Origin of the sequence: Gordonia sp. N1V (assembly GCF_029269935.1) — a bacterium.
GTDB classification, from domain to species: Bacteria; Actinomycetota; Actinomycetes; order Mycobacteriales; family Mycobacteriaceae; genus Gordonia; species Gordonia polyisoprenivorans.
This window is the reverse complement of the sequence record NZ_JARJDD010000012.1, coordinates 1-115,343: the sequence shown is the minus strand read 5'-3', so window position 1 is coordinate 115,343 and position 115,343 is coordinate 1. Positions and strand designations below refer to the sequence as shown.

Genomic DNA, 115,343 nt, shown 5'->3' with positions numbered 1-115,343 from the left:
GCGTCGAGGATGCCCTCGGGGACCTCGTTGCCGTCGGCGTCGAGGATCGCGGGGTTGGTCATCAGGTGACCGACGTTGCGGACGAACAGCAGCGAGCGGCCGTGCAGGTCGAAGCCGGTCCCGTCGGGTCCGGTGTACTCGCGGTTGGGATTGAGGCGGCGGGTGAAGCTCTTGCCGCCCTTGGTCACCTCTTCGGCCAGGTCGCCCTTGTTCAGGCCGAGCCAGTTGCGGTAGCCGAGCACCTTGTCGTCGGCGTCGACCGCGGCGACGGAGTCCTCGAAGTCCATGATCGTGGTGATCGCCGACTCCATGACCACGTCCTTGATGCCCGCCGGGTCGGTGGAGCCGATGGGGGAGTTCGGGTCGATCTCGATGTCGAGGTAGAGGCCGTTGTGGCGCAACAGGATCGACGACGGCGAGGAGGCCTGTCCGCGATAACCGGCGAACGCCGACGGGTCGGCGAGGGTGGCCGTCGATCCGTCGGCCAGGGTCACCGACAGCGCGCCGTTGTCGACGGTGAACGCGGTCACGTCGGTGTAGCTGCATTGTTCGAGCGGAACTGCCTTGTCCAGGAAGTCCTTTGCGTACGCGATGACCTTGTCGCCGCGAACCTTGTTGTAGGACTTGCCCTTCTCCGCGCCGTCGGTCTCCGGGATGACGTCGGTGCCGTAGAGGGCGTCGTACAGCGAACCCCAGCGGGCGTTGGAGGCATTGAGCGCGAAGCGGGCGTTGAGGACCGGCACCACCAGCTGTGGGCCTGCGGTCTCGCTGATCTCGCGATCGACGCCGGTGGTGCTGATCTGGAAGTCGTCGGGCACCGGCACGAGGTAGCCGATCTCGGTGAGAAAATCCTTGTACTCACCGAAGGTGGTGGCGTCGGAGAAGTCGGCGCCCTGATGGTCGCGGTGCCAGGTGTCGATCTTGGCCTGCAGATCGTCGCGGACGGCGAGCAGCGCCTTGTTCTTCGGTGCGAGGTCGGCGACGATCTCGGCGGCTCCGGACCAGAAGGTGTCGGCGTCCACACCGGTGCCCGGCAACGCCTCATCGTTGACGAAGTCGTAGAGGACTCGAGAGACCTGCAAGCCGTTGACGGTGATCCGGTCAGACATGTGCGCCTTCCTTCGTGTGGTCCCCACAGCACTCACCCCCACGGCACCGAGGTGCTCGGACGGGGTGTGAAAGTCGTGGTTCTGCGGTGTGCGGCCACCTATGTTACTCGCCGGGAATCATCGCCGGCGGGCCCGGTCGGCTCTGCGCAGGGCGGTTCGTCGACGCCGGGCAGCGCGTCGATCGCCGCGACGATCCGCGTCCGGACCGCGGCGGCGCGGCGGGTGAGTGCGGTCTGCTCGCGGACGTAGTGCGCGCGTCCGGCCGCGGTCTCCACCGCGATCGGCTCGTACCCGAGCGACCGCAGATCGTAGGGACTCGCGCGCATGTCGATCTCCCGGGCGTCGCGGGCGAGCTCGAAGGCGTCCAGCGTCAGCGCCGAATCGAGCAGCGGGGCCAGGGTGAAGCAGGTGCGATAGAGGTCCATCGACACGTGCAGACAGCCCGGTTGGTCGGTGGCGAGCCGGTCATCGGGGCCCAGGGGCCGTTCGTTGCGGGGGCGGGCGGGGTCGGTGAAGAACCGGAACGCGTCGAAGTGGGTGCAGCGCAACGGCATGGCCTCGACCACCGCATCGGTGCCCGCGGCGCCGAGCCGCAGGGGCGCAGCGTGCCGGGTGTCGGTGGTGCGGTACACCATTGCCCACTCGTGCAGCCCGAAGCACCCGAGGCGCGCAGGCCTGGCAGCGGTCCGGGTGAGCAGGTCCCGTGCGGACCGCACGGCATCGAGGCGACGGCGCAGGTAGGCCGGATCGACGGTGATGCCCGCGGTCGTGTGGTGATAGCCGCGCAGCGTGCCGACCTCCCGAGCCCAGGCCTGATCGTGGGCGGTGTCGTCGATGCGCAGGACGACCCCGTACCCGGGATGCCACCGCCGCACATGGGAGGGACGCGACGAGTAATAGGTGAACAGGAAGTCGAGCACCGGATGACGGCCACCGCGCCGACGCTCACGCAGGTACGGACCGATCAGCTCCTCGACACGTCGCGCGTGGGCATCGCGCTGCGCGTGCCGCTGTGCGGGAGCGAGGGTCTCGCCGATCACGTCAGATCCGATGGGTCTCGTCGCGGACCGTCCCGACGAACTCCTCGACGAGGTCGGCCAGGGCGACGATCCCGACCGTCCGGCCGGTGTCGTCGACGACCGCACCCAGATGCGAGCTGGTCCGCCGCAGGACGCCGGTGGCCTCGTCGAGCGGGGTGTCGGCGGCGATCACCGGCAGCGGACGGACCTTGTCGACACCGATGACGGTGTCGGGGCCGATTCGTTCGTCGAGAATGTCGTCGAGGATGTCCTTCAGGTGCAGATAGCCGGTGTAGGTGCCGTCCGGGCCACGGACCGGGAATCGGGAGAACCCGGTGGCGCTGACCGCACGCTCCACCGCGCCGAGGGTGGGGCCGCTGCCGCCGGTCTGCGGGTCGCGCTCGACGTCTACGCTGCGCATCCGGTCCAGCGGGATCATCACCTCGGCCACGGTCCGGCTCACCGACCGCAGCGCGCGATCGAGTCGGTCGTGCTCCTCGGCGTCGATGAGTCCCTCCTCGCGGGACTCGCCGAGCATCTGGGCGAGCTCGACCGGTGACACCGACGAATCCAGCTCGTCCTTGGGTTCCACCCGCATCGCACGCAACGTGATGTTCGCCAGCCAGTTGTAGACGCTGATGAACGGGCGCGCGATCTTGATGAACGCCAGATGCACGGGTACCAGCAGCATCGCCGAGGTCTCCGGTCCGGCCAGCGCGATGTTCTTGGGCACCATCTCGCCGAGCAGGATGTGCAACACCACCACCAGTGCGAGGGCGATCGCGAAGGCGATCGGATGCACCACCTGCTCGGGAATGTGCACCAGGTCCAGGGGTCCCTCGATGAGATGCGCCACCGCGGGTTCGGCGACACGTCCGAGCAGGATCGAGCAGACCGTGATGCCCAGCTGCGCTCCGGCCAGCATCAAGGACAGGTGCTCGCCCGCCCGGATCACGGTGCGGGCCCGGGCCTTGCCGTCCTCGGCGAGCGCCTCGAGTCGGTCGCGTCGCGCGGAGATGAGCGAGAATTCCGCGCCGACGAAGAAGGCGTTGCCGGCCAGCAACACCACCGCCAGCACCACGGCGCCGATGTCGTTCATCGCTCACCCGCCGCGTCGGAGTTCCAGTGGAAACGAGCCGCCAACGAGTCCGGGGCCGGATCGTCGGAGATCGGCTGCAGCGACACGACGTCGACCCGCCTGCCGTCCATCTCGGTCACCGTCGCACGCCATCGTTGGTCGCTGAGCTCACCGTCGGCGTCGTCGGACTCGTCGTCGTCATCTGGGTCGGGATCGATCACCGGAGTCCGCAGCGGCAGCTCGACCGAGTCGCCGGCCTGCGGGATGCGTCCGAGGACGAACATGACCAGACCGCCGAGGGTGTCGTAGGAGCCGTCCGGCGCCCGATATCCGGTGGCCTCGTACAGCTCGTCGACCCGCAGCAGGCCCGCGCAGAGATAACCCTCCCCGTCGGCCTGGACGTCGGGGTGTTCGTCGTCGTGCTCGTCGGTGACGTCGCCGAGGATCTCCTCGATGAGGTCCTCGGTCGTCACGATGCCCGCGGTCCCGCCGTACTCGTCGATGACCACGCACATCTCCATGCCGTCGGCGCGGATGCGCTCCATGAGCGCGTCGCCGTCCAGCGTCACCGGTACCCGGCCGACGGGACGGGAGAGGGCGGCGACCGTGGTCGTCGACTGCTCGTCGGGGGCGACGGTGAAGGCCTGTTTGATGTGCACGACGCCGATGAGATCGTCGAGGTCGCCGTCGTCGACGACGGGAAACCGGGAATGTCCGGTGGCCGAGCAGGCGATGACGAGGTCGCGCACGCTGGCATCACGGTCGAGGCATTCCACCGTGACGCGCGGGGTCATCAGATCCTCGGCGGTGAGTTCGCCGAATCGCAGTGAACGGTTCACCAGGGTCGCGGTGTCCTCGTCGATGGAGCCCTGCCGCGCCGAGTTGCGCACCAGCGACGCCAACTCCTGCGGCGAACGCCCGGAGCGGAGCTCTTCGGCCGGCTCGATACCGAGGCGGCGGACCACCCAGTTGGCCGAGCCGTTGAGGCCGTTGATGACGTAGCGGAACATCGCCGAGAAGATGGTCATCGGTCCGGCCGTTGCGCGCGCCACCGACAACGGGTGGGCGATGGCGAGATTCTTCGGCACCAGCTCGCCGAGCACCATCGACAACGACGTCGCGATGAGCAACGACAGTGCCAGGGAGATGCCTCCGGCCGCGCCGGAGCCGAGTCCCAGCGCCTTGAGTCCGGGTGTGATCAGTTGCGCCAGAACGGGTTCGGCGATGTAACCGGTGACCAGTGTGGTGATGGTGATGCCGAGTTGGGCTCCGGAGAGCTGGAACGACAGTGTGCGGTGGGCGCGCTGCACCATCCGTGCGCGGCGATCACCACGGTTGGTGACGTCGGAGTCGATGGCCGAGCGCTCGAGTGCGGTGAGCGAGAATTCCGCGGCGACGAACAGGGCCGTGCCCAGGGTGAGCGCGACGAAGCCGACCAGGCCGGCGACGTAGAGGACGATCTGCACCAGGCGCTCACCACCCGCCCGGCAACGGGCGTCCCTCGGCGAATCCGGCCGCCGACTGGACGCCGAGGATCACCCGGTCGTGCAGCTCGGTGAGGGTCCTTGCGCCGGTGTAGGTGGCGGTACTGCGCACCCCGGAACAGATGTGGTCGAGGAGGTCCTCGACGCTGGGCCGGTCGGGGTCGACGGGAATGCGCGACGAGGAGATGCCCTCCTCGAAGAGGCTCTTGCGGGCTCGGTCGTAGGCGTTGTCGTCGGCGGAGCGGGCCGCCACCGCACGCTTGGAGGCCATGCCGAAACTGACCTTGTACGCGCCGCGTGCATCCTGATGCAGATCGCCCGGCGATTCGTAGGTTCCGGCGAACCACGAGCCGATCATCACATTGGACGCCCCGGCGGCCACCGCGAGTGCGACGTCGCGCGGATGCCGCACCCCGCCGTCGGCCCAGACGTGCCCGCCGTGCTCTCGGGCGGCGGCCGCGCAGTCGGCGACCGCGGAGAACTGCGGACGCCCCACGCCGGTCATCATCCGCGTCGTGCACATCGCACCCGGCCCCACACCCACCTTGACGATGTCGGCGCCCGCGGTGATCAGATCGATGGTGCCCTGCGCGGACACCACGTTGCCGGCGACGATCGGTACCCCGAGGCCGACCGCCGCGACCGCCGACACCGCGGCGATCATGCGTTCCTGATGGCCGTGGGCGGTGTCGATGACCAAGAGGTCGGCGCCTGCCTCGACCAGATCGGACGCCTTCGCTGCGACATCGCCGTTGATCCCGACCGCGGCCGCGATCCGCAACCGGCCGTCGGAATCGACATTGGGGTGATACACACCGTGACGCAGCGCCCCGACGCGGGTGAGCACACCGGCGAGCGTGCCGTCGGAATGAGTCAGCACCGCGAGTTCCTGCCGGAGATCGGTGAGCGCGTCGAACACCTCTCGGGGCGGCGTGTGTACCGGCAGGGTGACGATCACCGGCGCCGCGACGTCGGAGACCCGGGTGAAGCGATCGACGTCGGTACACGCGGACTCGGTCACCAGTCCCACCGGCACGTCGTTCTCGACGACCACCGCGGCCCCGTGCGCTCGCTTGTGCAGCAGGGCCAGCGCGTCGGACACCGAATCCCCGCGGGTCAGCGTCACCGGGGTGTCGGCCACCAGGTCGCGTGATTTCACGAAGGCAATCGACCGTGCGGCCGCCGCCAGCGGTAGATCCTGGGGCAACACCGCGAGCCCACCGCGACGCGCCAACGTCTCGGCCATCCGCTTGCCCGAGACAGCGGTCATGTTGGCCGCCACCACCGGGATGGTCGTTCCCGACCCGTCGTGGGTGCCCAGGTCCACGTCGAACCGCGAGGTCACATCCGAGCGGTTCGGTACGACGAACACGTCGTCGTAGGTCAGGTCATGGGTGAGGTGGTGTCCGGACAGGAATTGCATCGCTGCGCTCGACGTCCCTTTCTGTGCTCGGGGTGTGGTGGGTCGGTCGGGCTACTGCTCGACTTCGCTGCGGTCGCCGCCCCACAGGGTGTGGAAGGTGCCGGGCTTGTCGGTGCGCTGGTAGGTGTGCGCGCCGAAGTAGTCGCGCAGGCCCTGGGTCAGCGCGGCGGGTAGGCGTTCGCTGCGCAGCGCGTCGTAGTAGGACAGTGACGAGGCGAAGGCCGGGACCGGGACCCCGACGGTCGCCGCGGTGGCCACCACGCGGCGCCAGGCGTCGACACCGGATTCGACGGCCTCGCGGAAGTACGGGGCGAGCAGCAGGCTCGGCAGGTCCGGGTTCTCGGCGTAGGCCTCGCGGATGCGGTTGAGGAACTGGGCGCGGATGATGCATCCGCCGCGCCAGATGGTGGCCAGTGCACCCGGATCGACGTTCCAGCCGTATTCCTTGCTGCCCGCCGCGATCTGGTCGAAGCCCTGGGCGTAGGCGACCACCTTGGAGGCGTAGAGCGCGGCGCGGATGTCGTCGATGAACGCCGCGGTGTCGGTGGGGGCGGCGCCGGGGGTGCCGCCGGCGAGTCCTTGTGCGGCGGCACGCTGATCGGTGGCGCTGGAGAGGGCGCGGGCGAACACGGCTTCGGCGATGCCGGTGGTCGGGATTCCGAGATCGAGTGCCGATTTGACCGTCCAGCGACCGGTGCCCTTCTGCCCGGCGGCGTCGACGATGACGTCGACGAGTGGCGTGCCGGTGGCGGCGTCGACCTGGGCGAGTACCTGCGCGGTGATCTCGACCAGATAGCTCTCGAGGTCGCCGGAGTTCCAGCCGTCGAAGACCTCGGCGATGTCGGCGACGGGCATGCCCAGGACGCGGCGCATCAGGTCGTAGGCCTCGCCGATGAGTTGCATGTCGGCGTACTCGATGCCGTTGTGCACCATCTTGACGAAGTGTCCGCTGCCGTCGGGGCCGATGTGTGTACAGCACGGTTCGCCGTCGACGTGGGCGGAGATCGACTCCAGCAGCGGGCCCAGTGACTTGTAGGACTCGGCCGGGCCTCCGGGCATGATCGACGGTCCGTTGAGCGCGCCCTCCTCGCCGCCGGAGATCCCGGCGCCGACGAAGTGCAGTCCGCGTTCGGCCATCGCCTTCTCGCGGCGGATGGTGTCGGTATAGAGCGAGTTGCCGCCGTCGATGATGATGTCGCCGGTCTCCATGGCGTCGGCGAGTTCGTTGATGACCGCGTCGGTGGCGTCGCCGGCCTTGACCATGATCAGCACGCGTCGAGGCTTCTCGAGTGCATCGATGAACTCGGCGATGCTCTCGGTGCGGATGAATGCACCCTCGCTGCCGTGGTCGCGGATCAGCGCGTCGGTCTTGGCGATGCTGCGGTTGTGCAGGGCGACGGTGTACCCGTGGCGGGCGAAGTTGCGGGCGATGTTCGAGCCCATCACGGCCAGGCCGGTGACACCGATCTGGGCCTTGGTGGCAGGAGAAGACGAGGCGGAGTTGGTCATGTCCCCAGCCTATGGGTTATCGGGTCCGGTGCGCGTTGTCGGGTGACCCGTGCCGGCCGATGCCGATGTCGTCGGTCAGTGATGGGCCGTGAGGAGCCGACTGATCTCGGTCAGCCAGGGGATGGCCACCGCGAGGGTGGGTACCACGAGGATCGCCACGGCGGTGGCATAGGCGGCCAGCGCGAGCAGGGGGGTGGGCCGGTCGTGACAGAGACGGTTGACCCGGGCGAGGGTGGTGGGGCCGCCGACGGCCATCGCTCCGCGCGGGGCGACCGCGTCGGCGCAGGCGACGAGCGCACGACCAAGGGTGGTCGGCGCGGTGGCGCGGACGGCCTGGTCGTCGGCGAGGGCCTCGACGAGCAGCTTCACCGCGTCGAGGGCCGAACTGCTGCGGACGAACCGTGGGAATGCCTCGTGGAGTGCGATGAACGCCTCGAGCACCAGATCGTGCCGTGCGCGCAGGTGGGCGCGTTCGTGCGCGATGACCGCGATCAGTTCGTCGCGGGTCAGTCGGGACACCACACCTTCGGAGAGCACGACACGTTGACGCAGGCCGGGCAGGCAATACGCGAGCGGTTCGCTCACGTCGAGCATGCGGATGTCACGTGCGAACAGCGGATGGGTGTGATCCGAGCGATCGCAGGCGTCGAGGATGTCGATCAGTTGGCGGTGGTTGGCCCGGCGGGCGCGGGTGCGCACCCCGACGCGGATCACGGTGAACAACAACCGCGCGCCGATCAGCAGGGTGAGGGCGAAGACCGAGATGTAGATCGACCACAGCGGGATGCCGAGACGTTCGATCTCGTGCAGCGGGTGGGTGGTCGGGGTGCCGTCGGCACCGGGGGCGAGGAGATTCGCCGCGATCGCGAGTCCGCAACTGAACGCCGAGAGCACCGCGGCCAGGGCTATCGCCTGCCACAGCGTCATCGCCGCGCGTGGCGCGCGAATCGGCCACGCGGCGCGGGACAGGGCCTCCGGAACGGGACCGACCAACAGCAACGTCAGGATGCCGAAGAGAAGGGCGGTCATCGTTGGCTGTCCTCGCGGTTGGGCTGTGCGGGCTGTGTCAGGTGAATCTAGCCGGTTTCGTGCGGCGCACGGGCGGCTTCGAGCTCATCGAGCGCGTGGCGCAGGGCGGCGGCCTCGTCGGCTCCGACCCGACCGACGAACGAGACCAGCGCCGCGTGGCGGGAACCAGGGGCGTCGGCTTCGCTCAGGGCGTCCACCATCAGCGAGGCGACCAGGTCTTCGCGCGGATGTGTCGGCACGTACTTGTGGGCGCGGTCCTCACGGATCTGGGTGACCAGATTCTTCTTGGCCAGGCGCTGCAGGACCGTCATCACCGTCGTGTAGGCCAGTGACCTGTTCTCCGAGAGTGATTCGTGGACCTGTCGGACCGTCTGTGGGGTGGGAGTGGCCCACAGCGTGTCCATGACTGCCCGCTCGAGGTCTCCCAATCCGTTCATCTTTCGCATTTTACTGCCGATTCTCCTCGATGCCGCATCCGACTCGTAGAGCGCGACCGTGTCGGTGGCGCTGTGTGTGGTTATGGCGTGTGACCTGGATCTTCACCCGGTGTCGCCCACCGTGCTTGACAGCGTGGTAAGGCTAGCCTACATTAAGTAACCGTTGGACCGCGCGAGAGTCCTGAGGGCTGCAGAGACCCCCGGTCCACGCCACGGTAGGCCCCACATCTCCAACGAGATGTGGGGCCTACCGGTTCCTCGGGGGTGTTTTCGACTCACCCCGATTCCATCCGACATGACACTCTTGTCGTCATGACGAGCAACGAGGAGTACGTGAAGTCGACCGGGTGGCGCGGGCTCGACAGCGAGTTGGGCACGGTCATCGAGTCGGTGACGATCGACGGGCTGATCGCCACTCTCGAACTCGGCCCCAAGCACCATCAGCCCTTCGGGATCGTGCACGGCGGCGTCTACTGCGCCGTGGCCGAGAGTGCGGCCAGCATGAGCGGCTTCTACTGGTTGCAGGAGACCGGTATCGGTGGCACCGCGGTCGGCGTGAACAACAACACCGACTTCCTCCGCTCGATCAGTACGGGCACGATCACCGCACGTACCAGTCCCATTCACCGCGGGCGGCGACAGCAGCTGTGGGCGGTGGAGATCTTCGACGACCAGGACCGGATGGTCAGTCGCAGCCAGGTGCGGCTGCAGAACATCGAGGTTCCCGAAGGCACGTTGCCACGATGACCGACGGCACGGCCGGAGAGCGCGGCATCACCGACGAGGCCCGTGCGCGGATCGAGGAGTTGCTGGCACCGGTGGACGCCGATCTCGGTCGGTGGTTTCCCGGGGATCGTGCGGAACCCCAACCGGTGCACACCGTGTACGTCAGTGCCGCCGACGTCGACGTCGACACCCCGCGCCGGTGGGGAACGGCCGCGCTCGAGCTGGAGTCGAGCGCGTCGGCGGTGGCCGAGCTCGCCGGTGATGAGGTGCGCGAGATCGTGCGGACCCGATTGGCGACCAATCCGATCGAGGATCTGCGCATCGACCTCGAGGACGGCTACGGCTGGCGCGGTGACGAGCGCGAAGACGCCGACGCCCGTCGCGCCGGGCAGACCCTGGCCCGCTGGGTCGCCGATCGTCCGCACGCCCCGCGGTCGGCGGGTGTGCGGGCCAAGGGCCTCGGTGCGCACGAACGGGCCCGCGGCATCCGCACTCTCGAACTCGTTCTCGATGGGGCGGGGGGAGTGCCCCCGGGCTTCGTCGTCACCGTGCCCAAACTGCGCGACGTCCGGCAGGTCGACGCGATCACGGTCCTCTGCGAGGAGTTCGAGCGCGCGCACGGACTCACCGAGGCCAACGTGCGGGTGGAGCTGCAGATCGAGATCCCGCAGGCCGTGCTCGGCCCCGACGGGCGCGCCACCCTGGCGCAGGCCATCCATCGCGGTGGCCGGCGCATCTGGGGACTGCACTACGGCACCTACGACTACAGCGCGGCGTGCGGGATCGTCTCGGCGCAGCAGTCACTCGAGCATCCCGCCGCCGACCATGCCAAGGCCGTCATGCAGGTGGCCGCCGCGCAGACCGGGGTGTGGATCAGCGATGGGTCCACCCAGGTGATGCCCACCGGGGAGCCCGAACAGATCGACGCGGCAGTGCGTCGCCATCACCGGCTGGTCACGCGGTCGTTGGAACGCGGTTTCTATCAGGGCTGGGACATGCACCCGGGGCATCTCGTGACCCGCTGGCTGGCGGTTGTCGGCTTCTATCGGTCGGCGATGCCGGCCGCCGCGAGCCGATTGCAGGCCTATTTCGAGCGGCGCTCCGGCGATGTGGTCGACGAGCCGGCGACCGCGATGTCGCTGGCACTGGTGATCCGCCGCGGCCTGGCCGCTGCGGCCTTCACCGTCGACGAGGTGACCCGGACGGCACCGTTGTGCACACCCGCGCGGCTCGACGAATTGTCGGCCGGCGGCGGTGCCCTGACGTCCGGCTGACGCCTCGGTGCGCTCGCCGCGCCGAGCGCACCGAGAAGTGGCAGGATGACGGAGCCGGAGTGCACCGCAGGTGCCCCGGAGGTGAATTCGGACCCGAGGGTGTCGAATTCAGCAGGTACCGACACGGGGAAGGACGGAATCGGTGCGACTGTCGCCGCATGAGCAGGAACGTCTGCTCATCTCCTACGCCGCCGAGCTGGCCCGCCGCAGGCAGGGTCGCGGACTCAAGCTCAACCATCCGGAGGCGGTCGCCGTCATCACCGATCACGTCCTCGAAGGCGCGCGAGATGGCCGTACCGTCGCCGAACTCATGGCCAGTGGCCGCGAGGTTCTCACCCGCGACGACGTGATGGACGGGATACCGGAGATGCTGCACGACGTGCAGGTCGAGGCGACTTTCCCGGACGGCACCAAGTTGGTCACCGTGCATCACCCGATCGGCTGAGGTAGGGGAGTTATCCAGTGGCGCAGCAGAAATCGACGATCGTGCCCGGTGAGGTGATCACCGCCGACGGCGACATCGAACTCAACGCGGGAGCCTCGGCGATCACCCTGACCGTCACCAACACCGGTGATCGCCCGGTCCAGGTCGGCAGTCACGTCCACTTCCCGCAGGCCAATCCGGCGCTCGACGTCGATCGCGATCAGGCGCGGGGGCGACGCCTCGACATCCCCGCCGGTACCGCGGTGCGCTTCGAACCGGGGATCGAGATGACGGTGACACTGGTCCCGCTCGGCGGAACCCGTGAGGTGCACGGGATCTCGCTGGATGCGCCCGGGAAGGTGGACTGAGATGGCGATCCTCGGACGTGACCGCTACGCGCAACTGTTCGGCCCCACCACCGGTGATCGGATTCGTCTCGCCGACACCGATCTGCTCATCGAGGTCACCGAGGACCGTTGCGGCGGACCGGGTCTGGCCGGCGACGAAGCGGTGTTCGGTGGCGGCAAGGTCATCCGGGAATCGATGGGGCAGAGTCGCGCCACCCGCGCCGATGGCGCGCCCGACACCGTCATCACCGGCGTGGTCGTGCTCGACCACTGGGGAATCATCAAGGCCGACATCGGAATCCGCGACGGCCGCATCGTAGCCCTGGGTAAGGCCGGAAATCCCGACACGATGGACGGGGTGCATCCCGACCTGGTGATCGGGGCGTCGACGGAGATCATCGCGGGCAACGGCAAGATCCTGACGGCCGGCGGTATCGACTGCCATGTCCACTTCATCTGCCCGCAGATCATGGACGAGGCGCTCGGCAACGGCATCACCACGCTGATCGGCGGCGGCACCGGACCCGCGGAGGGTTCCAAGGCCACCACCGTCACGCCCGGCGCGTGGCATCTGGCGTCGATGCTCGCCGCCACCGATCACTGGCCCATGAACATCGCTCTGCTGGGCAAGGGCAACACCGTCAGCGCCGAGGCCATGCGCGAGCAGATCCGTTCCGGCGCATCGGGATTCAAGCTCCACGAGGACTGGGGGAGTACACCGGCCGCGATCGACGCCTGCCTGCGCGTGGCCGACGAGACCGGGGTGCAGGTGGCGCTGCACTCCGACACGCTCAACGAGGCCGGCTTCGTCGAATCGACCCTGGGTGCCATCGCCGGACGCAGCATCCACGCCTATCACACCGAGGGTGCAGGCGGCGGGCACGCACCCGACATCATCACCGTTGCCGCGGCGGCCAACGTGCTGCCGAGTTCGACGAATCCGACCCGCCCGCACACCGTCAACACCCTCGACGAACACCTCGACATGCTGATGGTCTGCCATCACCTCAATCCCACCGTGCCCGAGGATCTCGCGTTCGCCGAGAGCCGCATCCGGCCGTCGACCATCGCTGCCGAGGATCTGCTGCACGACCTGGGTGCGATCTCGATGATCGGGTCGGACGCGCAGGCGATGGGTCGTATCGGCGAGGTGGTGTTGCGGACGTGGCAGACCGCGCACGTGATGAAGCGCAAACGTGGGGCGCTCGAGGGTGACAGCCGCGCCGACAACAACCGCGCACAGCGCTACATCGCCAAGTACACGATCTGTCCGGCGGTCGCCCACGGTTTCGACGACGAAATCGGATCGGTCGAGATCGGCAAGCTCGCCGACCTCGTGCTGTGGGATCCGGCGTTCTTCGGTGTGAAGCCGGACCTGGTGATCAAGGGCGGCGCGATCGCCTGGGCGCAGATGGGAGATGCCAACGCCTCCATCCCGACCCCGCAGCCGGTCCTGCCCCGACCCATGTTCGGTGCCGCGGCACCGACCGCCGCCGACACCTCGCTGAGCTTCGTCGCGCCGGGCTGCGACGAGGATCTGGCCGATCGCATCGGCATCCGTCGCCGGCTGGTACCGGTGAAGAACACCCGCGCCCTCGGCAAGGCCGACATGCCGCGCAATGCCGCGACGCCGACCATCGAGGTCGACCCCGACACCTTCACCGTGCGCATCGACGGGGCGGTGTGGGATGCCGAGCCGGTGCCCGAACTGCCGATGGCACAACGGTATTTCCTGTTCTGAGCCGCCGTGACCGATCCCGCTGCGCCCGCCACGTCGTCGTTGGCGATGATGCTGACCCTGGCCGATTCGCGCCTGCCGGTGGGCGGCCACGTCCACTCCGGTGGTGTCGAGCAGGCGATCACCGACGGCTTCGTGCGCGGCGTCGCCGACCTCGCCGCCTTCCTGCACCGACGACTCACCACCAGCGGCCTGGTCGCGGCGTCGATCGCCGCCGCGGTGGCCGAGGGCACCCTCGACGTTCGGGCCGCCCAGATCGAAACCGATGCCCGCACCCCGTCGGCCGCCGCGCGCAAAGCGTCTCTCGCTCAGGGCCGCGGCATGGTCCGACTGGCCCGCCGCATGTTCCCGGCGACTGATTTCTCGGCGCACCTGCCGAGCACTCATCTGCCGGTCATCAGCGGCTCGGTCGGCGCGGCGTCGGGCCTGTCGGGCATGCAGACCGCGCTCGTGTGCGTCTACACGACGGTGAGCGGCACGGCGACGGCCGGGCAGCGGCTCCTGGCCCTCGACCCGGCCGATGTCGCGGTGATGATCGCCGACCTCGGTGCCGAGTGCGAAGCGGTGGCCGCGCAGGCCGCGACCGGACTCGCGGATCTGTCCGATCCGATTCTCGACGTCCTCGCCGAGCGTCACGAGACCCGGCCCATGCCCCTGTTCATGAGTTGACCCGCTCGGCCCACGAGCCGAGCCGACCGCAGACCAAGCCCGATCACGATCCGACCCCCGAGAGGAATCCATGCCCCCGCACCTGATCGACGGCGAACCCCACGATCACGGCCACGACCGGCCACGCCGCCATCGCGAGCCCGGAGAAGCGCTGCGCGTCGGCATCGGCGGGCCCGTCGGCTCCGGCAAGACCGCACTCGTCGCGGCCCTGTGCCGCCAACTGCGCGACGAACTGTCGGTCGCCGTGCTGACCAACGACATCTACACCACCGAGGACGCCGACTTCCTGCGCCGCAACGCCGTCCTGCCCGACGAACGGATCACCGCCGTGCAGACCGGTGGCTGCCCGCACACCGCGATCCGCGACGACATCACCGCCAACCTCGACGCGATCGACGACCTGATCGCGGCCAATCCGCCGCTGGATCTGATCCTCGTCGAGTCCGGCGGTGACAACCTCACCGCCACCTTCTCCACCGGACTGATCGACGTGCAGATCTTCGTCATCGACGTCGCCGGCGGCGACAAGGTTCCCCGCAAGGGGGGCCCCGGGGTGACCTGGTCGGACCTGCTCGTCATCAACAAGACCGACCTCGCGCCGCAGGTCGGTGCCGATCTGGAGGTGATGCGTCGCGACGCCGCCAAGGTCCGGGAGGGCCGCCCGACCGCGATGATCTCACTCACCGACGATCCGGCCGCCACCGATGTGCTGGCCTGGGTGCGTGGTCATCTCGCAGCCGACGCGCCGGTGGGTGGCGGGGCGGCCGGACGGTAGATGCGCACCGAGGTCGAGATCGTCGTCGAGGCCGGTCGCTCGCCGCGTGTGCGTGCCACCGGCGGGCTGGCCGTTCGCCGGACCGGGACGTCGCGTGCACACCTGATCGGGACTGCGGCGACCCCGCTGGGCGGCGACCACATCGAGGTTCTCGTGCATCTCGCGGAGGCGACGTCGCTCGACCTCGGTTCGGTGGCCGCGATGATCGCCCTGCCCGCCGCGGATCGGGTGGAGTCGACCTCGCGATGGCGTATCGAGGTCGGCGCGGGCGCCCGTCTGCGGCTCGACCCGCAGCCCACCGTGGTGGCCGGGGGAGCCCACCACGATTCGGTGATCGAGGTGCACGCCGACGCCGACGCGACGATCGATCTGCACGAGCACATCCAGATAGGCCGGTCGGCCGTCGATCACCCCGGCGACGACGCCGGACGATGGCGCGGACGACTCCACGTCGACGTCGACCGGCGTCCCATCCTGCGTCACGGACTCGAGTTGGGGGCCGGATCGGCTTGTGCTGCAGCGGGTTTCAACGCACTGACCAGCGTGTTCCGGTACCCCGACGCGAGCCCCGCCCACGTCGACGCAGACCATTTCGCGGCGCGGCTCGCCCTCGTCGGCGATGCATCGCTCACCACCGCACTGGGGCGGGGGGTCGCTCAGGCACGAGCCCACTGCGACGCCCTCGATGTGGCAGCTCTCGCGCAGATCTAGGGCTCAGCCCAGCCCCTAGCTGGCCTCGGCCGCGGAGGCCTTGTCGGCCTCGGTCGTGGTGGCGTCGGCGTCGCTGGTGGGCTTGTTCGCGGATTCGGTCGCCGCCGCGGTGTCGTCGGCACCGGCCGCCTCGGCCTCCACCTCGGGCACCGACTTGTTCTCCAGTGCCGACAGCGCGCCGATGGCCGTGCGCGCGTACACCTGCTGTTCGGTCACCGCGAGCTGCGAGCGACCGCGCGTGCTGAACGCGAAGAACCAGTTGATCAGCGTGTTCAGCCGGTTGCGGAAACCGACGAGGTACACCAGGTGCAGCGCGAGCCAGCCGAGCCAGGCGAAGTATCCCTCGGTCTCGAACTTCTTCTTGGTACCCGGGATCGGCACCTGCATCACCGCGCTGAAACGCGAGATGGTGGCCATCGACCCCTTGTCGTAGTAGCTGAACGGCTTGCGCTGATCCGGCGTCTGACCCTTCTGCTCGGCCTTGATCGCATCGGCGGCGTAGCGGCCGCCCTGGATCGCGCCCTGCGCCACGCCCGGCACGCCGTCGACGGCCATCATGTCGCCGACGACGAAGACCTCTGGGTGATCGGGGATGGTCAGATCGGGCAGCACCTTCACGCGCCCCGCCCGGTCGAGTTCGACACCCGACTGTTCGGCGAGTTGCTTGCCGAGCGGGCTGGCCTGCACGCCCGCCGACCACACCTTGCACTGCGATTCGATCCGTCGGGTGCTGCCGTCCTTCTCCTTGACCACGAGGCCGTCGTAGTCGAGGTCGACGACCATCGCACCGAGTTGGATCTCCACACCCATCTTCTCCAGGCGCGCGGCGGCCTTGCGACCGAGCTTTTCGCCGAACGGTGGCAACACCGCGGGAGCCGCGTCGAGCAGGATCACCCGGGCTTCGGTGGGGTCGATGTTGCGGAAGGCTCCCTTGAGGGTCTTGTCGCTCATCTCCGCGATCTGACCGGCCAGCTCGACCCCGGTGGGGCCGGCGCCGACGACCACGAAGGTCAACAGCTTGGCGCGCTCGGCAGGGTCGTCGGACAGCTCGGCCTGCTCGAACGCGCCGAGGATGCGTCCGCGCAACTCGAGGGCGTGGTCGATGGTCTTCATACCCGGCGCGTACTCGGCGAAATGGTCATTGCCGAAGTACGACTGGTCGGCGCCCGCGGCGATGATGAGCTTGTCGTAGGGCGTCACCGTGATGCGCTCGAGCAACCGGGAGGTCACCGTCTTGGCGGTCAGGTCGATCTGGAACACATCGCCCATCAGCACGGTGACGTTGCGTTGCTTGCGCAGTACCACGCGGGTGGCCGGGGCGATCTCGCCCTCGGCGACGATGCCGGTGGCCACCTGGTAGAGCATCGGCTGGAACAGGTGGTGGGTGGTCTTGCCGATGAGCGTGACGTCCACATCGGCCTTCGCGAGCCGTTGGGCGGCGAAGAGACCACCGAAGCCGGAGCCGATGATGACGACGTGAGGGCGTGCCGAAGTCGGGGTGGGGCTGCTCATCGGAAGAACGTCTCCTCATCGATCGTGGTCGACATACCCGCTGGTGGGCATGCATGCTCGATTGTGTCGGGCCGTGGATACGGTCTGGGTGCGGACGCGGTCACGCCGCACGCCTCTTCACGGTAGTCCTCGCCGCCCGATCGGTCGCGGTGAGGCATCCATGTCAGGACATTATGGTCCTCGTCGCGGTGAACGCCGAATCAGGCGGTCAGATCGGTCGAGGCGCCCCAACCCTCGTGACGTCGTTGCCAGTCCTCACGGAGCAGGTCGTATTCGACCTCGCCGAATCCGCCCGGCGCGTTCTCGTCGCCGACGTGAATGCCGCAGATCCGCATGCCCAGCTTCTCCATGACACGACGCGAGGCCGCGTGCGTGGAGGTGGCGCTGGCGAACACCCGCTGCGCGTCGAGGTCGGTGAACGCGAGGTCGGTGACGATCCGCGCGGCCTCGGTGGCCAAGCCCCGGCCCCAGTACTCGCGCCGCAACCGATAGGTCAGTTCCAGCTCTGGGCGGCTGGAGTGCCGCGGCGCCCGTAACGACACCCAGCCGAGGAACACCCCGTAACGCCGATCGATCACCGTCCACAGGCCGCCGCGGCCGGTGCGTAATTCGGTCTGCGCGCGGGGCACGACCCACTCCTCGACGAGACTGCGGGGTGTGGCGATGCCGCCGCTGACGAAGTGCATCACGTGCGGATCGCTGTCGAGGCGCACGAGATCGTCGACGTCGCAGCGTTCGACCGGCCGCAACAACATCCGCGACGTCTGCACGATCACCCGGCCCCCAATGCCCTCATGTCCGCATGCGCCGGGATACTCCTGCAACGTCCGGCTCGGCCCACTCGGGAGATGAGTGTACGGACTACGCCGGACACATGCCGCCATTTGTGGGCGTGTCCCGGCGCGGGTCGCCGCGCGTGACCGTCGGTGCGTGGCGCTAGGCTCCCCCTCGTGGACCCCGACACCCAGCCGACGACACCGACACCCGACGCCGAGGTGCCGCCGCCGCACGCGCCCGCGGAGGTCGAGCTCCAATTGCGTTGGGGCGACATGGATATCAACGCCCACATCAACAACGTTCAATTTGCGCGGCTGTTCGAGGAAGGCCGGGTGCGCGCGTTTTCCCGATGGTTCCCGGGTGGGGCCGAACGACTTCCGATCCTGGTGGTGCGTCAGGACGTGGAGTTCCGGGCAACGCTGGACTACACCCTCGATCCCGTCGTCATGCGGTTGGCGATCACGCGCCTGGGCACGAGTTCCTACACGATCGGCGCCACGCTGTCGGCCGCCGACGGCACCCTGTGTGCCCTCGCCCGTACCACCATGGTCGTCATCGACCCGGCGACCGGTCGGCCGACCCCGATCCCGCCGTCGGCCCGGCAGATCCTCGAGTCCCACCGGGCGCAACTTCCGGAGCTGCGGCCGAGGGACTGACCGGAGCGAGGCGACATGCTGCGACTACACCGCGCCGAGCGCACCGACGTCCTGGCCGACGCGCTCGCCGACGTCCTGGCCACCGGTCTGCCCGACCCGATGGCGAGCGAGATCGTGGCCGTGCCCGCGCGAGGAATCGAGCGGTGGTTGTCGCAGCGGCTGGCGGTCCGGTTGGGATCGTCGCCCGAGCTCGGTGACGGAATCGCCGCCAACATCGGCTTCTGCTCACCGGGCGAGCTGACCGACGCCGTGATCGACGCCCTCGACACCGACACGCAGACCGCGACGGCCTGGCGCGCCGATGCGCTGGTTTGGCCGGTACTCGCCGTTCTCGACGACCTCGTCGACGACCCGCAGATGGCGATGCTGGCCCGGCACATCGGGTCCGCATCCACTGCAACGGCCGCCGGCGCCGGCACGAACACCACCGAAGGGGACGGCCCGGACGGGGCCCGACTCGGTCGCCGGTACGCCACTGCGCGCCACATCGCCGACCTCTTCGAGCGCTACGCCCGCCAGCGGCCCGGCATGCTCGCCGACTGGGCGGCCGGTGGGCAGAGTAACGGCGCCGGCGCGGCTCTGCCCGACGACATGGCGTGGCAACCCAGGTTCTGGCGCGCCGTCCGCGAACGCGTCGGGGCCGCACATCCGGTGGAGCGGCTCGATGCACTGTGCGAGGCCGTGCGCGCCGACCCCGGCGCCGTGGACCTCCCGCCGCGGGTGTCGGTGTTCGGGCCGACCCGCATCACCGAGACGTTCCGGCAGGTGGCCTCGGCGCTCGGTGCCCACCGCGATGTGCACCTGTTCGTGCCGCACCCCGGTCCCGCGCTGTGGCGTGCGGTGGCCACGACGGCGGCACCCGCTGATGCCCGGCGCGCGTCGTGGCGTCCACCGTCCTTGCGAAATCCGTTGCTGGCCGGGCTGTCCCACGATGTGCAGGAATTACAGCTGTCCATCGCCGGGCACCTCGACACCGAGGTGCATCATCGGGCGGGCGACCACCCCCCGGCGACGGTGCTGCAGACCGTGCAGGCCGGCATCCGCGACGATTCCGATCCCCGCGCGGACCGTGGCACATGTGCCGCGGACGACTCGATCGAGATCCACGCCTGCCATGGTCCCGAACGGCAGGTCGAGGCCCTGCGGGACCGGCTGCTGCATCTGTTCGACGCCGACCCGACCCTGCAACCGCGCGACGTGATCGTGATGTGCCCGGACGTCGAGACGTTCGCGCCGTTGATCCGCGGCGCCTTCGGCCAGAGTGGACTCGACCACCCGGCCGCCGCGTTGCGCGTCCGCCTCGCCGATCGCGGTCTGCGCCACCTCAATCCGGTCCTCGACGTGGTGGCCACCGTCGTCGAACTGGCCGTCGGCCGGATCACCGCGGGCCAGGTCACCGACCTGTTGACGCGCGAACCGGTGAGCCGTCGCTTCGCGATGTCCGACGACGATCTGGATTGGGTGCGGGAATGGCTCTCGCGCAGCGGAATCCGGTGGGGAATCGATGAGACGCAACGAAAGCGGTTCGGCCTCTCGGGTTTCGGTCAGGGGACCTTCTCCGCCGGGCTCGACCGGGTGGCGCTCGGCGTCGTCGCCGAGGAGGACGACGGTGAATGGCTGGGTGCCGCACTGCCGCTGGAGGGTGTGGAGAGCACCCAGATCGACCTGGCGGGACGGCTGATGGAATTCGTCGACCGCCTGGGCGCGCTCGTGGTGCGCCTGTCGGGGTCCGCGTCGGCGGCAGACTGGGCCGAGAGTCTGATCGCGGTCGTCGACGAGTTGACCGAGACCGCGCCCGGCGACGAATGGCAGACGGCGCAGGCGCACCGATCCATCACCGAGGCACTCGCATGTGATACCGAGGACCCGCCGAAAGGTGAGCGTCTGCTGCGGCTCTCCGATGTGCGCGATCTCGTCGCGATGATGATCGCCGGGCGCCCGACACGGGCCAACTTCCGCACGGGTGAATTGACGGTGTGCACGCTGGTGCCGATGCGCTCGGTACCGCACCGGGTCATCGTGCTGCTCGGCGTCGACGCCGAGGCCTTCCCGAGGGCGTTGCGCGTCGACGGCGACGACATCCTGGGTCGGGTTCCGCTGGTCGGTGAACGCAACCCCCGCGCCGAGGATCGCCAGTTGTTCCTCGACGCGCTGACCGCCGCGCAGGAACACTTCCTGGTCTTCTACACCGGCGCCGACCCGGTCTCGGGCAGTCGGGTGCCGCCTGCGGTGGTTGTCAGCGAACTCGCCGACACGGTTGCCACCCTCTGCGGTATCCGGGCTGCCGAGGTGATCCGCCGGCACACCCTGCACGGCTTCGATGCCCGCAACTTCGAGCCCGGTGGCGTCGGTGGTGTGCAGGGTCCGTTCAGTTTCGATCGGGGACTGCTCGCCGGTGCCCGTGCCCTGCGGGGCTCGAAACAGCCGGTGCGGCCGATCGCCGGTGCCCACCTCGGGATCCCTGCCCCCGACGCCGATTCCGACGTCGAATTGACCTCGCTCGTCTCATTTTTCGCCAATCCCATCGAGGGTTTCGTGCGACAGCGTCTCGGTGCCCGGATGCCTGATGAGGAGCACGACGATTCCGACCGCCTCGAGGTCAGGGTCGCCGGTCTCGAGGAGTGGGCGATCGGTGATCGGCTGTTGGCCCGTATGCTCGCCGGCGCCGATCTCCGGGACTGCCAGATGGCCGAGGTGCGCCGTGGCACCCTGCCGCCGGCCGAATTCGGGCGACGCGAACTGGTCCGCATCTCACGGCAGGTCGGTGCGGTGTACGACGCGGCGGTCGGTCTGCGGCACGGAGATGCGGCGACCTGTGATTTCGTGCTCGACCTCCCGGACGGTACCCGGGTGCACGGGAGCGTCGGCGACGTCTTCGGCACCGGTATCGTCGCCGCGACCTACTCGAAAGTGCGCGCCAAACACCGACTTTCGGCCTGGATTCGGCTTGTCGCGCTCGCCGCGGCGCAACGCTGCGGCGCGGTCGGCGGTCCGGTGATCGACTCGACGACGATGATCGGCCGCGCCGATCGAAAGGCGCCGGGGATCTCCGTGGTCCGCCTGGCCGGCCCCGACGATCCGCTCGCTTTGCTCGCCGAGCTCGTCGCCATCCGTCGGCTCGGTCTGCAGACCGTGTTGCCACTACCGCTGGATCCCGGTGCCGCCTATGGCATCAAACGCGCGAGCGGGAGCTCGGAGATGATCGCGCTGAACGCCGCGGCCACCTCGTTCGCCGGCAAGTTCGGCGCGCATACCGACCCCTATCTGCGGTTGGTGTACGGCGCCGATGTCACCGCGTCCGTCGACTTCGACACGTTGACCTCGGTCTGCGCCGCCGACACCGCACCCTGGGCACAGATCGGCCTGGTGTCGGGTGAGCCGGTCTTCACCACGCTCGCCCGCCGGCTGTGGGGCCCCGTCGTCGAACACGAGGTGATCAGATGACCTTCCCCGCAGCAGGTGTCGCCCACGGCCGGCTCGACGCCCCGCGCCCCTTCCGGCTCGACGAGCCCCTCGCCGAGCACACCACCGTGCTCGAGGCCAGTGCGGGAACCGGGAAGACCTACGCGATCGTCGGCATCGCGGCCCGGCACATCGCCGAGGGCCTGCCGATCGACAAGCTGCTGCTGGTCACCTTCAGCCGATCGGCGACCGCCGAACTCCGCGAACGGATGCGCGAACGCCTCACCGGTCTGCTCACCGCGATCGACGCCCGAGCCGACGAGCCCGACCCCGGTGCCGCTTCCGCGCAGACGCCCGACGCCGAACCGGACGAACTGCTTTCGCTGATGCTCACCGGTGACGCCGAGACGATCGCGTTGCGCCGGGATCGACTCGCGCGCGCCCTGTCGGACTTCGACGCGTCGACCATCGCCACCACCCACACCTTCTGCAACCGCATGCTCGAGGCGCTCGGGTTCCTCGGTGAACGCGAATTGGTCTACGAGATCGTGGAGGACGTCGACGATCTCGTCGAGGAGACTGCCCTGGATCTGTATCTGCGCGGTTTCGGCCGCGACCCCGACGATCCGGTGTTCACCTTCGACGATGCGGTGACCATCGCCAAGGAGGCCGTGCGCAATCCGGCGGTCGACCTCGTCCCGGCCGGTGTCGCCGACGCCGAGGGCGCACCGCGGGCCGACCGTGCCGCGACCCGTCGCGTCAACTTCTGCCATCGCGTACGCGAGATCGTCGAGCGCCGCAAGCGCGAGTCCCGGTTGCGGACCTACGACGATCTGCAGATGATCTTGTACCGCATCGTGATCGACGAGAACATCGGCGCCGACGCGTGCGCGCGTATCCGCGACACGTTCGAGCTGATCCTCGTCGACGAGTTCCAGGACACCGACCCGCTCCAATGGGAGATCCTGCGCCGGTGCTTTCACGGTCAGCGGCGTCTGGTGCTCGTCGGCGACCCCAAACAGTCCATCTATGCCTTCCGCGGAGCGGAGATCCTCAGTTACCTCGACGCGGTGCGGGTGGCGGGGCAGCGCCTGGCCCTCGACACCAATTGGCGTTCCGACGAGAACCTCGTCGAGGCGCTGTTCCGGATCTACGGCGGCGCCAATCTCGGCAACGACCAGATCACGGTGCACCAGGTGAATGCCCGCCGCCCGGGCACCCGGCTCACCTCGTCGGAGACGGGCCCAGCTACCCGAACGCCAGACGCTCAGAAACCGGTGCCGTCGCTGCGCGTGCGCTGGTTTCGCCACGACGATTTCCCGGTCCTCATGCGCAACAGCGCATTCGCCTCGGTCAACGACGTCCGCGCGGCGGTCATCGCCGACGTCGCCGCCGATGTCGCGTCGCTGCTCGCGTCGGGCACCCAGCTCACCACCGACTCCGGAGTCCGTGAGGTGCACCCGGGTGACATCGCGATACTGGTGTCGGCCAACCGCACCATCGAGCCGTTGCAGAACGCGTTGGGCGGCCACGGTATCGGGTCGGTGGTGGGGACCGGTACGAGCGTGTTCGCGACCATGAGTGCCCGGCACTGGTTGTGGGTGCTGCGGGCGATCGAGTCGCCCGCACGAAACGACCGGGTGGCGCTGGCTGCGCTGACACCGCTCATCGGCTGGGACCCCGAGCGGCTGGCCGGTGCCGGCGACGCCGAGCTGACCGAGCTGGCGGCCGGGTTGGCGGATCTGGCACGGACTTTCGACGACGGCGGATTCGCCGCGATGGCGCAGCGGATACTCGCCGACCACGGCGTGGCCGGTCGTGTGCTCGCCGGCGCCGACGGCGAACGGATGCTCACCGATCTGCTGCAGGTGTCGACGGTGTGCAATCGCCATGTGGTGGAGGAGGATTGCGGGCTCTCGAGTCTGGTGGAGTGGTTGGCCGACCGCATCGCCGACGAATCGCTGTGGCGGCGTTCGGAGGAGCAGACCCGGCGACTCGACCGCGATACCCAGGTCGTGCAGATCATGACGGTGCACGCCAGTAAGGGGCTGCAATTTCCGATCGTCTACGTGCCGTTCGGCTGGGACGGTGCCCGCAACTCGTCGCCGAAGACCTTCCGTTACCACGACGACAACGGTGACCGGCACCTCGACGTCGGCGGTCTGGACACCACCGGGCGTCCGGAACGCCTGCGCCGCAGCATCTCCGAGGATGCGGGGGAGGACCTGCGCAAGCTGTATGTGGCGCTGACCCGCGCCGGGTCGCAGGTGGTTGCCTGGTGGGCGCCGTCGCGCGGCACCAGCGACTCGGCGCTGCATCGCCTGATCTTCGGACACCCGCCCGGCTACATGGAGCCGGGAACGACCGTCGCCGAGTCGGTGCGGGTGCCCGATCCCGACGAATGCGAGGCCCGGCTCGTCCAACTCGGTGCGGGTACCGACACCATCAGTGTCGAATCCGCCGGCGGCCTCGACCCCGGGCGGTGGGTGTCCGACACCGCCAAGCGGTCACCGAACGAGCTCTCCGCGGCGGTGTTCGGCGGTCGGATCGACAGCGGGTGGCGGCGTACGTCGTATTCGGCGATCATCGCCGCCGCCGGACACGCGTCATTCGGTTCTGGCGACAGCGACAGCGGCAGCGAACCCGAACCCGAGGCGCAGTCCGTGGACGACGAGCCCGTCGAGGCTGTCGAGGAGGCACTGCCGATCGCCGACGCCGACGAGCGGGCCGGAACGCCGTCACCGATGAACGGCATGCCGTTCGGTGCGACCTTCGGCACCCTTGTGCACGAAACCCTCGAGTATGTCGACACCTCCGCGCCCGATCGGCGAGCTCATGTGCGCGAACTGTGCGAGCGATCGGCATCTCGCTATGGGATGCCGGTGGATGTCGACGCGTTGACCTCCGCCCTCGACAAGGTACTCACCACGCCACTCGGATTCGGTGACCTCTGGAGCGTCGGACCGCGAGATCGGTTGGCCGAGCTGGACTTCGAGATGCCGTTGGGTCCGCCCGAGGTGACCGGCAGTGATCCCGCCGGCGCGGGCGCACCACTGGCCGCCATCGCCGAACTGATGAGCGACCTGCTGCCATCGGACGATCTGCTGCGACCGTATGTGCCGATCCTGGCGTCGCTGCCCGCCCAGCGTCTGCGTGGATTCCTCACCGGCAGCATCGATTCGGTGCTGCGGATTCCCGACGGACGCTTCGTCGTGGTGGACTACAAGACCAATCGACTGCGCCCGGGGGCGCTGATGGTCGAGGACTTCTCGGCCGAGGCGATGGCCGCGGAGATGATCCGATCCCATTATCCGTTGCAGGCGCTGCTGTATTCGGTTGCGCTGCATCGCTATCTGCGCTGGCGGCTGCCCGGGTACGCAGCCGCGGCGCATCTCGGGCCGGTGCAGTACCACTTCGTCCGCGGGATGGCCGGGCCGTCGACCCCAGCGGGGTGCGGTGTGTTCGAGTGGTCGGTACCCGCAGAGCTGATCACGACGCTCTCGGATCTGTTGGCGGGAGCGCCACGATGACGCCGCCCACACCACCGGACACCGTCGTCCCGGTCGACGATCCCGCCGGCCCCGGTGCCCACACCGATGACGGCAGGCGGGTGCACGGGGCCCGCGGGCTGCTCGGTGAGGCCAACGCCGTCGGCATCCTCGACGCCGCCGACGTGCACGTCGCGACCCGACTGGTACGCATGTGCGGTGAACCGGTGTCCGAGATCGCCGAGTTCGCCGCAGCGCTGGCCGTGCGCGCGGTGCGCCTGGGCTCGACCTGCCTGGCGGTCCGCGACCTGGCCGACATCGCCGCGGGCGCAGAACACGACTCCGCGCCGGAGCGCAGGGCCATCGGAGTGGGAGGTGCAGTCGGGGTGGGCGGTGCCGTCGGGGCGGACGGCCGAGCGGTGATGCCGGCACTGCCGTCCGCCGACGAACTCGTCGGCGGGTTGCGCTCGAGTCCGCTGGTCGTCGGTGCCAATGGCGGCCCCCTGCGGCCGCTGGTCGTCGCCGACACCGTCGACGGGCCATTGATATACCTGCGCAAGTACTTTCAGCAGGAGCAGGTGATCCGCACCGTCCTCGCCGAACGAGCCGCGTCGGTGCCCGAGGTCTCGGCCGAGCGGGTCACCGGTGCCCTCGACGAGGTCTTCGGCGAGGGCGCCGGCCTTGCACCTCGACAGCGGCTGGCCGCCGCCGTCGCCGCCTCGCGGTGGACCTCGGTGCTCACCGGAGGTCCGGGTACCGGCAAGACCTACACCGTTGCGCGCATCCTCGCCGTGCTCGATCGGCTCGCCCCGGCACGACTGCACATCGCGGTGTGCGCACCCACGGGCCGCGCGGTCGCCCAGCTGCAGGCCTCACTCGACGGGATGAGCCGCGGGCTCGGCCCGGACTCGTCGGTCACGGGCGACTCGGCAAGCGGCCCACCGGTACACGCGGTGACCGTTCACGGACTGTTGGGCTGGCGACCCGGTTCGCGGCCGCGCTATGGACCGGGTAACCGCTTGCCGCACGACGTGGTGGTCGTCGACGAGACCTCCATGCTGTCGGTGACCGCGATGAGTCACCTCCTCGAGGCGGTGCGTCCGGATGCGCGCCTGATCCTGGTGGGTGATCCCCATCAGCTCGCGTCGGTGGAGGCCGGTGCGGTGCTCGCCGACCTCGTCGAGCGGCCACCCAGCGGCGCAACAGACTCCAGCGGCGCAACACACTCCAGCGGCGCAGATCACGACAGTGGGACCGCACTCGATGCCGAGATCATGGCCCTGGCGGACGACTCGCGGATCACCGCATCCGAACGTCCGCGTTTGGCCGATGGCATGGTCGAACTGACCCGCAACTTCCGCAACCGCGACGGCATCGCCACGGTCGCCGCAGCGGTCAATGACGGTGACGGCGATCGCGTGCTCGAGCTCATCGGCTCCGGCGAGCTGGCCGACATCGTGCTCGTCGAGCCCGACGATCCCGCGATCCACCGCGACGTCGTCGCCTGGGTCACCGATCTGTGGTCGGCAGCCCGCGCCGGCGATGCGCCGACCGCGTTGCAGGTGCTCGATTCACACCGCGTGTTGTGTGCCCACCGTGCGGGCCGGTGGGGTGTGCAGGGGTGGACGCGTCAGATCGTCGAGTGGTGCGGTGAGATCCCCGGCCACCCGCCTGTGACGCCCGACCTCGCGGCGCCACAGCCCGGGATGCCGATCCTGGTGACCGCCAACGATCGGCAGAACCGGGTGTTCAACGGGGACTGCGGTGTGGTGATCGCCGAGGCCGGCGATCCGTCGCTGACCGTTGCCTTCCGGCGCAGCGAGTTCAGCGATCCGATGTTCGTCCCGCCGGCGCGGCTGGCCGAGACGATGTGGGCCTACGCGATGACCATCCACCGCAGCCAGGGCAGCCAGTTCGATGCGGTCACCGTCGTTCTGCCACCGCAGGATTCGCCGCTGCTCACCCGCGAACTCCTCTATACCGCCATCACCCGCGCCAAGTCGCGGGTTCGGATCGTCGGAACCCTGGAGACGTTACGGGCGGCGGTTGGTCGTCGCGTGCACCGCGCGAGCGGACTGCGCTCCTCCCCGGCGGAGCCGGCGGGTCGATGATTGCGGACCCGGCGGGTCGATGATTGCGGAGCCGGCAGGTCAGTGACGGCGCGGACGACGGGGTGGCAGTACACTTCTCACAGGTCGACGCCGCCGCGCACGAGGTCGCGGCGGATGTAGCATTCGGTGCCGAAGAGGCGGTCACGCCGTTCGCGCGGCAGATTCATCAGACTCGAGATCATCTGGCTGCGTTCCACTTCCGAGCGATGTGAGGCGACCGCCGCGGCCTTCTGCTTGACCCACGCCGACACGTCGAGTTCGAGGTCGATGCCCGAAGGTGGCGTGCCCGGCAGGGCGTACCGGGAGATCGTCGGAAAGAAGTCGTCGACGACGTCCTCGATCATCCAGTCGGCGATGGTGGCCATGTACACCGAGCGGATGCGCCAGGCCGGTCCGGTGCTCCGATGGAGCATGGAGGCGCCTGCGGCATCGGCGGCCGCGAGGGCCAGCCGGTGCGCGTGAACGTGATCGCGGTGCCCGTAGATGCCGACCGGATCGTAGGTGAGCAGGATCTCCGGGCGCAGCCGACGGATGTGGCCGACCAGAATCCGCACCTGCTTGTCGAAGCTGACGTCGCAGAATCTCTTCGCGCCGGGCGCCGACACGGGGACCCCGTCGTCGGCGAATCCCAGCATGATCGGCTCGCGTGTCACCCCGAGCTCGGTGAGTGCGTTGCGCAGTTCACCGTGCCGGGACGTACCCGTCGCCCAGGTCGCGGTCACCACCGACACGTCGCCGCCGAGTTCGACGTGACGGGCGATCGTGCCGCCGGTCCACAATGATTCGTCGTCGGGGTGGGCGTGCACGAGCATCATCCGCGGAACCGTCATCTACCGTCGTCACCTCCTCGGTGTCGGGCGACCGGGCGCCGTCGATCGTGCGAGACCCTGTTCAGCGTACTGCGTTCACGGCTCGCTAAAATCCGACGTTGTCCCCCGACCCGGGCAGACCGCGTCCGCCGCGGCGCACGCCCGGTCGGGGATAGGTGATCCATGAGCATGTGGAGGTCGTCGATGAGTACCGCATCAGAAGTCAGAGAATTCCAGGCCGAGACCCGGCAGCTGCTGGACCTGATGGTCCACTCGATCTACTCCAACAAGGACAGCTTTCTGCGGGAGTTGATCTCGAATGCCTCGGACGCGCTCGACAAGCTGCGTCTGGAGTCGTTGCTGAACAAGGATCTCGACGTCGACACGTCGGATCTGCACATCACGCTCGAGACCGTGAAACCGGCCGAGGGCGAGTCGGGTCCGCGGTCGCTGACCGTGCGCGACAACGGCATCGGCATGTCGCGCGAGGAGGTGGTCGATCTGATCGGCACCCTCGCCAAGTCGGGTACCGCGGAGTTGCGTAAACAGCTCGCCGAGGCCCAGAAGTCCGGGTCGGACTCCGCTGCGACCGACGAGCTGATCGGCCAGTTCGGAATCGGCTTCTACTCCACGTTCATGGTCGCCGACACCGTCACCCTGGTCACCAGGAAGGCGGGCGAGGCAACCGGCACCCGATGGGAGTCGACCGGGGACGGCACCTACACCCTCGACGAGGTCGCCGACGCGCCGCAGGGCACCGCCGTCACCTTGACGCTCAAGCCCGTCGACACCGAGAACCACCTGCACGACTACACCGACCCGGCCACCTTGCGCTCGTTGGTCAAGAAGTACTCCGACTTCATCGGCTGGCCGATCCGGATGGATGTCGAGAAGACCACCACGACGCCCGCCGAGGAAGAGGGCGGTGAGCCGACCACCGTCACCACCGTCGAGCCCGAGACCATCAACTCGATGAAGGCGCTGTGGGCGCGCTCGCGCGATGAGGTGTCCGACGAGGAATACGAGGAGTTCTACCGGCACGTCTCGCATGCGTGGGACAAGCCTCTGGAGATCATCACGCTCAAGGCCGAGGGCACCTTCGAGTACCAGGCGTTGCTGTTCATCCCCACCCAGGCGCCGTTCGATCTGTTCATGCGCGAGCGCAACGTCGGTATCTCGCTCTACGTCAAGCGTGTGTTCATCATGGACGACTGCGAAGAGCTGATGCCCGAGTATCTGAGGTTCGTCAAGGGTGTCGTCGACGCCGCGGACCTGTCGCTCAACGTGTCTCGGGAAATCCTGCAGCAGGACCGGCAGATCCGTGCCATCCGGCGCCGCCTCACCAAGAAGGTCATCTCGACGGTCAGCGAGATGCGCAGCTCCCGGCCGGAGGACTACCAGACCTTCTGGTCGAGCTTCGGTCGCGTGTTCAAGGAAGGTCTGGTCAACGACTTCGACAACCGCGATGCCGTCCTCAAGGCGTCGGTGTTCGCCTCCACCCACAGCGACGAAGAACTGACGTCGCTTGCCGATTACGTGGGCCGGATGCCGGAGAAGCAGGACTCGATCTACTATATGACCGGTGAGTCGCGTCAGCAGATCGAGAGCTCCCCGCATCTGGAGGCGTTCCGCGCCAAGGGGATCGAGGTGCTGATCCTCGCCGATCCAGTGGACGAGATGTGGGTCGGTGCCGGCCTGGAATTCGAGGGCAAGCAGTTCCGGTCGGTGGCGAAGGGAGCCGTCGACCTCGACGGCATCGACGGGGACTCCGACGCCGACGATGCCGACGACGAGAAGGCCAAGGACTTCGAGGGTCTGCTGACGTGGCTGGGCGAGGCGCTCTCCGACGACATCACCGAGGCTCGGCTGTCCAAACGACTCACCGAATCGGCGGCGTGCCTCGTCGGTGACGACTTCTCGATGTCGCCGCAGCTGGAGAAGCTGTATCGGGCGTCGGGTCAGGAGGTGCCCAAGACCAAGCGGGCACTCGAACTCAACGCCGCGCACCCGCTGGTCGCCGGCCTGAACAAGGCGTTCGGTGCCACGACCGATCACCAGTCGCTCATCGACACCGCCCGACTCGTCTATGGCATGGCGCTGATCGCCGAAGGCGGCGAACTCGACGACCCGGCCGCGTTCGCCCGGCTGCTGGCGGCGACGCTCACCGATTCGCTCGGCGCGCAGGAGCAGGACGGTGCCGCTGCGGCAGGGGACACCGCGGGGGAGTCGCCGAAGGGTGACGCAGAAGGAGTGGACGCAGAAGGGGCGACGCAGTCGGGTGAGTGAGCCCACCACCACGTGGCGTCGCCGGCCGGGACGAGGATGGCTCGCCGGCGCCGCCACGTTGGTGGTGATCGTCGTTGCCGTGGCGACGACGCTGGTGTTCACCCTTGGACGTGAGGATTCCTCGCCGTCCACCCCGGCCGAGACGGTCTCTGCCTTTCTGCGCGCGGTCGCCGACGACGACGGTGCCGCCGCGCTCGCGCTGATGACCGAGCCCCCGTCGCGCGAGTTCCTGACGTCCGACGCGTTGGCGCGGGCGCACGCCGCCGCCGCGATCACCGACGTCTCCGCACGCGAGCTCGGTTCGGGTGAAAGCAGCGGCGGCTCGACGACTCCGGTCGCGCCGACCCCACCCCCCGGTTCCCGGACCGCCGGCGAGTCCGCCGACGTCGGTGCCGAGTTCCGGATCGGTGGCCATCCGGTCCGCACGACGTATCGCACGGTACGCGACGGCCGGCGATGGCTGGTCGACGACGGTCTCGCCGCGGTGGAACTGGCGTCGTCGACGATTCCCGGTCTGTCGCTGCAGGGTCGGCCGGTCGCCGGGATCGGCACCGCCTATGTCTTTCCGGGCCGTCTTGTCTGGGGAAGCAGCAATCGCTACCTTGCCGTCACCGACTCGACCGACGTCACCGGGGGTGCGGCGGCGCCGACGAGGGCCGATCCCGGCGTCACCCTCGGTGACGCCGGCAATGCTGCGGTGGACTCGGCGCTGCACACCTACCTGGATCGATGCGCGAATTCCACGCAGGCCGACGCCTCGACGGATCGGCCGGGATGCGTGCAACGCCTGTACCGCTCGGCAGAGGTCTCCTCGGTCCGCTGGCGCGCGCCGAGCAGTCTGCACGACCTGGTCCGGGAACTCGATCCGGCAACCCCCACCTCGGTATCGGTGTTCGGTGGGGTCACCTGGCGGGCGCACTACACCGCGACCTACGGTGGCGAGACGACCGCGGAGGTGGACCAGCCGATGAACGGTGCGGTCGACCTCGACGCACAACCCGTCCCGACGTACTCATCTGCCGGCTGAGGCGCCGTCCGCGGGCGAGGTCACAACGCCGCGTCGAGCGCACCCGACTCGGCGTCTCCGGGCAACGCGACGACCGCGATGTCGTTGGCGCGGAACAGCGGCTGCAGTGGGACTCGGTGGCGTGCAGCACATTCGGTGATCATCGATGCCCACCCGCGGTCTCGCGCCGTCACCCCATCAGCCCCCGGACGCGCCAGCAGAGCGGCGAGGGACAATCCGCTGCTCGCGGCGATCACCTGACCGAGGTGCTCCATCATCGTGTCGAGGAGATGGCGATTCGGGGTGTGCGGCAGTGGTAGCTGGTTGATCACGGGAATCATCTGCGTGCCGCGTTCGACGAAGACCAGCCACAGGGTCGGCTCGTCGAATCCGAGTGGCCCCATCAGGGCACGCCACCGTTCGCGGAGTTCGGCGACATCGTAGAAGGGCAGCTGCGCGGCCTCGGTCGGTGGGATCGGATCGGTGTCGGGAACGGCCCTGTCGGGAACGGTGCTGTCGGGAACGGTGCTGTCGGGTACGGGGTCGGCCGCCCCGGAGACAGGCTGAGGGGATGTGGGATTGCGGTGATCGGATGTCATGGGCAGATCCTGCGCCGACGTGGACCTGTGGTGCGCACTTGCATCCACACCTGTGAGTCCCGCCCTTGACGTATGGGGGCCCGCTGCGCAACCGTGTCGGTCTCGTGCACCGGGCCCGTGCCAGACTGGGCGGATGGGCTTACTCACCCCGCTGGCCGTCCGCATCGGCTCGATTCCTTGGATGCCGCGCTATCTTCCGAAGATTGTCAAGTGTGACAACGTGATACGTACGTTGACCGGCGAGCGGTACGGACTGCTCGACATTGCCGGACTGCCGAACACGACCGTGGTGGTGGCGGGCAGGCGTAGCGGTGTGGAGCGGCAGACGCGATTGCTCGCGGTCCCGCGATCCGGCGGCCGCTGGCTGATCGCCGGATCGTATTTCGGCGGCGAGAAGACTCCGCAATGGGTGTACAACCTGCGCGCCACCGACTCCGCCGAGATCATCGACCGTGGCCGGCGCCGTGCGGTGCGCGTCGCCGAACTCCATGACGATCACCGAGCCGCCGCATGGCAGGAGTTGCGGTCGGTGTGGCCCAACTTCGATCTCTACGAAAAGCGCACCGACCGGCTGATCCCGGTCTTCGAACTCACGCCGACCGACTGAGGCCGGCCTCCCGGTGACGCTTCGGTTCTTCAGGATCCGGAGAACCTGGGCTTGCGCTTCTCGAAGACGGCCGTCACCGCCTCGGTGAGGTCGTTGCTCGGCAGGAACGCCGCGTTCCAGGCCGCCACATAGCGCAGGCTGTCGGCCTGAGCCGCGGAACGGCTGTGATCGAGCACGGCCTTGACGCCCTGGACCACCAGCGGCGGATTGTCGGCGATCTCGCGGGCGGTCGCTCGAGCGGCCTCGAGTGCCTCCTCCGGGGTGGCGAACACGTCGTTGACGAGCCCGATCTTCTCCGCGCGGGCGGCGTCGATGTCCTTGCCGGTCAACGCGAGCTCCCGCAGGTGCCCCTCGCCGATGATCCCGGGCAGGCGGGCCAGGGTGCCGACGTCGGCGACCATCGCCACACGCACCTCGCGCACACTGAACTTCGCGTCGGAGCTGGCATAGCGGACGTCGGCGGCGGTGATGAGGTCCACGCCGCCGCCGATGCACCAGCCCGAGATCGCCGCGATCACCGGTGTGCGGCAGTCCGCGACGGCAGTGATCGATGCCTGCATGCGACGGATCGTGTCGTGGAACTCGGTGCGTTCCTTGGCTTTCGAGCCGTCGGCGAGAACCGCCCCGAGGTCACCGGCCATCGCCGCGAGATCGAGTCCGTAGGAGAAGTGCGCACCCGAACCGCGGAGCACGATCGCGCGGACCGCATCGTCGGCGTCGAGTTCGGCGACGAGCACCGGTAGCTCCGCCCAGAAATCCGGGCCCATCGCATTGCCCTTGCCGGGGCCGATCAGGCTCACCTCGGCGATGTCGTCGCCGACCACGACGTCGAAGGCCTTCCGCTGTGTGTCACTCATGCCTAGCAGGCTACCGAGACGCTCATCGTGCGACTCACCCGCACGTCTGCGGCGGGCAGGTGATCGGGGCGGACGCGGACGAGTGGATCCTTCGGTACGAAGCGAACGTGGGGGAACGCGGTGAACGGACTACGCAATCCCGTCGCCCCACCGGTCGTCGTACACCACGACGGCGATCTGGCCTTCGCCGAATTCGAACTGGGGCCGGCGTACGAGGGCCCGGCAGGTCTCGTGCCCGGCGGAATGGTCGCCGCAGTCCTCGATCAACTGTTGGGCTCGGCGGCCGAGCACGCGGGACACCCGGGAATGACCGGCACCCTCACCGTCCGCTGTCGACAGGGGACCGCGCTCGGGCCGATCCGTGCGGAGGCGCGCCTCGATCGGGTGGAGGGTGTCAAATCGATTGCGACCGGCCGTATCCTGACCGCCGACGGTGTCACCGCCGAAGCCGAGGGGATTTTCATCCTGCCGCGGTGGGCCCGGGACGCGGCGACCGCGGAGTCATTGCGCACGTCGCTCGGCGACGGCTGAGCCGACCACCGAAGGAGTCGAGCGTCTCGGGGGAGTACCGCAAGAACGGTCAAGCGGCGCAGGGCGCAGGCGTCAGATACTGGAACCATGACGACGACCCCTGTTCTCCGGTCATGACCGACCCCGGTCGTGACCGCGTGCGTGAATTGCTCGACGCAGTACTCGCCGACGACAACGTCTCGCTGTCCGGAATGGCGGCGGGTGCGCACAGCTCCGAATTCCATTTCAGCAGGCAGGTGAGCCGATTCGCCGGAGAGTCACCGGTGGCGATGCGTCGGCGGGTGATGCTCGAGCGGGCGTGCTGGTATCTGCGCCAGGGGAGTTCGGTCACCGAGGTGGCCTTCGATTCCGGCTACGACACGGTCGAGGGATTCAGCCGGGCCTACTCCCGCGCCTTCGGCCACCCACCGAGTTCCGCCGGCGCCGACTCGTCCCGCGGGCACTGGCTACCCGCGCCCAACGGTATCCACTTCCATTCGCCCACCGGTCTGTATGTCGAGGATTGCGACGGCGCGGGCACCTCCGCGGGATACGGTGAGACCGCGGGCAATCCGGTGGCGCTGATGGTACGACACGACCTCGACGACGTGACTGCGCTGCTCGATGCCGCCACGGGACTCGAGGCCGCCGAGTACGAGCGAATCAGGTTGCCGGAGCACCGGATCAGCGACTGGCAGGGTCCGGACGACTCGATCGCGCAGGTGCTGGCGCACCTGGTCGCCGACAAGGTGCCGTGGCTAGCCGCAATCGAGGGCCACGATGCGCCGGCCGACATCCCGACCGGCCTCGACGCCTTGATCGCACTGCACCAGGAGGTCTCGGGTCGTTGGCTCGCGCTGATCCGGGAGATCGATCGTCACCACGCCTGGGCCGACCGCGTGATCGACGCCATCTGTGAACCGCCGGAATCGTTCCTGCTGTCCGAGATCGTCGCGCATGTGTTGACCTTCGCCGCCCACCGGCGTGTTCTCGTCCGGATGATGATGCGCGACGCGGGCGTCGATCTCTCACCCGATCACCGTGACCCCGACCCGATCATGTGGCACCGCAACCGAACCGGAGGACTCTCGTGAGCACTCGATTCCGTTACTACACCGCGACGACGCTCGACGGGTTTCTCGCCGACGACCACGACGACCTCGGATGGCTGCTGCGTCAGCCCATCGACGAGACCGGCCCGATGAATTACACCGACTTCATCGGCGATATCGGGGTGGTGGTGATGGGGGCCACGACCTACCGGTGGGTGGTCGACCACGAGGTCGGTGGCGGTAAACCATGGCCGTATACGACACCGACATTCGTGTTCACCCACCGTGACCTCGAGCCGGTCGCGCCGTCGATTCGCTTCGTCTCCGGCCCGCTCGCCGATCGACGACAGACCCTCCTCGACGCCGCTGCCGGCAAAGACATCTGGGTTGTCGGGGGAGGGGATCTGGCGGCCCAATTCGCGGAGGCCGGCATGCTCGACGAGATCATCGTCAACATCGCCCCGGTCATGCTCGGCAGTGGGCGTCCGCTGTTCACCCGCCCCGCCGATCTCCGGTTGATCGACCACGGTCGCAACGAGGCATTCGTCTGTGCCCGCTACGAAGTGGTCGGGCCCGACGAAGCTAGGTGAGCGCCGTCGGGGTCAACCGCGGCCCGCTGATCAGCGGTAGGTCCAGGGTTGTGCGAATGCCCGCCGGGCCGGCCACGACCGCCGGGATGGCGTTGACGATACGGCCCGCGGCGGCCACGATCGCGGCGTGGTTGTGGTCGCCCTTGCGGCTCGTCGGACAGATGTCGATGCGATAGGACGGTTCGCCGGTGATCTCCACGCGGTAGCAGCCGCCCGGTTGCGCGGGCTGCGCCCAGTCCGGCCGGAGATCGCCACGCAAGCGGGTGACGTGTTCGATGACGATCCCGGGCTTGCCGTCGACCATGCCGATGATCTCGAAGCGCACCGCGGCCCTCGTCCCCTTCGCGATGGTTCCGGTGGCAACCTCGAAATCTTCGGGGGCAGGCTCGCTTTCGTGACGTTCGACGATCTCATCGATGGTCACATCCATCGCGGCGGCGATCTGATGCAGTGAGGTTCCCCACGCGAGTCCCAGGATGCCGGGCAGGAAGAGCATCGGGGTCTGATCGAGCGGAGCGCCGAAACCCATCACATCCACCATCACCTCGGTGCCGTCGTAGGTCGCGTAGTCGGCGATCTCCATGCAGCGGATCTGTTCGACGTGTTGACAGGTTCCGCTGAACGCGAGCGGGATCAGGTCGCTGACGAAACCGGGATCGACACCGGTGATGAACACCGCGGCATCGTGGTCGAGCGCGGCGGTGGCCACCTTGTCGATGGCCTTGGGCGGCATGGCACCCCACGGATACTGCAGCGGTCCGGGCGCGGAGCCGACCACGTGAATGCCCGCCGAGAGCAGCCGCACGACGTCGGCCGTCGCCTCGATCGGACGGGTGTCGCCCATCGCGCAGTACACGACGCACTGCGGTGACGCCGCGATCACCGCATCGAGACCCTCGGTCGCCACCACCCCGGTGGTGTCCGCGGCACCGGTGATCGTCGCGGCGTCGAGGCCGACCTTCTCCGGGGAGTGCACACCGACGGCGACGAGATCGAAGCGGGGATCGGCGATGACCTGGGCGAGCGCGAGGCGTCCGGCGTTGCCGGTTCCCACCACCGCCACCCGGATCGCCGGGTCGCCAACATCTCCCATGTCTGCCTCTCTGCCGCGGCGCCGGACCGCGAAAACCAGGCCCGCTCGCTTCGCTTCCGGCACCCGTGGTGAACAACTGTCTGGTCTGGTGTCCATATCAGTAGAACACGTTCTCGCCGAACTGGCTAGAACGTGTTCTCATTCGAGATGCTGCGCGGTAGGGTTGCTCGCATGGGACGAGTCGACGGCAAGGTTGCACTGATCACAGGCGGTGCGCGTGGGATGGGCGCCTCGCATGCGCGCGCTCTGGTGGCGGAGGGGGCGAAGGTCGTCATCGGCGACATCCTCGACGACGAAGGCGTTGTCTTGGCCGCCGAACTCGGTGAGGCCGCACGCTTCGTGCATCTCGACGTCACCGATCCGGAGCAGTGGCAGGCCGCGGTTACCACGGCCGTCGAGGAATTCGGCAAGGTCGATGTGCTGGTGAACAACGCCGGTATCGTCAACGGCTCGACGATTCAGAAGTTTCGTCTGGACAAGTGGCGGCAGATCATCGACGTCAACCTGACCGGCACGTTCCTCGGCATACAGACCGTCGCCGACCCGATGATCGCGGCGGGCGGTGGGTCGATCATCAACGTGTCCTCGGTCGAGGGGCTGCGCGGAAGTCCTTGGGCGCATGGGTATGTGGCGTCCAAGTGGGGTGTGCGCGGGCTGGCCAAGTCGGCCGCGCTCGAGCTCGCGCCGCACAACGTCCGCGTCAACTCGATCCACCCGGGCCTCATCCGGACGCCGATGACCGAGGGGATTCCCGAGGACATGGTCAAGGTCCCGATGGGACGCGCTGCCGAATCCGCCGAGGTCTCGACATTCGTGGTGTTCCTGGCCAGCGACGAATCGTCGTACGCCACCGGCGCCGAGTTCGTGATGGACGGTGGTCTGTCGGCCGACGTACCCCACAAATGATCTCGCGTCCGCGCAACCGTCGGCCGCGCCACGATTCGGACAATTAATTCAACAACTGTTGACTTTGTGACCTGGGCGGACCTACCGTCGCTGGTATGCGAGCGATGATCATCAAGGAATTCCGCGAATTGGTGCGCGACAAGCGCACGCTCGGTCTGCTGGTTGCGATGCCGTTGCTGTTGCTGGTGATCTTCGGATACGCCGCCAACTTCTACGTCTCCTCCGTACAGACGGCGGTGGTTGGACCGCAGGCGAACACCGTCGCCGCCGGTCTGCCGTCCTACTTCGAGGTGACCGACAAGTCGACCGACGACACTGCCGCCGATGCCCGGGACATGTTGCGTGACAACAAGGTCGACGTCGCGATGGTGACCGGCGACTCGCCGACGGCGCCCATCGAGGCACTTGTCGACGGGTCCAATCTGTTTGCCGCGCAATCGGCGGTCGGTGCCCTCAACAAGTTCGGTGCCAAGGTGCACATCGAGGTGCTCTTCAATCCCTCGCTCAAGACGTCGTGGGTGATGGTGCCCGCGATCATCGGTCTCATCCTCACCTTCATCGGCACGATCATCACCAGTATCGGACTGGTGCGTGAACGCGAGACCGGGACGCTCGAACAGCTTGCGGTGATGCCGATCTCGCCTGCCCAGGTCATCCTCGGCAAGATCGTGCCCTACTTCCTGGTCGCGGCCGTGGACATGATCATCGTGACGGTGCTCGGCATGCTCCTGTTCGACGTGCCGTTCAACGGCAACGTGCTCACCTTCGCGATCGGCGCCGCGTTGTTCTTGTTCGTGGTGCTGGGTCTGGGGGTGTTCATATCCACGATCTCCCAGACCACCGGGCAGGCCATCCAAACCGCCTTCTTCTTTCTGCTTCCACAGATCCTGTTGTCCGGCATGATCTTTCCGCTCGACGCGATGGCCGCGGGAGTGCGCTGGATCGGGTATCTGCTGCCACTGACCTATTTCACGATGATCTCGCAGGGGGTGATGCTGCGTGGGGCGCCCATCTCGACGCTGTGGCTGCCGCTGCTGATACTCGCCGTGATGGCGGTCATCGTGTTCACCGCGGCAACCATGCGGTTCCGTCGTGACCTTGCGCCGGGCACCGGTCATCGACGCGCGGCCCAGGAGAAGGCCGCATGATGATCGGGGCCGAGGACGTCACCGTGACGTTCGGGAAGACCACGGCTCTGGATTCGGTGAGCGTGCGCGCTCACGAGGGTGAGATCGTGGCCATCGTGGGTGGTGACGGAGCCGGAAAGTCGACACTGCTGCGGCTCTTCGCCGGCGAGGTGCAGCCGAATTCCGGGCAGGTGCACCGTCCACCCAAGAAGCACGTGGGATTCCTCGCGGCCGGTCCGGGCAGTTGGGGAGCTCTGACCGTCCGGCAGAATCTCGACTTCGTCGGCGGCATCTACGGACTCGGAGGAGAGCAACTCCGTTCGCGCCGTGACGAATTGATCGAGTGTTCCGGTCTGTCCGTGGCGGCCGACCGGATGGCGCGGGACCTGTCCGGCGGTATGCGACGCAAGCTGGGCACCGCGATGGCCATGATCCACCGCCCACCGCTGTTGATCCTCGACGAACCGAGTACCGGCGTCGACCCGGTGAGTCGGATCGATCTGTGGGGCATGATCGCCGAGACGGCAGCGGCGGGGACCGCCGTCCTGATGTCGACGACCTACCTCGACGAGGCCGAGCGCGCGGGTGATCTCGTCGTGCTCGACGACGGTCACGTACTCGTCGACGGATCCTACGATTCGGTGCGAGAAGGCTTCCCCGGCATCATCACCGAGGGCGCCACCCCGGTGCGACGAGACTGGTCGTGGCGGCGCGGCCACCAACGCCACGAATACTGGACGACAGAAGAAGACACGACCCCGGATTCCAGGGTCGCCCCCGACCTCGAGGACATCGTGATCGCACTCTCCTTGGCGCGGCGGAACAGTCAGGGGGCACCGGCATGAGCGCGGAGCAACGGGGGACCACGCCCGAGGCCACCGGATCGCTACTCGGCAGCCGTTCGGTGACCCGACGATTCGGTGATTTCGTCGCCGTGTCCGAGGTCACGATGTCAGTGGAGTCGGGTGAGGTCGTCGGACTTCTCGGCGCCAACGGTGCCGGCAAGACGACCCTTATCCGGATGTTGTTGGGATTACTCGCGCCGACCGACGGGCAGACCTCCCTGTTCGACGGCCCACCCGACCAGCGCCGGCGGGCGCGGCTCGGCTACGTGTCCCAGAATCTGGGCCTGTACCGCGATCTGACCGTGCGCGAGAACATGACGTTCAGCGCGGATGCCTATCACGGTGATGCGACGGTCCCCGCCGATCTCGCGGGCTACGCCGACACCCTCGTCGGGAATCTGCCGCTCGGCACCCAGCGCAAGGTCGCCTTCGCGGTTGCGCTCGCCCATCATCCCGACATCCTCGTCCTCGACGAGCCGACCTCGGGGGTGGATGCGTTGTCCCGGGCGCAGCTCTGGGACACCATTCGCGCGCAGGCGGATTCCGGGGTGGGGGTTCTGGTCACCACGCATTACATGGAGGAGGCGCAGGAGTGCGACCGGCTGCTGCTGATGTCGGCGGGTCGGCTGGTCGCGCAGGGCAGTGAGGAGGACGTCGTCGGTGACACGCGCGCCGCGCTCGTGGACACGCCGGACTGGCGCGGAGCCTTCGCGGCGCTGCAGGGCGCAGGTGTTCCGGTCATCCTGGCCGGCCGGACCATCCGGGTGGCCGACACCGATCCGGCGCAGGTGCGCGGCATCCTCGCGCATGCCGACATCTCCGCCGAGGTCACCACGGTCCCGGCGACCATCGAGGAACGGATGCTGGTTCTCGCCCGCACCCCGGAAACGCGATGACCGGGCGGACGCGGGGCAGACCACCGGCGGGACAGTCGCGCGACACTCGCGAGAGGATCCTGACGGCGACCCGGGAATTACTGGCGGACAACGGGTTCGATCGAACCACGGTACGTGCCGTGGCCGGCCGTGCCGGTGTCGACCCGGCGTTGGTCCATCACTACTTCGGGCCGAAGAAGAACCTGGTGGCCGAGGCACTACGACCGCCCGTCGACTTGTCGGTGGTGTTCGTCGACATGCCGACCGACGAGCGTGCCGGCCCGGAGTTCGTGCGACGGGCCATCGCAGCGTGGGAATCACCGGAGTTGCAATCACACATTCCCGGCGTCCTGCGGCTCATCGCTTCGACCAACCATGCCGCCGGCCCGGCGCAGGACGTTCCGGGAGCAATCGTGGAGGTTGCGCTCGGCGGTGCGGTCCGCGCCGACCGCCGAGAGCGGCGACTGGCGCTGATCGCCTCCCAGATGTTCGGACTTCTTATGCTGCGCTTCGTGATCCGACAGCCCGAGATCGTGGCAGCCGATCGCGACGAGCTCGTGGCGCAGGTCGGTCCGGTCATCACCCACTATCTCACCGGCGACTTGACCTGAGCGCTACGGCGCTGGTTTGTCGGTCTCGGCGATGCCGGGGGTGTCGCGCTCGTCCCAGATGAACAGGGCGAGGGTGACGCCCAGGAATGCCGCAGGTATCCAGGCTGCGTGGACGCCGATGAGGTGTGTGGTCAGTGCGCCGATCAGAGCGCCGCCGGCGAAGATCCCCACCACCCCGAGATAGATCGCCAGTGGCCGCCGCGATTCCGGGTCGCGATCCACCGCCACGCCGTGTGCTGCCTCGACCAGACGCATCAGGTTCCCGGTGGTGGCGATGGCGACGTAGTTGTGCCCGGCGACGTTCCGGAACATCTCGATCTGCATCGCGGCGACGAAGGCTATCGGGATCGTCACCGTATAGTGCGGGGCACTCGACGGGATGAATCCGACGATGGCGAGGATCGCCGCTTGCAGGGCGACGGTCGCCCGGATCGGGTGGGGCAGTAGGCGATCGAGCCTGCCCTTGCGGATGTGCACCGCCGCCCCGATCCCGACGAGGAATGCCAGAATCGGCCACACATGCGCCAGCGCCTGCATCGGGTGTCGCTGGGCGATCTCGACGGCGAAGAACACCACGTTCCCGGTTTGAGCGGTGGCGAAGGCGCCACCTCGCGCGAGGTAGGTATAGCTGTCGAGGAATCCGCCCGCGCAGGTGACGAGGAAGGCGAATCGTAACGAGGAACTGGTCTGTACCGTCGGCATTGATCGGCTCTCTGACTCTCGTTCGGCTCAGGCGGTGCCGTAGATCCGGTCGCCGGCGTCACCGAGACCGGGCAGGATGTAACCGTTGGCATCGAGTTCACGATCCACCGACGCGGTGAACACCGGGACGTCCGGATGGGCGCCGTGAAGCATCGCCAGACCCTCGGGGCAGGTCAACAGAGCGACGAACCGGATCGAGCGCGGCCGATACTCCTTGATCCGGTCCACCGCGGCCACCGCCGAATGTCCGGTGGCCAGCAGTGGGTCGACGATCACGACGTCGCGTTCCTCGAGCTCACGAGGCATCTTGAAGTAATACTCCACGGCAACATGGGTTTTCGGATCGCGGTAGAGCCCGATGTGACCGATCCGCGCACCGGGCACCACCGTGAGCATGCCGTCGGCGATCGAGGTTCCCCCACGCAGGATCGACGCGAAGACCAGCTTCTTGCCGTCGATCACCCTGCCGGTGGTGACCTCCATCGGCGTCTTGACGGTGATCTCCTGCATCGGGATGTCGGCGAGTACGTCGTAGGCCATCAGGGTGGCGATCTCGTTGAGCAGGCGGCGGAAATCGTTGGTGGAGGTGTCGCCCTGTCGCATCAGCGTCAGCTTGTGTTGCACGAGTGGATGATCGATGACGTGCACGGCATTCATCAGGTGGCCCTTCTTCGATGGTCGGTGGACGTCCGGGTGCCCGGGTCAGAACACCGTTCCATCGCTGTCGATGGTCAATGGTGGCAGGCCGCCCCGCAGCTGGGCCGCATATCGGCGCCCGGCGGCCCAGGTCCCGCCTTCGAGGACGCATGCCAGGGGCAATCCCGGGACACCGAGTTCGGCGGCCACCAGTGGTGCGAGTTCGTCGAGCAGGGCGACGGTCAGTGCGCGCCACTCGACGACGAACTCGTCGCCGACCGACCACACCGACTGTGCGGCATCCGGATTCACCGTGGCCAGGACGCCGGAGTCGAGCAGCAGGCCGCCGTTGCGATATTCGGGCAACGCGGTCAGATCATCGAGGCCGCCGACCTCGACCCCGGCCGCCGCGAAGGGTTCGAGCAGCGAATACGTCAGCCACTGCGACAGCTTGTGGAACGGTATCCATCCCTCGGTCGCACCGGGGCCGTGGACGTCACGATGGCGCCAGCAGTCGCCCAGGGCGATGCCGTCGATCCGGTTGTCCGAGGGCCAGATCGGGGCGAAGAGATCGAGGAGTGCGGTGAGGATGTCGTGTGCCCGGACGTCCCGTGTGCCGCCTCCGAGGTGGTCGAACAGATCGCCCGGACGTCCGGTGCCGAACACGTCGGGACGTGCCGCCATGGCGTCGGCGAGCCGGTTCAGTACCTGCAGTCGGCCGTCGAGACCGACGAGCGGCGTGGTCTCGGTGATGCCGAAAGCTGTTGACAGGCGCGCCGAATCCAGAAGGCGCAGACCTTCGGCATCTACCCGTAGGGGCTTTTCGTGGCTGCCGGAGAAGACGCCGCCGAAGAACGCGTGGACGCTTGCCACCGCGAGTCCCTCGGAGCGGGTGAACCGCAGTCCGGTGCCCGGCTCGTCGAAGTACCAGTCGGCTCCGGCGCCGGCGTCGAGAAGAACACTCACCACGGCGAGATCGATGTGGGTGCGGGCGCGCTCGGCGGCATCGACGTCGCCGAGTCGCGCGTCGAGTTCCGCGGGGCGATCGATGCCGCCGGCCTCGACGTGGCGCCACCGGCTGTGGAAGGGGATGTCGAGGTCGGGGTAGCGCTCGCGCGTCAGCGCCGACACGAACTCGACCACCGTGCCGATGCGGGAGTCGTCGACAATGAAATGGGCGGATCGGCCGGCACGGGCGTAGGCGAGGAGATCACCTGCGCGACGCCGGATCTCGGCGGTCGACCGAAGAGCGGCGGGCCCGTCGAGGGCGCCCACCGACGGCGTCGAGGACTGACCAGCGGGTGAGCTCATCGGCTCAGCCCCCGGCCCTTCACCTGACGCAGGTCGTCGGTGGTCGGCACCGCGCCGCTGGTGAAATAGCCTGCGGCCGTTTTGGCGTCGATCTCCACGCGCGCATCCTCCGGGATGAGTTCGGGTGGGATGTCGACGCGCTCGCCGACCTCGATGCCCGAGCCGGTGATGGCGTCATACTTCATGTTGCTCATCGAAACCAGCCGGTCGATTCGGGTGATACCAAGCCAGTGCAGGACGTCGGGCATGAGTTCCTGGAAGCGCATGTCCTGAACGCCGGCAACGCATTCGGTGCGAGCGAAGTACTGATCGGCGGTGTCGCCGCCAACCTGTCGTTTGCGGGCGTTGTAGACCAGGAACTTGGTGACCTCGCCGAGGGCGCGCCCCTCCTTGCGGGAGTAGGCGACCAGACCGACCCCGCCGCGCTGGACTCCCTGGATGCATTCCTCGATCGCGTGGGTGAGATAGGGGCGGCAGGTGCAGATGTCCGAGCCGAACACGTCCGAGCCGTTGCACTCGTCGTGCACCCGCGCGGTCAGTTCGACGGCAGGATCGGACAAGCCTTGCGGATCACCGAAGATGTAGACGGTCTGGCCACCGATCGGCGGCAGGAAGACCTCCAGATCCGGCCGCGTCACCAGCTCCGGGTACATGCCACCGGTCTCCTCGAAGAGCACCCGGCGCAATTCGGTGTCGCTGCAGCCGAATCGGTCGGCAATGCCGGGTAACCACCACACGGGTTCGACGGCCGCCTTGGTCACCAGTGCCGCGCCGGTGGGCAGCAGGACATCTCCATCGGGCTGCAGGCGGCCCTGTGCGATGGCATCGATGATCTCGGGCAGGATCACATGGGCCTGGGTGATCGCGATCGTGGGACGGATGTCGTATCCCGCGGCGAGGGGTTCCGGGAACGACTCGGCGACGAGTGCGCCCCAGGGATCGATGCTGACGATGGCGTTGCGGTCGGCCCACTGTGGGTGCGGCCCGACGACGTCGGTGGGGGAGGTGTTGGTGAGGTCGGCCCGATGCTCCCGCGACAGCGCGCCGGAGGCGACGGCGAGTGCACGATAGACGCTGTAGGAGCCGGAGTGCGTCCCGATCACGTTGCGGTGGGCGCGGTCGGTGGTGGTTGCGATCACCGGCCCCCGCTCTCGGGCAGTCGGCGCACCCCAGGTGATGGCCGGGGCACCGGCACCGCCGCTGTGCGAGGTGAGGCGGATGTGCCCGAGTGCGCGCACTGCCGACGGCCGAGAATCCGCGGGCACAGAACTGTCGGATGCGGCAGGCATCGGCTACTCCTTTCACCTACCCCGGCAATTCGGTGGTACCGGTGTCCCGGATGCCTCCCTCGGGGAAACCGCCAGCATAGCCACTGCCGCGGGCTGCCGCCGGGCGAGTGGGCCGGGGTATCGGCGCCGATCTCAGCGGTCTGCCGGGCGCGAGTGCACCGACACCGCGTACGCCCCGCCGGCGAACGGACGGCGGTCCCAGGTGGCGAATCTCCCGACCGGTTCGAGGCCGGCGGAGCGGGCGTGGATGTCGTAGTCGGACAGTGCAAGACGGTCCGGGCGGAGCTGGAATCCGGCGACCAGCAGCCCGCCGGGCCGTAGCCTCGACGCGCACTGCCGCAGCACCCCGGCCTCGGTGCCGGGCGTGAGGAAAATCATCACGTTGCCGGCCAGGACAACGAGATCGAAGAGGTCGTCGAGGTGGGCGTCGAGTGAACTCAGATCGGCTCGGAGCCAACGGATGTCGCCGGACTTGCGGTGGGCGGTCGCCAGCATCGAGGGGTCGGCGTCGACGCCGACGACCTCGAAACCGCGGCGGGCCAGCTCGATGGCAACCCGCCCCGTGCCGCACCCGGCGTCGAGTATGCGCCGACCGCCGATCCCGCGTGCGAGATCGGCGACCAGGTCGGCTTCACCGTGGATGTTCTCGCCCGCGGCGGCCAGGCAAGACCAGCGGTCGTCGTAGTCGTCACCACGTGGCGCCGCCGTGCCGTCCCATCGGGTCATGAGCCGAGTGTGTCACGTGAAGAGCCCACGTCCCGGGGCGGCACATGAACCAACACGCCTGTCGGCGGGAAACGTGTTGACTCCGGGCACCCCGGACGATGACACTGGCGCACGTGAATCGACGGGAGGTCGCCGGCGTACGCGCCGGCCGCAGATAGCCGCAGGCATACGCCGCGAACGTCCGACAGAGGCGTTCGCGCGATGAGTCATTTCTGCGGACACACGCTCCGCGTCCCTTCACCACCGTGCGACGTCACCACCGTACGACCGGCCGTCGACGCCGCGCCCGCACGGCAGCTCACCCTCGCGCGGTGCACATCTCCCAGGAGTCTTCCATGCGACCCATGACCGAATCAGAGATCCGCGCATCGTTCGTCAACACCTCGGTGCGTGAACGCAAAGCGATCACCATGCCCGACGGATTCGACGCCATCCGGTGGGACCGGCTCGACTATCTCGGTTGGCGCGATCCCAAATCACCGGGCACCGGGTATCTCGTTCTCGCTCCCGCCCCCGACGCAGGTGACGACTCCGGGGAGGGCGGCGGTGCCGAGCCGACCGGGATCATGCTGCGTGCCGGCGCCGTCCCGGCCCGCACGCGACCGCAATGCGCACTGTGCGAAGACATTTCGCTACCCAATGAGGTGATCCTCTTCGCCGCGCGGCGCGCGGGCGCCGCGGGTCGCAAGGGTGACACCGTCGGAACCCTCATCTGCGCGAACTTCGAATGCTCGGAGAACGTGCGACGCAAGCCGTCGTCGGCGATGGCCGGTGACGATCCCGAGCGGGTACGTCGGCTGCGCATCGGTGCGCTACGCGAGCGGGTCGCACGGTTCGTCGCCCGAGTCGGGGAGCCGGTGACCCGGTGACCCGGTGACGTACGACGATCGGGGGCACCGACGCGACATGCGCGACGATGCCCCCGATCGGGTGCGATGACCGGCCAGGTCAGTGCAGGTCGTACCGGTCGAGTTCCATCACCTTGGTCCACGCGGCGACGAAGTCGGCCACGAACTTCTCCGTGGAGGTGTCCTCGGCGTACACCTCGGCCAATGCCCGCAGATCCGAGTTCGACCCGAAGGCCAGATCCACCCGCGTGCCGGTCCACTTCTGCGCGCCGGTCGCCCGATCGGTCGCGACATAAGTGCCGTCATCGGCCGGCGACGGTGCCCACTCGACGTCCATGTCACAGATGTTGACGAAGAAGTCGTTCGTCAGCGTGCCGGGCGTTTCGGTGAGCACACCGAGTGACGAACCCTGATAGTTGGCGCCGAGCACGCGCAGACCACCGACGAGCACCGTCATCTCCGGTGCCGAGAGGGTCAACAGGTTGGCCTTGTCGACCAGGTTGTACTCGGCGGGCAGTACGTTGCCCTTGCCCTCGTAGTTACGGAAACCGTCGTAGCGCGGCTCGAGGTATGCGAACGACTCGACGTCGGTCTCGTCCTGCGAGGCGTCGGTACGACCGGGTGTGAACGGCACCGACACCGACAACCCGGCGGCCTTGGCCGCCTTCTCGATGCCGACGACACCGCCGAGCACCACGAGATCGGCGAAGGACACCTTCGGACCGGACTCCTTGTTGAAGGCGTCGGCGATTCCTTCGAGGGTGCTGATGACCTGTGCCAGCTCGTCCGGTTCGCTGGATTCCCAACCCAATTGGGGCTGCAACCGAATCCGGCCGCCGTTCGCGCCCCCGCGGAAGTCACTGCCGCGGAACGTCGCCGCTGCCTTCCACGCGGTCGAGACCAGTTGTGCCACCGACAGACCGGACTCGAGGATCGACGACTTCAGCGAGTCGACGTCGGCGTCGGAGATCGTCGGTCCCTGCTGTGCGGGAACGTTGTCCTGCCACAGGTACGTCTCGGCGGGTGCCAACGGACCGCGGTAGCGGATGGCCGGGCCCATGTCACGGTGCAGCAGCTTGAACCAGGCCTTGGCGAACTCGTCGGCCAGTTCTTCGGGATGATCGAGCCAGCGGCGGGTGATCTCGCCGTAGATCGGATCGAACCGCATCGTGAGGTCGGTGGTCAGCATCGACGGGTGGGTCTTGCCGTCGCCCTGGGCCATCGGCACCGAGTTGGCCCAGCCGTTGTCCTTGGGCTTCCACTGGTTGGCTCCGGCCGGGCTCTTGGTCAGTTCCCACTCGTTGCCGTAGAGGATCTCCAGGAACGAGTTGTCCCACTTGGTGGGGGTGTGGGTCCAGGTGACCTCCAGGCCACTGGTGATGGTGTCGTTGCCGACGCCGGTGCCCTGCGGGTTCTTCCAGCCCAGCCCCATCTGTTCCAGCGGTGCGGCCTCGGGTTCGGGGCCGAGTTTTTCGGCGTCACCGTTGCCGTGGGTCTTGCCGAAGGTGTGTCCGCCGACGATGAGCGCGGCGGTCTCCACGTCGTTCATCGCCATCCGGCCGAAGGTCTCCCGGATGTCTTGCGCGGCGGCGAGATAGTCGGGATTGCCCTCGGGCCCTTCGGGATTGACGTAGATCAGACCCATCGTGGTGGCGCCCAGCGGCTTTTCCAGGTTGCGCTCACCGGAGTAGCGCAGATTGGTGCCCAGCCAGGTCGACTCCGCACCCCAGTACACCTCCTCGGCCTCCCATTCGTCGGGGCGGCCGAACGCGAATCCCTTGGTGTGGAAACCCATGTCCTCGAGGGCGACATTGCCGGCGAGGACCAGCAGGTCCGACCACGACAGCGCCTTGCCGTACTTCTTCTTCACCGGCCACAACAGCCGGCGCGCCTTGTCGAGGCTGACGTTGTCCGGCCAGCTGTCCAGCGGTGCGAAACGCTGCATGCCGGTGCCGGCACCGCCGCGGCCGTCCTCGACGCGGTAGGTACCCGCGGCGTGCCACGACATGCGGATGAAGAAGGGTCCGTAGTGACCGAAGTCGGCGGGCCACCACGACTTCGAGTCGGTCATGACCGCCTTGACGTCGGCGACGAGTGCGTCGACGTCGAGGTCGGCGAGTGCGGCGTCGTAGTCGAAGTCGCCGCCGCGCGGGCGGATGACATCGGGATTATGGGCCAGGACACGCAGATTCAGCTTGTCCGGCCACCACTGGTTGTTGCCACCGCCCTCCACCGGTGGGCGGATGTGCATGGGACATCCTGAGCCCGACGGCTCTCCGGCGGGGGTCTGGGCCTCCCCGATGGGGGGTGCGGTTTGCTCGTCAGACACGACGTTCCTTTCGGTGATGGGTGATCCGGGCTGTGATCACGGTCGTGACCCGGGGTGTGAGGAGGCTGCGCATTCTGCGCACAGACCCCAGTAGATGACCTCGGCCTCGTCGAGGAGGAAACCGTTGTCGTCGGAGGCGGTCAGGCACGGGCGTTCGCCGACCGCGCAGTCCACATCGGCGATGGCCCCGCAGCCGCGGCACACCGTGTGGTGGTGGTTGTCGCCCACCCGCGCCTCATACCGGGCCAGGTGGCCCGACGGTTGCAGACGGCGGACGAGTCCGACATCGGTGAGTGCCGCGAGGATGTCGTACACCGCCTGCCGAGAGACGTCCGGCAGGTCCGCGCGGGCGGCCTGGAAGATCGACTCGGTGTCGGCGTGGGGGTGCGCATGGACGGCCTCGAGCACCGCCACCCGCGGACGGGTGACGCGGAGTTCCACGGAGCGCAACATGCCCGCGAAGTCCGACGATGAGGTCACGACGCACAGTATGCACGCTTTTCTGGAATGATTCAGAACTTTCGCAAAATGAGACGCGCACAAGGCTGTTGGCGCTGGTCACGGGCCGAAATCGGGCGGGATGGTGACGACAGGCCCACTCTCGTGGCCCCATCGGTCATGAGAGAGTGGAGCCGTGGACGTCGACGAGAACGGGCTAGGCGCAGGTGCCGACACGCTCCTCGACCCGATCGCGCGCACCGTGCTCGCGGAGTCGGTGGCGTGGCGTTCGTCGTGGCATCCCGACGGTTCGCGCCACATCGTCGACGGGGCCTTCGAGTTCTACGTGGACGGCGCCGACGCCACCCTGCTGCGGTTCCACGGCCCCGACGGCGATCCGCGACGGATACTCGACGACGCGCTGCGAACCGTCTCCGTCCACGGCGCGTCCGGTTTGCGAATCACGGTGGGATTGGGCACTTTTGCCGATCTCGGCGACGACGAGGTAGCGCGCCGCGGCGGAACCCTCGTCGCTGTGGTCGATGTCGTCGCACGCGCGGTGGACGCGTCGGTGCCGGACTCCATACCGGTGCCGACCGACATCGCGGTGGGTCGCGTGCGGACGGCCGAGGACCTCGCCCTGTTCGCCTCGATCTCCGAGCGTGCCTGGGGTTTCGCGCCACCGGTGCTCGCCGACCCCGACTTCGACGTCGCGGATCCCACGACGCGCCTGTTCGTCGCCGAAGGTAATTCCAGCGCAACCTGTTCTGTGCCGGGAAAACCCGTGGGTGATCACGTCGGCGCCGGTGGATACGAATTGGCGGGGTCGACCGCACGATTCTGGGGTGCGGCGATCCTGCCGGCATATCGTGGCCGTGGGGCCTACCGGGCGCTGGTGGCCGCACGCCTTCGTGACGCGCTGGGGTGCGGAGCGCGACTTGCACTCGTGCACGCCGAGCAGACCTCGTCGCCCGTACTCCAACGGCTCGGGTTCGCGCGTTATGCGCAGCGACGGCTGACCTGGTTTCCGGTGCCCGGCCAGGGGAATCGGGTACAGGGGGAGCAGAGATGACACCGTCCGAGTCCGGGTTGGACTTCGACGAGGTCGCCGACGAACTGTACGGACTACCTCCCGGTGACTTCACCGGTCGGCGCAATGCGCTCGCCCGCCAGGCGCGCGGTGCGGGAGACCACGACCTCGCCGCGACGATCGCGGCGCTGCGTCGGCCCACCCAGTCGGCGTGGTTGCTCAACCAGTGGATCCGCCGTTACCCCGATGGTGCCGACGAGATCACCGAACTCGCTGCGGCACTTCGGGATGCGCAGCGTCGTGTCGATGCCGCCCGGATGCGTGACCTGTCCGCACGTCGACAGCAGGTGATCGCCGACCTGGCGGGCCGGGTCGCGCACCTCGCCGCCGATCTGGGCGTGACCGTGTCCGGCGCGACCGACCGCGAGATCGTGGCCACGCTGCGAGCTGCCGTGGCCGACGAGTCCACCGCAAACCTCCTGTGCCGTGGCCGCATGGTGGCTGCCGCCGAATACACCGGATTCGGGCCCGCCGGGATCGTGGCGGTTCCGGCGACCACGACCGCCGAAGAGGCACAACGCGGTACCGGCGACGGCCGGGCCGGACATGGTGAGGCCGAACGGTCCGTGGCTCGCGAGCACACCCGCGCAGAGCTACGACGAGCGCGCGAAACCGCCACGAGCGCTCAGCGTGGCGCCACCGAAGCGCAGACGGCGGCAGCGGCTGCTCGCGATGCTGCCGAGGCGCTCTCCGCCGACGCCGATCGGTTGCGCACAGAACTCGCCCGGGTGGAGCAGGAACTGGGTTTCGCGCGCCGACGCGTGACGGCCGCCGAGCATGAATATGCCTCCGCGGCAGAGGAGTCGGCTGCGGCATCCGCACGCGTGGCGGCACTGGAGCAGGAGTTGGCCGAGCTCGACGATCCGCGGTGAGGCGAGGTCGGCTCGACTCAACTCACTCGGCGGGTCTCATGGCCTCGTTGAGCACTTCGCACTGACGGTCGAAGAAGCTCTCCGACACCGCGGCTCGTGGTGCGAACATGTCGAACGCATGAAAACCGCCGGGGACGGTGTCCACGGTGACGGGTACACCCGCGTCCTTCAGGCGTTCGGCGTAGGCAAGGTCCTCGGCGAAGAACAGATCACGGGTGCCCACCCCGATCCACGCCGGCGGCAATCCGGTCAGATCGGCGCGGCGCGCCGGCACGGCGATCGAGCGGTCGGCGCCGCCGAGATACGACGCCCAGCCGAGCCGGTTCGACGACGGGCTCCACACGCGATAGTCCTTCGGATCGCCGGTCCCCGCCGTCGTCCGATCGTCGAGCATCGGATAAACCAACAACTGGAACACCGGAGTGATGCTGCCGGAGTCTCGACCGGCCATGTCCCGGCACCGCAACGCCAATGCCGCGGTCAGCCCGCCGCCGGCGCTGGCGCCGCCGATGAGAATCTTCTCGGGGTCCACATCATCTTGTGCGGCAAGCCAATCGAGGCCGCGATGACAATCCTGGACCGGAACCGGGTAGGGGTGCGCGGGTGCCAAACGGTAGTCGACGGCAGCGATGGGGATTCCGAGCCGGTCGGCGAACTTCCGACACAGTGCGTCGTCCTCGGCCGCCGTACCGATGACATAGCCACCGCCGTGAATCCACAACAGCGCGTGACCGGTACCGCGCGGGTTGTTCGGGCGATGAAGCCGCACGCTCACCCCGTCGCCGAGGTGGGCCACCTCGACATCGTCGGGCACATGACGCGACAGCGCTCCCGAGAGCACCTGCAGCGGGCGCATCGTCAGCGAGGTGACGACCGTGCGGGGCAGCAGCCGCGCCGCCAGGGCGAGGTCGGGGTGGAAGCCATCGGTGTCGACATCGTCGTCGGGGCGGGTGTCGTGGGGGATCGGTGTGGGCACCGTGCCAGTATCACCCGCCCTTCTGCGGATGGTAGCCGTTCGGAGGCACCAACCCGCTCAGCGCGGCGCGTACCGGGGATCGACGATCCGGTGGCGGACCGCCTCGCGCAGCCACTCGGGGAACTCGGAGAGCAACTGCTCGTACAGGTCGGCGTCACTCATCGAGTCGACGTCGTCGATGGCGAAGAATCCGGCGTTGTCGACCACTCGGCCCGCCAGGGTGTCCAGTTCGGTGAGAATGCCGAATCGGTTGCGCCCCAACCCGATGAACTGCCAGAACACCGGCCGCGCCGATGCGGTGTGGATCAGCGTGCGGATCGCGGGCACCTTGGAGTGGAATCCGCCGTCGGTGAAGAACAGCACCAACACCGGTTCGCCACCCGCGGCGTCGTCGAGGATCGCATTCATGATCGGGAGTTCCTCGTTGACCCCGCCGATCTGCCGGTCGTAATCGATCTCCGGGCCCAGCGGCGCACCGTGGCGTCCGGTGAGATGAATATAGGTGTCCATCCAGATCTCGGCATCGGCGACGGTGACGTCGGCGAGCTTCGCGTAACCGGAGCCGTACAGGTACGCCTCGAGGTTGCCGTCGGAATCGAGCTGTGTCGCGACCGGGATCATCCGCTCGACGACCCGATGCACGGTCTGCTTCTTGTACAGCTTGCGCATCGACATGGTCTTGTCGATGACCAGCACGACCCGCGCGGTGGCACCCGCGGCCCCCTTCGTGAGCAGCACCCGATGGACCTGCTCTTTGCGGAGGTTGAGTTTCTGACGTTTCTCCAGCGAGAGCTTCTCCTCGCCCTTGACCATCCGGATGCCGGGTGCGGGAGCCGGAGCAGCGGGCGGCGCGGATACTGCGGATACTGCGGGTACCGGGGTCTGGGCTGGCGGGGCGTCGGGTGTCGGGGTCTGAGATGGCGGGGCGTCGTCGACGGTCACCCCGTGCTCGCGCACCAGCGCCGCGAAACCGGCGTCCCATCCGGCTGATTCGCTGCGGACCTTCCACTGGGCATTGCGTCGATAGATCTCCACCAGCACCGCTGCCCGTTCGGAACGCAGCCCCTGCGCCGGCGCGACGATGGTGTCGGCTCCGGCGGTGAGCGTGGTCTCGATGGTCGACCCGCCCAGCGTGGCGGGCGCGTCGACGGAAACGCCGATCGCGATGCGCTCGACGTCATCGGCGACTCGGGTCAGATCGATGTCGAGCGTGGCTGGGCCGGTCAGCGTCACCTCGGCGCCGGGACTGCGAGGATTGTTGTAGAAGACGAAGTCGGCGTCGTTGCGGACGCGGCGGTCGGAGCCGAGGACGAACGCCACCACATCGAGCGCCGATCCACCAGCGGATGCACCGACCGCCACCGTGAGCCGATCGGACGCCAGCGGGGTGTTCTCGCCGCGTCCGAGTATGCGTGGGGTCATGCCTGGTCCTCCCAAGATGTCGACCGAGTGTCTGGGCTGTCTGGTCACGATGACCCTACGTGGACCGCTCGCTGTGATCCCCGGATGTCGATCGGTCGATGGAATACCGCCGTGGCGGTCCATGGTTGGCACAGCCATGACCACCGAGACCGCTACCGAAGCCTTCGATCCGCGCACTCTCATCGCAGAGAGTTCGATCGGGATCCTCGCGACCATCAAGGCCAACGGTATTCCCCAACTCTCGCCTGTCACCGTGGTCTACGACGGTGACGCCGACCGCATCTACGTGTCGATGACCGAGGGGCGTGCCAAGACCGCCAATCTGCGACGGGATCCCCGCGCCGCCATCGAATTCACCAGTGCCGACGGGTACACGTGGGCCACCGCCGAGGGCACCGCCACCCTCACCGGGCCGGGGACCGACCCGGACGGACCGGAGGTCGACGCCCTCGTCGAGTACTACCGGCGCGGGGCGGGGGAACATCCGGATTGGGCGGAGTACCGCGAGGTGATGGTGACCGATCGGCGGGTGCTGATGGAGTTGGCCATCACCCGGGTGTACGGGGCCAAGTTACGCTGACCCGCCGCCGGTGTCGGCCGGCCACGCGCGACGCGAGAGCAGGCGTAGACCGTTGAGCGCCACCAGAATCGTCGATCCCTCGTGGCCGGCAACACCCAGCGGCAGGGGCAAGGTCCCGACGATGTCCCATGTGACGAGGAGCGCGATGACGGTCGCCGCGATCACCAGATTGGCGATGACGATCCGGCGGGCTCGAGCGGCCAGGCGCAGGATCGCGGGCACGGCGGTCAGGTCGTCACCGACGATGACGATGTCGGCGGTGTCGAGGGTGACCTCCGAGCCGATCCCACCCATCGCGATACCGACATCGGCGGTGGCCAGTGCCGGTGCATCGTTGACGCCGTCGCCCACCACTGCCACCCGGTGCCCACCCACCCGAAGCTCGCCGACCGCGGCCACCTTGTCCTCGGGGAGCAGCCCCGCCCGGACGTCCACGATTCCCACCCGATGTGCGAGATCTGTTGCTGCAGCGTCATTGTCGCCCGTGAGCAGGATCGGGGACGTACCCGTCGCCGCACGGAGGGACGCCACTGCCGCTCTCGCCTCTGCGCGTGGTTGATCGCGCAGTTCGATCACGCCCGCCGCTGCATCGTCGACGTGCACCACGACCGTGGTTGCCGTGGTGGTCGCGGCACGAGCACGGATACCGGCATCGATGGCCGGTGCGGTGGCGTTGACGACCTCCACATCGTGATCGGCGACGCGCGCCCGAACCCCGTGACCCGGAATCGCGGCGAACCGACTGACCGGTTGCGGGGTCCAGCCGGCGTCGATGGCCGTGGCGAGGATGGCGCGGCCCACCGGGTGCTCGCTGTGTTGTTCGGCCGCGGCCGCGATTCCCAGTACCTCGTTGCGGTGCCATCGATTCGGGTTGTCGAGTTCGATGATGGCGGTGACCGTGGGCGCGCCGGTGGTCAGAGTGCCGGTCTTGTCCAGGGCAACGCGGGTGATCCGAGACGACTTCTCCAGGGCAACAGCCGATTTCACCAGTACTCCGTGTCGGCTCGCGGTGGCGATCGCGGCCAGCAGTGGTGGCATCGTCGCGAGGACCACCGCGCACGGCGATGCCACGATCATGAACGTCATGGCGCGCAACAGGCTGGTTCGCAGGTCCTCGCCGAGCGCCATCGGTACCGCGAACACCACGAATGTGGCGCAGACGACCACGACCGAATACACCCGCTCGACCTTCTCGATGAACAGTTGGGTGGACGCCTTGGTCGCCGACGCCTCGTCGACCATGCCCACGATGCGGGCGACCACCGTCTCGCCGGCTGCGGTGTCGACCCGCACGCGCAGGGCTCCCGTGCCGTTCAATGTGCCGGCGAAGACTTTGTCGCCCAATGCCTTCGGTGCGGGTAGTGGCTCGCCGGTGATCGACGCCTGGTCGACATCGCTGGCGCCGTCGATGACGATGCCGTCGGCGGGTAGTCGTTCGCCGGGCCGGATCGCGACGACGTCGCCGGGTACGAGTGCCGACGCCGCAACGGTCTCGACCATGCCGTCGTCGGCGACCAGAGTGGCCTGATCGGGCGCCAGGTCGAGCAGGCCGCGGATCGACTCCTCGGTGCGCCGTGTGGCCAGATCCTCGAGTGCACCCGACGTCGCGAAGATGACGATCAACAACGCTCCGTCGAAGACCTGCCCGATCGCGGCCGCGCCGATCGCCGCGACGATCATCAGCAGGTCGACGTCGAGAGTGCGGGCACGCAGGGCCTTCAGCCCGTCGAGGGTCGGTTGCCACCCGCCGCTGAGATAACAGCCGAGGTAAGCGAGGGCAGCCGCCCATCCGGGACCACCGCATACATCGAGGAGGGCGCCCGCAGCGCCCAGTACGACCGCGATCAGTGCCCACCGCACCGACGGCACCGACAACGCGATCGCGTGCCAGGAGCGGCCCGGTCGAACCGTGCTCATCGAACGCGACGTCACCATCTTCATATGCAGAAGAATACACATGTAGATATGTACATGTAATGCGCCCATGGTTGAATGTCGCCCATGGGACACGGAGTCCAGGGGCGATCGACCCCTGCGGCCGAACTCGACGCCGCTGCGGCGGCAACGGTCGCCGAGACGTTGCAGGCCTTGGCATCCCCGAATCGGCTGATGATCTTGACGCGGCTGCGCAAGGGGCCCTGTGCGGTGACCGAACTCGCCGAAGCGGTCAACATGGAACAGCCCGCCGTGTCGCATCAGCTGCGCCTGCTCCGCGCGCTGGGACTCGTGGTGGGTGAGCGTCAGGGCCGCAGCGTGGTCTACAGCCTCTATGACTCCCATGTCGCCGCACTCCTCGACGAGGCCGTCTATCACATCGAGCATCTGCATCTCGGTGACCGCGGATCGCGCGATCTCGCGTAACACCGCTACGCTTGTGATGGAACCCTGGTTGTGATGGAAGACCGTCAGGTTCCGCTGTATCTCCTCGCGTTGATCGTCGGGGGAGTGATCGGCGTCGGTGCGCCCGGCCTCGCTCCTGGGCTCACCCACCTGGTCACCCCTGCACTGGCGGCCCTGCTCTACGTCACCTTTCTGCAGGTTCCCGCGAGCGGGGTGATCACAGCACTGCGTGATCTCCGATTTCTCGGTGCGGTGCTCGTCGTCAATTTCGTCGCTGTCCCGCTCGTCGTGGGTGCGATGTATCCGTTTCTGCCGGGCAACGAGGCGATCCGCATCGGAATGCTGCTGGTGCTCCTGTGTCCGTGCATTGATTACGTCATCGTCTTCACCGGCCTGGCGGGCGGCGACCGACGCAGACTCCTGGTGTCGACGCCCCTGCTGCTCATCGTGCAGATGGTGACGCTGCCACTGTTGTTGATGGCATTCCTGGGTGCCGACCTCGCTGCGGTGGTCGACGTGGAGCCGTTCCTCGAGGCGTTTGTCGTGTTGATCGTGATACCGCTCGGGCTAGCCTGGGCGACGCAATGGTGGTCGTCGGGACATTCTCGGGGGCAACGCTTTTCGACGGCAGTGTCGACGACGATGGTCCCATTGATGATGCTCGTGCTCGCCGTGGTCGTCGCCTCGCAGCTCCCGATGGTCGGCGACGCGGCGGGCTCGGTGCTCGCCGCGGTTCCGTTCTACGTGGCCTTTCTCGTGGTGATGCCGTGGATCGGGCTCGTCATCGCCCGGTGGGCGCGTCTCGACGTTCCGGCCGGCCGGGCGGTGATGTTCAGCGGAGTCACGCGCAACTCGCTGGTGGTCCTTCCGTTGGCGTTGGCCCTCCCCGCGGGATTCGAGGCCGCCGCGGTCGTTGTGGTCACCCAGACGCTCGTCGAGGTCGTCGGGATGGTGGCCTGTGTGCGGGTGGTGCCGCGTCTCCTGTCGGTGCAGCGGTGAGTCCGCGCCGTGCCCGGGCATCTTCCTCAGGTCGCCGTCGATGGCAGCAATGCCGACTAGAGTCGCGGTCATGGTTTCGACGACGTGGGAGCTGTCCGCCGCCGACGGGACGGTGACGGTTCGTACCGACGTGACCGGTCCGGCCGCGCGCACCGGCCACCGACTGACGATCGAGATGACCGAATGGAGCGCGCAGGTGCGGTGGGCCGGTTCCGAGCCGGAATCGCTGACCGCGAGGATCGTCGTCGATTCGTTGCAGGTCCGTTCCGGCGAGGGTGGGGTCACGCCGATGTCCGGTCCGGAGCGTGCGGTGGCGAGGTCCAATGCCCTGAAATCACTCAAGGCGGGCAAGTTTCGTGAGATCGAATACGAATCCAGCTCGATCATCAAGTCCGACAACGGTTATCGCGTGGAGGGTGCGGTGTGCATCCTCGGCCGCAGCCGTAGTCACCCGCTGGAGCTCACGGTCACCGACGCCTCGGGTCGGTGGCACATCACCACCGAGACGCCGCTGGTGCAGACCGAGTTCGGGATCAAGCCGTACGCCCTGATGATGGGTGCGCTCAAGGTCGCCGACGAGGTGACTGTGAGGATCGAGGTGGACCACACCAGGTGACGATCGACGGCGTGAGCTCACTGCATCGAGACGGTGCCTACCGACGGGTAAATCAATATCCGTTGTCGCAGTTACACGCTCGCGAATCCGTGGATCCGACGCCCGCGGATCGGTGTGATCTTCTCGGTGTGTCGGGTACGTACTCGCGCGTAGCGAAATCATTCGTAAGAATCGTCCCCGATCGGTTGTCGGCGCGTTCACAGCGCCCGCCGGATCCACCCCGCGCGATTCGGGTGGGGACGATCGTGGCCGCATCCGCGCCCCGCGCGCGGACAATCGTTGGGTATGACAAAAGATGAGGAGTCGGTGATGTTCACTCGCATTGCCATCGTGAACCGGGGTGAGTCGGCCGTCCGTCTCATTCACGCCGTTCGGGGCCTGTGCGCAGAAACAGGACAGTCGATAGAGGTCGTCGCACTGCACACCGATGTGGATCGCAACGCGACCTTCGTCCGTGAGGCCGACATCGCCTACGACCTCGGCCTGGCGGCCGAGCGGCCGTACCTGAACCTCAAGGTGCTCGAGCGTGCACTGCTCGAGACCGGCGCCGACGCGGCGTGGGTCGGCTGGGGGTTCGTGGCCGAGGACCCGTTGTTCGCCGAACTGTGCGAGCGCATCGGCATCACCTTCATCGGCCCGTCGGCCGAGGCCATGCGCAAACTCGGCGACAAGATCGGCGCCAAGCTCATCGCCGAAGAGGTCGGTGTGCCCGTCGCCCCGTGGAGCCGCGGTGCGGTCGACAGCGTCGAGGAGGCGGTCACCGCGGCAGCCGACATCGGCTATCCGCTCATGCTCAAGGCGACCGCCGGCGGCGGTGGTCGCGGTATCCGCGTCATCACCAACGACGACGACCTGCGCGAGGCGTACGCCCGCACCCGCGACGAAGCCGCACGCGCCTTCGGTAGTGGTGTCGTCTTCCTCGAACGGTTGGTGACCGGCGCCCGTCACGTCGAGGTCCAGGTGATCGCCGACGGTCAGGGCACCGCGTGGGCTCTCGGTGTGCGTGACTGCTCGGTGCAGCGCCGCAATCAGAAGATCATCGAGGAGTCCGCGTCGCCGGTCCTGTCGCCCGAGCAGGTCGCCGACCTCAAGGCGTCGGCCGAACGACTCGCCGTCGCCGTCGGCTACTGCGGTGCGGCGACCGTGGAATTCCTCTATCACCCCGGCGAGAAGCTGTTCGCCTTCCTCGAGGTCAACACCCGACTGCAGGTCGAGCACCCGATCACCGAGACCACGACCGGCTTCGATCTCGTCCGGGCGCAATTGCACGTCGCCTCCGGCAACAAGCTCGAAGGCGAGCCGCCCGCCGAGCGCGGTCACGCGATCGAGGCGCGGCTCAACGCCGAGGATCCCGACCGCGACTTCGCGCCCGCGCCGGGTCGGATCGCGCGTCTCGAATTGCCCGCGGGCCCGGGCATCCGCGTCGACACCGGTGTCAGCGCCGGCGACACCATCCCCGCCGACTTCGACTCGATGATCGCGAAGATCATCGCCTACGGCCGCGACCGCGATGAAGCCCTCGGTCGTCTGCGCCGGGCGATGACCGAGACCCGCGTCATCATCGAGGGCGGCGCCACCAACAAGAGCTTCGTCCTCGAACTGCTGAATCAGCCCGAGGTGATCGACGGCAGCGCCGACACCGGCTGGATCGACCGCGTTCGTGCCGAGGGCGGCCTCGTCGCCCATCGGCACTCGGCGATCGCGCTGGCCGCTGCCGCGATCGACGCCTACGAGGAAGAGGAACTCGTCGAGCGGCAGCGTCTGTTGTCGACGGCCTCGGGCGGTCGCCCGCAGGTGCAGCACGACAGTGGCCGTCCGCTGGATCTGAAACTGCGCGGCGCGACCTACCGCGTGCGTGTGGCGCGGATCGGTGCGCACCGCTTCCGCGTCGGCATCGAATCCGGCGACCAGACCTACAGCGCCGACGTCGACCTGGAACGGTTCGACGAGCACGCCGCTCAGTTGGTCATCAATCACGTTCGTTACCGCCTGATCACCGACACCCACGGCCCGGTGCACCTCGTCGACGTCGACGGTGTGACCCACCGCGTCAGCCGCGACGAGGGCGGCGTGGTGCGTTCGCCCGCTCCCGCGCTGGTCGTCGCGACGCCGCTGGAGGTCGGTGACGAGGTCGAGGCCGGCGCCCCGGTGCTGGTGCTCGAGAGCATGAAGATGGAGACGGTGCTGCGGGCGCCGGTCCGATCACGACTCAAGGAGTGCGTGGTCTCCGTCGGCACCCAGGTCGAGACCGGCGCGGCGTTGATGCGCCTGGAACCCCTCGCCGACGACGATGACGCGGATGCGGCCGAGGAGGCCACCGAGGGCGTCGAACTCGAGTTGCCGTCGATGCCCACCGACATCGAGCCGCACGAACGCTCGACCCGCACCCTCGAAGACCTGCGCAGCCAACTACTCGGCTACGACGTCGATCCACACGATCGGACGCGGCTGCTCGACGACTATCTGGCGGTCCGGCACGCGGTCATCGAGTCCGGTCGCCGGCCGTTGTCCGACGAACTCGAACTGATCACCGTGTTCGCCGATCTCGCCGAGCTGAGCCAGAATCGTCCCTCCGAGGACCAGATGGGCGTCGAGCACGTCCACAGCGCGCGGGAGAACTTCCACACCTACCTGCAGAGCCTCGACGTCGAACGCGACGGGCTCCCGCAGCCGTTCCACGATCAGCTGAGCCGGGCTCTCGCGCACTACGGGGTCACCGATCTCGACCGGACCCCCGAACTCGAGGCCGCGGTCTTCCGCGTGTTCCTGGCCCTGCAGAATCCGTCGGACTCGGTCACATCGGTTTCGACCCTGCTGCGCGAGTGGCTCGGTGAGCCCACCCCGCGCGAGGAACTGCAGGACCGTGTCGGGGTCGCTCTCGACAAGCTCGTCTCCGCGACGCAGCTGCGGTTCCCGGCGATCGCCGACCTCGCCCGTGGTGTCGTCTACTCCTGGTACGGCCAGCCACTCCTGCGCCGTAACCGGGCCCGGGTGTATGGCGAGCTGCGCGAACACCTGCGTTACCTCGACGCCAATCCCGACGCCGCCGACCGTGACGAGCACATCGCCGACATGGTCCGCTCCACCGAGCCGCTGGTCCGTCTGCTCGGCCAGCGGATGGTGCGCGGGATCGCCGACAACACGGTCATGCTCGAGGTGTTGACCCGCCGCTACTACGGCAACAAGGGACTGCGCGACGTCCGTGTGCAGGAGTTCGGTGGTGCGAGCTTCGTCATCGCCGAGCGCAACGGCCTGAGCCTCGTCTCGGCCGCGGTACGGTTCGACGAACTCGACACGGTGCTCGGTGGTCTCGCCGAGATGGCGCGCGGGGTGGCCTCGGTCGACGCCGACGTCTACCTCTCGTGGGAGGAGCAGCCCAGCGATTTCGACGCCATGGCCGATGCATTGCACGAGCGCATCTCCGCGGCCTCACTGCCGCAGCAGGTGCACCGACTGACCATCGCGGTGGCCGGTAGCAACGAGGCACTCATGCATCACCACTTCACGTTCCGGCCGTCGTCGACGGGCATGGCCGAGGAGCGTCTCATCCGCGGGCTGCACCCGTACATCGCCCAGCGAATGCAGATGGAGCGGCTGCGCAAGTTCGACCTCACGCGTCTGCCGTCGGCGGACGACGAAGAGGTCTACCTGTTCCACTGTGTGGCCAAGGAGAATCCGTCCGACGAGCGGCTCATCGCCTTCGCCCAGGTGCGCGACCTCACCGCGTTGCGCGAGACCGACGGCAAACTGCTGACGCTGCCCCGTGCCGAGAGCATCCTGTCGTCGTGCGTCGACTCGATCCGCCGTGCGCAACGCCGGTCCAACCTGACCTCGACCACCAACCGCATCGTCATGTACGTCTGGCCGCCGATCGACGGTGCCCGCGACAACCTGCAGACCATCGCCGACCACATCCGCGGCACCGCCGCCGGGGTGGGACTCGAAGAGGTCCTGCTGATCGCGCGCCAGCGTGATCGCGAGACCGGCGAGCTGACGAAGGTCGCTGTCCGGTTCGCGGTGAACGCCGCAGGCGGCTTCGACGTGATCGTCGGTGAGCCGTCCGACGAGCCGATCGAACCGGTCGACGCGTTCCGGCAGAAGGTGTTGCGCGCCGCGCGTCGCAACACCGTCTACCCCTACGAGCTGGTGGGATTACTCGGGTCCTTCGACGAGTACGACCTCGACGACGAGCAACGACTGGTGCCGGTGGACCGGCCCAAGGGCCGCAACTCCGCGGCGATCGTCGCCGGCGTGATCACCACGCCCACCGACAAGTACCCGCAGGGTGTGACCCGGGTGGTGCTGCTCGGTGATCCGACGAAGTCGCTCGGTGCCCTCTCCGAACCGGAGTGCGCCCGGGTCATCGCGGCCCTCGACCTCGCCGAGTCGATGCAGGTGCCGCTCGAGTGGTACGCGTTGTCCTCGGGTGCCCGGATCTCGATGGACTCCGGTACCGAGAACATGGACTGGGTCGCTCGTGCGCTCAAACGGGTGGTCGAGTTCACCCAGGCGGGCGGCGAGATCAACATCGTGGTCGCCGGCATCAACGTCGGTGCGCAGCCGTACTGGAATGCCGAGTCGACGATGCTGATGCACACCAAGGGCATCCTGGTGATGACCCCGGATTCGGCGATGGTGTTGACCGGCAAGCAGTCCCTGGACTTCTCCGGCGGCGTGTCGGCGGAGGACAACTTCGGTATCGGCGGTTACGACCGGGTGATGGGCCCCAACGGCCAGGCCCAGTACTGGGCGCCCAATCTCGTCTCGGCGCGCGATGTGCTGATGTCGCACTACGATCACGCCTACATCGTTCCCGGCGAGCAGACGCCGCGGCGTGCCGAATCCTCAGATCCGGTCGCCCGCGACATCTCCGATTACCCACATGTGTTGTCCGGCAGCGACTTCACCACGGTCGGGCAGATCTTCTCGCCCGCGCACAACCCGGATCGCAAGAAGCCCTTCGACATTCGGACCGTGATGCGGGCCGTCGCCGACCAGGACCACGCCGTCCTCGAGCGGTGGGCGGGGATGGCCGACGCCGAGACCGCCGTGGTCTGCGACGTCCATCTCGGCGGAATCCCGGTGTGTCTGTTGGGTATCGAGTCCCGCGAGGTGCAGCGCCGCGGCTACAAGCCGACCGATGGGCCCGACACCTACACCGCAGGCACGTTGTTCCCGCAGTCGTCGAAGAAGGCGGCGCGAGCGATTAACGTGGCCAGCGGCAACCGTCCGCTGGTGGTGTTGGCCAACCTCTCCGGCTTCGACGGATCGCCGGAATCGATGCGCAAACTGCAGTTGGAATACGGCGCCGAGATCGGTCGGGCGATCGTCAACTTCCGTGGACCGATCGTCTTCTGCGTCATCTCGCGCTACCACGGCGGCGCGTTCGTGGTGTTCTCGAAGGCGTTGAACCCCAACATGACCGTGCTCGCGATCGACGGGTCGTTCGCGTCGGTGCTCGGTGGTGCGCCCGCGGCCGCGGTCGTGTTCGCCGGTGAGGTAGGCAAGCGCACGGCCGCCGACCCGCGGGTTCGTGAGGTCGAGGCCCGCCTCGCACAGGCCTCGGGTGCCGACCGTCCCGCGATCAACGCCGAGCTCGCCGACATCCGTCAGTCGGTGCGTGCGGAGAAGATCAGCGAGCTCGCGGCCGAGTTCGACTCGGTGCACAGCATCCGACGTGCCGTCGAGGTCGGTTCGGTCGACGCGGTGATCGACGCCGCGGAACTGCGTCCGCGCATCATCGCCGCCATCGAGAGCAACCCCGTCTGGGCGGGTGCAGGAGACCGCATGGCGACCTTCTGAGCGCCCATCCCGTTCGAGGCCGCGGCCCCGCCCTCACCGATCACGGTGACGGCGGGGCCGTGTCGTCCGTTTCACTCGCCTTGGGTGATCTACGGGTGAGCTGTGGGTGTCTTGTCAGCACCCTGAATTCGACAATTGTTGTGGCAGCGTCGATGTGGATTGATCATCCACATCGAGGAAGTCATGAAGCGTTTACTGATCACCGTCGGATCCGTCGCTGCGCTCACCTGTCTGGCGGCAGGTACCGCCGCCGCCGTCACGCCTGCCGGGGTGGTGTCCCAGGCCGTCGACGTCGGCAACGGCGGCATCGCGATCGCCCGGGGGTCGACGATGCTGCACACCGATGATTTCGGCGAATACGGGTGCGAGGACTTCGTCGACGCCGCCTACGGACAAACCACCACCAACGCCATCCCGCACAACGGGGCGATCGCCTTCTACGATCAGCTGGCCGCTCGCGGGCAGGGCCACAGCACGCTGCCCGCCCCACCCGGGGCTCTGGTCTTCTCCGAGGGTTCCGACGGCGGCCACGTCGACATCTCCATGGGCGACGGGCACTACCTCAGTGGTGGCGTGCAGGGATTCGCCCCCGGCTGGGGTGACGGCACCGACATCCAGATCCTGCCGAGCGCCAATCTCGGCTCGTGGCACCTGGTGGGTTGGGCCTATGCCCCGTGGAGTGCGATCGGGGGCTGACGCACGTGCGCAGGGCCGGACGGCCTCGGGTGGAGCGTCTGTCCGGGTCGGTCGGGCGTTCAGTCGGTCAGGCGCAGGACGGCGACGTCGGAAAGCGTTCCGTCGCCATCGGGTTGGGAGAAGGTGACGGTCGCGGTCCGGCCACCGGTGGTCAGGGTCGCGATCGTATTACCGAACAACGGACCGCATTCGTCGCTCCAACGCAGCGGCGGCTCGGGCACTCCTAGTCGTCGCGCCCAGGTGCGGGTGACGCGTGCGAACCCGCGCGACCAACCGAACCGGAACACCGGACGCACGTATGCCGGAACATGATTGTGGACCGGTGAGCACACGAGCTGATACACCGGCGTCGCCTCGGCGGTGCAGTTGTCGGCGACCGGCACCTCGGCGCGCGCGGCGTAGCTGTGGTGCACATCGCCGGAGAGCACCGTGATCGATGCCAGTCGTCTGTCGCGAGCAAGTCCGGTGATCAGGGCGCTGAGGGTGACGAAGGACCCGAAGAACGCCGGCCAGTGCTCGAAATCGGCGGCCTGCCGGATCTTTTCGCCGAGCCGACCCCGAAGTCCCGGCCGGGCGGCGAGCGCCTCGTCGATGGACTGCAGATCGGCGACCGCCGGTGGCAGCAACCACGGCAGCGACGATCCCAGGATGAGGTGGTCGATCTCGCAGATGTCGTCGGTGGCTTGATCGGAGAGCCATGCGAATTCTCTGTCGCTGATCATCTTTCGGGTGTCGCCGGTCAGAACTCGGCCGTTACGTGAATCGATCATGATCAGGCGGTTGCGACCGAGATCCCAGCGATAGCTGAAGCGCAGGCCCTTGTCCTCGGCGGTGTCGGCGTCGGCGCGGTCGGCGAGATCGACGAGCAGCGGCCAGATATCGGTGTCGGAGTTGACGATTCGCCGGCAGTCCGGGTCGGCGTCGAGTTCGGTGGGGGAGAGGTTACCCAGATGCTGGTACACCCAGTACGCGGCGAGGCCCGAACGGATGCGATCGCGCCACCACGGAAGCTCGTTCATCTGCGCCCGCCACGTGGCCGAGGTGTTCCAGTCGTCGCGGATGTCGTGATCGTCGAAGATCATCGCGGTGGGTACGGTCGAGAGAATCCAACGGATCTCCGGGTCGCCCCAGGTGTGCCGGTACAGGCCCTCGTATTCGGAGTAGCTGACCACCTCGTCTGCGGGTCGTTTGTTGCGCACCGATCCCTGACGCCGGCCCGCGAGGTGCGCGCGTGCCTGTGGGGTCAGTTCGTCGGCATAGACCTGGTCGCCGAGGAGGATCAGCACGTCGGGCCACTCCGGGGTGGGCCGGGTGGCCATCGCGGTGGCATAGGCGTCGAGGGCGTCGACACCGAGTTTGTCGTCGAGGTCGGCGACACCGGTCCGCGGATAGCGGCAGGATCCGAAGATCACCCGGAGCCGATCAGCCGTGTTGGGGCCGCGGGTCCGAATGACGCTGGGCGGAAACGCCGATCCGGGGTCGGGCCACACCGTGGCGCCGTCCTGGGTGACCTCGTAGGCGACGGTGGCGTCGGGGGTCAGGCCGGTCACGCGGACGAGCGCGTAATGAAAGCCCGCGACCTCGAAGGTCGATGCGCGGCAACCCAGGACCTCGACCTCGGCGGGACGATCGGTCTGCATCCACACCGACGCCGTCGTTGCGTCGACATGCCGCAGGATCGGGCCGAGGAGCAATGCCATCGCACCAGGCTACGTGTCCGGCTTGTCCGGTGTCGGGGTGTCCTCGATGAGTCGCGTCGATGTTTGCCTGCTCGTCCCGGTGGGTACGGTCGCCTCGGAGTTGATGTGACGACGAAGGGTGTTCATGGCAGACGTCGACGTGGAGATCGACTCGGATCTGGCCCCGCAGGCCGCATGGGACCTGGCCTCGGACCTCTCCCGATTTCCTGAGTGGATGACGATCTTCGGGGGTTGGCGCAGTGACGTACCCACCGACATCGGCGAAGGCACCGAGGTGTCGTCGGTGATCCGGGTCAAGGGATTTCGCAACATCATTCACTGGCAGGTGACCGATTACGATGCACCGCGTGTCATCGCTTTGCGGGGTCACGGGCGCGGCGGGGTGCGGATCACCTTGACGATGACCGTCTCCGGCAGCGCCGACGGTTCGCGGTTCGCGCTGAATGCCGAGTTGGCCGGGGGCGTGCTCGGCGGACCGATCGGCCGGTTCGTCGCCAAGATCGTCGAGTCCGATGTGAAGAAGTCGATCGAGAATCTCGCCACCCTCGTGTGAGGGAAGGTCGAGTCGATCGTGCCCGAAATGGGCGCTATATCTGTCTACCGATAGGCTCGGCGCGAGACGTCCGGTGTCCCCGGATCGTCGTGGTTCGACGCGTCGGCGGAAGGTGGCAGAGATGGCAAGGCTCGAGGAGAAGGTGCAGGACCTCTACGACGAGGTCGTCGCGCGAAATCCCGGCGAAGCCGAGTTCCATCAAGCGGTCCGCGAGGTGTTCGACAGCCTCGGACCGGTACTGGCCGCGCATCCCCACTACGCCGACGCCGGGATCATCGAGCGACTGTGCGAGCCCGAACGCCAGATCATCTTTCGCGTGCCGTGGGTCGACGACGCCGGACGCGTGCGGATCAATCGCGGTTTCCGCGTCGAGTTCAACTCCGCTCTCGGACCGTTCAAGGGCGGGTTGCGATTCCATCCGAGTGTCTATCTCGGGGTGGTGAAGTTCCTCGGGTTCGAGCAGATCTTCAAGAACGCGTTGACAGGGCTGCCCATCGGCGGGGGCAAGGGTGGCGCCGACTTCGATCCGAAGGGCCGGTCGGACGGAGAGGTGATGCGCTTCTGCCAGTCCTTCATGACCGAGCTGTATCGCCACATCGGTGAGTACACCGATGTCCCGGCCGGCGACATCGGGGTCGGCGGCCGCGAGATCGGTTATCTCTTCGGGCAATACAAGCGCATCACCAACCGATACGAATCCGGGGTGCTCACCGGCAAGGGACTGACGTGGGGTGGCTCGCAGGTTCGTCCCGAGGCCACCGGTTACGGCGTGGTGTTCTTCGTTGCGGAGATGCTCGCCGCGCGCGGAGAGGATCTCGAGGGCCGTCGGATCGTCGTGTCGGGATCGGGCAACGTCGCCCAATACGCGATCGAAAAGGTGCACCAACTCGGCGGACGTGTGGTGGCGTGCTCGGATTCCGGTGGTTACGTGGTGGACGAGGCCGGCATCGATCTCGAACTCCTCCGCGAGGTCAAGAACGTGCGCCGGGCGCGAATTGCCGACTACGCTCGGACACGGCGCGTAACAGCACATTTCGTCGCCGGGCGGTCCATCTGGGAAGTGCCCACCGACATCGCGATGCCCTGCGCGACACAGAACGAACTCGACGCCACCGACGCGGAGTCCTTGATCGGCAACGGATGCCGGGTCGTCGCCGAAGGCGCCAACATGTCGGCCACCCCGGAGGCGATCAAAGCCTTCTCCAAGGCCGGTGTGATGTTTGCCCCCGGAAAGGCCGCCAACGCCGGTGGCGTGGCGACCAGTGCTCTGGAGATGCAGCAGAACGCGTCTCGGGACTCCTGGAGTTTCGAATACACCGAACGCAGGTTGTCGGAGATCATGAGCGGCATCCACCAGACGTGTGTGCGGACAGCCGACGAATACGGGGTTCCGGGGGATTACGTCCTCGGCGCCAACATCGCCGGCTTCACCCACGTCGCCGATGCGATGCTGGCGCTCGGAGTGATCTGACGGGATTCGGCGCTGGGTCTGAGAACCTGGGCGGATCCCGGGGCGTGTCGGATGTGGTACTCAGGGGGTCGGCGACTCGGCGTCGCGGCGTAGGTCGTCCACGAGCAGCATCGCCGTTGCCCGAGCACGGTTCTCGATTGCGGTGACGTCGAAGTGCACGGCGGCGGACAGTGATTTCAGGCGTGTCGCGATGCTGCTGTGGTGCATGTGCATCTGCTCTGCGGTGTCTCTGAGCGTGCCGACCTGGAGGTAGACACGCAGCGTGTCCAACAGGTCCGCGCCGTTCTTGCTCTGGCGCACGTAGTCGCACCGCGCGACGTCCGGAATGGCCGACAGCGATTCCGGAGCGACGGTCAGCAACAGGTTCAGGGCGCCGATTTCGTCGGCGCAGAACACCATATTCGTTGTGCCGCAGTGCTTTTGCGCCAGCCGGGCAGTGCCGACCCAGCGATGGAGGGTGGCGGCGTCGGATTCCAGCGATGCCCCGCATGCGACGGTCCGCGCCGCGGGGTCGGCCGACAGAGCCGCCACGGTCTCGTCGAGGTCGGTGACGACCACGAGATGATCGCGATCGGTGGCGACGGCGGTCAGCCGCCCGGGTGAGAGTTGCCGGGCGAGTCGCTGGGCCACGTGCGCGACGTGGTCGGACTGATCGGTCGGATCGGCCAGGCTCACGACGCGCGCACGAAGGGTCGGGTCGACGTCGAGCGCACTGCACGCATCGAGCGCGGTGGCGGCCCCGTCGGCGTTCAGCAAAGCGGCGGACTGCTCTAGGTCGGACTGCGCGCGGTGTGGCCGGATGATCGCCGCTGCCGTCAGCGCCAAGCGGTCGACGAGCATCTCATCGAGCGGTAGGGCGGTACCCGGACGTTCGATCCACACCGTCCCGATGCAGTGGTCGTCGAGCACGATGTCGCGGGAGGTTGTTGCCACCGACGCCTCCAACGGACGCCGCCATTCGCCCCGCGGTGTGCATCGCCGGGTGACGAGTCCATTGGCCCTGATACCGACGACGCAATCGGCGAGCACCGCACTGGCGCGCAGGAGTTCGGTGACGTCGGCGCCGTGACGCAGGAGTGCGTCGAAGTAGTCGATGATCCGTACCATCCCCGCCGATTCGGCGTCGAGCTCGGCGAGGCGGTACATCAGACCTTGCACACAACCACGCTACGAGACCGGTGAACTCACCCGCAAGGCTCGTGCCAGCGCGCCCATCAGCTCCGCGGTCTGACGGCGGCTGACCTCGGCGGCGTCGATGAGCGACGAGCCGTGGAATGTCCCGGGGAACGAATGCAATTCGACGCTGACCCCGGCGTGCAGCAGCGCGACGGCGTAGGCGATGCCCTCGTCTCGAAGAGGATCGAGTTCCATCGTGGAGACGTAGGTGCGCGGCAGGCCCGACAGGTCGGTTGCGCGTGACGGAGCGGCGTAGCTCGACACCGACGCATCGGACGGGCCCGAGTAGTCGGGACCGAGGTAGTACTGCCACGACAGAATCGCGTTCGGGCGATGCCACATCGGGGTGTCGGTGAACTCGGTCATCGAGGTCGTGGCCAACCGATCGTCGAGTTCGGGGATGTCGAGCAGCTGAAACACCACCGGTACCTCGCCCCGGTCGCGGGCCATCAGAACGGTACCCGCCGCCAGTCCGCCGCCGGCGCTCTGCCCGCCGACCGCGATCAGCGACGGGTCGACGCCCAGTTCCGCGGCGTGGGCGTGCACATGGGCGAGCGCGGCGTAGCAGTCGTTGACGGGCCCGGGGAAGGGCGTCTCGGGGGCGAGGCGGTACTCGACATTGGCGACGGCGATGCCCAACTCGCGAGCGATCGCCACGCACAGTGGATCGCTGGACTCGGCGGTGCCCACAGCGAAACCGCCACCATGAATCCACACCAGTGTCGGCAGGGCTCGGGCGGCGCCGGCCGGAGTGAAGAACCGGATCGGCACCTCCGGGTCGCCGTCGAGGCCGGGTGCGGACAGGAGCTTCATCTCGACGCCGGTTCGGTCGAGACCGTCCAGCATGGTTTGCACCAGGGCGTTGAAGCCCGTTCGGGCGCCCTCGAGATCGTCGAAGCCCAGCTGGGGGAGCATGGTCACCGCTGCTGCGAGTTCCGGGTCCAGATTCTTGAGGTCGGCCATGACGTCACCTTTCCTTGCGGTCGATCGGTGACGCCAGTCTCGTCCGCGTTGTGGTGTGCGTCACCCGACAGGTGTCGGGAATTCGGACTCGCTCATCCGACGCGAGCGGTTTCGACTGACTCCTCGTCGAGAAGGCGTCGGATCAGGTCGACGCACGCGCGCGTGAGTACGGCGTCCGGTTCTCCGGCCTCCACCGATCCGAGAAAGTCGCCGTGCGCTGCAGGCAGGATCAGCGCACGGCCGCGGGCCACTGCCGACGCCATCCACACGGTGTGCTCGGGAAGGACGATGTCGTGGTCGCCGCTGACGAACAGAATCGGTGCGTCGAGTACCGCCAGCTCCGCGTCCGTCCAGTCCCGGAACTCGCGCATCACCGCGACGTCGAGGTCGAACATTCGTTGGAGATCGGCGGGATCGGGATTGATCGCCCGATAGGCGTCGGCGAGTGAATCAGGCATCGAATCGGCAGTCGGGGCGTCGAAGTTGTCCCAGAATCCGGGGATCATTCCGTCGCGCCGCACGAATCCCGACGCGATGACGCATCGCCGCGTCAGTGCTGGGTGTCGCTGGGCAAACCGCAGCACGGTCGGCCCACCATTGCTGAAACCCAGGATGTCGACCCGCGGGATGCCGAGGTCACCGACGAGTACCGCGATGTCGTCGGCGGAATTCTCGAAGGTGTAGGGGCGATCGGCATGCGGGGTGTGGCCATGACCCTGGAGCTCGACGCCGATGACGAGGCGGTCGGCGGCCAGTGCGGGAATCATGTACCCCCAGTTGGTCGCTATCGATCCCGCGCCACCGTGGACCAGGACGAGCGGTGGCCGTGGCCCACCGGGGTCGCCGTGCTTCTCGAAATACAGTGCCAACGGCATCGCGGTCCTCCGGACGTTGTTGTGGATGTGATGCCGGTACTGACTCGGCCGGGCCGCGCAATTCATCGTTGCCGGGTCAGTGATTGCTAGCGTCGAGACGTGTCGCGTACCGAGCCGGGCCGCCGAAGGTGGAACCACAACATCCACTATCACCAGGTGATCCTCGATGCGGTTCCCGCGAACGCCCGATCAGCACTCGACGTGGGGACCGGCGACGGGCTTCTGGCCGCCGACCTGTCCGAACGGCTTGGGGACGTGTCGGCGATCGACTCCGATGCCGCAGTGCTCGATCGAGCACGAGGCGAAGCCGAACGAGTCGAGTGGATGTGCGGCGACGTGATGAGTTACCCGTTCGGGCGGACTTTCGATGTGGTCGCGTCGGTCGCAACGCTGCACCATCTACCCGATCTCCGAGCGGGTCTGCTGCGGTTGGCGGACCTCACTGCGCCCGGCGGCGTCGTTGCGGTCGTCGGCCTGGCTCACTCCTCACGGCCCACCGACTACGCACTCCACCTGGTCGGCATACTCCAACATCGGTGGCTGTCGCGGCGTCGTGGCTATTGGGAGCACTCCGCACCCATCGTGTGGCCGCCGTCGCATTCCTATTCGGAAGTGCGTCGATGTGCGCGAGAACAGTTGCCGGGAGCGCGTTTTCGGAGACTGGCGATGTTCCGGTATGCACTGATCTGGCAGAAGCCGAACGCCGGGTAGCGGGGAGTAGGAGCCGGAGCTGCCGAGTTCGTAGCGCTCAGCGTGCCTCGGCGGGCCATCGCGGCGCCTCGATGGGGGCCGTCGTGGTTGCGGCGCCCAGCGCGTCGAGAGCGGTGATGGATTCTGGATTCAAGGTGATGTCGCCGACGGTGAGGTTGGCGTCGAGGTGTCCGATGTCGGATGTTCCGGGGATCAGCAGGGTGTTCGGCGAGTGAGCCAGTAGCCACGCCAGGCCTACCTGGGCGGGGGTGACATCGAGATCTCGGGCGATGTCGATGACGACGGAATTCTCGCCCACCTTCGGGATGCCGGGGAATGCGGAACCGAGTGGAAAGCAGGGAACCCACGCCATCTCGCGCTCGAGGCACAGGTCGAGGAGACTCTCGAAACGCCGATCGAGGACGCTGTAAGGATTTTGGACACAGGCGATTCCGGCCGGCAAGAGGTGACGCACCGTTTCGATGCGTACCGCACTGATACCGATCTCACCGATCTTGCCCTCGTCGCGCATCGCGACCATCTCGGCCATCTGATCGTCGACGTCGACGATCTGGTCGCCGGTCGCGGCGAGCCCCGGGCCGATCTCCAGTCGTCGGAGATTGACCAGGGGGAGGCGTTCCCGTCGCAAGGTGCGCAGGTTGTCCTCGACTGCGGCGCGAAGCTCGGCCGGACGCTGCGCAGGTCGCATGGGATGAGCGCCACCAGGATTGGTGGCTGCGCCGACCTTCGAGGCGATGACGACGTCGCTGTCGGCGTCGATGGCTCGGGCGATCACGGAGTTCACGAAACCGTCTCCGTAGAACTGTGCGGTGTCTACGTGGTCGACGCCGTGATTGACGGCATGACGGAGAACCGCGATCGCGGCCTCGGGGTCTTGTCGATGGCGATCGAGTTGCATTGCGCCGTAACCGATGCGGGCGACCCGGTGGCCGGCCAGCGTCGCCGAACCACCGGGGGTGGGTCCGAGATCGCTCATGTGTGCTCCTTGGTGTGCAATACTCCGAGGCAAGTGGAGGAACCTCCGCTTGGTTGTAGTGTACACAAATGGAGGGTCCTCCACTTGATCGTCGATCGTTCACGCGGAACTGCGGCAAAGCCGCGGGCCGATGCTGTGCGCAACCGGGCCAAGCTGATCGAGGCGGCTCGTGATGCGTTCACCGCCGGCGAAGGTGACATCACCTTTGATGCGCTGGCCCGTCGAGCCGGGGTCGGGGTGGGCACGCTGTACCGCAACTTCGCGACACGACAAGCACTCGTCGAGGCGGTCTACCGGTCCGAACTCGACGACGTCGTCCACTACGCGGACGGCCTGTTGGAGAAGCACTCCGCCGACGAGACGTTGCGGCATTGGCTGGATCGTTACGCCACCTTCGTTGCCACCAAACACGGTATGGCCGAAGCCTTTACGCAAGCGATCGCGTCAGGTGCGGTGGTGGCGGGGGATACGCGCGAACGTATCGGCGAGACGCTCGAACGCATACTTGCTGCGGGCGCGGAAGATGGGACCCTGCGGACCGACGTGCGCGCCGATGACGCCGTCATCGCGCTTCTCGGGGTGTTCCTCGGCCTGACCCGCAGCCGTGACGACGCGCAGCGGCGACGCGTGCTCGACCTCTACGTCGACGCGCTGCGGCCGCGGGGCTGACGTACGACGCGTGATGTGCCGGCGAATCCCTGAGTCGCCCTCCACCGGGAGGCCGGCAGTTACCGCGCCTGGATTCGTCTCCGACACGCCCAGTGGGGGACGGTAGGCTGCTCAGCGATGTCTGAACTCGGAGTGATCACGACTGTCGTCATCGATGTGCTCGGCACTCTTGTCGACGAGCCCGGGGGATTGACAACCGCGATCGCCGAGGCTGCGGGCGACAAGCAGGATGTTGCCGAGTTGCTGGCCGTGTGGCAGGGACATATAGAGCAACAGCAGCAACGAATTCTCCGCGGGCTCCGCGCCTACGCCAACAGTGACCAACTCGATGCCGAGGCGGCCGGTCTGGTGATGGATCGCGCCGGCATCACTGATCCCGCACGACGTGCCCACCTCGCCGCCGCGACGCGACGTCTTCGTCCGTGGGCAGATGCTCCGGCCGGAGTCGACCGACTGGCGCAGCACGTCACTGTGTTCGCACTGTCGAATTCCAGCGTCGCGACGCTGGAAGAACTAGGTGACCATGCCGAACTCCGTTGGCATCGAGCACTTTCCGCTGAAGAGGTACGTACGTACAAACCGTCGCCCGAGGTGTATCGCCTGGCGATCGAGACCGCGGGCACACCCCCGGACCACTTGTTGATGGTCGCTGCCCACGCGTGGGATCTCCGCGCGGCCAAGGCGGCCGGCATGCGAGCCGCGTATGTTCACCGCCCCGTCGGAGATCCGCCGTCTCACACCGACAGGTTCGATGGATACTTCGACGGGCTGGACGAGCTCGCGACGGCGCTGAGGGGTTAGCTGCTACGAAGTTAGCTGCTACAGAGATTGCCGCATCGGTGGCGATTGGCTCTTCATCTGGAGTTCACCGTTGCGACAAGGGCTCGTTCGCCCTGTAGACGATTCTGTGATCCTGACGAACTCGAGGAGCCGGTATGACTTCGGAGAACCCGCATTTCGAGGACTCGGGTCCCCGGCTGCGCCGGCGTCTCGGTCTGTTCGACGCGGTGATGATCGGCTTGGGATCGATGATCGGCGCGGGAGTGTTCGTCGTGATGGGGCCCGCCGCGGCGGCTGCGGGCTCGGGGCTGCTGATCGGTCTGGCGATCGCGGCGATCGTGGCGTACTGCAACGCGACGTCGTCGGCCCGCCTCGCCGCTCGGTATCCGTCGGCGGGCGGTACGTACGTCTACGGCAGGCACCGTCTCGGACCCTTCTGGGGTTACCTGGCCGGCTGGTCCTTCGTCGTTGGGAAGACCGCATCGTGCGCGGCGATCGCGTTGACCGTCGGCAGCTATCTCTGGCCCAGCCATATGCACGGCGTGGCCGTCGCAGCCGTGGTCGCGATCACCGCAGTCAATTACCGCGGTATACAGAAATCAGCTCTTCTCACCAGGGTCATCGTGGCGGTGGTACTCGCCGCGCTGGCCGCGGCGGTGGTCAGCGTCGCAGCGTCGTCGTCGGCAGACCCGGCCCGCCTTGCCCTTGGCGGAGATGTCTCTGTCGGAGGGGTACTGCAAGCTGCCGGGCTGTTGTTTTTCGCGTTCGCAGGGTACGCCCGCATCGCCACCTTGGGGGAGGAGGTTCGGGACCCGGCACGCGTTATCCCCCTGGCCATTCCGATCGCCCTCGGTATCAGTTTGATCGTCTATGCGGCGGTGGCAGTGGCCGCACTCGCGGCTCTCGGCCCAGCGGGGCTGGCGTCGGCGACGGCTCCGCTTGTCGACGCCGTTCGTTCGGTCGGCGCGGACTGGCTGGTTTCGGTGGTGCGGTTCGGAGCTGCGATCGCAGCGCTCGGTTCGCTTGCTGCGCTTCTCCTGGGCGTCTCGCGCACCGTGTTGGCCATGGCACGTGACCGTCACCTGCCGAGTGCTTTGGCCGCAATTCATGACCGATTCGGTGTCCCGCATCGTGCCGAGGTGGCCGTGGCCGTCGTGGTTGCCGTCGTTGCGGGATTCGCGGATGTGCGTGACGCGATTGGCTTTTCGTCGTTCGGTGTTCTGATCTACTACCTGATCGCGAATGCCGCGGCATGGACACTCTCGCCGGACGAGGGGCGTCCGCCGCGGGTGATCCCCATGGTGGGCGCAATTGGTGCGCTTGTGCTGGCGGTGTGTTTGCCTGTCGCGTCGGTGGTGTCCGGTGCGGCCGTCCTGATGGGCGGCACGATCGTCTACCTCGTCAGCGCCCGGCGTCGAGCTTGAGTCTGAGTCGATCCGGCGGCGCCTACGTGCCCACCGGAGCCCGCCGATGCGGCAGGGCAATGATGAAGGTGTGAACGATATCGGCAATGCAGTGGTGCGGATCGGACCGGCGCTCGGGGTCGTGGTGGTTGTACTGGTGGTTGCCGCAGCGCTGGTGAACTACCTCGGCGCAACCGGACACGCACGGCAGGTGGTGATCGCGGCCATTCGGGCAGCCGGACAGCTGGCCGCGCTCGCCGCTGTCCTCGCCGTTGTGATCGGCTCGCTGTGGGCCTCGACGCTGTTCGTGGCCGTCATGGCGACGGTGGCCGCGGCAACATCGGCCGGCCGGATCGTCGGTCGTCGTACGCCGATCCGGGCCGGCGTCGGAAACACGCTGTGGTGTTTGCTGCCGGTTGCGGTGCCCACGATCGTCGTGGTGGCCGGCATCGTCGCGCTCGGGGTGCTCCCGGCCACCGGTCTGGCGATCATCCCTACCGCCGGAATCATGTTCGGTGGTGCCATGAACACCACGTCGTTGGCCGGCCGTCGCGCTCACGACGAACTCACCACCCGGCGAGGCGAAGTCGATGCCGCCCTGTCATTGGGTTTCGTGCCGCGCGAGGCGAGGATGGAGATCAGCCGCAGCGCCGCGGCGACCGCGCTGATCCCCGGCATCGACCAGACGCGCTCGGTCGGGCTGGTCACCATTCCGGGCGCGTTCGTCGGCATGGTCCTGGGCGGCGCGTCGGTCACCACCGCGGCGATCATGCAGTTGTTCGTGCTGATCTCGCTGCTTGCCGTAAGCGCCGTCGCAGTTGTCGTCACCACCGAACTCGTCGCTCGCGGCATCCTCTGATCGGACGGGCGTGATGTCTCCGAGGGCGACGATCTGGAGGTGGAGCGGATGATCCGTGCAGGTGTGGATCACAGCCGCTTCGGGTACAGAAGCAAACATGACCGAGAAGAAGACCGATCCACACACCGAAGATGTCGGCACCGGACCAGAGGGTGCGAAATCCGACGTACAGTCCGATCCAGCCGAAGGCGAATCGTCTGGTGACTGGTCGGGCGAAGGCGGGGCAACCGAGGATGGTCCCGCAACGGACAACGATCCCGCCACCGATAACGACTGACTCGGACAGCGATCGTAGACGGGATTCAGGTGTCCGAGGCGCGCCTGTACGGGTCTCGCGCGGAAATGTCGTCCGAGCCAGCGAAATCCGTAGAGCAACTTCACGAGGCGGCCGATGCTGAATCCATTGCAGTCGTGGCTTGTTGCTCGACGACGGTCCGGACGGTCGCTGGGCGGTTGGGCAACTGTCCGGCACTCGCTTGCTCGCACCGCAACTGGTGATGTTTGAAGTAAGTAACATCATTCGCAGACAAGAAATGGCCGGAGTCGTCAGTGCCGATCAGGCGGTGCAGGCCCATGGTGATCTGCTCGACTTGTCGATCGAGCAGTGGCCGTACGCGCTTCTCGGTTCGCGGGTGTGGGAACTCCGCAGCAACTTGGGCTGCTCGCCCTGGCCAGGCCGGAGCGTTACATGTAACATCTGGGGCATGGCAGTGAGGGACAGGGTCGGTGAGTACCGACGTCGGATGCGTGAGCGCGGAATGCGCCCGTTGCAGGTCTGGGTTCCTGACGTACGAACGCCAGAGTTTGCCGCGCAAGCCCACAGGCAATCGGTTCTCGTGGCAGAGGCAGACGCCGATGGGGATGAGCAGGATTTCGTCGAGGCTGTCGCCGCGCCTTGGGACGACGAGGCGTGATTCGCGGCGAAATCTGGACCGTTGCGGGTGGTGTGTATGCATCCAAGCCGCGGCCGGCCGTCATCGTGCAGGATGACCTGTTCGATTCAACTCTGTCGGTGGTAGTTGCTCCGATCACGAGCCAGCTCATCGATGCGCCCCTGTTGCGGATTCGTATCCCGGGTGATCGCGATTCGATCTCGGGCCTCGAGCGGGACAGTGACGTGATGGTTGACAAGCTAACCGCGGTCCGACGGTCGAATGTTCAGACGCGTGTCGGTCGTCTGACATCCGACCAACTCGTTGAAGTCGAGCGCTCGTTGATGGCGTTTCTGGGACTAGCGCGATGATTCGAGCCGTGGGAGTCGACGCCGACGACAGGCACCGATCGACGGTAGGCTTTTAAATAGTGTTGCGGGGCAGCGCAGTATCTAGTCGTCTACTGGTAACCCTGCATATTCGAACGCTGCATATTGTGGGTGGACCCGAACCTGTCGGCTGACAGAAGAGATGGGAGTGCCAACACGGAGTTGGGAGTCAATATCCTGCGTAAGCGGGAGCGCGGAGCGCCCACGTTGACAACGAACCTGGGATCTCTCGCGTTCGACGGCCGACTGTTGGTTCATTGACATCGTGAATGGGGAGTCTGTGCTGGACGGTGAAGCTGGTTCATTTGCTAGAACCCGTACTTCTCCTTGCGTAGGCGGAACGCTCGTTCGCCGCCCTCCATCACAGACGTGATCTCATCACGCACTTCGGCGACGTCGATCGCACCCTGTTCCTTTATGTGGCCTGCTGACTGGTCGCCGGCAGTCAGATAGGCACACACAAGCACCAGGTCGGCATCTCCGTTGACGACCAAGTTCGCGTTGTGGCTTGAGAAGATCAGCTGTCGTCGATTCTTGGACCGCCAGATCTTGGAGACGATCTGCTGCACGGTGTCGCTGTCCAGGTCATCCTCGGGCTGGTCAATGATGAGCGGAGTCCCTCCCTGAGAGAGGAGTGTCCCCAGGAGAGCAGAAGCTTGCTGCCCGGCCGAAGCGGAGTCGAACGGGATGTACTCGCCTTCTTTGGCGCGGTACTCAAATTCGGGGAAGTCGGCCAGTTCCGCCAGCGAGAGGTCAAGCCAACCGTCAGGGGTGAGCTTAGGCGCGAACCTCTTTTGGTCGGCGACTGTGAGGCCCAGCCTGGTAAGCGAAGGTGTTGCCTCCGAACTGATCTCGGCGTCTGGTTCGAGCAGGGTCAGCGACTCGAGCTCTTCGAGCACCGCCTCCCAGGTCGCCCCGGGGTCTGACTCCTTCGTCAGCTCATCAAAGAAGGCGTCGACCTTGTTTGCGCGTACATTCGAGCCAGCGATCAGTGCCTTGAACTTGGTCTGTACAGCGTCGAATCCGCGGTTGGCCGACAGAGTGGCACGGATCATTCCGTCGGAGGACGTTGCGAGCGAATCGCATTCGGCCTTCAGCGCGCTGGTTCGGTCCTTTCTCGCTTCTGCCAGTTCCGCACGATACTCGCTGTGCTTTTCGCTTGGCTGCCCGAGCGCGTCTCGGTCTGTGCGTTGACGCTGAACGAGGTCGCGCGCTGAACGTTGCTGATCCTCTAGGCTGGCAAGTTCGACCAGTTTGGCCTCATGCGCAGACGAGCGCTCCTTTACTGCCCGATATGATTCGTCGTAGTCTGCGGTCTTGGTCAACAGGGATTGGGAAGCTACTGCCAAGGCGCCCCCGTCATTGCTGATCTCATTGAGTTCGAGTTCTAGGCCACCAATCGCCGATCGCAGTCGAGTAAGAGCGCCACGTACGGCAGTGAGCAAGGCATTCGCCTCGGTCGCGACGTCTGCAGGCGCGGATTCTGGCAACTCAATGTCCGCCAGCGACGAATCAAGTGATTCTACCAAGTTGGCAAGGCTTCTTTGGGTCGTCGCAACGTGCTGGAGCCAGCTGGTCTGCGCCGACTTCACGTCATCGTGTCCAGTCTTGTCGTCAAGGACCTTCCGGTCCTCCTCCGAGATATCCGCGAGGCCATCGCGCAACGACTGGGCTTGCTCCGCCAGAGACCGAATGCGTAGGGCGCCGCGTTCGATTTCGCCCGACAGGTTCCTATAGCGCTGAAGGGTTCCGTAGTTCTCGCGCAGTCGGTCGGTGATCTCTTCTCGTTTCCGGTCAACGTATTCGAGCTGTCGTTGAATCGGCGACGTGACGAAGCGCAACAACTCGTCAACCCTGATCGCGACGCTACTCAGCTGCTTCTGGCTGTAGGCCTGTATCGGCAGCAAGCTCTGAATGGCGGCCTCGGTCACCTTCTCGAACTGACCTTCGGCGACTTTGAGCTGGGTCGTGCCGTCACCGCCATACCGGCGCACCACGTGCGTGATCCCGTTTATCACACAATGGACTTCGACATGGGCGTCAAAGGGTTTCAGCGTAGCATCGATGAGTTTGCGCTGACGCACTCGAGGATCCGCAACCTCATCATCGGCGGTTGCTTGAGCAGGTTGGTCGCACAAGGTCCAGCGAAGGTAGTCGAGCACTGTCGATTTCCCAGTACCGCGTCCACCGATGAGCGCCGTGTACTGCGGGTTGAGCGCGACATCCACCCGGCCCATGAACTTGCTGCTCGATACCACCACACGGGAAACCCAAACATTCGGTGTCGCTGGCGTGACGTGAGAGATTCGAGACTCCTGCGCCAAACATGCTTGACGGATCGCTTCGGCGGTGGGCTCGGCCCATTTGATCCAGGTCGCATACTGACCAAGAGTTGAGAAGTCGGCCTTGCGCGCGTCGGAGGTCTGAAACAACCCGAGCCTCTTTGACCCCCATGCTGCGACCTCGCCGTTGAGAATCTTCTTGGTTCCCTGATCTTTGTCGAGTAGGTCGACGCTGCCATCGAGGTACCCGCCGACCGCCACCATGTCCTTGTACTTACCCTGGAATTGCTGGCGCATGAGGGTTCGGTAGCCGCTGGGCGTGACATTTGGCAGGATGATGTATCGACCCTTGAGCCATGCGTGGTTGTCGAGCTTGGCGTGCAGTTGGTTCAGGTCGTCCGAGTCAACCAGGTTCTCTGTCTGTGGCAAAGCTTCGAGGGCCGGATCCACTGGGTAGAAATGCAAGGCCTTCAGTACGTCGTCGAGTCGATCAATCGGAAAGTCTGCGTCGAGGACCATGATCGCTTGGCATGGCACGTTGAGTGACAGTTCCAACGCGGGGAACACAACCAGGCGTTCGACATTGGGCACGTTGGTGCCATCAGGGAGCGTCTCACGTTCGGCAGCTCGCTTGATATGCGGGAAGTAGGCAAAATCGTGGTGATCAGAGATCGCAACCGCGTGGAGCCCTTTCACACGAGCTGCTCTCACAAATTCATCGGCCCAGGCGTCGCGGTCAGACGGACGGTCTCCGTCCCACTGGGTGTCGCGTGGTGTGTGCACCTGAAAGTCCGCGCGGTAGAAGTGACCGCCATTATCGGCCAATTCGAGATTTCGTCCACTAGCTTCTCTGTTAACAGTCATCCTTGGTACTCCCAAGTCCAGTTGGTCAGCGGCACGTCGTCAACTCGTCTCGACGCGTGCGCCAGTCGGGCATGTGCAAATCCATCGATTCGATTAAGCGCTGGTTGTGGATGCCTGAGCGAGCAAGGTCACCTGCCCGGTCAGCGCGGCGTATCGCTGGAACAGGATCTTTTGGCGACCGGACTCGGTGGACATGTCGCCCTGTCCGAAGAGCTTGTCGACGGCTTCGTCGAGCACGTGATGCGCCGCGAGGAGGCCGTCCGGCATCGCCACAGGGTCATACAGTTTTGCCAACGACATACCGGGCTGGGCCTCACGAGCGGCGAGGACCCCGGCGGCGGCATCAACGACGGACTTCCTCGATGCAGTGGACACCGGCGGGAGCGGGAAAGTGTTGTACGAGAAGGTTCCCGAAAACCGGGGATCCGACTTGATCCGCCCACCAACAGCTCGCATCCAGGCGATGAACATCGACGATGACAGAACTCCGAACAGGAATCCGTCTGGATCCGGTGCAGTGAACAGTAGGTCGCTAGCGATGATGTCTGCGGAGTGGTGTCCAGGTGTGAAGTAGCACCGTGAGGTGCTGACAACCTTTGGAATCGCGACGTACTCGCTACCCGGTTGCCTGACCTCACCGAACCGGTAAGGGACCGAGGCGAGCGCCTTCGTGGCGGGTCGCTTGCTCGTCAATCGGTACTCGCGGACCTTTTCGATACGCGTGGATATCAGGTCGCTCTTGGTGGCTTCGGGGAGATCACGCTGAGTGAGCCAGATGCACCAGCGATCCAGGTCGTTGATCAACTCTCGACTGCCGATGAACTTACGCAGGTACTTTCGGGCGATCGGGTCCGCGGCGAAACTCTCGTACTCGTCCGGGCCGACGACAAGATGGCCGTTGTCGTTGGCCATGCTGCCGAAGGTGACCACTGGCATAGACGGGTTCAACGGCTGAGAGCGCTTACGGACGAGTATCGACGGGCCGGTTGTGAGATACGGGCTGATGTTCGCAACTTCGCGCGCAGTTCCCTCGCCCCGAGCGTTCTCCGGGTAGGTCCACAGCACCGGCTTGGGTGAAGATCGTCGATCGAAGCCCACGATGGACACGTGAACAGCTGCCCCTTCGGCGGCCTCGGTCGTCCATTCGAACGAGCGGTGTGCGAAGCGGCAACGCCATCCGCCGTCCAGGATCGGCTGCCATAGGTCCGCGACCGGTTCGCCTTGGCAGATCGAGTTGGTGGACACGAACGCCCACCGACCATCGTTGATTCCGAAGTAGTCTAACGTCTTGCGATACCAGCCGGTCACGTAGTCGAAATTGGCATTCATTCTCGAACCCCAGACGGCGGACAGATCGGCCTTCTGCTCGGGCTCCATCGTCCGGCCTCCGTTGAACGGCGGATTGCCCAACACAATGACGTGCTCACTTGCAGGAAGCACCTTGGCCCAGTCGGTGTGGAGCGCATTTGAGTGGTCAATTCGCGGAGCGATTTTGACGGGTAGTCGGTCGGGCGCGATGCCGAACTCGACGGCCATCTGCTGGTTTGCGAGGTGGTCGACGAGCAGCATCGCGGTTTCCGCGATGCGCGCTGGCCACTCCTCGATCTCGATGCCGTAGAAGTGGTCGAGGGTGACCTTGATGTCGCCTGTGACGTCGAGGCTCAGCTGGGCTCGTTCGACCTTCTTGGAGGAGGCTTCGGCCATGTCGAGGTCACGGCGGCGTTTGAGGATCTCTAGTTCGAGGGCTCGCAGCTCGCGGTAGGCGACGACCAGGAAGTTGCCACACCCACAGGCTGGGTCCATGTAGCGATCGCGACCGACATCGTTCTGCAGCTTTGTGAGCTGGGCCTTGTCGTCCCAGCTGCGGTCAAGTCGATCGCGATACTCGTCAAGGAACAGCGGTCGGATCGTTTTGAGTATGTTCTCCTCTGTGGTGTAGTGCTCGCCGCCGTACCGGCGGGCTGCCTTGCTCTTGACGGTCTGGAACATCGACCCGAACACCGCTGGTGAGATGATTGACCAGTCGAACTCGCACGCCGCGATCAGCGCATCACGGAACGCCGAGGTCAGCGTGGGTAGCCGTAGTGGGTCTCCGAAAAGTCCACCATTGATGTATCGAAACGCCGCATATGGGCTGTCGACGGGAAGCTGGCGCTGCTTCTCATCAGTGTCGAGAACCTCGAACAAGCCCTGCAGATCCTTGTGAAGATTTGCCGCGGTGGTGTTCTCACGCAGGTACCGCTCGAACAGACCTTCCGGCTTCCACATGTCGGCGTCGTCACCAAACAGCAGGAATAGCAGCCGGGCAAGAAGCAGGGTGGCGTCGTGTTCGCCGACGCCAGCGGCTTCGAGTTCGGTGTAGAGGGTGCCCATAAGTCGGGCTGCGGCGACGGATGCGGTTTCGGCTTCGTGGTCGAAGGCGTCACGCATCTTGTCGAGTAGGGCGACGAGGGTGATGTCGGTATCGAAGTCGAGTTCGATCGCTTGTAACCGGTCGGTCAGGTGTGTGGCCTGGTCACCGACGTGGTGTTCGTGAACGAGGAGTTTGGCGTTGGCGCTGCCGAGCTGGGCGCGTCTCGGCCAGCGCCATTCCTGTCTGCGTTCGTTACTGAAGATGACGAGGCGTTCGTGGTTATCCTTGCCGACAAGCACGTCGATCATTCGCTGTGTCTTGCGTGGCGGGAGCACGGGACAGTGCCAGATGCGCAGTCCCTTGTAGTCGGCGACCTGCGTGAGTGAGTAGGTCTCGTCATCGACCTCGATTGTGAGGTCAGGGCGGTCTGGGTTGTTCCAGCCGAGCTCGTCGATGAATAGGGTGCGGAATTCCCGTGTGTCGACGAGGTCGAGGAGGCGGGTGCTAGTCACGAACGAACTCCCATGCTGGAAACAATGCGGATCGGATCATTGCCGGTGCGAGTGGCGATGACGAGCTGCCCATCATTGTGGAGGGCGGTGATTAGGGCGGTCAGGTCGTCGTTGTCGGCCCCGTTTCGGACGGCCCGGCGCAGGCGGTGCTCGGCGTCCTTCATCAGGGGATGCTGGTACAGCGCTTCGAGGGCGAGTTCGGTGTCGGCGGCGTGATTGTGGAGGGTTCCGCTAAGCCGGTTCCACAGGGTGCGACGTACTCCACGCGGCCGGCCGGCCGCAACGTGAGGGTTGGCAAGGTCGCCGCGAACGAGCGTTTCGAGGAGACTGTCATGGTCGTCGGCATGCTCGAGACCGTGTTCTTCGGGAGTGGCTTCGAAAGCCCGGAGCACCTCATAGCCGGTGAGCAGACTAGTCTCCCCGTCGGTGGTGGCGCATCCGAACCCGTCGATCCCGGATTCTGTTCTCACGTAACAGATCACGCCGTCATTGATGTCTGAGAGGCGTCGGGTGCGGGTCGCCGAGATCATGTCCGGGAGGCTGGCGATCTTTGCCGCTAGTTCCGGGGTGTCCTTCTGTGCCTGGTGCCAGCGTTGGTAGGCGAGGCTTGAGGCGTCGACGTCGTCGGCTGCATCTTGATCGTCGAGGTTGCCATTGTAGAGGTCGGTGATGGCCTTGACTTCGGTGTCACTCCCGAAGAACTGCTCGTCGGAGCCGAACGCCTCGGCGTTGGCGTGCAGGCGGTCGCTGATGCGTTGCCGCAGGGAGATGACATTGTCGACGGACTCGTGGAAGAACGAGTACAGCAGGACTGTGTCGGCGTTCTGGCCGACGCGATCGACGCGGCCGGCACGCTGGATCAAACGGATGATCGCCCACGGCAGGTCGTAGTTGACCACGATGTGCGCGTCCTGGAGGTTCTGGCCTTCGCTAAGGACGTCGGTGGCGATCAGGATGCGCAACTCGTCGTCGGGTGTGGTGGCGGTCTGCTGGCCGGGGAGCGTATTCGAGCGGGGGGAGAAGCGGTGCGCGAGGCGCGTTGGGTCCTCGCTGTCACCGGTGGCGACCCCGACCCTGGGGATGCCAGCGGCTTCCAATGCGGCGCCGATGTAGTCGGCGGTGTCCTTGTATTCAGTAAACACCAGCACCTTTTCGTTCGGATGATTGGCGCTCAGCAGGGTGAGAAGGGCGTCGAGTTTGGAGTCCCGTTCCGGCGTCCAGTTTCCGTAGCTGGCAAGGAGGGACCATAGGGTGTTTGTGTCGGTGGCCAGATCTTGACGCAGATCTTTGGTGAAGATGTCTGGCCTGACCCAGGTCAGCCCCGCCGGATTCGCTTCTCGGAGTGCCTCGTAGCGCAGCGAAGCTTCCTGACCCACCTCGTCCGCGGTAGGAATCTTGTCGTTGTTTGGGTCTTCGTCTTCGCCGAAGGTGTTCTCAGTGATGGTTCCGGTCGGTATCGCCAGGTCGTTGTCGATCGCGTACGAGAATAGTTCGTTGCGGGCGATGTGCCGTTTGAGCGAGAGGGTGAAAGAGTGCCCGCACGAGGACAAGCGTTTGTAGAAGGTGGTGCGGACGAACCCGGCGACGTTGCCGCGTCCGCGGGTGAGATTGTCGACAAACTCCTTCTCCGATTCTCCGAGTTGGGCGGTCTTCGAGATGTAGCTGCCGAGTTCGTAGCGGGGCAGGATCAGTTTGGTCATGGCGTCGAGGGTCGTGTCGCTAGCCATCAGCACGGCTGGATCCTCGGGGCCGAAGGAGTGATCGACGGGCTTTGGGATCCTCTGCGGGAACTGGAAGCAGGTACCGTCCGCGAACTCAAGATACTGCCGCCCGTTCTCGTCCGTAAGCGAGTAGTTGTTCTTGATAAAGGTGCGGGTGCGCCGCACCAGGTGCTCACTCATCAACCGCTTCCAGTCGTCGGGATCCTCCGAGCGTCGGAATGCGGCCATCGTGGTCGTCTTACCGTCGACTTTGTCCGCCAGACGCGGATCGGCGGACAGCGCGTTGACCGGTGCGATCCCGAGGTCGTCGTCATCGTCGATGTAGAGGGCAAGCTGGTTCGCCACGTCTTGGAACCGGACGTTGTACGGTGTGGCGGTTAGCAGCAGAGCCTTGCTGTCGTTGACGTGGATGTAGTCCTGGATAGCCTTGTAGTCGCGGCGGGTGTCGTTGCGCAGTGTGTGGGATTCGTCGACGATGACGAAGGCGTACCGCCGGAGGTCGGGCAGGATCGTGTGCGCCATGCTGTAGGGAACAACCCGACCATGCAGCTCGTATGCTTCGAAGTGTTCCTCCCACATCGAGACCAGGTTCTTCGGGCACACCACCAATGGCATGTATCCGTGCTCATCTCGCAGCATCAACGCGACAGCGATCGCGGTGAGAGTCTTGCCAAGACCGACGACGTCACCGAGCATTGTGCCGCGTTTGGTCATGATTCGACGTGCCAGCGTCTGCACCGCGGTGGCCTGGTAGTCGAGCAACTGCTTGCCGATCTCGGAGGGCACCGAGTACTCGGCCAAACCCTCACGCACGTCACGGGAGAGGTCATAGCAGACCTTCAAGAACACCTCATACGGGCGGCGAGGCTCTATGCGAACCCAGGATTCATCGAGCAGGTCCAGCACGTCGGCGGTGACGGGCCGGCTGAACCTGTCGTTCCAGCGGTCCTCGAACCACTGTGCCAAGGTTTCGGCGCCCGAGGTGTCGAGAACGTCAACGTTGAGTTCGAGGTTGAGGGTCAGACCGGGAGCGGTGAGGTTCGAGGAGCCTACGAAACCGGTGATCGGGTTGTTCAGGTCCTGCCGATGGCATATGTAGGTCTTGCCGTGCAGGGGCCGGCGCGTGAACACCTTGATCTCTACCGCGCCCTGGGCGAGCAGATCCCGCAGCGACTGCAACGCCACGCGGTCTGCGTTGGTCGGAAGCCCTCGCATCAGCTGTGTGCGTAGCTGTTCGAGCAACTGTGCCTTGCGTTCTCGGGCCGCATTCGCGTCAGCGTCCGGCCGAGGGGTGCCGTCGACGTCGGCCTGTAGATCCTCCAACGTCTCCTGCTGCGGGCCTGCCATGACCATCCCGATCAGGACTCGCACCACCGGACCGGTTGCGCCAGCGGCAACTTTTTCCTTAACCAGGGCGTCGAACGCACCCCAGCCGCGAAGGTTGAAGTAGCCAACTGCGACGTCCATCCGGTCCGAAACCTGCAGCGACTGCTGAAGGTGGGTACCCAGGTTGGACTTGATGTTGTCAAAGATCCGTGTCATACGGGTCCATACTCCTTACGATCCGGTCGTGAGGCGCCGCGTAAAAAGTAGTCCGCAGTCGCTGTCTGCATGCGCCGTCATGTGCCCGGCCTAGGTGTGCTGGTATATCTGCCCCACGGCTCGGAAGCGAGATCAGCATGCTTTTGCGTCACCCGGTCGCTATACCCGAGCATCTCAGCGACGACTGGAGCTGGGACTTGGGTGACAAGCTCCCGAATCGCGGTGTTCCGTGCGCCGAGCAGGTTGATCCCAAGTTCGCGGAGTCGGTCCATCAAAGTGTTGGGGTGCAGATGCTCGCCAGGTCTGTAACCGGGGAAGAGCCATGGACTGTCTGGTCCGCTCGTTCGTAGGTTGGGACGTTGGGCAATGTGTTGCCGAAGGAGCGAATCGAATGGGGCGGGGACAGGGGAGGGTGTCACCCCGAGCTGCAAAGCTAGACCGTCTGGGGAGATGATCACTTTCGCCATGGGTAGCTCGGCGATCTTCACGAGCGGCTGAGCATAGAGAAGCAGGAGCGTACCGGCCACGCGGTAGGGAAGTGACTCACTGTTGCCTTCGAGGAGTTCTCGGATCCATGCGAGTCGTTGGTCCTGTGTGAGCAGTCGTACAGACTTAGCCTGACGAAACCCAAGGGACACTGAACGATTGATGCGTGAGTTCGCGCACCACACAAGGAAAGTTCGGATCGAGTGGCGCGTTGTCGGACCTGTCGACACCCATTGGTCAACGTCCTGCTGGACGCAAGTTGCGATTGTGCGGCTGTGCTCGTCGTGAAGCCACTGAAGGAACTTCAGAGTCTCCGTGATCTCTTGCTTGGATGAGTGAACTGGCCCCCGTGTTGAGTTGCCGGCGAGGGCAATCTCGTTGATCCGTCGCAGATGATGCCAGGTAGCAAACTGACGAACAGGTCGCTCGATGTCAACATCGGCAACGTTGGCGAGCTTCCCTTCGAGCCATCGTTCGAAGAGGGCGATGTATTTATCGCGAGGGGGAAGTGCCTGGTGGTGTAAGAGGACTGATCGGAGGTGCTCAACGTGTTTGCCGCTCGGTTCAAATTGATCCAGCCCGTCATGGCTGAGTTGTGTCGTACCGGAGGCTATCGCTGAAAGTAGGTTCCGGACCTTGTCGGAGCGCTTCCACGTGAGGATGCTTTCCGGCCGGTCTGCGGCGCATAGCGCATCGATCAGGGTCTTGATGCCACTGGGGGAACCGTCATGCAGTAGGTCGCGTTCCAGGTCGGATCGTAGTGCGCAACGCGCGCAGTTTCCCCGACGGTAGGGGCGTGCTTCCTGCTCGCATGTGCGGCAGTGATAGTCCTGACGGATTTTCGCGCAGTCACGGCAGACGGACTGGTCTCCGATGTCTAAGCGACCAAGGAGCATTCGGTGTATTCCGCAACTTGGGCATGGGCCGTGGATGCTCGTGGCGTCGTAGTAGCAAGAGTTGCAGATCTTGCCGTCTGGCCATGTGACGGCAGCCTTGCGCATGTGGCGTTCACAGCGAGCGCACTGAAGATCTCCGTCGGTTGCTTGAGGTCGTCCGCGAGCAGTGTTGCGTCGGCGTGGTTCAATCGTCGTCACTGACAATCCTTGCTCGTCGTGGACGGACAGACTTGTTCAATTCGACGACGTTCTCGCGGCCGGCGCTGGCTGCCTTTTTGCGAGCGTTGGTGGCGGTCACGGTCACCAGATCCTCTGGGCCACAGTCGAAGATGTCGCAGAGCGCGGCAATGAGTTTGAGTGAAACACGCTCGGGACGTTGATGAACCAGCCGGTAGACCTGTGGCCGGGAAAGTGTGATTCCGCGTTCGTTGAGACGGGGGATGAGGTCAGTACTGTTGTGCATCTGGTTGCCGGCCATCAGTTCCGCGAGCCGCCATGTGTAATCGACGTCGCGTTTCACGATGCGCCACCATTTTCGGTGGTGGAGGAAAGAGCGGCCGAGATCGTCGCATCGAGCGCGGTGCGGAGGGTTCGGGTGCGGTAGTCGCTGCTGACGCAGCTGTAGATGGCGGTGGTGGATGCGTGTTCATGTCCCATTTGGTGTTGGACGAACATCGAGTCCCATCCGTCTTCGAGTAGGTGTGTCGCGTACGAACGTCGGAAGGAGTGAAGGTCGAGTCCGGACGAGAGGTCGAGGTCGTCGCAGTAGCGGCGGAATCGACGGATGAGAGTTGTTTCCGACACTAGATTTCCGCGTTCGCTGGGGAACAGGTCGATTCCATCATCCATGTGGGGCTGGCCGTTCTCAAGCCAATCTGCAATGACCTCCGGAGTCCAATCGAAGACAGTGAGTACGCCACGACGTTTGGGAGGCGAGCCCTTTTTGGCTTTGCCGTAGCGCACATTGACGACGCCGAACTTGCCGAACTCTTTGGCGTGGGGGTTCCGCGCGAAGTCGACGGTTTGGAGGTGGGCCAGTTCGTTGAACCGCAGACCGTAGGAGTATGCGAGCTTGAACATCACCGAATCACGATAGGCGGGAAGCCATCCCTTACGCCCTGATGCCGAGACCGTGGAAACCTGTTCATCGGCGTGGTCGAAGAAGTCCTGAATCTCACGCTTGGTGAATGCGCGCTTGTCTGGCCGTAATTCGTTCTCCTGGACATGCTGCGCGGTGTTCCAGTCAAAGAAGACCTGCGAGGGATGCGTACCGAAGAGTTCCTCGCAGACGCGGTCCCAGCCGTAGTCCGGGTTGGCGACATAGGAGCAGAACTGCCGCAGACCGACCTGGTAGGACCGGATCGATGACTGGGAGAGATTGTGGATGGATCGTAGATCGCCGAAGAACTCGTCGACCATCGCCACTGTCCAGGTCCACGGATGCTCGTTCGAGTGTTGTACGAACCGCTCAACCTGCTTGATCCGGGCGTCGATCGTTTCGAAGCGCAGGTTGCGACTGAGTTGTTGGTTGCGCCATCCCTGAAGCATTTCAGCCAGGGTCTGTTCCTCAGGATGCAGCGGCCGGACGGCATTGACGAGATACGCGCGACCAACGTCGTCCACCGCCATGGAATGCCTCCGCAGTCTGTCTCATCTGTTGCATCAATGATTCATCGGATGCATCATCATGTCAAGACCCCAGGTCAGCGAGGCGCCTACTGAATCCGCGGACGACGTCTATGCGTGTCGCACATGCCGTGCGACGGATGCGGATCGCAACGGAAATCCATGGTGGACAGGTGATTTGACGCGGCAATGGGAGACACGTCCGGCGGTCCGACCATGATTCATCGGATGCAATATGCAGTGGTTTAGTTGACATAATATTAGTTATCGGCTCAGAACTAGGACGAGTTCAAATAGATGAGAGGACTCGTCCTGGCGAATCTTGAGTGAAACTGCTGGCTACGACCCGTGGCGAATTGCCGGGTCGCACCGGTCCAGTAGCTCAATCTGCAGATCAGCATCGTTAGATGCAAACAGATGAGAGATTCTCGCGCTACACTTGCGATCATGCAGAGTGTTCCAGGTCGGCTACCAGACTTCCTGTCGAAAGGTGTCGTCGGCCTGCTGCGGCCCGAGGACCGCGTGTTCGAGGCGATGCTGGATGGCTGGCGAGCGCAGATGCTGGCCCGTGGCCTCGGTGTGCCATTCATCCAGTCGTCGTGCAGCCTGGTATCTCGCTTCCAGGAACACTCCAACGAGTACCCGTGGACGTGGCAGCCCGTCCACGTCGATGAGTTCCTGGCAGACCGGCGAACCGGCCCCAAAGCCGTCTCCGTGTCGACGCTGCGCGCGAACGCGGGCACGATCAGGGCCTTCTGCTATTACGTCACTGACGAAAGGTACGGGTGGGCTGCCTTCTGTAGCAAAGCATTTGAGGATGTTCCCGCCCAAGTCGTGTTCGAGTGGAACACCCCGCGCCACAAGACCGATGACGCCATTCCGGCCGGCCGGCGTAGCTTCACTCAGACCGAGTTGCAAACATTCTTCGATGCCTGCGACGACCTTGTCGACCGGGAGTTCGGCAAGGGTTCGAAGCGCTGGCTTCCGCTGATGCGAGACTCCACTGCGTTCAAGGTGTGCTACGCCTACGGACTGCGGCGTCGGGAGCTCGCGATGCTCGACTACCACGACTTCGGCCCGAACCCACACGTCGACAAGTACGGCAACTATGGCGCTGTCCAGGTCCGCTATGCCAAAGGCATGTCGGGATCAGGGCCTCGCCGACGCACAGTCCTCACTGTGCCTGAATTCGACTGGGTGGTCGACCTTCTCGAGCACTGGCTCTCGGCACAAGGACGCGAACAATTCGCCACAGCCGACCGCTCGGCATCGATGTGGCCGTCCGAACGCGCCGGCGCCACGGGCATTCGCAACTTCAATCGCACGTTTACTACGGTCCGCGAGCTGGCTGGGCTGCCGGCAGAGTTGAAGATGCATTGCCTCCGCCACTCGTACGTTACCCATCTCCTTGAAGCCGGATACGATCCGATGTTCGTCCAGCAGCAAGTCGGTCATGCGTACTCATCTACCACCGCTCTCTACACCTCGGTCTCGGCAGACTTCAAACAAAAAACCATCCAGCGGATGATCCAGCAACGAATCGTCACACGTGACGAAAGACATGTAGGGAAGGACACGTGAGCGAGCAACGCCGGGTCGGCTACCACTGGAATCTGCGCCAACGGATGGCCGATCACAACCTTTGGAAGACAACGGAACTCATCCCGTTGCTGAAGTCCCGCGGTATCAACCTGTCGAATGCTCAGGTCCACCGACTGGTGACCGGCACTCCCGAACGGATCCCTGCCCGTACGTTCGCTGCGTTGTGCGACATCCTTGAATGCACACCCAACGATCTGTTCGAGCCGTACGTCGAGATGCGCGCTGCAGCCACGGCCGACGCACCAGCCAACCCGGCCGATCTCGGCATCGGCGAGAAGCGCTCCGTTGCCCGCCGAATCCGAGTTGTCCGCGGTGATGATGGCGATGGCAAGACCACGTAAACCCGAGGACCCACAACGATGGGAAGTCCCGTGCGACCGATGCGGTGAGCACCGGGAATGTGTCGTCACCTGGCAGGGCCTCGGGGTGTGCGGTTACTGCTACCAAGCAGCGAAACGTACCCGGGGCGTGTGCGCGTGCGGTCACGATGGAGTGTTGCCAGGAATCATCGACGGAAAGCCGGCGTGCCGCAGTTGCACAGGGATCAAACTCAACGTCGACTGCGTTGAGTGCGGCGCCGAAGATGAACTATACGCCCACGGCCGCTGCTGGCGATGCGTCCTGGGATCGACCGTCGACCGACTGTTGACGAATCCAGAGACTGGCATCATCAATGATGAACTGAAACCCTTTGCAACTGCACTGAAGTCGATGAAACGAGCCAACAGCGGCCTGACCTGGATTAATCAAGAACACGTCACGGCGTTCCTCACTGAATTGGCCCGCATGCCGCTCGTTTCCCACGATGTCGTCGACCAACTCCCCCGATCGCGCACCCGAGAATACGTCCGGGAACTCCTGGTCACCCACCAGATCCTGCCGGCCAGAGATGGACTGCTGCACCGTTACATCGACTGGTCAAACGACGCCCTCAACCGACTGAATTCAGCGGAGCATCGCGATATCGCCAACCGCTACATCCGCTGGCACCACCTACGGCAGATGCATTCCATGGAGTCGGTGTCGCACGGGACATTCTTGCGATCTAAGCAAACCGTCACCGTCACAATCGATTTCCTCAACTGGCTCACCGACCGGGACGTCTCGATCGGCGACCTATCCCAAGCAGATCTGGACGCGTGGCAGGCCGAAGGTCCGAGCACACGAGAGTTCGCCATTCGATTTCTTGCGTGGGCGATCAAGACCAAGCTGGTCGCAGCGGACCTCGCAATGACACCTCATCGACGTGGCACCAGCGCGAAAATGAGTGTTGAGGACCAGCGAGACGTCGTCGACGGCCTCACGTCAAACCAACCGTCGCTCAATCCTCGAGATCGAGCCGCGGCGATCCTCGTGCTCGTCTTCGGCCAGCAGATCGATCGCGTTGTCAAACTCACTTGGAACGACGTGATTGTCTCCGACGAACTCGTCACCGTCACACTCGGTGGCATCGCCATCGCGCTGCCGGCGCCCCTCGATGAACCATTCCGGTACCTTGCTGGGGAACGTGACCTCGCGAATACCGCCGCGCACCCGGCCACTAACTGGGTATTCCGCGGCTATCTTCCCGGCCAGCATATCGACCCGAGCCACCTACGGAACCGGTTGAGGTCGACGTTCAGTACCCGGGCGGCCCGGTTGGGCACCTTGCATGAACTCACCAAGCTCGCACCCGTAGCGATACTCGCGGACACGCTCGGCTACTCCCCTGCCACCATCGAGCGACACGCAGTCGCGTCGGCCGCCACATACGCCCAATACGTGGCTAACCTATGAAGCTGGGACAAAGCGCGCGGGGTCGTGCCCCATGCTTGGCTGGTTTCTGGAGTATTAAACTGCCGAAATGAAGGAAGTTGACATGGCGGACAATGTGGAAAGTGCAGCGCAGCCGTCGGGCCTGCCGCAGCTTCATCGCTTGATTGTCAGTTCGAGCGGCGCGTTGTTCGCGAACGGGCACTACGACGAAGCTGTGTTTAAGGCGTACAGAGCTGTCGAGGATCGCGTAAAGCGGCTGAGCGGAAAGTCGGAAATCGGCAAGCGGCTGATGACCTACGTCTTTAATGAGAACGCGCCGACACTCGATGTCATATCGCCGAATGCCGATGAGGACCAAGGGGCCGATGAGCGCGAAGGCTTCAAGTTTCTATTCATGGGGAGCGCGCAAGGCTTGCGGAATCCGCGAGGTCATGGCGGTGACCTCGATACTCCCGAAGATGAAGCAGTAGAGATGCTTGCTCTCGCAAGCCTATTGATGCGAGCGCTGGATCGAGCAGAGGAGCAGCAGCTTCGGCAGCCACCCGAACCTGACACAGCTGGTGAGTGGGATGGCGACACGGATGTTGAAGACGACGAAACAGGAATCCTAGATCTGATTGCGATCGCAGAAGATGCCATGCCGAAGCTGAGCGCGACAATCGAAGAGATGGCGGTGTGTCTGACGAAGATTGGAACGATTGCAACCGAATACACGCCAACGATGAATGAGGCATCGCAGTCAACAAGCATGGCTGCGAGATTAGCGGTTGTGAACTCGCTTGCGACCGAGCTCAGCTCACCGACTGGGAGGTTTCGGGAATTGGCGGCTGACTACGTTGGCCAAATGGTCGATCTCAATGGCGGAATTGACGCACTCATTCACATGAAGCCTTTCGCGGAAATGTCTATGGAAGATCAGGCCGAGTACCTTGTACTCGCAGAGTCGGTTCGAAACTTGCGCGACGGCAGCATCGCGGGCGTGGGCGGCGCGGCGACGCTGAGCCAGCAGCTTCGGGACGTGGCCAAACTCAGCAGGTCCTTGAAGAAGCCATCTGCTGACCTTAGGGACGGGGTTCAGCAGATGAAGAGTGTCCAGCACTACTACGACGAGTGGGTCGAGGGATTCAGAGCAGCAGGCATCTGAAGAGTCTGGGTCGAGCTGGATCACCCACACGGAAGGAAACACCTACCCGTTTCACCCGGTGCGGGCGTCAGATCAGACATAGCAGTGCCCATCGGAGAGGCCCGTGATTGCGTTCGTCTTGGCGAAGCTATGTTCTGCCCTCTCCCGTTACCAGTTTATGCGTTACCGTCGCGATGAGGGGACAGAGCGAAGCGGTCTCCTCACCAAGTGAATGACGGTGGGTGGGTCACGGGAGCTCGCGCGTCTGAACTCGCCCAGGTTGCTCGTCACCATCGAACCGCAGCATCTGCGCGCGGTCCTCGCCCGTGGGAACAGCGACGAGCTGCGTCGCTGTTAGTTCGGTGACTCGACCTTGAAGGATAGCCATGCGCTTGCCGACCTCTAGACGCCCCGAGTCCAGCGATATCTCAAGCGCCTGCACGACACGGAACATGGCTTCGTCACCGACCTGGAAAGGGAAGTCTTGGTCTGGTTCCAGGTCCACCCTGATCTCTGGCCAGGTGAAGGAAATCGCCTCTCCCGAAAGAAGCTTCGCTACATCTATCATCTCAAGTGCCTGGTCCCCGGTGTAGCTCGATGGGAAGAGGATACGTTTTGTGGTGTGCTGCTGGATGGTCACCAATGCGCGCGCAACCTTCGCCAGGCGAACCACACTGATGTCGCGTTCTCTTCCGGATGCCGATGTAGACATGGCTGAGAACTGACGCGGGCCGTATGCGGTAGATACCCCCAAAGTGTTTGGGTCGTGCAGATTTGCGATGAACTCGAGACTGTCAACGATGTCGGCAGGCCGGCGCCCGGCAGGGTCTGTGGTCATTCGCATATTGACCGTCAAGTTGGGGTACTCGCTAGCGAGAATTTCGAGACGCACGAATTCAGACGGGTCCTCCCAGACTGTTCGCGTTCCCCCAGCGGGTCCTCGTGTGTGCTCAACCAGTCGCACTTCTAGTTCCGCAAGCGTGCTCTCATCAGGTGAAAGCACGGCGACGACCAATTCGGTTTCCGTGTGTTCCTCACGTGCAGTTTCCGAGGGCGATATGGACAGCTCCACGTTGTCGTCGCTATCGATGACTCCCAATCCACCCGGGAGTGAGAGGCGGACGTTCACTGTGCCTCTCGGGAGCGAAACCGGTGTGCCGAACTCGTGGTAGCGGCGGTACTCCGTATCGAGGTCGCTGCCTTCGTCAATCTTTACGCTGTACTCACCCGTGATCGGGCGTTCCTCGAGGGCCGCCAAACTCCGAGCAAAGATGCTAATCAATAACCAGCCGTCCGGTGACCCGTACGACGCTAGAGCAACGATGCCCGCCCGGTTGGCTTCGTATCTATCGGGCGGTGACTCGGTCATGGACAGCTCGTATCGGTAGTGCGGATCGTAGGCATTGATTGCCTTATAGATCGTCATCAGGTCCGAACGAACGTCCATCGGTTGCAAAGCCTCACCGGGAGTACGGTCCGCTCGTCGAGCGATCACGCCTGCGAGCAAATCTGTCTGATGCTGCAACCTGTCTTTGCCGTCACGGAGATAGTAGTCGATGACCATAGGATTCTGGGCCGCGAACAGATCAAGGCGGTTCAGGCCAACCCAACGGCACGGGAAATCGACATCGGCCGTCATCTCGTCGAACCATGCCTCATTCGCCGGGGTGGGATCGAGTGGCAGCACAAGGGACCACGACGAGATCTCCCACTGCTCGGCCTCAGCAGTCTTCAGCAATTCCTCGAACGACGCCCTGATCTTCCGCTTCTGCGAGTTGGTCAAGTTCGAGGCGAATTTTTTGACTTGGTACACGTCGCGTAGCACGCGATCGTCCGACAGTGGAACGAAGACATCCACGCCGCCGTCGCCTCGGCCCGGCCGAAGCCGCCACGCATTCGGGTACTCAGTGCATAACAGCATGGCGACGACTGCTTCAACGTCTTCGCCACTCTGTCGGGTCCACTCGACTCGCGCCATCACTACATCTTCCCAGCCCGCCCGATCCTGGCACTGCTGCGACGCGTACGGACGCGTGAGTTTCAAGGACAACTGCCCCGTAGTCGCGTGCCAGTCGGATCGCCCCGGCTGCCTAACCGTTCTACGACTGGCGGACAACTCGTCCTACCTCAACACGACTCGTTACCAGTTGAATGATGCTGGGGGAGATTAGTTCTCGTGATCAAGTGTAAATGATCGCCGAGAATGGCGAAATGTCACCGACTTGGCGAAATTGCCGGCTGTTTTGTCGTCGTTTGACAAGAACTTGGGGCCTGACTGAGCTTCGATTGCGATGTGCTTAATACAGCTCTTTGTGTGCTTGGCGTGAGATGTGCTGTCCGCGTGCGTGTTCGGAGGTTACTACGCTCAGATGCGGGTCTGAGGTGCTACCCGACTCTAGGGCTCCGAAACGTCACAGTGACGTAACTAGCTCTGCCCGTTGTGTTGTGACGCGGGATGAGCGAACTACTCGCCAGATATTGGTCTTGCTGGTTCAGCGCGCTCTTTGGATGGGTGAGCGATTGCGGGATAGCGAACGAGCACCCATTCTAGGTGGCTCAGCTGATGTCGAGCGCTCGGTGTTCGGCCATCTCCGCACCCTGGTCCCAGGTAAGACTGCCGCGCAATGACGCGGGCAGGTCTCGGAATGCTGTGATCAGAGAGTCGCGCACGGCTTCTGCGGTTCGGTTCCGTCCGAGATGTCCCAGCATCACGAAGCGAGTGGACCTCTCGACCACCGTCGCCATCGCAGAGCCGCCCAGCGCCCCGATGATCAGATCCCCCTCCCAGTGCCCTGGGATCCTCCGTGTTTCGACCTCGGTTGGGCGGTTGCTGATGGCGTTCACCGGTTCGACGAAACGTGGACGTCGAGCGTCTGGCTGTCTGTGTGGTTTCCGGGTGCATCCTGGCCGACGCCGACCTGATGGCCGCCGTCACCGCCACTGCACCCCGGGTCTGCCCCGTCGAGCGTGCCGATTCCGACACCGCCGTCATCCTGCACACCTCCGGAACCACCGGCAAGCCCAAGGGCGCTGAGCTGACCTACGCCGGTCTGCGCCGCAACGCACAGATCTCGATGGACAACCTGGCGAGGGGCACCCATAAGGACGTCATCATCGGCTGCCTGCCGCTGTTCCACGTGTTCGGCCTCACCTGTGGGCTCAACGGCGCGGTGTACGCCCAGGCCACTCTCGTCCTCATCCCCCGTTTCGACCCGGTCGTCGTGCTCGACGCCATCGCCGCGGAGAAGGTGACGGTGTTCGAGGGTGTTCCGACGATGTACTCGGCGCTGGTCGCTGCGCGGCGGCCCACCGACGACACCAGCTCGCTGCGCGTCTGTGTGTCCGGGGGCGAAGCCCTGCCCGCCCAGGTCATCACTGACTTCGAAGACGCCTTCGACGCGGTCATCCTCGAGGGCTACGGCCTGTCCGAGACCTCGCCGGTCGCCTGCTTCATCCGTCCCGACAAGCCCCGCAAGGTCGTGATCCGTCAGGTGCACGCCGGCTGCACGAAGGGCTACCTGCATCAGTTGATGGCCGGCTGGGTGTGGACCTCGATCCACGCGCTGCCGGCGATCCGCCAGCGGACCCTGGTCATCTCGGGCACCGACGATCCGATCATCCCAATGATCAACGCACACATCCTCAGTCGTTTGATACCGCGTGCAACACTGCACGCACACGGCGGCGGCCACATCGACCTGGTTCTCAACGCCGCGGTATTCGGCCCAGTGGTCGACGAGTTCCTCGGCACACCCCGAACTGCCCGACGGCGCTGGCGGCGCACCATCGACGTTGAGCTGACGCCGGGAGACTGACGGATCACCCACGTGGGTCAGGAACGCACATCAGGGTGCTCGATCTCGTTGACCAGGTCTGCCTGTCGATCACGTACGACGAGGGCTACCTCGACGAAGCGGGTAACCAGTGAAGTGGCGCGCTGTGTCCAGGCCAGCGCGACCACCGACCCCGGAGCGTCGCTGATCGGCAGGTGCTTGATCCCCGGAAATGGAAGGTAGCGCGCGGCCGCGGCGGCGGTGATCGCGATCGCTCCCCCAGTCCCGACGGTCTGCACCTCCTCGGTTACCGTGCCGACGGGTACGACAACAGCTGGTGAGTCGGGCGCCCGAAACGCGGCCAGAGTCCAAAACTCTCTGCGGGCCGGATCCTCGAGTTCGCTCAGGGTTACCGGGTCGTCGAGGAGTTCGTCGGCGCGGACCGACTGACGTCCAGCGAGCCGGTGACCCGTCGATACGAGCGCAACGAGCGGCTCGGTGAACAGCGGCTCCGTATACAAGTCGGGCGTGGACACCGGGAGCCGGATGATCGACACGTCTGCGAACCCACTGATCAGTCCGGCGTCCGGATCGGCCAGCGAGTATTCGCGGGTCTCCAACTCGACGTCGGGAAACTGGGACCGGAACTCGCTCAGTATCGGCTCGGTGAGTTCGAGAGCGGCGCCGACGGTGTAGCCCAGATGTAGGGTGCCCGAGATCGCGCGTTCCCTGCGCAACGCCTCCGCCGAGGCGCGGTCGAGCGCAGCGAGGGCGGCGACGGCACCATCGCGAAATGCCACGCCTGCCGGAGTGAGTTCGACCTTGCGGGTCGTGCGGGTGAACAAGGTGGCGCCGACCTCGTCCTCGACCTCGCGGATCAACCGGCTCAGGGCTTGTTGGGCGAGAAAGAGCTGCGCCGCCGCGCGGCTGAAGTTCAGTTCCTCAGCGAGGACGACGAACGCGCGAAGTTTGCGAGTGTGCAGGTCCACGATGCAGGGATCATAAGACACACTCTCGAGCGGGGTCATCACAATGCCTTTCCCTCGCCGCCTTTCCCTCGACTCGGAATGTGGGCACAAGCGGTGGGTTCGATCGGGTCCACCCGTCGTCACCTGGCGGGCAGCCCGCGATTGAGCAGCGCCAGAAGGCGGGTGAGCAGGCGTGTGCGGGTGGCGTTGTAGGGGTGCATGTGAAGGTCTCGATGCCCATGGATGCGTGAGACGAGCAGGGACTGTTGCCGGCAGTATTTGCGGATTCCGCCGGCGCCGTGCCGGTAGCCGACGCCGGAACCTGGTGCGCCGCCACCCATCGGGAGTTCCAGGGCGGTGTAGTTCACGAGCGCGTCGTTGACCGTGACGGACCCGGCCTTGATCTGTCTCGCGATGGCCTCACCGCGTTTGGCATCGCGGGTGAAGACCGAGGCGCACAGTCCGTACTCGGAGTCGTTGGCCAGTCGGATGGCCTCGTCTGCGTCGGTGACCTCCATGATCGGCAGCGTCGGACCAAACGTCTCCTCGCGCATGCAGGCCATGTCGTGGTCGACGTCGACGAGAATCGTGGGTTCGAACCAATGCCCCGGGCCGCGTCCACGGTGCCCGCCGACCAGTACCCGAGCGCCGCGTTGGCGGGCGTCCTCGACGTGCCGTTCGACGATCTCGACCTGTGGTGGGAAGGTCATCGAGCCGACGTCGACGCTGCCCGGGCCGTTGGGCACGCCGTGGCGCAGGCCCCGGGTCTTGGCCGTCACTCTGTCGACGAAGTCGTCGTAGACCGACGCCTCGACGTAGCAGCGTTCGATGGAGGCACAGGTCTGGCCGCAGTTGAACATCGCGTAGTACACCGCGTGATTGGCTGCGCGTTCGAGATCGGCGTCGGCGAGAACGATCATCGGATCCTTCCCACCGAGTTCGAGGGATGCGGGGATGAGACGTTCGGCCGCGCGGGTCCCCACCGTGCGGCCGGTCGCAGTGGAGCCGGTGAACATGATCATGTCGACGTTGTCGAGGACTGCGGCGCCGGTCGCGCCCCGTCCGGTCGCCACGAGGAACACATCCTCGGGCAAACCGCAGGCGGCCAGTCCTTCGGCCATCAGCAGTGAGGTCATCGGCGTGTACTCCGACGGTTTGAGGATGACGCTGTTGCCGGCGGCGAGCGCGGGGATGCAATCGCCGAAGGAGTTGACCAGCGGATAGTTCCATGGACCGATGACGCCGACGACCCCGATGGGCCGGTATCGCAGCGTCAGGCACTTGCCCTTGACGAACAGCGCGGACGACTTGATCTTTTCGTCGGCGAGATACTTGGGTGCGTTCTTCGCCCAGAACCCGAAAGCTTGTGCACCGTAAGCAAGTTCGGCGATTTGGGCATCCTCGTAGGCTTTGCCGGTCTCGTTGCTGATCGTGGTGATCACGCGGTCTGCGTTGTCCATCAGCCATCGCTGCATGCGTCGTAGGACGTGGGCTCGGCCGCGGTACCCGAGCGCCTCCCATCCGGGCTGGGCGGCGCGGGCGCGTCGTGCCAACTCGGTGACCTCATCGGGCGTCAGGTCGGGAATGTGGCCGATGATCTCGCCGGTGGCGGGGTTCTCAACGGCGATCATCTCGCTGTTGGGGAGGCTGTTACGAGGTGCGTGGGCGGTGGTCGCCATGGCGTACCTTTCTCGAATTGATGCGGCGCGTCGGCAGCGTGATTGCGGGATATGCGGGTGAGGTCGGGAGTGACTTCGATGGGCGGCGTCGCTAGAGGAAGGCCTTTCCCTCACCCCGGTAGGTGGGCACCGTGGCGATCACCTGATCTCCGTCGACGAGGTGCAATTCGTTGACGCGCTCGCACAGTTCGCCGGCCTTGGCGTGTCGGAACCACACCCGATCACCAATCGACAGCGCGGCTGCGCCGGGGCCGTGCAGCGGTGTCTGCGCTTCACCGGCTCCCTCGAGTTCAATCAAGGACAATCCCCGCGGCCACGACGGCGTGGGTAACCGATCGGATCCCGCCGCGCCGCTGGCGACCCATCCACCCCCGAGAACCGTGGCGTAGTCCGGTGTCGGTTTGCGCACGACCGACATCACGTAGAACGCGGCCGGTTGCGGACGAAAGCCGCGATAGGTGTCGAACAACGTCGGACAGTACAGGCCGGATCCTGCGGCGACCTCGGTGACGGCCGGCTCGGACGCGGTCAGTTCGATGCTGCCGGTCCCGCCGCCGTTGACGAACTCCAGATCGGCAACCTCACTGACGGCGGCGACCGCTGCCGCGCGACGCTCGCGCAACTCCGACCCCGACACCATCTGCATGCCGCGGATCTGGAGTCGGTGCAGTATCGAGCCGACGTTGTCGCCGACGCCCGCGATCTGCCCTTCATACGCCATCACGCCGACGAGTCGGAACCGTGGCCGATCGACGATCGAGCGGGCCAGCGCGACCGCGTCCTGTGGTGAGTGGACCGGTGAGCGGCGCACGCCCAGATGGACGCGTCCACCCAGCAATCGCAGCGACGCGTCGAGGTCGATGCACACTCGGATCGGTGGTCCGTCGGGGGTGACGCTTTCGATCAGGTCGAGCTGGTCGACGTCGTCGATCATCAGCGTCACCCGGGAAAGCAGCTCGGCGTCGGTGGCGAGTTGTCGCAGCGCCGTGACGTCGGCGGTCGGGTAACCGACCACCACGTCCTGCACGTCGGACGCCAACCACAGCGCCTCGGCGAGCGTCAGGGCCAGGACACCACGGAAGCCGGGGCGTTGGAGTACCGCGTGCGTGATCGGTCGACAGCGCACCGACTTCGACGCCAGCCGAACCGGTTTGCCGATCGCACGCGAAACCAGGGAGTCCGCGTTGGCCCTCAACGCCCCCACATCGACCACCGCGAACGGTGGCTCAAGGTCGGCAGTGGCGCGTGCGAGCCGGCCGTAACCCACACCCGAGCGGGCCGTGACCGACCCCAGATCCAACGTTGTCATGAGTGTCCTTCTGTTGAAATCGATGGCAGTGCGTCGACATCGGAGCGCAAACTACGCAGCAGCGGAATCGCGGCGAGCACGACCGCGGCCATGAGGAGGAAGGCGGACGCGGGATGGTTGACGAGTGCGCCGACGACGCCCGCCACAATGAGACCTCCGAGATTTCCGGAGAGCCAGATGAGGCCTGCGGCCGCGCCTTCGCTGGAGCTGACTCGGCGTTCGGACAGTTCGAGGACGATCGGTAGCGCAGGCAGGAGCAGGAACCCGAAGAGGGTGAACACCAAGACCGCGAGGGCGAATCCGGGCGCAATGGCCAAGGCGAGGCAGGACGCTGCCGTGACGGCCACCGCGACAAGGATGATCCAGAGTTCGCGGCGGCGCTTGGTGGCCCACACCGGAATCAGCGCCGACCCGACCACGCCGGCGATGACGTTGGCGATCAACACGATTCCCGCTTGATCCGCCGACACGCCCGCCGGTGCCAGCAGTGCCTCGGTCCATGTGGTCAGGGAAACAAACGCGCCGAATGGCACGAAGACGAGTGCGCACAGTCTGCGGATGAAGGGGTCTCGCCACGTCTCTCGGAACGCGGCGAACCCGGAGCTTTCGGCCGACCGGTGATACTGCGCCGGTACCCGCAGGGCGGCGACGAGGGCCACCGCCGACGCCACCGCGATGGCGGCCTGGGTGACCAGCAGGGTGTGAATGTCCATCACGCTGCCCATCAGGAATGCAGCAACCATGCCGGCAAACGTGCCGGCGGACCCGGCCGCGATGCCCCTTGGCCGGTCCGGTTCAGCCAGATAGCTGCCCGCGACACGGGTGATCGCGTTGAGGACCAACGGCTGCGCGACGGCGACGAGTAACTGCCCGGCCAGGACCACTGAATACTGATCGCCGACAAGCCGAATCAGTCCACCCGCGGCGGTCAGTACGGCGCCCAGGGTCAGCGCTACTCGAAACCATCGGTCGAGCGCTATTCCCGCGGGGATGGCCAACACGACGTAGAGCAGCGGAAACACGTTCGCCAGCCACCCGATCGCGCCGGTCGAGACCCCGTAGTGCTCGGCGGCATCGGTCGTGATGGGCGCGAAGGTCAACCACAGCAACTGCGTCGACGCCGCCACCAGTGCGTACGCGGCGACCGCTCCCCATCGGTTGCTCATCAGGCGCCGAAGATTCGGCGGATGTGATCGTTGGCGAAAACTCCATCCGGGTCGTAGGCACGCCGCACGGTTTGGAACGTTTCCCACTCCGGGTACACATCGGCCAGTGCCGCGGCGTCGAGGGAGTGCCGCTTACCCCAGTGTGGCCGGCCGCCAAGGTCGGTCGCGATGCGCTGAACTGCCTCGAAGTACGGCCTCCACGGCATGCCCTCGTACATATGAACCGCTATGTAGGCCGTCTCGCGACCGTACGACGGGCTGAGCAGCGATGCCTCGTCCGCGGCCACGAACCGCACTTCCAGAGGGAAGTTGACCGCAAATCCCTGTCGGTCGATCTCGCTTTGGATCGCACGGAAGACCTCGCCACACGCCGCCCGCGGCACAGCCCATTCCGACTCGGTGAACCGCGCCGCCGTCCGCGGGCTGGAGAACACCTGGTGGCTGACGTCGACCCGGCTGCTCGACGATGCGATAGCGGTCAGAGTCCGGTTCAAGCGCGGAATCTGATTGGGCCACCGTCGGCCCACCTTGCTCACGGCATCCAGGGCATGGTTTTCCACGACGATGTCGCGGATGTATTCCGCAGCGCGGCTCGGCGGGTTCGCCGGCTCATCGGAGCGGTTGAGCGACTTGGCCAACACGTCGCGTGCGTGCGGAAAAGCGAAGAACCCGAAGTGGTCGTTGCTGTCCGCAAGCTCGTCGAGTTCGGCGAGCGCGCGGGTCAGTGGAATCTTCTCGCGCCGCTCGTGCAACCGGAACGAAGGCACGGTTCGCAGCGTGTAGGCGGTGATGACCCCGAGCGCGCCGACACTGACCCGGGCTGCGCGCAACTCGTCGCCGGTGCTCAGTTCCACGACGGACCCGTCGGCCTTCACGAGCTCGATCGACTCGACCGTCGTGGCCAGGTTGCCGAGTTTGCGGCCCGTCCCGTGCGTCGCGGTCGAGATCGCGCCGGCAGCGCTCTGGACGTTGATGTCGCCGAGGTTGGGCATTGCCAGCCCGTGCGCGTCGAGCAATCTGTTGAGCTCGTGGAGTCGAGTGCCCGCCCCGATCCGGACCAACCCGGTCGTCGGATCCGCGTGGTGGAGTCCGGAAAGATTGTCGAGCGAGAGGAGCGTGCCGTCGGTCAACACATTGCCGCCGAAGGAGTGTCCGGCACCGACGGCCCGTACTGTGTGGCCGCGGTTCGCTGCCTCGGTAACAAGACGAGACACCTCATCCACTGTCGCAGGTCGCGCAAACTTCGCGGGAGTACAGGTCTGGTCGCCTGCATAGTTTGTCCACATGCACATAGCGTCGCGTCTACCGAGCGCGTTGTGAAACACAACTATGGCGACCGACTCACAGCAATTGTGTTGTTAGTGCTCCGGCTCACACGAGCCGTTGTTCGGTGAAGAGACAAATTTTGGTTGGTGTGTGTAGGGTGTCCTCTCACAACCGAATACGTCGACGACGCGCGGTGGGAGAACCCCTTAACTGGGGCGCCGTAGGAGCAACATCCTCCCCAGGAATCTCTCAGGCTCATGTACCACCGCGTCGAGGCAACTCTGGAGAATAGCTCCGGTCATCGCTGACCGGTCTTACCGAAGGTGAACCGCCGGAACGCTTTTCGCGTGGGTCCGGCTCAAACTCTCAGGTGTCGAGGACAGAGCGGGGAGGCACATCCACCTCAACGTGCCCGTTTACCCACGGGTGCCCCTGTTCCTGGAGTTGCCTTGTGTCATCACCTATGTCGTTTCCGGCGCCGGCCGCCGACAACCCCGACTTTGTTTCCCGTCATGTCGGACCCAACGACTCGTCGATCGCGCGGATGCTCGATGTGCTGGGCTATGACAGCCTCGATGAGTTGATTGACGCCGCGGTTCCGGAGCAAATCCGTACCCACACCCCGCTGCAGGTGCCGGCGGCCCGATCCGAGGCCGAGGTGCTCACCGCACTACGAGAGTTGGCCGCGCACAACACACCTCGCGTGCAGATGATCGGGGCCGGCTACCACGACACAATCACGCCAGCGGTGCTGCGCCGCAACATGCTCGAGTCGCCGGCCTGGTACACCGCCTACACGCCCTACCAGCCGGAGATCTCGCAAGGTCGTCTCGAAGCGTTGCTGACCTTCCAGACCGTCATCGAGGATCTCACCACACTACCGCTGGCGGGAGCCTCACTGCTCGACGAGGCCACCGCCGTCGTGGAAGCGGTCCTGTTGATGCGGCGGGCGAACAAGACTTCGCCGAGCTCCCGGGTGGTCGTCGACTCCGATTGTCTCCCACAGACACTCGCGGTCTTGATCGGACGTGCCGCGGCGGTCGGTATCGAAATCACGGTCGCCGATCTCAGTGTCGGATTGCCCGCAGGTGACCTGTTCGGCGTCGTGGTGCAGGCACCGGGCGCGAGTGGTGCGGTGCGTGACAACACCGCCCTGATCGCCGAGTCGCATCAGCGTGGTGCGCTGGTGGCGGTCGCCGCGGATCTGCTGTCGCTGACTCTGCTCACCCCGCCGGGTGAGCAGGGCGCCGACATCGCGATCGGGTCCGCGCAGCGCTTTGGTGTGCCCCTGTTCTTCGGCGGCCCGCACGCCGCCTACATCGCGGTGCGGTCCGGACTGGAACGGATGTTGCCCGGCCGGCTGGTCGGGGTGTCGGTCGATACGGCCGGCCGACCCGCCTATCGCCTGGCACTGCAGACCCGCGAACAGCACATCCGTCGCGACAAGGCGACCAGCAACATCTGCACCGCTCAGGCCCTGCTGGCCAACGTCGCCGCCATGTATGCGGTCTATCACGGTCCAGAAGGGTTGCGTGCCATCGCCTCCCGCGTCCACAGTCACGCTCGGACGCTGGCCGCCGGGCTGCGGGTGGCCGGTCATCGGGTGCTCCACGAGGAGTTCTTCGACACCGTCACCGTCGTGGTGCCTGGCCGCGCCGACACTCTGGTGACCGCGGCCGAGCAGGCCGGCATCAATCTGCGGCGTGTCGACGACGATCAGCTGGCGATCGCCTGCGACGAGGTCACCACCGACACCATCATCGACACCGTGCTGGCGGTGTTCGGCGCCCACCGCCCCCGGACCACCGCTGTCGACAGCCTTCCAGCGACTGTGGTGCGTACGTCGATGTTCCTGCAGCATCCGGTGTTTCACGAACACCGCTCCGAGACGGCAATGCTGCGTTACCTGCGGTTGCTCTCGGACAAGGACCTCGCGCTCGACCGCACCATGATCCCGCTCGGGTCGTGCACGATGAAGCTCAACTCGGCCGTGGAGATGGAGCCGATCAGCTACCCCAGCTTTGCCGGCATCCATCCGTTCGCGCCCGAGCATCAGACCGTCGGCTACCGCCGGCTGGTCGCCGACCTCGAGCGGTGGCTGGCCGACATCACCGGCTACGACCGGGTTTCGTTGCAGCCCAACGCCGGATCTCAGGGAGAGCTCGCCGGTTTGCTGGCCATCCGCAGCTTCCACGTCGCTCACGGGGATACCCGACGCGACGTGTGTCTGATACCGCAGTCCGCGCATGGCACCAACGCCGCGTCGGCCGTGCTGGCCGGGTTGCGGGTCGTGGTGGTGGCCACCGCCGACAACGGCAACATCGATCTGGACGATCTGCGCACCAAGATCGCCGCTCATACGGGTCAGATCGCGGCGATCATGCTCACCTATCCGTCGACCCACGGCGTGTACGAAACCGATGTCCGCACCGTCTGCGGCCTCGTCCACGATGCTGGTGGCCAGGTCTATGTCGATGGCGCCAACCTCAACGCGCTGGTCGGGCTGGCCCGGCCCGGTGAGTTCGGCGGCGACGTCAGCCACCTGAACCTGCACAAGACCTTCTGCATCCCCCACGGCGGTGGGGGTCCCGGCGTCGGTCCGGTGGCCGTGCGTGCGCACCTCGCACCGTATCTGCCTGGCGATCCGGCCGCCGGAGAGATCACCGCGAGTCCAGTATCGGCGGCGAACTACGGGTCCGCCGGCATCCTGCCGATCACCTGGGCCTATCTGGCGCTGATGGGCCCCGACGGACTCACCCACGCCACCAAGACCGCGGTCCTGGCGGCCAACTACCTCGCCCACGCACTCGCCCTGCACTATCCGGTGCTCTACACCGGCACTGGGGGGCTCGTCGCGCACGAATGCATCCTCGATCTGCGCGAGCTCACCGCAGCCACCGGTGTCACCGCCGAGGACGTCGCCAAACGTCTCATCGACTACGGATTCCACGCCCCCACACTGTCGTTCCCGGTCAACGGCACCCTCATGGTTGAACCCACCGAATCGGAGAACCTCGCCGAACTCGACCGGTTCATCGAGGCGATGATCGCCATCCGCGGCGAGATCGACCTGGTGGCCGACGGGATCTGGCCGGTCGAGCGCAGCCCCTTGCGGCAGGCACCACACACCGCCGAGCAGGTCACCGCCGACCAGTGGGATCTCCCCTACCCCCGACACACGGCCGCCTATCCCACCGCCGCGGTGCGCACCGCCAAGTACTGGCCGCCAGTCGGCCGCATCGACGGGGTACGCGGCGACCGCAAGCTGGTGTGCTCGTGCCCACCACCGGAAGCATTCGCCACCCCCAGCACATCACTTATCCATGCCCAGGAGGCCACCCGATGACCATCACGACTACCCCGGTCTCACCGTTGCTCGGCGAACACCATTCCCTCGGAGCGCATTTCACTGATTTCGCGGGCTGGCAGATGCCTCTCAAATATGTCGGTGACCTCGCCGAGCACCACGCGGTGCGCACCGCGGCCGGACTTTTCGACCTCTCGCACATGGGCGAGATCGCCATCGAGGGTCCCGACGCGGCCGCGGTGCTCGACTACGCGCTCGTCGGCCAGCTCTCTACCACCGCATCCGGACGCGCCAAGTACTCGTTGATCTGCACCGCTGACGGCGGTGTCATCGACGACCTGGTCGTCTACCGACTGGCCGACGACCGGTTCCTGGTGGTCGCTAACGCCGCCAACACCCGTCGCGTCTGCGCCGAATTCGATTCCCGGGCCGAAGGTTTCGACGTGGCGGTGAACGATCAGTCGGCCGAGACCGCACTGATCGCCGTGCAGGGTCCCCAGGCGCAGGCCATCGTGGCCGCCCTGGTAGCCGGCCCGGACCGCGCTGCGGTGGCCGAACTCAAGTACTACGCCGCCGCATCCGCGGTGGTCGCCGAGATCGACGTACTGCTCGCCCGCACCGGCTACACCGGCGAAGACGGGTTCGAACTCTATGTCCCCAACGAGCACGCCGTCCCCCTCTGGCAGGCGTTGCTCACCGAAACCCGCACGTGCGGCGGCACTCCCGCCGGTCTGGCCTGCCGCGACACCCTGCGCCTGGAAGCCGGGATGGCGCTCTACGGGCACGAACTGACGTTGCATACCAACCCGTATGAAGCGGGGCTGGGCAAGGTCGTGCGCCTCGACACCAGCTTCGTTGGTCGCGATGCACTGGCCGCCCTCGCCGACCAACCGCCCACCCGCACCCTGGTCGGCCTCGTCGGGACCGGTCGCCGCGCCGCCCGCGCCGACTACCCGGTCCTCGACACGTCGGGCCAGGAGATCGGCACCGTCACCTCCGGCGCCCTCTCGCCGACTCTGGGCTACCCGATCGCCATGGCTTACGTGGACCTCGCCCACGCCCACCCCGGCACCGAGGTGTCCGTCGACATCCGCGGCAAAGCCGAAACCTACACCGTCACACCACGTCAGTTCTATCACCGCTCCGCTACCTCCTAGCTCCACTTCTCTTGGCTCCACCTCTCTTCCGCTGAAAGGCTTCACCATGTCTGCTGGACTTCCCACCGACCGCAGCTACACCGACGAACACGAATGGCTGCTCGTCTCCCCAGGCACACCGCTGCCCACCGATGAACCGGTCCGGATCGGAATCACCGGTCTGGCCGCCGACAACCTCGGCGACCTCGTCTTCGTCGAACTCCCCGAGGTCGGGTCCACGGTGACCGCTGGCGAGACCTGCGGCGAAGTCGAATCCACCAAAACCGTGTCCGAGTTGTATTCACCGGTCACTGGCACGGTCTCGATCGTCAACACCGCTGCCGTCGACGATCCGAGCATCATCACCAGCGACCCCTACGAGGGTGGCTGGCTGTTCGCGGTGCTGGCCACCGACGCCGGTGAGTTGCTCAGTGCCGCCGAGTATGCCGAGAAGAACGGTGTCGAGGCATGAGCGTCCTGGACCGCACCCTTGATGACTTCGACCCCGATGTCGCCGCGCTGATCGGCAAGGAACTCGAGCGGCAACGCGGTGGGCTCGAGATGATCGCGTCGGAAAACCATGCGCCGCTGTCGGTGATGCAGGCCCAGGGCTCCGTGCTGACCAACAAGTACGCCGAGGGCTACCCGGGGCGCCGCTACTACGGCGGCTGCCAACATGTCGATGTCATCGAGCAGATCGCGATCGACCGGGTCAAGGCTTTGTTCGGCGCCGAGTTCGCCAACGTGCAACCCCACTCCGGTGCCACCGCCAACGCCGCAGTGATGCACGCCCTGATCACTCCCGGCGACACCATCCTGGGACTGTCCCTCGACGCCGGCGGCCACCTCACCCACGGAATGCGCATCAACTTCTCCGGCAAGCTGTATGCCGTTGCCGGCTACGGTGTTTCCGAATCCGACCACCTCATCGACATGGATGCCGTCGCCGCGGCCGCCCGCGAGCACCAGCCCAAGCTGATCATCGCCGGCTGGTCGGCCTACCCGCGACAGCTCGACTTCGCCCGATTCCGGGAGATCGCCGACGAGGTCGGGGCCTACCTGATGGTTGACATGGCCCACTTCGCCGGACTCGTGGCCACCGGTCTGCACCCGTCGCCGGTGCCGCACGCGCATGTGGTCACCTCCACCACCCACAAAACACTCGGCGGTCCGCGCGGCGGCATCATCCTGTCCAACGATGCGGCCATCGCGAGGAAGATCAACTCGGCGGTGTTCCCCGGCCAGCAGGGCGGACCGCTCGAGCATGTCATCGCCGCCAAGGCCACCGCTTTCAAAATGGCCGCCGAACCGGAGTTCACCGAGCGTCAGCGGCGGTGCCTGGCCGGGGCACAGGCGGTCGCGCACCGCCTGAGCCGACCTGACGTCAGCGACGCGGGTATCAGCGTGCTCACCGGCGGCACCGACGTGCATCTCGTGCTGGTTGATCTGCGTCAGGCCGCCATCGACGGCCAGCAGGCCGAGGATCGGCTCGAGGCGATCGGAATCACCGTCAACCGCAATGCTGTTCCCTTCGACCCACGCCCACCGATGATCACCTCCGGTCTGCGGATCGGTACCCCGGCCCTGGCCACCCGCGGCTTCGATGTCGCCGACTTCGAGCGCGTCGCTGACCTCATCGCCCGCGCTCTGACCGCCGTCGAGGGTGCCGAGGGTGCCGACGTCATCGATCTGGCCGCGCAGGTCCGTGCGCTCGCTGAGGCCCACCCGCTCTATCCCGGCGTGGGCACACCATGACCGTCAGCGTGTTCGACCTGTTCACCGTCGGCATCGGACCATCGAGTTCACACACCGTCGGGCCGATGCGCGCGGCCGCCGACTTCGCCGCCACCCTCGACCGCCGCGGCCTGCTCACCGACCTGACCGGGCTGCGCGTCGACCTCTACGGGTCGCTGGCGGCCACCGGCTCCGGGCACGGCACCATGGCCGCCATCCTCCTCGGTCTCGAAGGCCACCGACCCGACACCATCGACCCCGAAGACATGGACCAGCGGCTTGCGGTGGTCCGGGCCAGTGGCCACATCACCGTGGCCGGCGTCGTGGGCGTCGCGCTCACCGAAGACGACATGCACCTGCACCCGGCTATCATCCTCGACCGGCACCCCAACGCCATGACCGTGACCGCGCATGCCGCAGCCGGACGCGAGATCTGTTCGCGCACCTTCTATTCCGTCGGCGGCGGATTTGTCGTCACCGACGACGAAACAGATACGGCCACAAGCGAATCCGAGGCCGATCATCCTTTGGCGTTCGACTCCGGGCAGGACCTGCTCCTACTCACCGAGCGTTACGGCATCCCGATCAGCGCGGTGATGCTGGCCACCGAACAACCACGCCACACCGAGGCACAAGTACGCGCCCGCCTGCTCCACATCCGCGACGTCATGCAGGCCTGTCAGCAACGAGGCATGACCCGCCACGGCACCCTGCCCGGCGGACTCGGCGTGCAACGCCGCGCCCACGATTGGTACACCCGACTGTCCGCCGAAGACCCCCACCGGGATCCGGCGTTCGCCGAGGACTGGGTCAACCTCGTCGCCCTGGCGGTCAACGAAGAAAACGCCGCCGGCGGTCGCATCGTCACCGCCCCCACCAACGGCGCAGCCGGCATCATCCCCGCCGTCCTGCACTACGCCCACCACTACACTCCCGCCGGCCGCACCGATCCCGACGACGTCGCCGTCCGATTCCTGCTCACTGCCGGCGCGATCGGTTCCCTGTACAAGCAGCGTGCCTCGATCTCCGGCGCCGAAGTCGGGTGTCAGGGCGAGGTCGGCAGCGCCGCCTCCATGGCCGCTGCCGGACTGGCCGAAATCCTCGGTGGCACAACCGAACAGGTCGAGAACGCCGCCGAGATCGCGATGGAACACAGCCTCGGTCTGACCTGTGACCCCATCGGCGGGCTCGTGCAGATCCCCTGTATCGAACGCAACGCCATCTCCGCGGGCAAAGCCATCAACGCCGCCCGCATGGCGTTGCGCGGGGACGGTAGCCACCGCGTCAGCCTCGACCAGGTGATCGACACCATGCGCGCCACCGGCCACGACATGAACGCCAAATACAAAGAGACCTCCACCGGAGGGCTCGCCGTCACCGTGCCGGTCAACGTGGTCGAATGCTGACCGCCGACGCCACCCGATGCTCATCCCCAATTCGTCTGCCGCATCAGGAGATCCACCCATGACCACCGCCGCCGAGGGCCGGCGTCTGCTACGCCTGGAAGTCCGCAACAGCTCCTCACCCATCGAACGTAAACCCCCGTGGATGAAGATCAAAGTCCGCACCGGCCCCGAGAACCAGACGCTGACCCGTCTCGTCGAGCGCGAGGACCGGCACACCGTGTGCCAGGAGGCGGGCTGCCCCAACATCTTCGAATGCTGGGAAGACCGCGAAGCCACCTTCCTCATCGGCGGAGATCAATGCACCCGACACTGCGACTTCTGCCAGATCGACACCGGCAAGCCCACGGCACTCGACCGTCACGAACCACGCCGCGTGGCCGAATCCGTGCAGACCATAGGACTGCGCTACGCCACCATCACCGGCGTCGCACGCGACGACCTACCCGACGGCGGAGCGTGGTTGTACGCCGAAACGGTCCGCCAGATCCATCAGCGCTGCCCGGGCACCGGCGTCGAACTGTTGATCCCTGATTTCACGGCCACCCCGGAGCGACTCGCGGAGGTCTTCGACAGCAAGCCAGAAGTGTTGGCCCACAACCTCGAAACCGTTCCTCGGTTGTTCCGCCGCATCCGCCCCGGCTTCACCTATGAGCGCTCCCTCGAGGTGATCACCCGTGCCCGCGACTCCGGCCTCATCACCAAATCCAACCTCATCCTCGGGCTCGGCGAAACCACCGACGAGGTGATCTCCTCGATGCGAGACCTGCACAACGCCGGCTGCCAACTCCTCACCATCACCCAGTATCTGCGGCCCTCACTGCTCCACCACCCCGTCGACCGCTGGGCCACCCCCGATGAGTTCGACTCACTCGCCGACACCGCCCGCGACATCGGGTTCATTGGTGTCATGTCCGGTCCTCTCGTCCGATCGTCTTACCGCGCCGGACAACTTTACGCGCAAGCCGTCGCGGCAGGTAAGAAGGACTAAATGCCCGACAACCTCTCTCACTATGTCTAGGATCACCGGTCATGCGACTGCTTTCAGAAACATATAAGCGTACATGCGAGCCGCGTCGGGTAATCGAGCAGTGAGAACACTGCGAGCGCTGTCGCTGCTCGAGATGACTCTTGCAGTCCTCGGGCTGATATGGCTGGCCTACTTAATAAACTTGGACACGCCGATCGGTCTCATTGTCGCGTGGGATCTGTTCGCGATGGCCTACCTGGCGACTGGCTGGGTCCGGCTCCGGAATGCAATTCCCCTGTTCCACGACGACGACATCCCGCAGATCTTCGGGCCTCGCTGGCACGCAAACGTTTTTGCCCTCATCGTCAGCTGCACTGGCCTGGCAGGTGGAGTGCTCATCGTTGTCCGACACAACGAGGACGACGGATTTAGCTTTGTCAAAGGAGCTGCCGCTCTGACAATCCTCCTGTCGTGGCTTCTATTACACGTGGCGTGCGCCCAAATCTACGCGAGAGCCAGCGGCGTTGACGGCGGCCTCGACTTCCCCGACTGCCCGGAACCCGGAATTGTCGAATACGTCTACTTCTCCGTCACCATAGGAACGTCGTTCGCAGTGTCCGATGTCACTATCACCTCAACCGCCATGCGCCGCCGAGTAATCACCCACAGCATCGTGAGCTTTTTCTTCAACGCGATCGTCATCGCGATCGCCATCGACTGGATCAAGTCCTAGCGGTGAAAGCTGGTCGAGATCCGGGCACGGCCTGGGTGGCAGGTCCCCGATAGTCGGTCCGGTCTGTTGTAGAGCCGTTCCTTCTTGTGGTTGATCAGTCGATCTCGCAGCCCACGGGATGGTGCCTGTGGGTGCATCCGGCAGCGTACTCGGCCGGGGTCTTGTAGCCCAGTGCCGAATGCCGGTGTCGGTGATTGTGGTCGTCTTTGAAGTCGCCGATGACCACGCGGGCCTCGAGCAGCGTGGGCCAACAGTTGCGATTCAAACACTCATCGCGCAACCGGTTGTTGAACGACTCGATGAACCCGTTGTTCCACGGCGTGCCGGGTGGAATGTAGGAAATCCCCACCGACCCAGCACAAAACGCTTGGAGGGCCTCTGAGATGAACTCAGGCCCGTTGTCCATGCGCAGCACCATCGGCGGGCCACCCCAGATCGCGAACACCTTCTTCAACTCCTCGATCAACCGCTCGGCGGTGATCGAGCGGTCCACGATGTTTGAGGTTCCCCAGTTTGAGTGGACACCCGAGATAGTGGGGCTGTGGGCCCTGCTGGAAGGATGTCACTATGTCGAGGACGCGTCGGTCGTTTACGCCT

General features: G+C 66.1%; 95 protein-coding genes, 2 pseudogenes and 1 riboswitch (1 of these 98 running past the window's edge). Of the genes and pseudogenes, 55 read left to right on the top strand and 42 right to left on the bottom strand.

Going from position 1 to position 115,343, the window contains the following annotated elements; all coding sequences use genetic code 11:
• From P3L18_RS16675 to P3L18_RS16640, 8 genes are all read right to left on the bottom strand, one after another.
• Window positions 1-1,109: the 5' portion of a malate synthase G gene (locus tag P3L18_RS16675; RefSeq protein WP_006368070.1), read on the bottom strand. 1,081 nt of this gene lie to the left of the window's left edge; only the first 1,109 of its 2,190 coding nucleotides appear in the window; the start codon lies at window positions 1,107-1,109; its stop codon lies beyond the left edge, outside the window.
• A 98-nt stretch (window positions 1,110-1,207) separates the two neighbouring features.
• Complete coding sequence (locus P3L18_RS16670; RefSeq protein ID WP_276114704.1) at window positions 1,208-2,149, bottom strand: 3-methyladenine DNA glycosylase; 942 nt, start codon at window positions 2,147-2,149, stop codon at window positions 1,208-1,210.
• A gap of 1 nt (window position 2,150) precedes the next feature.
• Window positions 2,151-3,227 carry a hemolysin family protein gene (locus tag P3L18_RS16665; protein ID WP_020171154.1) on the bottom strand — a complete coding sequence of 359 codons (1,077 nt, stop codon included), beginning with the start codon at window positions 3,225-3,227 and terminating at the stop codon, window positions 2,151-2,153.
• Window positions 3,224-4,672, bottom strand: coding sequence for a hemolysin family protein (locus P3L18_RS16660; protein WP_276114703.1), 1,449 nt, complete (start codon window positions 4,670-4,672; stop codon window positions 3,224-3,226). The genes P3L18_RS16665 and P3L18_RS16660 overlap by 4 nt, the downstream gene beginning before the upstream one ends.
• Before the next feature lie 7 nt (window positions 4,673-4,679).
• Window positions 4,680-6,113 carry a GuaB1 family IMP dehydrogenase-related protein gene (locus tag P3L18_RS16655; protein WP_271355504.1) on the bottom strand — a complete coding sequence of 478 codons (1,434 nt, stop codon included), beginning with the start codon at window positions 6,111-6,113 and terminating at the stop codon, window positions 4,680-4,682.
• Between the two features lie 51 nt (window positions 6,114-6,164).
• Complete coding sequence (gene gndA / locus P3L18_RS16650) at window positions 6,165-7,622, bottom strand: NADP-dependent phosphogluconate dehydrogenase (protein WP_006368065.1); 1,458 nt, start codon at window positions 7,620-7,622, stop codon at window positions 6,165-6,167.
• Window positions 7,623-7,697: 75 nt separating this feature from the next.
• Window positions 7,698-8,651 carry a M56 family metallopeptidase gene (locus tag P3L18_RS16645; protein WP_006368064.1) on the bottom strand — a complete coding sequence of 318 codons (954 nt, stop codon included), beginning with the start codon at window positions 8,649-8,651 and terminating at the stop codon, window positions 7,698-7,700.
• A 47-nt stretch (window positions 8,652-8,698) separates the two neighbouring features.
• Window positions 8,699-9,097, bottom strand: a complete 399-nt coding sequence (locus P3L18_RS16640) for a BlaI/MecI/CopY family transcriptional regulator (protein WP_006368063.1) — start codon at window positions 9,095-9,097, stop codon at window positions 8,699-8,701.
• 303 nt (window positions 9,098-9,400) lie between these two features.
• Here P3L18_RS16640 and P3L18_RS16635 point away from each other — a divergent pair, with 303 nt between their 5' ends.
• The 8 genes from P3L18_RS16635 (at window position 9,401) to P3L18_RS16600 (ending at window position 15,752) form a co-directional block, all read left to right on the top strand.
• Window positions 9,401-9,835 carry a PaaI family thioesterase gene (locus P3L18_RS16635; protein WP_006368062.1) on the top strand — a complete coding sequence of 145 codons (435 nt, stop codon included), beginning with the start codon at window positions 9,401-9,403 and terminating at the stop codon, window positions 9,833-9,835.
• Window positions 9,832-11,088, top strand: coding sequence for an aldolase/citrate lyase family protein (locus tag P3L18_RS16630; RefSeq protein ID WP_276114702.1), 1,257 nt, complete (start codon window positions 9,832-9,834; stop codon window positions 11,086-11,088). Before P3L18_RS16635 ends, P3L18_RS16630 begins: the two co-directional genes overlap by 4 nt.
• A 142-nt stretch (window positions 11,089-11,230) precedes the next feature.
• Window positions 11,231-11,533 carry an urease subunit gamma gene (locus P3L18_RS16625; RefSeq protein ID WP_014362194.1) on the top strand — a complete coding sequence of 101 codons (303 nt, stop codon included), beginning with the start codon at window positions 11,231-11,233 and terminating at the stop codon, window positions 11,531-11,533.
• A gap of 17 nt (window positions 11,534-11,550) precedes the next feature.
• On the top strand, window positions 11,551-11,880 hold the full coding sequence (locus tag P3L18_RS16620) for an urease subunit beta (RefSeq protein ID WP_006368059.1): 330 nt from the start codon (window positions 11,551-11,553) through the stop codon (window positions 11,878-11,880).
• A 1-nt stretch (window position 11,881) separates the two neighbouring features.
• Window positions 11,882-13,600: an urease subunit alpha gene (locus P3L18_RS16615; protein ID WP_079929843.1), complete on the top strand. Its 1,719-nt coding sequence runs from the start codon at window positions 11,882-11,884 to the stop codon at window positions 13,598-13,600.
• A 45-nt stretch (window positions 13,601-13,645) separates the two neighbouring features.
• Window positions 13,646-14,266: an urease accessory UreF family protein gene (locus P3L18_RS16610; RefSeq protein ID WP_170320168.1), complete on the top strand. Its 621-nt coding sequence runs from the start codon at window positions 13,646-13,648 to the stop codon at window positions 14,264-14,266.
• 70 nt (window positions 14,267-14,336) lie between these two features.
• Entirely contained in the window at window positions 14,337-15,041 is a 705-nt protein-coding gene (gene ureG / locus P3L18_RS16605) for an urease accessory protein UreG (protein ID WP_006368056.1), read from the top strand.
• Complete coding sequence (locus P3L18_RS16600) at window positions 15,042-15,752, top strand: urease accessory protein UreD (protein WP_079929842.1); 711 nt, start codon at window positions 15,042-15,044, stop codon at window positions 15,750-15,752.
• Window positions 15,753-15,767: 15 nt separating this feature from the next.
• On the opposite strand, the gene P3L18_RS16595 is transcribed toward P3L18_RS16600, so the two are convergent.
• Window positions 15,768-17,264, bottom strand: coding sequence for an NAD(P)/FAD-dependent oxidoreductase (locus tag P3L18_RS16595; RefSeq protein ID WP_006368054.1), 1,497 nt, complete (start codon window positions 17,262-17,264; stop codon window positions 15,768-15,770).
• Window positions 17,265-17,464: 200 nt separating this feature from the next.
• Complete coding sequence (locus tag P3L18_RS16590; RefSeq protein ID WP_014362198.1) at window positions 17,465-18,040, bottom strand: GNAT family N-acetyltransferase; 576 nt, start codon at window positions 18,038-18,040, stop codon at window positions 17,465-17,467.
• Between the two features lie 174 nt (window positions 18,041-18,214).
• Here P3L18_RS16590 and P3L18_RS16585 point away from each other — a divergent pair, with 174 nt between their 5' ends.
• From P3L18_RS16585 to recD, 4 genes are read left to right on the top strand one after another with little or no spacing between them, the layout of a single operon-like run.
• On the top strand, window positions 18,215-18,697 hold the full coding sequence (locus tag P3L18_RS16585; protein ID WP_014362199.1) for a thioesterase family protein: 483 nt from the start codon (window positions 18,215-18,217) through the stop codon (window positions 18,695-18,697).
• Window positions 18,698-18,712: 15 nt separating this feature from the next.
• Window positions 18,713-22,141: an exodeoxyribonuclease V subunit gamma gene (recC, locus tag P3L18_RS16580; protein WP_276114701.1), complete on the top strand. Its 3,429-nt coding sequence runs from the start codon at window positions 18,713-18,715 to the stop codon at window positions 22,139-22,141.
• Window positions 22,138-25,629, top strand: coding sequence for a UvrD-helicase domain-containing protein (locus P3L18_RS16575; protein WP_276114700.1), 3,492 nt, complete (start codon window positions 22,138-22,140; stop codon window positions 25,627-25,629). Before recC ends, P3L18_RS16575 begins: the two co-directional genes overlap by 4 nt.
• Window positions 25,626-27,698 (top strand): exodeoxyribonuclease V subunit alpha, encoded by a 2,073-nt coding sequence (recD, locus tag P3L18_RS16570; protein WP_276114699.1) that lies wholly within the window; start codon window positions 25,626-25,628, stop codon window positions 27,696-27,698. The genes P3L18_RS16575 and recD overlap by 4 nt, the downstream gene beginning before the upstream one ends.
• Window positions 27,699-27,775: 77 nt before the next feature.
• Here the strand turns inward: recD and P3L18_RS16565 are convergent, their stop codons facing one another.
• On the bottom strand, window positions 27,776-28,528 hold the full coding sequence (locus P3L18_RS16565; protein WP_006368044.1) for a PIG-L family deacetylase: 753 nt from the start codon (window positions 28,526-28,528) through the stop codon (window positions 27,776-27,778).
• A gap of 183 nt (window positions 28,529-28,711) precedes the next feature.
• On the opposite strand from P3L18_RS16565, the gene htpG reads away from it, so the two are divergent.
• A complete protein-coding gene (htpG, locus tag P3L18_RS16560) occupies window positions 28,712-30,793 on the top strand; it encodes a molecular chaperone HtpG (protein ID WP_276114698.1) in 2,082 nt (693 codons plus the stop codon).
• Entirely contained in the window at window positions 30,786-31,820 is a 1,035-nt protein-coding gene (locus tag P3L18_RS16555) for a hypothetical protein (protein ID WP_079929836.1), read from the top strand. The genes htpG and P3L18_RS16555 overlap by 8 nt, the downstream gene beginning before the upstream one ends.
• Before the next feature lie 20 nt (window positions 31,821-31,840).
• Here the strand turns inward: P3L18_RS16555 and P3L18_RS16550 are convergent, their stop codons facing one another.
• Entirely contained in the window at window positions 31,841-32,398 is a 558-nt protein-coding gene (locus P3L18_RS16550) for a hypothetical protein (protein ID WP_276114697.1), read from the bottom strand.
• A 133-nt stretch (window positions 32,399-32,531) separates the two neighbouring features.
• On the opposite strand from P3L18_RS16550, the gene P3L18_RS16545 reads away from it, so the two are divergent.
• Window positions 32,532-33,005 (top strand): nitroreductase family deazaflavin-dependent oxidoreductase, encoded by a 474-nt coding sequence (locus P3L18_RS16545; protein WP_276114696.1) that lies wholly within the window; start codon window positions 32,532-32,534, stop codon window positions 33,003-33,005.
• 29 nt (window positions 33,006-33,034) lie between these two features.
• Here P3L18_RS16545 and P3L18_RS16540 read toward each other — a convergent pair whose 3' ends face one another.
• Window positions 33,035-33,862 (bottom strand): crotonase/enoyl-CoA hydratase family protein, encoded by an 828-nt coding sequence (locus P3L18_RS16540; RefSeq protein WP_079929833.1) that lies wholly within the window; start codon window positions 33,860-33,862, stop codon window positions 33,035-33,037.
• A 93-nt stretch (window positions 33,863-33,955) separates the two neighbouring features.
• Between P3L18_RS16540 and P3L18_RS16535 the strand changes: the two are divergent.
• The 3 genes and pseudogenes from P3L18_RS16535 to P3L18_RS16525 form a co-directional block, all read left to right on the top strand.
• A pseudogene (locus P3L18_RS16535) lies at window positions 33,956-34,393 on the top strand (PaaI family thioesterase); the annotation flags it as partial.
• Between the two features lie 113 nt (window positions 34,394-34,506).
• Complete coding sequence (locus P3L18_RS16530) at window positions 34,507-35,466, top strand: helix-turn-helix domain-containing protein (protein ID WP_276114695.1); 960 nt, start codon at window positions 34,507-34,509, stop codon at window positions 35,464-35,466.
• Window positions 35,463-36,014, top strand: a complete 552-nt coding sequence (locus P3L18_RS16525; protein ID WP_014362207.1) for a dihydrofolate reductase family protein — start codon at window positions 35,463-35,465, stop codon at window positions 36,012-36,014. The genes P3L18_RS16530 and P3L18_RS16525 overlap by 4 nt, the downstream gene beginning before the upstream one ends.
• Here the strand turns inward: P3L18_RS16525 and P3L18_RS16520 are convergent.
• The gene (locus tag P3L18_RS16520; RefSeq protein ID WP_014362208.1) at window positions 36,007-37,107 is read right to left on the bottom strand and encodes a diacylglycerol kinase; all 1,101 of its coding nucleotides are present in this window, start codon (window positions 37,105-37,107) and stop codon (window positions 36,007-36,009) included. The two genes, P3L18_RS16525 and P3L18_RS16520, sit on opposite strands and share 8 nt — an antisense overlap.
• 171 nt (window positions 37,108-37,278) lie before the next feature.
• Between P3L18_RS16520 and P3L18_RS16515 the strand changes: the two genes are divergently transcribed.
• The 5 genes from P3L18_RS16515 (at window position 37,279) to P3L18_RS16495 (ending at window position 41,471) form a co-directional block, all read left to right on the top strand.
• Window positions 37,279-38,013 (top strand): glucose 1-dehydrogenase, encoded by a 735-nt coding sequence (locus tag P3L18_RS16515; protein ID WP_079929829.1) that lies wholly within the window; start codon window positions 37,279-37,281, stop codon window positions 38,011-38,013.
• A gap of 95 nt (window positions 38,014-38,108) precedes the next feature.
• Window positions 38,109-39,161, top strand: coding sequence for an ABC transporter permease (locus P3L18_RS16510; protein ID WP_276114694.1), 1,053 nt, complete (start codon window positions 38,109-38,111; stop codon window positions 39,159-39,161).
• Window positions 39,158-39,985, top strand: coding sequence for an ABC transporter ATP-binding protein (locus tag P3L18_RS16505; protein WP_079929827.1), 828 nt, complete (start codon window positions 39,158-39,160; stop codon window positions 39,983-39,985). Before P3L18_RS16510 ends, P3L18_RS16505 begins: the two co-directional genes overlap by 4 nt.
• The gene (locus tag P3L18_RS16500) at window positions 39,982-40,881 is read left to right on the top strand and encodes an ABC transporter ATP-binding protein (protein ID WP_079929826.1); all 900 of its coding nucleotides are present in this window, start codon (window positions 39,982-39,984) and stop codon (window positions 40,879-40,881) included. Before P3L18_RS16505 ends, P3L18_RS16500 begins: the two co-directional genes overlap by 4 nt.
• On the top strand, window positions 40,878-41,471 hold the full coding sequence (locus P3L18_RS16495) for a TetR family transcriptional regulator (protein WP_079929825.1): 594 nt from the start codon (window positions 40,878-40,880) through the stop codon (window positions 41,469-41,471). Before P3L18_RS16500 ends, P3L18_RS16495 begins: the two co-directional genes overlap by 4 nt.
• A 3-nt stretch (window positions 41,472-41,474) precedes the next feature.
• Here P3L18_RS16495 and P3L18_RS16490 read toward each other — a convergent pair whose 3' ends face one another.
• From P3L18_RS16490 to P3L18_RS16470, 5 genes are all read right to left on the bottom strand, one after another.
• A complete protein-coding gene (locus tag P3L18_RS16490; RefSeq protein ID WP_079929824.1) occupies window positions 41,475-42,173 on the bottom strand; it encodes a YoaK family protein in 699 nt (232 codons plus the stop codon).
• Between the two features lie 27 nt (window positions 42,174-42,200).
• Window positions 42,201-42,830 (bottom strand): uracil phosphoribosyltransferase, encoded by a 630-nt coding sequence (gene upp, locus P3L18_RS16485; protein ID WP_079929823.1) that lies wholly within the window; start codon window positions 42,828-42,830, stop codon window positions 42,201-42,203.
• A gap of 45 nt (window positions 42,831-42,875) precedes the next feature.
• Entirely contained in the window at window positions 42,876-44,120 is a 1,245-nt protein-coding gene (locus P3L18_RS16480; protein WP_276114693.1) for a URC4/urg3 family protein, read from the bottom strand.
• Window positions 44,117-45,409: a GTP cyclohydrolase II gene (locus P3L18_RS16475; protein WP_079929821.1), complete on the bottom strand. Its 1,293-nt coding sequence runs from the start codon at window positions 45,407-45,409 to the stop codon at window positions 44,117-44,119. The genes P3L18_RS16480 and P3L18_RS16475 overlap by 4 nt, the downstream gene beginning before the upstream one ends.
• Window positions 45,410-45,541: 132 nt before the next feature.
• Window positions 45,542-46,135: a class I SAM-dependent methyltransferase gene (locus P3L18_RS16470; protein ID WP_079929820.1), complete on the bottom strand. Its 594-nt coding sequence runs from the start codon at window positions 46,133-46,135 to the stop codon at window positions 45,542-45,544.
• Window positions 46,136-46,470: 335 nt separating this feature from the next.
• Here P3L18_RS16470 and P3L18_RS16465 point away from each other — a divergent pair, with 335 nt between their 5' ends.
• The gene (locus tag P3L18_RS16465; protein WP_006368022.1) at window positions 46,471-47,004 is read left to right on the top strand and encodes an FBP domain-containing protein; all 534 of its coding nucleotides are present in this window, start codon (window positions 46,471-46,473) and stop codon (window positions 47,002-47,004) included.
• Between the two features lie 79 nt (window positions 47,005-47,083).
• Here P3L18_RS16465 and katG read toward each other — a convergent pair whose 3' ends face one another.
• Together katG and P3L18_RS16455 are read right to left on the bottom strand one after the other, a co-directional pair.
• Window positions 47,084-49,312, bottom strand: a complete 2,229-nt coding sequence (katG, locus tag P3L18_RS16460) for a catalase/peroxidase HPI (protein ID WP_276114692.1) — start codon at window positions 49,310-49,312, stop codon at window positions 47,084-47,086.
• A gap of 36 nt (window positions 49,313-49,348) precedes the next feature.
• Entirely contained in the window at window positions 49,349-49,792 is a 444-nt protein-coding gene (locus tag P3L18_RS16455) for a Fur family transcriptional regulator (RefSeq protein WP_014362220.1), read from the bottom strand.
• Between the two features lie 154 nt (window positions 49,793-49,946).
• Here P3L18_RS16455 and P3L18_RS16450 point away from each other — a divergent pair, with 154 nt between their 5' ends.
• A complete protein-coding gene (locus P3L18_RS16450) occupies window positions 49,947-50,822 on the top strand; it encodes an N-acetyltransferase (protein WP_276114691.1) in 876 nt (291 codons plus the stop codon).
• Window positions 50,819-51,712, top strand: a complete 894-nt coding sequence (locus tag P3L18_RS16445) for a hypothetical protein (RefSeq protein WP_276114690.1) — start codon at window positions 50,819-50,821, stop codon at window positions 51,710-51,712. The genes P3L18_RS16450 and P3L18_RS16445 overlap by 4 nt, the downstream gene beginning before the upstream one ends.
• A 22-nt stretch (window positions 51,713-51,734) precedes the next feature.
• Here the strand turns inward: P3L18_RS16445 and P3L18_RS16440 are convergent, their stop codons facing one another.
• Together P3L18_RS16440 and P3L18_RS16435 are read right to left on the bottom strand one after the other, a co-directional pair.
• The gene (locus P3L18_RS16440; protein WP_006370058.1) at window positions 51,735-52,688 is read right to left on the bottom strand and encodes an alpha/beta hydrolase; all 954 of its coding nucleotides are present in this window, start codon (window positions 52,686-52,688) and stop codon (window positions 51,735-51,737) included.
• Between the two features lie 57 nt (window positions 52,689-52,745).
• On the bottom strand, window positions 52,746-54,110 hold the full coding sequence (locus tag P3L18_RS16435; protein ID WP_276114689.1) for a VWA domain-containing protein: 1,365 nt from the start codon (window positions 54,108-54,110) through the stop codon (window positions 52,746-52,748).
• Between the two features lie 136 nt (window positions 54,111-54,246).
• Here P3L18_RS16435 and P3L18_RS16430 point away from each other — a divergent pair, with 136 nt between their 5' ends.
• The gene (locus P3L18_RS16430) at window positions 54,247-54,690 is read left to right on the top strand and encodes a PPOX class F420-dependent oxidoreductase (RefSeq protein WP_253193962.1); all 444 of its coding nucleotides are present in this window, start codon (window positions 54,247-54,249) and stop codon (window positions 54,688-54,690) included.
• On the opposite strand, the gene P3L18_RS16425 is transcribed toward P3L18_RS16430, so the two are convergent.
• Window positions 54,682-56,607, bottom strand: a complete 1,926-nt coding sequence (locus tag P3L18_RS16425) for a heavy metal translocating P-type ATPase (RefSeq protein ID WP_276114688.1) — start codon at window positions 56,605-56,607, stop codon at window positions 54,682-54,684. The two genes, P3L18_RS16430 and P3L18_RS16425, sit on opposite strands and share 9 nt — an antisense overlap.
• An 84-nt stretch (window positions 56,608-56,691) precedes the next feature.
• On the opposite strand from P3L18_RS16425, the gene P3L18_RS16420 reads away from it, so the two are divergent.
• The 5 genes from P3L18_RS16420 (at window position 56,692) to P3L18_RS16400 (ending at window position 65,143) form a co-directional block, all read left to right on the top strand.
• Window positions 56,692-57,051 (top strand): metalloregulator ArsR/SmtB family transcription factor, encoded by a 360-nt coding sequence (locus P3L18_RS16420; RefSeq protein ID WP_014362227.1) that lies wholly within the window; start codon window positions 56,692-56,694, stop codon window positions 57,049-57,051.
• Between the two features lie 33 nt (window positions 57,052-57,084).
• Window positions 57,085-58,029, top strand: coding sequence for a bile acid:sodium symporter (locus tag P3L18_RS16415; RefSeq protein ID WP_276114687.1), 945 nt, complete (start codon window positions 57,085-57,087; stop codon window positions 58,027-58,029).
• A gap of 70 nt (window positions 58,030-58,099) precedes the next feature.
• Window positions 58,100-58,645 carry a YceI family protein gene (locus tag P3L18_RS16410; protein WP_079929812.1) on the top strand — a complete coding sequence of 182 codons (546 nt, stop codon included), beginning with the start codon at window positions 58,100-58,102 and terminating at the stop codon, window positions 58,643-58,645.
• 309 nt (window positions 58,646-58,954) lie between these two features.
• Window positions 58,955-64,447: a carboxyl transferase domain-containing protein gene (locus P3L18_RS16405; protein ID WP_276114686.1), complete on the top strand. Its 5,493-nt coding sequence runs from the start codon at window positions 58,955-58,957 to the stop codon at window positions 64,445-64,447.
• A 183-nt stretch (window positions 64,448-64,630) separates the two neighbouring features.
• Window positions 64,631-65,143: a hypothetical protein gene (locus P3L18_RS16400; protein WP_276114685.1), complete on the top strand. Its 513-nt coding sequence runs from the start codon at window positions 64,631-64,633 to the stop codon at window positions 65,141-65,143.
• A 59-nt stretch (window positions 65,144-65,202) separates the two neighbouring features.
• On the opposite strand, the gene P3L18_RS16395 is transcribed toward P3L18_RS16400, so the two are convergent.
• Complete coding sequence (locus P3L18_RS16395; RefSeq protein WP_276114684.1) at window positions 65,203-66,843, bottom strand: alkaline phosphatase D family protein; 1,641 nt, start codon at window positions 66,841-66,843, stop codon at window positions 65,203-65,205.
• Between the two features lie 124 nt (window positions 66,844-66,967).
• Here P3L18_RS16395 and P3L18_RS16390 point away from each other — a divergent pair, with 124 nt between their 5' ends.
• Window positions 66,968-67,396, top strand: a complete 429-nt coding sequence (locus P3L18_RS16390) for an SRPBCC family protein (protein ID WP_014362233.1) — start codon at window positions 66,968-66,970, stop codon at window positions 67,394-67,396.
• Window positions 67,397-67,517: 121 nt separating this feature from the next.
• Window positions 67,518-68,867 carry an NADP-specific glutamate dehydrogenase gene (gene gdhA, locus P3L18_RS16385; protein WP_276114683.1) on the top strand — a complete coding sequence of 450 codons (1,350 nt, stop codon included), beginning with the start codon at window positions 67,518-67,520 and terminating at the stop codon, window positions 68,865-68,867.
• 60 nt (window positions 68,868-68,927) lie between these two features.
• On the opposite strand, the gene P3L18_RS16380 is transcribed toward gdhA, so the two are convergent.
• The 3 genes from P3L18_RS16380 to P3L18_RS16370 all read right to left on the bottom strand — a co-directional run bounded on the left by P3L18_RS16380 (window position 68,928) and on the right by P3L18_RS16370 (window position 71,881).
• Window positions 68,928-70,025 carry a helix-turn-helix domain-containing protein gene (locus tag P3L18_RS16380; protein ID WP_276114682.1) on the bottom strand — a complete coding sequence of 366 codons (1,098 nt, stop codon included), beginning with the start codon at window positions 70,023-70,025 and terminating at the stop codon, window positions 68,928-68,930.
• 9 nt (window positions 70,026-70,034) lie between these two features.
• Window positions 70,035-71,006, bottom strand: coding sequence for an alpha/beta hydrolase (locus P3L18_RS16375; RefSeq protein WP_006368686.1), 972 nt, complete (start codon window positions 71,004-71,006; stop codon window positions 70,035-70,037).
• Window positions 71,007-71,098: 92 nt separating this feature from the next.
• On the bottom strand, window positions 71,099-71,881 hold the full coding sequence (locus P3L18_RS16370; RefSeq protein ID WP_276114681.1) for an alpha/beta hydrolase: 783 nt from the start codon (window positions 71,879-71,881) through the stop codon (window positions 71,099-71,101).
• A 99-nt stretch (window positions 71,882-71,980) separates the two neighbouring features.
• Between P3L18_RS16370 and P3L18_RS16365 the strand changes: the two genes are divergently transcribed.
• Window positions 71,981-72,592 (top strand): class I SAM-dependent methyltransferase, encoded by a 612-nt coding sequence (locus tag P3L18_RS16365; protein ID WP_276114680.1) that lies wholly within the window; start codon window positions 71,981-71,983, stop codon window positions 72,590-72,592.
• A 37-nt stretch (window positions 72,593-72,629) separates the two neighbouring features.
• On the opposite strand, the gene P3L18_RS16360 is transcribed toward P3L18_RS16365, so the two are convergent.
• Complete coding sequence (locus tag P3L18_RS16360) at window positions 72,630-73,568, bottom strand: aldo/keto reductase (RefSeq protein WP_276114679.1); 939 nt, start codon at window positions 73,566-73,568, stop codon at window positions 72,630-72,632.
• 84 nt (window positions 73,569-73,652) lie between these two features.
• Here P3L18_RS16360 and P3L18_RS16355 point away from each other — a divergent pair, with 84 nt between their 5' ends.
• The 7 genes from P3L18_RS16355 (at window position 73,653) to P3L18_RS16325 (ending at window position 78,522) form a co-directional block, all read left to right on the top strand.
• Window positions 73,653-74,237: a TetR family transcriptional regulator gene (locus tag P3L18_RS16355; protein WP_276114678.1), complete on the top strand. Its 585-nt coding sequence runs from the start codon at window positions 73,653-73,655 to the stop codon at window positions 74,235-74,237.
• 117 nt (window positions 74,238-74,354) lie between these two features.
• The gene (locus tag P3L18_RS16350) at window positions 74,355-75,038 is read left to right on the top strand and encodes a haloacid dehalogenase type II (RefSeq protein WP_079929804.1); all 684 of its coding nucleotides are present in this window, start codon (window positions 74,355-74,357) and stop codon (window positions 75,036-75,038) included.
• Window positions 75,039-75,172: 134 nt separating this feature from the next.
• Entirely contained in the window at window positions 75,173-76,441 is a 1,269-nt protein-coding gene (locus tag P3L18_RS16345; protein ID WP_276114677.1) for an APC family permease, read from the top strand.
• Between the two features lie 46 nt (window positions 76,442-76,487).
• A complete protein-coding gene (locus P3L18_RS16340; protein ID WP_020171191.1) occupies window positions 76,488-77,279 on the top strand; it encodes an ABC transporter permease in 792 nt (263 codons plus the stop codon).
• Window positions 77,280-77,376: 97 nt separating this feature from the next.
• Complete coding sequence (locus P3L18_RS16335; RefSeq protein ID WP_014362243.1) at window positions 77,377-77,556, top strand: hypothetical protein; 180 nt, start codon at window positions 77,377-77,379, stop codon at window positions 77,554-77,556.
• Window positions 77,557-77,695: 139 nt separating this feature from the next.
• A complete protein-coding gene (locus tag P3L18_RS16330) occupies window positions 77,696-78,193 on the top strand; it encodes an antitoxin MazE-like protein (protein ID WP_276114676.1) in 498 nt (165 codons plus the stop codon).
• Window positions 78,190-78,522, top strand: a complete 333-nt coding sequence (locus P3L18_RS16325; protein WP_079932148.1) for a type II toxin-antitoxin system PemK/MazF family toxin — start codon at window positions 78,190-78,192, stop codon at window positions 78,520-78,522. Before P3L18_RS16330 ends, P3L18_RS16325 begins: the two co-directional genes overlap by 4 nt.
• Window positions 78,523-78,848: 326 nt before the next feature.
• On the opposite strand, the gene P3L18_RS16320 is transcribed toward P3L18_RS16325, so the two are convergent.
• The 5 genes from P3L18_RS16320 to P3L18_RS16295 all read right to left on the bottom strand — a co-directional run bounded on the left by P3L18_RS16320 (window position 78,849) and on the right by P3L18_RS16295 (window position 90,825).
• Window positions 78,849-81,686: a TrlF family AAA-like ATPase gene (locus P3L18_RS16320; RefSeq protein ID WP_276114675.1), complete on the bottom strand. Its 2,838-nt coding sequence runs from the start codon at window positions 81,684-81,686 to the stop codon at window positions 78,849-78,851.
• A gap of 93 nt (window positions 81,687-81,779) precedes the next feature.
• A complete protein-coding gene (locus P3L18_RS16315) occupies window positions 81,780-84,347 on the bottom strand; it encodes a DNA methyltransferase (RefSeq protein ID WP_276114674.1) in 2,568 nt (855 codons plus the stop codon).
• A 200-nt stretch (window positions 84,348-84,547) separates the two neighbouring features.
• Window positions 84,548-87,814: a helicase-related protein gene (locus P3L18_RS16310; protein WP_276114673.1), complete on the bottom strand. Its 3,267-nt coding sequence runs from the start codon at window positions 87,812-87,814 to the stop codon at window positions 84,548-84,550.
• Window positions 87,815-89,380: 1,566 nt separating this feature from the next.
• A complete protein-coding gene (locus P3L18_RS16300; protein WP_276114671.1) occupies window positions 89,381-89,716 on the bottom strand; it encodes a helix-turn-helix transcriptional regulator in 336 nt (111 codons plus the stop codon).
• Entirely contained in the window at window positions 89,713-90,825 is a 1,113-nt protein-coding gene (locus P3L18_RS16295; protein WP_276114670.1) for a site-specific integrase, read from the bottom strand. Before P3L18_RS16295 ends, P3L18_RS16300 begins: the two co-directional genes overlap by 4 nt.
• Window positions 90,826-91,269: 444 nt before the next feature.
• On the opposite strand from P3L18_RS16295, the gene P3L18_RS16290 reads away from it, so the two are divergent.
• From P3L18_RS16290 to P3L18_RS16275, 4 genes are all read left to right on the top strand, one after another.
• The gene (locus P3L18_RS16290; RefSeq protein WP_276114669.1) at window positions 91,270-92,403 is read left to right on the top strand and encodes a tyrosine-type recombinase/integrase; all 1,134 of its coding nucleotides are present in this window, start codon (window positions 91,270-91,272) and stop codon (window positions 92,401-92,403) included.
• Entirely contained in the window at window positions 92,400-92,765 is a 366-nt protein-coding gene (locus P3L18_RS16285; protein WP_276114668.1) for a helix-turn-helix transcriptional regulator, read from the top strand. Before P3L18_RS16290 ends, P3L18_RS16285 begins: the two co-directional genes overlap by 4 nt.
• 151 nt (window positions 92,766-92,916) lie before the next feature.
• A complete protein-coding gene (locus P3L18_RS16280) occupies window positions 92,917-94,200 on the top strand; it encodes a Fis family transcriptional regulator (RefSeq protein WP_276114667.1) in 1,284 nt (427 codons plus the stop codon).
• 67 nt (window positions 94,201-94,267) lie between these two features.
• Window positions 94,268-95,323 (top strand): TIGR02391 family protein, encoded by a 1,056-nt coding sequence (locus P3L18_RS16275; RefSeq protein WP_276114666.1) that lies wholly within the window; start codon window positions 94,268-94,270, stop codon window positions 95,321-95,323.
• A 226-nt stretch (window positions 95,324-95,549) separates the two neighbouring features.
• Here the strand turns inward: P3L18_RS16275 and P3L18_RS16270 are convergent, their stop codons facing one another.
• Both P3L18_RS16270 and P3L18_RS16265 read right to left on the bottom strand, forming a co-directional pair.
• On the bottom strand, window positions 95,550-97,280 hold the full coding sequence (locus P3L18_RS16270) for a hypothetical protein (RefSeq protein WP_276114665.1): 1,731 nt from the start codon (window positions 97,278-97,280) through the stop codon (window positions 95,550-95,552).
• Window positions 97,281-97,876: 596 nt separating this feature from the next.
• Window positions 97,877-98,197, bottom strand: a pseudogene (locus P3L18_RS16265) (IS30 family transposase); the annotation flags it as partial.
• Between P3L18_RS16265 and P3L18_RS28445 the strand changes: the two are divergent.
• On the top strand, window positions 98,161-99,117 hold the full coding sequence (locus tag P3L18_RS28445; RefSeq protein ID WP_346348435.1) for an AMP-binding protein: 957 nt from the start codon (window positions 98,161-98,163) through the stop codon (window positions 99,115-99,117). The pseudogene P3L18_RS16265 and the gene P3L18_RS28445 overlap by 37 nt on opposite strands.
• 17 nt (window positions 99,118-99,134) lie before the next feature.
• Here the strand turns inward: P3L18_RS28445 and P3L18_RS16255 are convergent, their stop codons facing one another.
• From P3L18_RS16255 to P3L18_RS16235, 5 genes are all read right to left on the bottom strand, one after another.
• Entirely contained in the window at window positions 99,135-100,064 is a 930-nt protein-coding gene (locus P3L18_RS16255) for a LysR substrate-binding domain-containing protein (protein ID WP_172398814.1), read from the bottom strand.
• Between the two features lie 119 nt (window positions 100,065-100,183).
• Window positions 100,184-101,722, bottom strand: a complete 1,539-nt coding sequence (locus tag P3L18_RS16250) for an aldehyde dehydrogenase family protein (RefSeq protein ID WP_276114664.1) — start codon at window positions 101,720-101,722, stop codon at window positions 100,184-100,186.
• Window positions 101,723-101,813: 91 nt separating this feature from the next.
• Complete coding sequence (locus P3L18_RS16245; protein WP_079929788.1) at window positions 101,814-103,031, bottom strand: amino acid deaminase/aldolase; 1,218 nt, start codon at window positions 103,029-103,031, stop codon at window positions 101,814-101,816.
• Window positions 103,028-104,197: an MFS transporter gene (locus tag P3L18_RS16240; protein ID WP_276114663.1), complete on the bottom strand. Its 1,170-nt coding sequence runs from the start codon at window positions 104,195-104,197 to the stop codon at window positions 103,028-103,030. The genes P3L18_RS16245 and P3L18_RS16240 overlap by 4 nt, the downstream gene beginning before the upstream one ends.
• Window positions 104,197-105,483, bottom strand: coding sequence for a D-arabinono-1,4-lactone oxidase (locus P3L18_RS16235; protein ID WP_276114662.1), 1,287 nt, complete (start codon window positions 105,481-105,483; stop codon window positions 104,197-104,199). Before P3L18_RS16235 ends, P3L18_RS16240 begins: the two co-directional genes overlap by 1 nt.
• Window positions 105,484-105,647: 164 nt before the next feature.
• A riboswitch (glycine riboswitch) is annotated at window positions 105,648-105,738 on the top strand.
• 188 nt (window positions 105,739-105,926) lie between these two features.
• On the opposite strand from P3L18_RS16235, the gene gcvP reads away from it, so the two are divergent.
• The 7 genes from gcvP (at window position 105,927) to P3L18_RS16200 (ending at window position 114,746) form a co-directional block, all read left to right on the top strand.
• On the top strand, window positions 105,927-108,809 hold the full coding sequence (gene gcvP, locus P3L18_RS16230; protein WP_276114661.1) for an aminomethyl-transferring glycine dehydrogenase: 2,883 nt from the start codon (window positions 105,927-105,929) through the stop codon (window positions 108,807-108,809).
• Window positions 108,806-109,927: a glycine cleavage system aminomethyltransferase GcvT gene (gene gcvT / locus P3L18_RS16225; protein WP_276114660.1), complete on the top strand. Its 1,122-nt coding sequence runs from the start codon at window positions 108,806-108,808 to the stop codon at window positions 109,925-109,927. Before gcvP ends, gcvT begins: the two co-directional genes overlap by 4 nt.
• Window positions 109,928-109,973: 46 nt before the next feature.
• Window positions 109,974-110,378: a glycine cleavage system protein GcvH gene (gcvH, locus tag P3L18_RS16220; protein WP_079932324.1), complete on the top strand. Its 405-nt coding sequence runs from the start codon at window positions 109,974-109,976 to the stop codon at window positions 110,376-110,378.
• The gene (glyA, locus tag P3L18_RS16215) at window positions 110,375-111,661 is read left to right on the top strand and encodes a serine hydroxymethyltransferase (RefSeq protein ID WP_079932323.1); all 1,287 of its coding nucleotides are present in this window, start codon (window positions 110,375-110,377) and stop codon (window positions 111,659-111,661) included. Before gcvH ends, glyA begins: the two co-directional genes overlap by 4 nt.
• Window positions 111,658-113,046: an L-serine ammonia-lyase gene (locus P3L18_RS16210; RefSeq protein WP_276114659.1), complete on the top strand. Its 1,389-nt coding sequence runs from the start codon at window positions 111,658-111,660 to the stop codon at window positions 113,044-113,046. The genes glyA and P3L18_RS16210 overlap by 4 nt, the downstream gene beginning before the upstream one ends.
• A 58-nt stretch (window positions 113,047-113,104) precedes the next feature.
• Window positions 113,105-114,034, top strand: coding sequence for a lipoyl synthase (gene lipA / locus P3L18_RS16205; protein ID WP_079932321.1), 930 nt, complete (start codon window positions 113,105-113,107; stop codon window positions 114,032-114,034).
• A gap of 133 nt (window positions 114,035-114,167) precedes the next feature.
• Window positions 114,168-114,746, top strand: a complete 579-nt coding sequence (locus tag P3L18_RS16200; RefSeq protein ID WP_276114658.1) for a DUF1345 domain-containing protein — start codon at window positions 114,168-114,170, stop codon at window positions 114,744-114,746.
• A gap of 94 nt (window positions 114,747-114,840) precedes the next feature.
• Here P3L18_RS16200 and P3L18_RS16195 read toward each other — a convergent pair whose 3' ends face one another.
• On the bottom strand, window positions 114,841-115,164 hold the full coding sequence (locus P3L18_RS16195) for an integrase core domain-containing protein (protein ID WP_276114657.1): 324 nt from the start codon (window positions 115,162-115,164) through the stop codon (window positions 114,841-114,843).
• On the opposite strand from P3L18_RS16195, the gene P3L18_RS16190 reads away from it, so the two are divergent.
• Window positions 115,151-115,343: hypothetical protein (locus tag P3L18_RS16190; protein ID WP_276114656.1), on the top strand; the 193-nt coding region annotated here is incomplete at its 3' end. The genes P3L18_RS16195 and P3L18_RS16190 overlap by 14 nt on opposite strands.

Excerpts from the sequence above, each read along its gene's own strand:
- P3L18_RS16665 (WP_020171154.1), bottom strand. The coding sequence starts at position 3,227 with ATGAACGACATCGGCGCCGTGGTGCTGGCGGTGGTGTTGCTGGCCGGC.
- P3L18_RS16655 (WP_271355504.1), bottom strand. The coding sequence starts at position 6,113 with ATGCAATTCCTGTCCGGACACCACCTCACCCATGACCTGACCTACGAC.
- gndA (WP_006368065.1), bottom strand. The coding sequence starts at position 7,622 with ATGACCAACTCCGCCTCGTCTTCTCCTGCCACCAAGGCCCAGATCGGT.
- P3L18_RS16645 (WP_006368064.1), bottom strand. The coding sequence starts at position 8,651 with ATGACCGCCCTTCTCTTCGGCATCCTGACGTTGCTGTTGGTCGGTCCC.
- P3L18_RS16640 (WP_006368063.1), bottom strand. The coding sequence starts at position 9,097 with ATGCGAAAGATGAACGGATTGGGAGACCTCGAGCGGGCAGTCATGGAC.
- P3L18_RS16635 (WP_006368062.1), top strand. The coding sequence starts at position 9,401 with ATGACGAGCAACGAGGAGTACGTGAAGTCGACCGGGTGGCGCGGGCTC.
- P3L18_RS16630 (WP_276114702.1), top strand. The coding sequence starts at position 9,832 with ATGACCGACGGCACGGCCGGAGAGCGCGGCATCACCGACGAGGCCCGT.
- P3L18_RS16615 (WP_079929843.1), top strand. The coding sequence starts at position 11,882 with ATGGCGATCCTCGGACGTGACCGCTACGCGCAACTGTTCGGCCCCACC.
- P3L18_RS16610 (WP_170320168.1), top strand. The coding sequence starts at position 13,646 with ATGATGCTGACCCTGGCCGATTCGCGCCTGCCGGTGGGCGGCCACGTC.
- ureG (WP_006368056.1), top strand. The coding sequence starts at position 14,337 with ATGCCCCCGCACCTGATCGACGGCGAACCCCACGATCACGGCCACGAC.
- P3L18_RS16600 (WP_079929842.1), top strand. The coding sequence starts at position 15,042 with ATGCGCACCGAGGTCGAGATCGTCGTCGAGGCCGGTCGCTCGCCGCGT.
- P3L18_RS16595 (WP_006368054.1), bottom strand. The coding sequence starts at position 17,264 with ATGAGCAGCCCCACCCCGACTTCGGCACGCCCTCACGTCGTCATCATC.
- recC (WP_276114701.1), top strand. The coding sequence starts at position 18,713 with ATGCTGCGACTACACCGCGCCGAGCGCACCGACGTCCTGGCCGACGCG.
- P3L18_RS16575 (WP_276114700.1), top strand. The coding sequence starts at position 22,138 with ATGACCTTCCCCGCAGCAGGTGTCGCCCACGGCCGGCTCGACGCCCCG.
- recD (WP_276114699.1), top strand. The coding sequence starts at position 25,626 with ATGACGCCGCCCACACCACCGGACACCGTCGTCCCGGTCGACGATCCC.
- P3L18_RS16565 (WP_006368044.1), bottom strand. The coding sequence starts at position 28,528 with ATGACGGTTCCGCGGATGATGCTCGTGCACGCCCACCCCGACGACGAA.
- htpG (WP_276114698.1), top strand. The coding sequence starts at position 28,712 with ATGAGTACCGCATCAGAAGTCAGAGAATTCCAGGCCGAGACCCGGCAG.
- P3L18_RS16550 (WP_276114697.1), bottom strand. The coding sequence starts at position 32,398 with ATGACATCCGATCACCGCAATCCCACATCCCCTCAGCCTGTCTCCGGG.
- P3L18_RS16545 (WP_276114696.1), top strand. The coding sequence starts at position 32,532 with ATGGGCTTACTCACCCCGCTGGCCGTCCGCATCGGCTCGATTCCTTGG.
- P3L18_RS16540 (WP_079929833.1), bottom strand. The coding sequence starts at position 33,862 with ATGAGTGACACACAGCGGAAGGCCTTCGACGTCGTGGTCGGCGACGAC.
- P3L18_RS16530 (WP_276114695.1), top strand. The coding sequence starts at position 34,507 with ATGACCGACCCCGGTCGTGACCGCGTGCGTGAATTGCTCGACGCAGTA.
- P3L18_RS16520 (WP_014362208.1), bottom strand. The coding sequence starts at position 37,107 with ATGGGAGATGTTGGCGACCCGGCGATCCGGGTGGCGGTGGTGGGAACC.
- P3L18_RS16515 (WP_079929829.1), top strand. The coding sequence starts at position 37,279 with ATGGGACGAGTCGACGGCAAGGTTGCACTGATCACAGGCGGTGCGCGT.
- P3L18_RS16510 (WP_276114694.1), top strand. The coding sequence starts at position 38,109 with ATGCGAGCGATGATCATCAAGGAATTCCGCGAATTGGTGCGCGACAAG.
- P3L18_RS16505 (WP_079929827.1), top strand. The coding sequence starts at position 39,158 with ATGATGATCGGGGCCGAGGACGTCACCGTGACGTTCGGGAAGACCACG.
- P3L18_RS16500 (WP_079929826.1), top strand. The coding sequence starts at position 39,982 with ATGAGCGCGGAGCAACGGGGGACCACGCCCGAGGCCACCGGATCGCTA.
- P3L18_RS16495 (WP_079929825.1), top strand. The coding sequence starts at position 40,878 with ATGACCGGGCGGACGCGGGGCAGACCACCGGCGGGACAGTCGCGCGAC.
- P3L18_RS16490 (WP_079929824.1), bottom strand. The coding sequence starts at position 42,173 with ATGCCGACGGTACAGACCAGTTCCTCGTTACGATTCGCCTTCCTCGTC.
- upp (WP_079929823.1), bottom strand. The coding sequence starts at position 42,830 with ATGAATGCCGTGCACGTCATCGATCATCCACTCGTGCAACACAAGCTG.
- P3L18_RS16480 (WP_276114693.1), bottom strand. The coding sequence starts at position 44,120 with ATGAGCTCACCCGCTGGTCAGTCCTCGACGCCGTCGGTGGGCGCCCTC.
- P3L18_RS16475 (WP_079929821.1), bottom strand. The coding sequence starts at position 45,409 with ATGCCTGCCGCATCCGACAGTTCTGTGCCCGCGGATTCTCGGCCGTCG.
- P3L18_RS16470 (WP_079929820.1), bottom strand. The coding sequence starts at position 46,135 with ATGACCCGATGGGACGGCACGGCGGCGCCACGTGGTGACGACTACGAC.
- P3L18_RS16465 (WP_006368022.1), top strand. The coding sequence starts at position 46,471 with ATGCGACCCATGACCGAATCAGAGATCCGCGCATCGTTCGTCAACACC.
- P3L18_RS16445 (WP_276114690.1), top strand. The coding sequence starts at position 50,819 with ATGACACCGTCCGAGTCCGGGTTGGACTTCGACGAGGTCGCCGACGAA.
- P3L18_RS16435 (WP_276114689.1), bottom strand. The coding sequence starts at position 54,110 with ATGACCCCACGCATACTCGGACGCGGCGAGAACACCCCGCTGGCGTCC.
- P3L18_RS16430 (WP_253193962.1), top strand. The coding sequence starts at position 54,247 with ATGACCACCGAGACCGCTACCGAAGCCTTCGATCCGCGCACTCTCATC.
- P3L18_RS16425 (WP_276114688.1), bottom strand. The coding sequence starts at position 56,607 with ATGAGCACGGTTCGACCGGGCCGCTCCTGGCACGCGATCGCGTTGTCG.
- P3L18_RS16420 (WP_014362227.1), top strand. The coding sequence starts at position 56,692 with ATGGGACACGGAGTCCAGGGGCGATCGACCCCTGCGGCCGAACTCGAC.
- P3L18_RS16415 (WP_276114687.1), top strand. The coding sequence starts at position 57,085 with ATGGAAGACCGTCAGGTTCCGCTGTATCTCCTCGCGTTGATCGTCGGG.
- P3L18_RS16410 (WP_079929812.1), top strand. The coding sequence starts at position 58,100 with ATGGTTTCGACGACGTGGGAGCTGTCCGCCGCCGACGGGACGGTGACG.
- P3L18_RS16405 (WP_276114686.1), top strand. The coding sequence starts at position 58,955 with ATGTTCACTCGCATTGCCATCGTGAACCGGGGTGAGTCGGCCGTCCGT.
- P3L18_RS16400 (WP_276114685.1), top strand. The coding sequence starts at position 64,631 with ATGAAGCGTTTACTGATCACCGTCGGATCCGTCGCTGCGCTCACCTGT.
- P3L18_RS16395 (WP_276114684.1), bottom strand. The coding sequence starts at position 66,843 with ATGGCATTGCTCCTCGGCCCGATCCTGCGGCATGTCGACGCAACGACG.
- P3L18_RS16390 (WP_014362233.1), top strand. The coding sequence starts at position 66,968 with ATGGCAGACGTCGACGTGGAGATCGACTCGGATCTGGCCCCGCAGGCC.
- gdhA (WP_276114683.1), top strand. The coding sequence starts at position 67,518 with ATGGCAAGGCTCGAGGAGAAGGTGCAGGACCTCTACGACGAGGTCGTC.
- P3L18_RS16375 (WP_006368686.1), bottom strand. The coding sequence starts at position 71,006 with ATGGCCGACCTCAAGAATCTGGACCCGGAACTCGCAGCAGCGGTGACC.
- P3L18_RS16370 (WP_276114681.1), bottom strand. The coding sequence starts at position 71,881 with ATGCCGTTGGCACTGTATTTCGAGAAGCACGGCGACCCCGGTGGGCCA.
- P3L18_RS16360 (WP_276114679.1), bottom strand. The coding sequence starts at position 73,568 with ATGAGCGATCTCGGACCCACCCCCGGTGGTTCGGCGACGCTGGCCGGC.
- P3L18_RS16350 (WP_079929804.1), top strand. The coding sequence starts at position 74,355 with ATGTCTGAACTCGGAGTGATCACGACTGTCGTCATCGATGTGCTCGGC.
- P3L18_RS16345 (WP_276114677.1), top strand. The coding sequence starts at position 75,173 with ATGACTTCGGAGAACCCGCATTTCGAGGACTCGGGTCCCCGGCTGCGC.
- P3L18_RS16340 (WP_020171191.1), top strand. The coding sequence starts at position 76,488 with ATGCGGCAGGGCAATGATGAAGGTGTGAACGATATCGGCAATGCAGTG.
- P3L18_RS16335 (WP_014362243.1), top strand. The coding sequence starts at position 77,377 with ATGACCGAGAAGAAGACCGATCCACACACCGAAGATGTCGGCACCGGA.
- P3L18_RS16320 (WP_276114675.1), bottom strand. The coding sequence starts at position 81,686 with ATGACTGTTAACAGAGAAGCTAGTGGACGAAATCTCGAATTGGCCGAT.
- P3L18_RS16315 (WP_276114674.1), bottom strand. The coding sequence starts at position 84,347 with ATGATCGACGTGCTTGTCGGCAAGGATAACCACGAACGCCTCGTCATC.
- P3L18_RS16310 (WP_276114673.1), bottom strand. The coding sequence starts at position 87,814 with ATGACACGGATCTTTGACAACATCAAGTCCAACCTGGGTACCCACCTT.
- P3L18_RS16295 (WP_276114670.1), bottom strand. The coding sequence starts at position 90,825 with ATGGCGGTGGACGACGTTGGTCGCGCGTATCTCGTCAATGCCGTCCGG.
- P3L18_RS16290 (WP_276114669.1), top strand. The coding sequence starts at position 91,270 with ATGCAGAGTGTTCCAGGTCGGCTACCAGACTTCCTGTCGAAAGGTGTC.
- P3L18_RS16275 (WP_276114666.1), top strand. The coding sequence starts at position 94,268 with ATGAAGGAAGTTGACATGGCGGACAATGTGGAAAGTGCAGCGCAGCCG.
- P3L18_RS16270 (WP_276114665.1), bottom strand. The coding sequence starts at position 97,280 with ATGGCGCGAGTCGAGTGGACCCGACAGAGTGGCGAAGACGTTGAAGCA.
- P3L18_RS16250 (WP_276114664.1), bottom strand. The coding sequence starts at position 101,722 with ATGGCGACCACCGCCCACGCACCTCGTAACAGCCTCCCCAACAGCGAG.
- P3L18_RS16245 (WP_079929788.1), bottom strand. The coding sequence starts at position 103,031 with ATGACAACGTTGGATCTGGGGTCGGTCACGGCCCGCTCGGGTGTGGGT.
- P3L18_RS16240 (WP_276114663.1), bottom strand. The coding sequence starts at position 104,197 with ATGAGCAACCGATGGGGAGCGGTCGCCGCGTACGCACTGGTGGCGGCG.
- P3L18_RS16235 (WP_276114662.1), bottom strand. The coding sequence starts at position 105,483 with ATGTGGACAAACTATGCAGGCGACCAGACCTGTACTCCCGCGAAGTTT.
- gcvP (WP_276114661.1), top strand. The coding sequence starts at position 105,927 with ATGTCGTTTCCGGCGCCGGCCGCCGACAACCCCGACTTTGTTTCCCGT.
- gcvT (WP_276114660.1), top strand. The coding sequence starts at position 108,806 with ATGACCATCACGACTACCCCGGTCTCACCGTTGCTCGGCGAACACCAT.
- gcvH (WP_079932324.1), top strand. The coding sequence starts at position 109,974 with ATGTCTGCTGGACTTCCCACCGACCGCAGCTACACCGACGAACACGAA.
- glyA (WP_079932323.1), top strand. The coding sequence starts at position 110,375 with ATGAGCGTCCTGGACCGCACCCTTGATGACTTCGACCCCGATGTCGCC.
- P3L18_RS16210 (WP_276114659.1), top strand. The coding sequence starts at position 111,658 with ATGACCGTCAGCGTGTTCGACCTGTTCACCGTCGGCATCGGACCATCG.
- lipA (WP_079932321.1), top strand. The coding sequence starts at position 113,105 with ATGACCACCGCCGCCGAGGGCCGGCGTCTGCTACGCCTGGAAGTCCGC.
- P3L18_RS16200 (WP_276114658.1), top strand. The coding sequence starts at position 114,168 with ATGACTCTTGCAGTCCTCGGGCTGATATGGCTGGCCTACTTAATAAAC.
- P3L18_RS16195 (WP_276114657.1), bottom strand. The coding sequence starts at position 115,164 with ATGGTGCTGCGCATGGACAACGGGCCTGAGTTCATCTCAGAGGCCCTC.